Consider the following 113,288-nt stretch of genomic DNA (forward strand, 5'->3'; position numbering starts at 1 on the left):
GATCTGGAAGTAGTGGTCCATGAACGACAGCCAGGTCGCGCCGGCTTCTTCGGCCGCCGCGCCCACCCTGGTCAATTCACCGGCGATCGCGCCGGGGCCACCGTCGATGTCGAAGTTCGGAATGTGAAAGCCGAGGTCCATACGATGATCTCCTCAGATCGGCAGGCTGTACGGCACAGGTTATGAGCTGGAGTGCACTCCAGGTCAAGGCCTGCTCGTCGCGCGCGAACCTGCCCCTACGGCCGCCGCTATCCCCGCATCCGCGACGGCCGACGCGCATCCGTATCGTCAGCGGCGCAGTCCACCGGCGAACGGCATCTCCCGCCACTGGTCGATGGCCGGCTTCATGAAGTCGACCAGCACCGGAAGTTGCGGTGCCAGCCAGAGGTAAGCGACAACCCGCAGCATGCCGACCGCGTTGACGAACTTCATCGCCTCGGGATTCAACGGCCGCAGACCACGCCGGCGCGCCCCACGGTCGTAGGCGGCTTCCAGCTCCGGTCCGAGCGCCGCCAGATCCCATTCGACCGGGCCGAGCGTCACCAGCTCGAAATCGGAGAACAGGTCGCCGCGCACACCGGGGAAAATGTTCGCCGGTGGCGAATCGCCGTGGATGGGTTGCAGGTCGACCCCGGGAAATGCCTCCTCGAAGGCCGGGCGGGAACGCACCAGCGGCTCCAGGATCGACCACTCGCGGCGTGCGCGGTCCAGATCAGTGGCATCGAGAAGGTCGGGGCGGGTACCGAGCGCGGCCAGAGCTTCGGTGACGAACCCCGGTTCGGCCGCGGACAGGAACGACAACTGCCCGGGGTAGGCGCGCAGGGCCGCGTGCAGGTCGGCGACGCGTTCGCAGTTCGCCGCGTAGTCGGGTTCGGCGTCCGGTTGCTCGTCGACGTACTCCCAGAAGGTCATCGAGAACCCGTCGCGGCGAACGGGTTCGGCCGGGACGAGCGAACTGGGGGCGATGACGGGCGTGCCCTGATCGGCCAGCCACCGCGTCACGTCGAGTTCCGAACGTTGCCGCCGGGCCAGCGCGTCGAGGCCGCCGCCGGCCGGCAGCACGGTCGGTATCCGCGCGACGACCGGCGCGGGCGCGAGGTGGACGACGACGGAGAACAGATCGTGCAGCACCCGCGCCTCGGTGACGGTGAGACCGAGGTCGCGCCCCGCTCCGACGGCAGCGTCGACGGCGGCGGCGGTGCGATCGGCGAGGGCTGAGGGGCTCATGAAATCGGACACCGGGCCGATCCTGCCACCTCGCCGAGCCCGCGCCCACCGATTTCGGGCGGGCATGGCGGCCCGGGCGCCCGCTAGTATTCGCATATGCGTTCGATCACCACCGCACAGCGGCGCGCACGGCTCGGGGTCCGGCATCGGCTGGCCTACCGACAGCGCAGTGCCGACGTCGCGGATATCGCGCGGTCGATGGTGGTGCTGCACGCGACCGATCCGGCGACGGTGTTCCTGTCGGTGGCCGCGCGTGGCGACGGGATCATGCCCGCCGATATCGAACAGGCTCTGTACGAGGATCGTTCGTTGCTGCGGATGCTGGCGATGCGGCGCACCATGTTCGTGGCGCCGGTGGAGCTGGTGCCCGTCCTGCAGGCCTCGTGCGCGGATGCACTGGCCGACAAGCAGCGCCGCACCTATGGAAAATTCCTCGAGCAGGCCGGAATCGGTGATGGTGACGTGCGGTCCTGGTGGACGGCGGTCGAGGAGCACACGCATCGGGCGCTGCTCGCACGCGGCGCCGCCACCGGTGCGCAGCTGAGCAAGGATGTGCCGCTGCTACGCACCCAGGTGAATACCGCACCGGAGAAGGCGTATTCGCGTCCGACGAATATCACCACCTGGGTGCTGGTGACGCTCGGCGCGGAGGGGCGCATCGTGCGTGGGCGCCCCAACGGCAGCTGGTCGAGCAGCCAGTACACCTGGTCGCCGATCGAATCGTGGCTGCCCGGCGGCGTGCCCGTCCTGCCCGCCGACGACGCCCGCGACGCACTGGTCCGGCAGTGGTTGCGCGCGTTCGGCCCGGCACCGGTGAGCGATATCAAATGGTGGACCGGGTGGACGCTCGGTGAGGTGCGAAAGACACTGGCGCGCCTCGACATCACCGAGGTGGAACTCGACGAGGGCACCGGCGTGATCCTCACCGACGACCTCGATCCGGTGGCCGAACCCGAACCATGGGTGGCGCTGCTGCCCGCGCTCGATCCCACGCCGATGGGCTGGCAGTCGCGCTCCTGGTACCTCGGCGACCACGCCGCCGCCCTGTTCGACCGCAACGGCAATATCGGACCGACCATCTGGTGCGACGGCCGCATCGTCGGCGGCTGGGCGCAACGCAAGAACGGGGAGATCGCGCTGCGGCTGCTGGAGGACGTCGGGTCCGACGCCATCGCGATGATCGAGGCGGAAGCCGAACGGATCGGCGCCTGGTTCGGCGATGTCCGCCCGGTTCCCCGCTTCCGGACCCCGCTCGAAAAGGAACTGACCGCCTGAGCCGATGGCCGGTCGCGGCGAACACACCCGTGCCGGGAGTTCACTACTGTCGGGTGCATGGATGCTCGCCCGTACCGGGAAACCGACCGCGCCGAACTCCGCGAGCTGTTCGGCCGCGCGGGTGCGGGTTCGCCCACCGAACGCCTCTGGGGGCACGCCGATTCCGAGCACATCAATGTCGCCCCGGAAGGCCGCGGCACCGGCGCCGCCGACGCGATGATGCGGTTGTGGTTCACCCGCCTGCGTTCGGTCGACTCCCCCGGCTGCCATCTACAGACGTTGGTCCAGAACGCCCGGGCGGTGAAGTTCTTCGACCGCATGGGTTTTCGGCCGCACGGCCCCCGGCCACTCGTCCCCGGTGTGCGATACCAGGGCAAGCGGGTGCGTCAGCAGACCATGGTGCGGGAGTTCTGAGCCTATCGACCGACGTCGAGTATTCGGCGGCAGACGGCGGCCGTCGGCTCGGCGACCGTATCGATGGCACGCAGATGCGGCGTCGCCGCGAGGTCGTTGACCACGGTGAACGCCGCGTGGATCCGGATGCGGGTCTCATCGGCGTCCCAGTGCGGATGGATCTGCCGCAGCAGTTGCGCCCATTCGGCGATGTACTCGCGTTGCACCTGGCGGGTGCGGCGGCGATCGTCGGCGGGCAGCCGATCGGCCTCCGAGATCAGCAGGCGCATCAGATCGTTGTACTCGAAGACGAACTCGCAGTAGCTCGTGATGAGCAGGCGCACGGCATCGATGGCGCTGCGGGCGCGGCCGAGCTGGCGGATCATATCGGCGCGCAGCAGTTCGTTCCCGCGGCGCATGGCCGTGGCCAGGATGTCGGCCTTGCTGTCGAAATGGTTGTAGATGCTCGGGCCCGCGATGCCGACGGCGGCGCCGATATCGTCGTTGCCGACGCCGGCGAATCCGTGCCTGGCGAACAGCGTGGTGGCGGTGCGCAGGATCGCTTCGCGCCGATTCGGCGCCCACCGCGGCGCGGGCTCATCGGCTCGGCTCGGGCTCGGCAGCGGCGCGATCGGCATCTCCGCGACCGCCCTGCTGAGACCGGCGATCAAGGCGACGAAGCGCTCCTTCGGCAGCTCGAGGTGGTAATAGGACGCGCTGGTGGTGACACCGAGGACACACCACGACAGGTAATCGGCCTCGGCGTGCCCGAGTTCGGGCCGGGCGCGTCGCAGGATCTCGGCCAGCCGGGCACCGATGCCGCGCAACCGATGGCGTAGCTCGGTGCGCGCCGCACCGCTCAGATGCCTGGCCTCGGCGTGCCAGAGCACCCCGGCACCGCGATGCTCCAGCATGGTCTCGGCCAGGATGACGGCCGGATCGGCGCTCGGATCGGCGGCGAGGCCGTCGAGGGCGGCTTCCACCGTGGTCAGCGCGCCGGCCACGACGGCATACAGCAGGTCCTGTTTGCCGGTGAAGTGGCGATACAGTGCCGACGGCCCGATGGCGACCGCGTCGGCGACATCGCGCATCGACACACCTGCGTAGCCGCGCCGGAAGTACAGGTCGGCGGCCGCGGCGAGGATCAGGTCGCGCCGGTTGGCCGGGCGGGTGCCGCGAGCCGGCCGGGCCACCTGCGTCGGCTCGGCTCGGCTCGCGATCACTGCCCGCTCCTCCCGCATCGTCAGACGTTGAACCCGCCACCGCAGACGAGTGTCTGGCCGCTGATGTAATCGGATTCCGGGGTGCACAGCAAGTACACCGCACCGGCCGCTTCGACCGGGGTGCCCGCCCGGCCCAGCGGGATCGAGTGTTCCATCGCCGCCAGCAGATCGGGGTTGACGCCGACTTTCAGCTCCCGGCCCTGCACGTCGATGGTGCTGCTGCCGTCGGCAGGCGCTTCGGTGAGCCGGGTCTTGATGAGCCCGAACGCGACCGCGTTGACGGTGACGTTGTAGCGACCCCATTCCTTCGCCAGGGTCTTGGTCAGGCCCAGCACACCCGCCTTGGCGGCGGAGTAATTGGACTGTCCGGCATTGCCTCCGGTGCCCGCCATCGACGAAATGTTGACCACCTTCCGGCACGGCACCGGCTCGCCCGCCTCCTTGGCTCGCTTCACCAGACCGGCGATCACCGGCTGGGCGGCCCGCAAGATCCGGAACGGCGCCTTGAGGTGCACGTCCAGGATGGCGTCCCACTGCTCGTCGGTCATCTTCTGGATCACCGAATCCCAGGTGTAGCCGGCATTGTTGACGATGATGTCGAGGCCGCCGTAGGTGTCGACGGCGGTGGCGACGAAGCGCTGCGCGAAGTCCTCATCGGTGACGCTGCCGGGCACCGCCACCGCCTGGCCGCCCGCGGCCTCGATGGCGGCGACGGTCTCCTTCGCCGGTTCGGCATCGAGATCGTTGACGACCACGCGCGCTCCCTGCGCGGCGAACTTCAGCGCGATCTCGCGGCCGATGCCGCGGCCGGAGCCGGAGACGATGGCGACCTTGTTGTCCAGATTTCCCATGGTGAATCTCCTTACGTGCGAAGGTCAGAGGGCGATGACGGCGGGGTCGAGCGGCATGGGTCAGCCCACCTTCTGGTACAGGGTGACGACGGCGGCGCCACCGAGGCCGATGTTGTGTTGCAAGGCGACCCGCGCATCGTCCACCTGACGCTGCTCGGCCTCGCCCCGCAGCTGCCACACCAGTTCGGCGCATTGGGCCAGACCGGTCGCGCCCAGCGGATGCCCCTTCGACAGCAGCCCACCCGACGGGTTGGTGACGACCCGGCCGCCGTAGGTGTTGTCCCCGTCGGCGATGAACTTCTCGGCCGTCCCCTCCGGGGTGAGTCCGAGTGCCTCGTAGGTGAGCAGTTCGTTGGTGGTGAAGCAGTCGTGCAGCTCGACCACGCGGATGTCCTCGGGCCCGATGCCCGCGCGCTCGTACACCTGCTGCGCGGCCGAGCGGGCCATATCGGCGCCGACGATATCGATCATCGAATCGCTGTCGAAGGTCGCGGGACCGTCGGTGGTCATGGCCTGCGCGGCGATCGCGACGTCGCGGCGCAGCCCGTGCTTGCGTGCGTACTCCGCGCTCACCAGCACTGCCGCGGCCGCTCCGCAGGTGGGCGGGCAGCACTGCAATCGGGTGAGCGGTCCGTAGATCCGCGGTGCGGCCAGCACCTGCTCGACGGTCAACGGGTCGCGGAACACCGCGAATGGGTTATGGGCCGCGTGCTTGCGCGCCTTGACCGCGATCTGGGCGAACACCGCCGGATCCATGCCGTATCTGTCGGCGTATTCGCGGCCGGCGCCGCCGAAGTACTGCGCCGCGAACGGTGCGTCGCTGCCACCCTGGAGGCGGTCGACGACGGCGCCGAAACTGTCGAACGGGCTCGGCCGATCGGTGTAGGACATGGTGAGCGCACCGCGCTGCATCTGTTCGAACCCCACCGCGAGCACCACATCGGCGACGCCGTGCTCGATGGCCTGCCTGGCCAGGAACAGCGCCGACGAGCCGGTCGAGCAGTTGTTGTTGACGTTGACCACCGGGATACCGGTGACGCCGACCCGGTACAGCGCGGCCTGACCGGAGGTGGAATCGCCGTAGACGTAGCCCGCATAGGCCTGCTGGACGGCGGTGTAGTCGATGCCGGCGTCGATCAGTGCGGCGCGCACCGCGCGTTCACCCATCACGTCGTAGGTCTGGCTCGTGCGCGGGGTGGTGAACGGGATCATCCCGACACCGGCGACGAGGGTCGTGACTCCCATAGCCTTTCTCCAATCAGCTATCAGCAATTCACTTACATGGTTGCACCAGCAGGAGTATCGGTGTCAATACTGAAAAAGCGCTCCAACCAGCCCAGGTGACGGCTCTTTACACCTATCAGTCGTTTACTTACACTGCCTGGTGTGACCTAGGTCGCACTCTGATCACCTGCTCCAGGAGGACACGATGTACCTCACGCAATCCCTGCATCGCGCGCTACAGCAGCGGCCCGGCGAGATAGCCACGATCTGCGGCGACCGGGTTTGCACCGTCGCCGAGTCGGCGGATCGGGTCGCGCGGTTGGCCGGCGCGCTGAATGCGCTCGGGGTGCGACAGGGCGAGCGCGTGGGGATCCTGGCGTTGAACAGCGATCGCTACCACGAGTACTACCTGGCGGTGCCGTGGCTCGGCGCGGTCGCCAATCCGGTGAACATCCGCTGGAGCGTCGCGGAAATCGTTTACTCGCTGCAGGATTCGGACACCACCGTGCTACTGGTCGACGATGCGTTCGCGCCGATGATCGCGCCGATCCGCGAGGCCTTCGACCGGCTGCGCACGGTGATCTTCATCGGTGACGGCGACGCACCGCCGGACACCGTCGACTACGAAGAACTGATCGCGGGCCACGAACCCGTGCCCGACACCCGCACCGGCGGCGACACCCTGCTCGGCATCTTCTACACCGGCGGCACCACCGGTCACCCCAAGGGCGTCATGCTCAGCCACGACAATTTGGTCACCTCGGCGCTGGGCTCGCTGTCCACCGGCCACGTACTCTCTCGCGCCGGACGCCTGCTGCACGCCGCGCCGATGTTCCATCTGGCCGATTTCGCCCTGTGGACCTGCGGCAACCTGGCCGACGCGACGCACGTGTTCGTCCCGGCCTTCACGCCCGCCGGCGTACTGGAAACCATGGCCGGGCAACGGATCACCGACGCACTACTGGTGCCGACCATGATCCAGATGCTGGTCGACGATCCGGCCGCCGCCTCGCATGATCTCAGCAGTGTGCGGCATCTGATCTACGGCGCCTCACCGATTGCGGAGGCCGTGCTGGAACGGGCGATGGCGATGTTCCCGGACGCCGGTTTCACCCAGGCCTACGGCATGACCGAACTCTCGCCGATCGCCACACTGCTCTCCCCGGCCGACCATCTGCGCCCGGAACTGCGTCGCTCGGCCGGCCGGGCGGCGCCGCACGTGGAGGTCAAGGTCGTCGACGAGACCGGCGCGGAGGTGCCGCGCGGTGCGGTCGGTGAGGTGGTCGCGCGCGGTGACAACGTGATGCTCGGCTATTGGAACAAGCCCGAAGCGACCGCCGAGGCGATTCGCGACGGCTGGATGCACACCGGTGACGGCGGCCGGATGGACGAGCAGGGCTATGTGTTCATCGTCGACCGGATCAAGGACATGATCATCACCGGCGGCGAGAACGTGTATTCGGTGGAGGTCGAAAACGCGGTGGCGGCGCACCCGTCCGTCGCCGCCTGCGCCGTGATCGGGGTACCCGACGACCAGTGGGGCGAACGGGTGCACGCGGTCATCGTCCGGCAGCCGGGCGCCGAACTGGACTCCGACACGGTGCGTGAGCACTGCAAGAGCCTGATCGCGAACTACAAGATCCCCCGCAGTGTCGCGTTCGTGGACTCCCTGCCCGTTTCGGGAGCGGGCAAGATCCTCAAACGCGAACTGCGCAAAGAGTTCTGGAGCGAGTCGGCGCCCGCGGTGCACTGAATGGGCGCCGGGCCTACATATCCAGGCCGAGATCCAGCACCGTCACCGAGTGGGTGAGCGCACCGACGGCGAGGAAGTCGACACCGGTGCGGGCGTACTCGGCGGCCACCTCCAGGGTGAGCCCGCCGGAGGACTCCAGTTTCGTGCGGGGTGCGGTGGCGTTGCGGCGCTGAACCGCGGCCTGGGTCTGCCAGAGCGGGAAGTTGTCCAGCAGCACCAGCTCCACGTCCTCGGCGAGCACCGCGTCGAGCTGTTCGAGGCTGTCGACCTCCACCTCGCAGGCGATATCGGGGGCGAGTTCGCGGACCGCGCGCAGCGCCTCGACCACCGAACCGGCGGCGACGACGTGGTTGTCCTTGATGAGGGCGGCGTCCCCGAGGCCCATCCGGTGATTGACGCCGCCGCCCACCCGCACCGCGTACTTCTGCAGAGCCCGCAGACCGGGCAGGGTCTTGCGGCTGTCGCGGATACGGCATTCGGTGCCGGAGACGGCGTCCACCCAGGCGGCGGTGGCGGTGGCGATGCCGGACAGGTGGCACAGCAGGTTCAGCATGGTGCGTTCAGCGGTGAGCAGCCCGCGAGTCGGTGCGACGATGCTCAGCACGGCGTCGCCCGGCGTGACGCGGGTGCCATCGGCCACCCGCTCGGCGACCTCGTAGTTGCCCGCGCCGATGACCTCGTCGAGTACCAGCAACCCGACATCGATCCCGGCCACCGTCCCCGGCTGCCGCGAGACCACCGAGGCCTTCACCACCGCGTCCTCGGGGACCGTCGCGACGGTCGTCACGTCCGGGCCGTAGCGCAGGTCCTCGTCCAGCGCGGTGCGGATCAGCGTGCGCACTTCCTCGCGGTCCAACCCCGCATCCAAACCCATTACGAACTCCCTACTCTCATGTCTGTGACGGCCGAATGGCCCACGGCGGCACGGGTTCGGCCGCCTTGTGTCACCGGCGGGCGCTATCCGGTGGTGACCGGCACGGTCAGTGGCGTCGAAGACGGGTTGCCGTCCGGCCCCAGCCGGATCGCTGTGCTGGCGCGGGCGGCATCGACCGGCACCGGGTGATCGGAACGGGTGTGGCAGCCCCGGCTCTCCTCCCGCGCCGCCGCCGCGAGCAGCAGAGCGCGCGCGGTGACGGTGAGGGCCGCGTCCTCGAACGCGGCGATGCGCCGGGCCAGCAGCTCGGAGCGACCGGCCGCATCCGCGTCGGCGCCTGCCGCAAGCTGCTCCGGCGCAAACGCATCCATCACCGTCGAGTCAGGAGTGAGCGGCGAATCTTCCGTACCGCGCGCAGCCCTCCCCAGGGCATCGAGTGCCGCTGTGAGGCCTGCGGCGTCGCGCACGACGCCCGCGTGCGTGGTCATCATCCGCTGCACGAGTTCCCGTGGTGCCGCGGGGGCCTCGACTCTCGCACCGAAGGTGAAGCCGGTCGGTTCGCCCAGGCGCGCCACCGCGGCGGCTCCCGCGCGTTCACCCACCACCAGGCCCTCCAGCAAGCTGTTGGAGGCCAGACGGTTCGCCCCGTGCAGACCGGTGCGCGCCACCTCCCCCGCCGCGTACAGCCCCGGCACCGAGGTGCGGCCGCACACATCGGTGACGACGCCACCACACTGGTAGTGAGCTGCCGGTGCCACCGGGATCAGCTCGGTACGCGGGTCGATCCCGGCCGCCAGGCAGGAGGCGGTGATCGTCGGGAAGCGCCGGGTGAAACCCTCGACGGCGCGCGCGTCGAGATAGACGTGATCCTCCCCCAGCTGTCGCATGCGGTCGGCGATGGCGCGCGAGACCACATCGCGGGGCGCGAGATCACCGAGCGGATGCACACCCGCGGTCACCGACTCGCCACGCGAATCGACCAGCACCGCACCCTCGCCGCGCACCGCTTCACTGATCAGCGGCCTGCGGCCGAGCCCGCCCGGCGTGTGCAGCACCGTGGGATGGAACTGCACGAACTCCAGGTCCGCCACCTCGGCACCGGCCCACAGGGCGAGTGCGATGCCGTCGGCGGTGGCACCCGGCGGATTGGTGCTCAGCGCGTAGAGCTGACCGAGCCCGCCGGTGGCCAGCAGCACGGCGGGCGCGTGCACCGCGCCGATCCCGCGCTCGGATACCGCGATCACCCCGCGCACGCCGCGATCTCCGGTGACGATCCGCAGGGCGGCGGTGCGGAACAGCACCGGCAGCCCCGCCGCGTTCAACGCCCGCTGCACCTCCGCGCCGGTGGCGTCACCGCCCGCGTGAATGATCCGCCGGGTACTGTGCCCGCCCTCGCGGGTGCGTGAGATCTGCCCGTCGCGGCCGAGGTCGAAGACGGCGCCCAGATCCGTCAGCGCGGCGACAGCGTCCTGACCGCCGGCGACGATCGACTCGACCGCCGCGACATCGCAGAGACCGCCGCCCGCGTCGACCGTGTCACGCACATGCGATTCGACCGAATCCCCGTGCGGCGCGACCACGGCGATGCCGCCCTGCGCGTACTGGGTGGAGGTGTCGGTCGGCCCGCCCTTGCTGAGCACCAGCACCCGCAGCCCACGCTGGGACGCCGCGCGGGCCGCGGTCAGCCCCGCGACCCCACCTCCGATGACGACGAAATCCGCGTCCGCGGTCCAGTCGAAGCCCATCCCGTTCCTACCTTCTTCCCGCATTCGCGGTTCCCGCGGCCGGCGCCGAATCGCGCGCCGTGGCGGCGATATCGGCACGCGGCCGCGATGCCGGGCTTACTCCCCGCCGCCGGGATTACCGATCTCGATCATGCGCTGCACCGAATTGCGGGCCAGAGCCGCGGTTTCCGGATCGACGTGCACCTCGTCGGTGTTCTCGGCGAGGCTGCGCAGCAGGGCGGCCGGGGTGATCATCTTCATGTACTTACAGGCCGCGCGGTCGTTGACGGCCTGGAAATCGATGCCGGGCGCGGCCTTGCGCAGCTGGTGCAGCATGCCGACCTCGGTGGCCACCAGCACCTGATTCGACTTGGCCGCCTTGGCCGCGTCGATCATGCCGCCGGTGGACAGGATGTGCACCCGGTCGGCCGGGAACGAGCCCTCGCCCGCCAGGTACAGCGCCGAGGTGGCGCACCCGCATTCGGGGTGCACGAACAACTCGGCGTCCGGGTGGGTGCGCGCCTGTTCCTGGAGTTCGTCGCCGTTGATGCCGGCGTGCACGTGGCATTCGCCCGCCCAGATGTGCATGTTCTCCCGGCCGGTGACGCGCTTGACGTGCGCGCCGAGGAACTGGTCCGGCAGGAACAGCACCTCGCGGCCGGGGTCGATGGAGGCAACCACGTCGACGGCGTTGGAGGAGGTGCAGCAGATGTCGGTGAGGGCCTTCACCGCGGCGGTGGTGTTCACATACGACACCACGACCGCGCCCGGGTGCTCGGCTTTCCACTCGCGCAGCTCGTCGGCGGTGATCGAATCGGCCAGCGAGCAGCCCGCGCGCTGATCCGGGATCAGGACGGTCTTGTCCGGGCTCAGGATCTTGGCGGTCTCGGCCATGAAGTGCACGCCGCAGAACACGATGGTGTCCTCGGGTGCTTCGGCCGCGATCCGGGACAGCGCCAGCGAGTCACCGACGTGGTCGGCCACGTCCTGGATCTCGGGCAGCTGGTAGTTGTGCGCGAGGATGGTCGCGTTGCGCATCCTGGCGAGGCGTTTGACCTCGCTCGCCCACTCGGGTGTCGCGTCGACCCCGGCGAATCCCGACGGGGTGTCGGTGACCCGCTCCAACAGCGCGGGGGCGAGTTCAGCTCCCATCGTCGCCATGACGGCTCCTTCCTTCGTGCGAGCCGGCATCGCCGCCGATTCGCACCACACCAGGTTTTCGACTTATGATCGAAAACATGGCCCATAGTAGCACCATCCATGAATCGCTCACCGCGGTGTTCCAGGTTCGCCGCTTCCCTGCCGACATCTCCGCAGGTCAGAGCGGTGGCTCGGGTTCTGGCGGGCGCAGCGGGCGGCGCACTCCTGGTCAACGGACCGAATTGGCCGTGCTGCTGTGGCAGCGGGCGCTCGACCCGCAGGCGGGCACCTGGTCGCTGCCCGGTGGCCGGTTGCGCGACGACGAGGACCTGGATTTCTCGGCCCGCAGGCAGCTGGCCGAGAAGGTCGATGTGCGCGAGCTGACCCATCTCGAGCAGCTGTCGGTGTTCAGCGCCCCCGACCGGGTGCCGCCGCCGCGCCGCATCGCTTCGGCCTATCTGGGCCTGGTGCCGTTGACCGCCGATCCGCAACTGCCCTCCGACACCGCCTGGCATCCGGTGACGGCACTGCCGAACATGTCCTTCGACCACGGCATCGTCGTCGACCATGCGCGAACTCGGTTGGCCGCCAAGCTTTCCTACACCAATATCGCCTTCGCGCTCGCCCCGGATACCTTCACCATGTCGACGCTGCGCGAAATCTATTGCGTGGCACTCGGATACGACGTCGACACGACGAACCTGCAACGAGTCCTCAGCCGCCGCAAGGTGATCACCCCCACCGGCGAGACCGCCGCTCCCGGCCGCGCCGGTGGGCGCCCCGCCGCCGTCTACCGCTTCACCGACTCCGAACTCCGCGTCACCGACGAGTTCGCCGCGCTGCGCCCACCGACCTGAGCGGCACACAGCCGTGTTTCGGCGTGGACCGGCAGCCGACTCCGGACGGGGCCTGCCCGACCAGTCGGCGGCGGTTCACCCGGTGCGGAAGGCCCGGCGGTAGGCGCCCGGCGTCGTACCGACGTGGGTGCGGAAATGGCGGCGCAGGTTCACCGCCGAGGACAGGCCGACGCGGGCCGCGATCGCCTCCACCGGCAGATCCGTCTGTTCGAGCAGGGTGCGAGCTTCGGCCACGCGCCGTGCCAGTAACCAGGCACCCGGGCCGGTGCCGAGCTGTTCGGTGAATCGCCGGGCCAGGGTGCGCGGCGAAACATTCAGGTGCGCGGCCAGATCCGCGACCGACAGCGGGGTGTCCAGGCGCGCGGCCGCCCATTCCAGCAGTCCGTCGAGGGCGTCCTCCGGCGGCGGGGCGGGCGCGTACTGGAGTTGGCCGCCGTCGCGGTGCGGCGGCATCACCATATGGCGGGCCACCAGGGCCGCGTGCGCGGCGCCGTGATCCTTGCGGACCAGGTGCAGGCACAGGTCGATGCCCGCGCCCGCGCCCGCGCTGGTGGCGACGTCACCGTGGTCGACATAGAGCACGTCGGGCTGCACCCGCACGGCCGGGAACTCCCGCGCCAGCTGGGCGGCCCGCGCCCAGTGCGTGGTGGCCTCGCGACCGTCCAGCAGCCCGGTGCGGGCCAGGGCGAACACCCCCGAACAGATCGTCACCAGCCGCGCACCCCTGCGGTGCGCGGCCAGCAGTGCCCGGCGCACCCGCTCCGGCAACGGCGCCTCGACGGGCGCCCATCCCGGAATGATGACCGTATCCGCCGACCGCAGCGCCGACAGCCCGTGCGCGACCGACATCGAGTATCCGGCCGAGGTGGGCACCGACCCGGGTTTCTCCGCACAGACCAGGAATTCGTAGCGCTGCGGAATCCCGGCCCGCGCGGTGCCGAAGACCTCGGCCGCGCAACCGAGCTCGAATGTGGACTGGACCGGCCGCACCAGAGCGACGACGCGATGCATGGCAGGAAAATACCCTATGGTGTCTTTACCGCCACTGGTGTGCCGGCCCGATGGCCCGGCAGGGTGGGTGGCATGCATCCGGAAATCCTGGCCCAGCAGGGCTACACGTCCGTATCCGTCGACGACGCGCCTGTGCGTGAACTCTTTCCCGGCATCCGGCTCCGGCCGCTGTGGCGCGGGCCGGACGGGGCACACGCGAACGTGCTGGAGATGGATCCCGGCGCCTCCTGGCCGCGGCGCGACGTGCACGAACCCGGCCCGGAGGAAGTGTTCGTCGTGGCGGGTACGTTCAACGACGGGGCCCGCGACTATCCGGCGGGCACCTTCCTGCACGCACCGGCGGGCACCTGGCATGTGCCCGCGACAACGACCGGCTGCACGCTGTTCCTGTTCTATCCCGAAGGCTAGGAGCAGCCGCGCACCGGCCGAATTCCCCTACTGGTGATCGGCTTTCGCGTGTTTGCGTTCGCGCCGGTAGCGCCGCTTGTTCGGCAGTGGCCGGGCGGCGTTGGAACTGCGGAGCGCGTGGCGCGTGCGCCAGGCGGTCAGGTCGGGTCGCTCCGATGCCTGTCCGCCGGCGCGCGACGCCGAGTCGCCGGCAGCCGCTGGGGTGGTGCTGCGCACGGGTTCACCTCCTCTCGGCGATGCGCGGGCTACTCACGCGTGGCGACGCACTCGTGTAACGCTGTCGCCCCGGATGAATGCCGTGCCACCGTAGGCGGATGCGGTCGGGCCGGGCCAGCGGTTTTCGCGGCGGGCCGACCGCCCCGTGCGATTCGCGACGCGGACCGTTGCGGGGTCAGGCCGATTTCATATCCGGCGTAGGAGCCGGTTCGGGTGGACGGTGGGTCGATCGGTGGATCGCCCAGGCGATCAACTCGATGAACCAGAACAGGATCAGATACACCGTCACCACCGTCACCGGGACGGCCAGGAACAGCACCGACAGCACCGCGACGAGCAGGAACCGCGCAATATCGCCTGCGGTGGCGCCGCGCAACCGGCTGGCGAAACGCACGGCCGCCCACATCATCCAGCGGCGCGGCACCGACACCCCGAGCTCACCGAGGGTGCGGCGGAAGATGCCGTCGGCATCGGCGGCGCTCACCACGCCGGAACTCAGCAGATAGTCGTGCAGGATGGCGGCTTTCGTGTACGCGCCGTAGCGCGGGATCAACCACACGACCGGGCGCGGCACCGAGGCGAAATCGGTGCGGAAACCCGCGGGCACCACGAATCGCTCGGTGGCGCCGTGGTACTCCAACGGTTCGGCCACCTGCCAGAACCGTTCGTCGAGTTCCTCGACGACGATCCCGCCATCGGAGAACGGCATGGCTCGCCTCCCCTGAAAGTCCAGCGTATGCACCAATTCTAGGGTCGGCAGGTAGCTACTCGGCCGAACACACGGCAACGGTTGGGCCAACAACCGATTCGACCGGGCAGGCCCGCGCACCGCGGCGTCAGTTCGACGAATCCCGTTCCGGCAGCGTCTCCGGCCGCTGCGCACCGGGCTGAAGCGGCGCACCGTAGACCCCGGGGTTCGCGGGCACCCGGTACGGGTCGTACACCGCCGCGGGGTCGTAGGCGTAATCCGGCACCGGTCGCGACGCCCCCACCGGTCCCGCGTACCCGGTCCCCAGATCCTCCGACGAACTCAGCGCGGCCAGGAACAACACCACCAGCGCCGCGATCAACGGCTGCGGCACCAGGGCGAGCCAGGTGCCGACCTCCGGCGGCAGGGCCACGATCTGACTCACCGGCGGATCGGTGGGGCGCGGATGGTTCGCATCGGCGATGTACTGGCCGAGCAGTGCCATCAGCCAGCCGCCCGCCAGCGATCCGAACAGCAGGCCCGCGAACGCGATGGGCCCGCGCACCCGCCGCCACCGCCATGCGCCCACGGCCGAGACCAGCCCGATCACCGCGCCCACGCAGACGAAGATCGCCACCGCGTCGAACCGGTGCGCGCTCTCCCCGGTGAGCGCCGCGCCTCGTCCCGGCTGCACCACGAGCAGCTGTTCGGCCGGCGCGAGCAGCGCCCACACCACCGCCCCGACCAGGTTGGCGACGATGACGGCGGCCGCGATGACGCCCGCCGCGCCCACCTCGCGGCGCACGGCAGCGCCCGGTTCCGCCGTCACGGGGTGGGCTTGCGTAGACGCTTCGACCATGTGCGCGATTATGACCGACCGCCGCGGCCGCGGCCCTAGCGGCGCTCCAGGCTGCTCGAATCGGTCACCCCGTGCCGGGAGCATTTGGCCCACCAGCCGTCGGGGTTGACCTGCACGATCATCCTGCGCCCGCAGTGCTCGCAGAACCGCGGCGGCTCCAGACCCAGCTCGGCGGCCTTCGGGATCGGGTCGTCGAGGCCCGGCACGATCCGTTTGCCGGTGAACGGGTTGTAGCGCTCGTCCATCTCCATGACCGCCGACCGTCAGATGGTGTCGTTGAGCGCCTTGATCGGCATCTTCAGCTCGCCGAGCAAGTCGAGGTCGCTCTCGGCGGGGCGGCCGAGCGTGGTCAGGTAGTTGCCGACGATGACGGCGTTGATGCCGCCGAGGATGCCCTGCTTGGCGCCGAGATCGCCGAGGGTGATCTCGCGGCCGCCGGCGAAGCGCAGGATGGTGCGCGGCAGCGCCAGCCGGAACGCGGCCACCGCACGCAGCGCATCGGCGGCAGGCAGCACCTCGAGGTCACCGAAGGGGGTGCCCGGGCGCGGGTTGAGGAAGTTCAGCGGGACCTCGTCGGGCTCCAGTTCGGCCAGGTTGGCGGCGAATTCGGCGCGCTGTTCCAGGCTTTCGCCCATGCCGAGGATGCCGCCGCAGCAGACCTCCATGCCGGCCGCACGCACCATGCGCAGGGTGTCCCAGCGCTCCTCCCAGGTGTGGGTGGTGACGACGTTGGGGAAATGCGAGCGCGAGGTCTCCAGGTTGTGGTTGTAGCGGTGCACGCCCATGGCGGCGAGTTGGTCGACCTGTTCCTGGGTGAGCATGCCGAGCGAGCACGCGACCTGGATGTCGACTTCATTGCGGATGGCTTCGACACCGGCGGCGACCTGGGCCATCAGCCGCTCGTCCGGGCCACGCACGGCCGCGACGATGCAGAATTCGGTGGCGCCGGTCTTGGCGGTTTGCTTGGCGGCCTCCACCAGGCTCGGGATGTCGAGCCAGGCGGCGCGCACCGGCGACTGGAACAGGCCCGACTGGGAGCAGAAGTGGCAGTCCTCCGGGCAGCCGCCGGTCTTGAGGCTGATGATGCCCTCGACCTCGACCTCCGGCCCGCACCACTTCATCCGCACGTCGTGGGCCAATGCCAGCAGGTCCTCGAGCCGGTCGTCACCGAGCTTCAGTACCTCGAGAGTTTGCTCCTGGGTGAGCCCGACGCCGCGCTCGAGCACCTGCTCGCGGGCGATGGCCAGAATGTCGGTGGTCACGGGTGCCTGGGTCACTGCACGAATCCCTTTCATCCGGCCGGGGCGCGGCCGTCGACGGCCGATCGAGAGGGCGTTCACACTGGAAGGAGTGTGCACACTGAACCGACCCGGCAACTTGAACGGTGTTCAGGATAGGCTAGCTCGAGAGTGAGACACAACACGACGGGAGGGTTCCAGCGTGCAACTGCACCGGTCCGATGTGGTCGACGGCGCCATCGCCATCCTCGACCAATACGGTCTCGCCGACCTCACGATGCGTCGCCTGGCCGGATCGTTGCGCGTACAGCCGGGCGCCCTGTACTGGCACTTCCCGAACAAGCAGGCCCTGCTCGGCGCGGTGGCCGACCGCATCCTCGCGCCCATGGAGGATCCGCTGACGGCCACCGACTGGCCCGGCCAGCTCACCGAACTCGCGCACCGGCTGCGCAACTGCCTGCTGGCCTACCGTGACGGCGCCGAACTCGTCTCGGCCACCTACGCCTCGCGGCTGACCACCAGCAAGGGCCGCGAGCGTTTCGCCGGCGCCGCCATCCGGGCGGGCATGCCGCGCGCCGAGGCCGAACTGGCGGCGTTCACGCTGCTGTATTACGTGCTCGGGCACACCGTCGACGAGCAGTCGCGGATGCAGATGGATTCGGCGGGCGCGCTCGCCGACGCGGCGTCACCGCTCGAGCAGACCGAATCCATCGACCCCACAGCCCGTTTCGATTTCGGACTGCAGTTGTTCGTCGGCGGTATCCGGCACCTGCTCGGCTCACGCGTGCGCTGAGCGGGCCGGCGCAGTGCTCGCGCGCCGGCCCGCTCGGAGCCGGATGGCTATCGGGCGCTCACCGGGCCAGTGCGGGCCGTCGCGCGAACCGGCTCTCCGGACGCGGCAACCCGAAGTGATCGCGCAACGTGGTCCCGCGGTATTCGGTGCGGAACAGCCCGCGCTCACGCAGGATCGGCACCACGGTCTCGGTGAACGCCTCGAGCCCGCCCGGGTAATACGGCGGCATCACATTGAATCCGTCGGCCGCACCGTGCCGGAACCATTCTTCGATGGTGTCGGCCACCTGTTCCGGTGTTCCGGCGACGACCCTATGCCCGCGCGCACCGGCCAGCCGATACAGCAGTCCACGCACCGTGGGACGCTCACGCTCCACGATTCCCGCCACCACTTGCAGGCGGCTCTGGGCGTTATCGGTGACGTCGCCGGCATCGGCGAACAATTCGTACGGCACCGGCTCGTCGAGCGCCAGATGCCGCAGGCTCTTGCCCGCGATGCTCTCCAGCTGCGTCAGACCGTATTCCGGCACGGTGAGCTCGTTGAACTCCCGTTCCAGCCGCCGCGCCGCCGCTTCGGTGTCGGCGATGAACGGGCTGATGCCGGGCAGGATCTTGACGTGCTCGGGATCGCGGCCGAAGCCGCGCGCCCGCTCCTTGATGTCGCGGTAGAACCGCTGCGCGTCCTCGAGCCGCTGGTGCGCGGTGAAGATGGCCTCGGCGTAGCGGCCCGCGAAGGCGCGGCCGTCATTGGACGCACCGGCCTGCACCAGCACCGGATAGCCCTGCGGCGTGCGCGCGGAGCTGAACGGGCCACGCACGCGCAGGTATTCGCCGTTGAAGTCGATCCGGTGGATCTTGTCCGGGTCGGCGTAGCGTCCGGCCGCGCGGTCGAACACGATCGCGTCGTCTTCCCAGCTGTCCCACAGCGCGACCACCGCGTCGACGAATTCCCGTGCCCTGGCATAGCGTTCGCGATGATCGGGGTGCCGGTCGAGACCGAAGTTGGCCGCCGCCGCCTCGGTTCCGGTGGTGACGATGTTCCAGCCCGCGCGGCCGCCGGAGATGTGGTCGAGCGAGGAGAACAGCCGCGCCAGGTTGTAGGGCTCGTAGTAGGTGGTCGAGGCCGTCGCGATCAACCCGAGATGCGTTGTCGCCGCGGCGATCGCGGTGAGCAGCGTGATCGGCTCCAGCCCCGGCGCGGCATTGAACTCGACGTTGGTGCGCAGGGCGGGCCCGTCGGCGAAGAACACCGCGTCGAAGGTCGCGGCCTCGGCGGTGCGGGCGATCTGCTGGTAATAGGACACGTCGTAGATCCGGTCGGCGCCGCTGTCGGGATGCCGCCAGGCCGCCTCGTGATGGCCGGCCGGGTAGATGAACGCGTTGAGACTCAACTGTCGCTGCTCGGTCATGACGCCTGCTTCACCTGCGCTGCCTGCGGCTCGACACCGAGCCCGCCGAGCAGCTCCTCTCGATACTGCGCGAAGGCCGGATCGCTGTGCCGGCGTGGGTGTTCCAAATCTATGCGGCGGTCCAGCACGATGCGCCCCGCTTCCAGGACGAGTACGCGATCGGCCAGCGACACCGCCTCGTCCACATCATGGGTCACCAGCAGCACGGCCGGAGTGTGCTTGGCGCACAGCTCACGCAACAGCGCATGCATCCGGATCCGGGTGAGCGCGTCGAGCGCGCCGAAGGGCTCGTCGGCCAGCAGCAGGGCCGGTGCGCGCACCAGCGAACGGGCCAGCGCCACCCGCTGCTGTTCACCACCGGACAGCTCGCGCGGCCAGGCCTTCTCCCGGCCGGCCAGGCCGACTTCGGCGAGCGCGTCCCGGCCGCGGTCGGCGGCACCGGGCCCGGTCAGCCCGAGGGTGACGTTGGCGAGCACCCGTGTCCACGGCAGCAGCCGCGAATCCTGGAACACCACCGCCTTTTCCGCGGGCACCGACAACTCCCCCGAGCCGGGCACACCGTCGTCGAGTTCGGCCAGCGCCCGCAGCAAGGTGCTCTTCCCGGAGCCGCTGCGGCCCAGCAGCGCCACGAATTCACCGCGCGCGATATCGAGATCGAGGCCGTCGAGAACCACCCGCTCACCGAAGCCGCGAGTGAGCGCGCGGGCCCGGACGAGGTTCAGTCGCCGAGAGTCTGCCGCCATGACAGCGCCTTCCTTTCCACGGTGCGTACCGCGAGATCGCCGAGCAGCCCGAGCAGGCCGTAGATGACCAGGCCCACCACGATGACGTCGATCTGGCCGTAGGTGCGGGCCTGGGTCATCAGATAGCCGATGCCGCTGGTCGCGTTGACCTGTTCGACCACCACCAGCGCCAGCCAGGAGATGGTGACGGCCAGCCGCAGCCCGGTGAAGAACCCGGGCAGCGAACCGGGCAGGGCGATGGTGCGGATGAACGCCGTCCGCGACAGGCCCACCGTCTCGGCGAGTTCGACATAGCGTGCGTCGACGCTGCGCAGATGCGCGTGGGTGTTGATGTAGACCGGGATGAGCACGCTGGTGGTGATGACGATGAGCTTCATCTGCTCGCCGATGCCGAACCACACGATGAACAGCGGGATCAATGCCAGCGTCGGGATGGAGCGTTTGATCTGGATCGGCCCGTCCACCAGTGCCTCACCGAGGCGGCTGAGCCCGGCGATCAAGGCGAGCACCACCCCGATGACCACGCCGAGCACCAGACTGATCCCGGCCCGTTGCAGCGAGGTGAGCAGGTTGGATTGCAGGCGGCCGTCGGCGATGAGCTCGCCCGCGGTCTGCGCGACCGTCCACGGCGCGGGCAACGTCTCCGGGTCGAGCGCACCGGAGGCGGACCCGGCGATCCACGCGGCGATCAGCAGCGCGGGTCCGAGCGCCGCGCCGAACGGGATCGCCCGGCCCGGACCGAGCGTGCGGCGGGTGCGCTTGCGTGCGGCGAGCGCGGGGGTGGATGCGGTGCGCGGTACCCGTCCGACGACGCCCGCGCGTGCGGTATGGACAGCCATCAGTTGCTCCCGGTTGCGAAGCCGGCGCCGACCTGGCCGACGGTTTCGGTGATGACGGCGTCGAATCGCAGGTCGATGCCGTCGGCGGCGTCGACCTTGCGCGGCAGTTCGCCGGCGGCGTCGATGACGTCGATGGTGGCCTGCTGGCGATCGATCAGCTGCTGGTCCAGATGCGGGAAGGTGATGGTGCCACGCGATTCCACGATGCGGGTGGCGTCGTCGAGGCTCACCTTCTGGTTGTCCACGTAGTACTTCTGCGCCCATTCGCCGCGGTGCTCGTTCACCCACTGCCACGACCGCACGTACGCGGCCACCAGCGCCCGCACCGCGGCGGCCTTGGCCGGATCACGCACCACCTCGCGGCGCGCGTACAGATAGGTGAGCCCCGGGTAGGTGCCCTCGGTTTCCTCGGCCGGGATCAGCGAGGTGCCCGGAGTGCGCAGGAACCGGGTGGTGTTGGGTTCATTGAGCGGCGCGAGATCGACCTGGCCGGTGCGTACCGCGTCCAGGAATTCGGCGAGCTGGATGCGCACCAACTCCACGTCGGAGGTCTGCAGCCCGGCCTTGTCCAGCAAACGCAGCACCGCCGCCTGCTGTGAGGTGCCCTCGGCGTAGGCGATCTTCTTCCCCTTGATCTCCGCGGCCGTGCGCACCGAGACACCGGGCGCCACCGCGAATCGCAAAGCGCTGGGATCGATCTGCGCCGCCGCGACGATCGGCACGTCCTGTTTCGCGGCGAGGGCGTGGATGGGCGGGACATCGCCGACCCAGGCGGCGTCGGCGGCCCCGGCGCGGAACGATTCCAGGATGGCCGGCCCGCCGACGAAGTTGGCGAACTCGACCTCGAACGGCAGCTTGTCCAACTCGCCCGAGAGCAGCAGTTGATGGCGCAGCAGTTCGGATTGGTCGGCGAGGACGAGCTTGGTGCCCGGCGGCACCTCGGTGGGCAGCGGCCCGTCGACGACAGACCCCGCCTCCGTCGTGTCGGAGGCACATCCGGTCAGCGCGAACGTCGCGAACGATACCGCGGCGAGCAGGAGGGCGGCGGTGCGGCCGCGCGGGCCGGTGCGGGAGATACGAGGTCGAGCCATGCCGGAATTCAACAATCCGGGCCCGCCGCCGAACACCGTTAACGGCACCGTGATCCGAACTCGGGCTCACCGTCCGGCGTCGACGCGGTCGGCGCTCTGCTGTTCGAACCGTTCCACGAACGGCTGCACCTGCTGGGCGAGCACGGTGTTGTACTCGTGCGGGCGCTGCCGTGGATTGGCGTGGCCGGTGCCGTGCGGCAGCACCACCAGCAGCGCGCCGTCCACGCCGCCGACCTCGTCGATGAGCACCTGATGGGTGCGTTCGACGTCGACCACGTCGTCGCGGTGGGCGTCGTGCGGGCGGATGAACACGATCGCCGGCCGCGGCTTGCCGTCGGCGGGCTCGGACAGCGCGCGCAGGTTGTCGGCCGAACCACCGGCCACGATGGCCAGGAATTGGGATTCGATCAGGCCGTTGCTGGCGGCGTCGGGGTTGAAGATCTTGTCGCGCAGCACTTCGGCCACCACATCACCCAACTCGGCGACGCGGATACCGGGGACGCCCTCGCGGTCGACGAAACGTTCCCGGCGCGCATAGGTTTCGACGGTCAGGCGCAGCGTGCGGCTCTCCCTGGCACCGGGCAGCCAGCCCATCCAGCGCACCATGTCCTGGCCGCGGCCGCGTTTGTCGGGTCGTACCGCGTCGAGGTCGAGCGGGGTGCAGTCGAGCAGCACCGCGACCAGGCGCAGCTCGCTGCCGGTGTGGATGTGCTGGCCCACCTCGAGCGCGATCACCCCACCCATGCTGTGGCCGGTGAGCACGATATTGCGGATCCCGGACATCACCGCGGCCCGGATGATCAGATCGGCGATCACCTTGGTGTCGATACCGCGATTGTCGTAGCGGATCGCCCACACCACGCCCATCGTGGCCAGTGCGGGCAGCGCCTCGGCGGTGTCGGAGGCGTTGAGACCGCCCAGACCGACCATGTCGACGACGGCGGTATCCCAGTCCCCCGGATCGGCGGGCGCGGAGATCGGCAGCAGCGACGGCTCGGTGCCCGCCAGCCGCGCCCGCTCCGGCGCGACGTCGTGTACCCAGTACTGGACCATGCCGATCAGCACGATCAGTACCAGCGCACCGACCCGCGACAACACCAACCGGGTGCGGCGCAACGTCGTCCAGTTGTGCCCGAGCCGGGTCTCGGCCAATCGGGCCCGCCGTCGCGCGTCGGCCCAGTCGGTGACAGTGGACGGGTGTCGATCGTCCAGCGGCGACATATTTTCACTGTAGGCACGGCGCGCGAACCTCTGCCATCGCCGCGACCCGGCGCCACGGCGAACCGGACCGATCGGTAGAGTTCGGCCTCACCCTCGGTGGGTGCGGGAATCCGGTGCAAATCCGGGACGGTCGCGCCACTGTGAGCGCCCACTGCGGGCGCGAGTCAGACCTCCCCCACCGGACGAACTCTGGAGAGGCCGCGACTTGCCTGTGGAGCGCTGTTCATCGATGGTGCGTGCGCGATGACTCGTGTCAGCACCGCTGTCGTCGTCCCGTTGCTGCTGGCCGCGCTGGCCGCGGTCATGGTGCTGGCCACCGGATTCGGCGCGGAATCGCTTCCGGTATCGGGCGTGGTCGAGGTCCTGACCCACCGCCTGAGCGGCCGGATTCCGCCGGATCCCGGCCTGGACACCATCGTCTGGCAGTTGCGGGTGCCGCGCACCGTGCTGGCCGCGATCGTCGGTGCCGGGCTGGCGCTGGCCGGTGCGGCCATGCAGACGCTGGTACGCAACCCCTTGGCCGACCCGTTTCTGCTCGGCGTGTCCTCCGGCGCCGGGGTCGGTGCCGCGGCGGTGATCACCTCGGGTGTGTTCGCGGGGGCGGGGATCTGGGCATTGTCCGGTGGCGCGCTGATGGGCGCGTTCGCGGCGGCGGCGCTGGTGTTCATGATCGCGGTGACCCAGGGCGGGCTGACCCCGCTGCGGCTGGTGTTGACCGGCACCGTGCTGGCCTCGGCATTCTCGGCGCTCACCAGCTATCTGATCTTTCGCAGCACCGATCCGGCGGCCGCGCAGTCGGTGCTGTTCTGGCTGCTGGGCAGCCTGGCGGGGGCGGACTGGACCAAGATCGCGGTGCCGCTGGCGGTGGTCGCGGCCTCCGCGGTGGCGCTGATCGCGGCGTCGGGCTGGCTGGACGCGCTGCATCTGGGCGCCGATTCCGCCGGTTCCCTCGGGGTTCCGGTGCGTGAGCTGCGGATCGCGCTGTTCGTGCTGCTCGCGGTGCTGGTGGGTGTGCTGGTGGCGGTGTCGGGCGGGATCGGCTTCGTCGGCCTGGTGGTGCCGCACGCGGCGCGCCTGGTGGTCGGGCCACGCCATCGCACGCTGCTGCCCGCCTGCGCGCTGCTGGGCGCGCTGTTCCTGGTGATCGCCGATGCCGCGACCCGAGTCCTGGTGCGCCCCACCGAGATACCGGTCGGGGTGTTGACCGGGCTGATCGGCGCGCCGGCGTTCCTGATCCTGATGGGCCGGCGTCATTACCGGTTCGGTGCGTCGTGAGCAGCGCGTTCACCGCGGCCGAGGCCGGCGACCGGAGCGGCGGCGAGACCGCTGGACGGCCGCAGCCTTCGATGACCGCGAGCGCCCCCACCGGCGGGGCGGTCGTCGCCGTGCACGATCTGGCCTGCGGGGCCGGGCGGCGCGAGGTCCTGACCGGCGTCGGCTTCGAGGTCCGTGCCGGCGAGATGATCGGCATCGTCGGGCCGAACGGCGCGGGCAAGACCACGCTGCTGCGCACGCTCGCCGGGCTCACGAAGCCGCGGCGTGGGCGGGTGCTGGTGGGCCCGGACGACCTGCACGCCCTCTCGCCCCGCCGCCGCGCGCGCACTGTCGCCCTAGTGGCGCAGGACGAACGCCCGCCCGATGATCTGCTGGCCTGCGAGGTGGTCGCGCTCGGCCTGACGCCGTATCTGCCGCCGTGGGGTGCGGGTTCGGCGCGCGAACGCACGGTCGTCGACGACGCGCTGGCCGCGGTCGATCTCGCGGGATTCGGCGACCGCCCGGTGCATCGGCTCTCCGGTGGCGAACGTCAGCGTGTGTTGCTGGCGCGCGCACTCGTGCAGGACACTCCGGTGCTGCTGCTGGACGAGCCCACCAATCATCTCGACATCACTCACCGGCTCGAGCTGCTCGCCCACGCCAGGCGCCTGGGCCGCACCGTGATCGCCGCGCTGCACGACCTGACGCTGGCCGATCGCTACTGCGACCGGGTGCTGGTGGTGCACGAGGGGCGGGCCCAGCCGCTGGAGCCACCCGAGATCGCGCTGCACGCCGACGTCATCGACGCCGTGTTCGGGGTGCGGGCCACCCGCGTGCCGCATCCCGAGACGGGCGAGAACCATCTGTTGATCACTCCGCGAGAGGCGGCGCCATGAAACACCCGATCCGAATGCTCTGCGCGGCGGCGCTGGCGGTGACGCTGGCCGCCTGCGGCAACCCCCAGGCGGCCACCGGCGATCTGACCGTGCGCAATTGCGGTGTGGAGTCGAGCTTTCCGGCTCCCGCGCAGCGCATGTTCGTCAACGACAGCAATATGGTCTCGATGGTGCTGGCGCTCGGCGCGCAGGATCAGGTAGCCGCGGTGTCGAGCATGCAGCAGGACATCACCGTGCTGCGCGAGCACTACGGCGACGCCGTGGACCGGCTCCGTTCCGTGGCCGACGAATCCCCCTCGCGGGAAACGGTTCTCGCGCAGGGACCGGACGTCGTCGTCGCCGGCTGGAATTACGGCTACGACGAATCCAAGAATCTCACCCCCGACTCGCTGCGGGCGGCGGGCATCGCCGCCTACATCCTCACCGAGAGCTGCCGCCAGCGCGCCGGTGAACGCCCGCGCGGCGTGGTCGAACCGTGGACGGCGCTGCGCGAAGACCTCACCAATCTCGGCGCCATCACCGGCCGCACCGAACGCGCCGCCGCGCTCGTCGATGATCTCGATCGCCGCCTCGCCGCGCTCGCGGCCGCGCCGAAACCCGCACGCACCCCGCAGATCTTCCTGTTCGACAGCGGCAGCGACACCATTTTCTCCAGCGGCAGTTTCGGTGCGCCGCAGGCGATCCTGGACGCGGCCGGTGGGCGCAATGTGCTCTCCGATGTCCCCGACACCTGGACCGCGGTGTCCTGGGAGCGGCTGGCCGGCGCCGACCCGGACGCCATCATGTTCGTCGACTATCCGATGCAGAGCTACGCGCAGAAGGTCGAGATGCTGCGCGCCAAACCCGGCATCAACCAACTGCGCGCCGTGACCGAGGGCCGCTTCCTGAACCTGCCGTATGCGATGTGGACGAGTGGGCCGCTCAATATCGACGCGGCCGAACAGATTCGCAAGCACCTCGAGCAGTGGGGGCTGGTGCCGCCCTCGGACATCGCGCCGCGATCCGACGACGCGATTCGCTGACCCCGGTGCCCGGCACGTTCCAGCACCGCTGGATCGGCGCGGGCCGAACGTGACACTCACCACATCGACACAGATAGAGCGGCGTTTCCGGCGAATATCACACCGATCGTGTCGGACCCCGGGTCTAGCGTCGGCTCCGTGACGCATACGTCGCACGGCCACCATCATGACGTCCCACCCAGCAGGCGTGACGTTAGACACAAACGCGCGATATTCGCTTGTACGCGACTATTGCGTGCGCATTATGATCGCGCGGTGACGAGTGAATTGGGAATCAGCGAGACGCTGGAGCGTTTCCTGACGGGCCTGTTCAGCGCGAGCCGCTCCGGGGGTGCCGATCGTTTGGTCGACCTGGATCTGTCGCTCTCGCAGGCACGCACCCTGTTCGTCCTCGGCCACGACGATCGTCAGCAGCTGCCCATCCACACCATTGCCGAACGACTCTCGTTGTCGGTGACCGCGGCGGGGCGCAATGTGGATCGGCTCGTTCGTCTCGGGTTGCTGACCAGGGACGAAAGCCCAGAGGACCGGCGGGTCAAACTGGTCGGCCTCAGCGAACATGGCCGCGAGGTCATCCGCGATCAGATGATGTGCCATCGCGACGCGATCGACCGCCTGGTCGAACGCCTGCCCGACACCGTGCGTGACGATCTGCACGCCGCCCTCCTCGGCGTGCTCGACTCCGGGGCACTCGCCTCGGTGCAATCCATCCCAGCCGTATCGACGGGAGACCCCTCGTGAGCAAGTCCGCCGGCAATACCGCCGCAGCGGTACCCGACAAGATAGACGGCGCCGTCCTCAAGGTCGCCGGTGTCGTCGTCCTCGGCGCCATCATGTCGATTCTCGACATCACCGTGGTCAACGTCGCGCTGCCGACGTTCCAGACCGAGTTCGACGTCGCCAACTACTCCACGGTGGCCTGGACGGTCACCGCCTACACCCTCGCCCTGGCGACGGTCATCCCGCTGACCGGTTGGGCCGCCGACCGATTCGGCACCAAACGCCTGTATCTGGCCGCGCTGGTGCTGTTCACCGGCGGTTCGGTGCTGTGTGCCGCGGCATGGAACATCGAGGCGCTGATCGCGTTCCGGGTGATCCAGGGCCTCGGCGGCGGCATGCTGATGCCGCTGGGCATGACGATCATGACCAAGGCCGCCGGACCGGAGCGGATCGGCCGGCTGATGGCCATCCTCGGCATCCCGATGCTGCTGGGCCCGATCCTGGGCCCGATCCTGGGTGGCTGGCTGATCGACAACGCGTCCTGGCACTGGATCTTCCTGATCAACCTGCCCATCGGCGCCATCTCGCTGGTCTACGCCTACGTGGTGCTGCCCAAGGATGATCCGCAGCCGAGTGAGACCTTCGACTTCATCGGCATGCTGATGCTCTCGCCGGGTCTGGCGCTGTTCCTGTTCGGTGTGTCCACGATTCCGGAGGAGGGCACCGTCACCGCGCCGAAGGTGTGGGCGACGATGCTGCTCGGCGCGCTGCTGGTGATCGCGTTCGTGTTCTACTCGTTCAAGCCCAAGCATCCGCTGCTGGACCTGCGGCTGTTCAAGAACTTCGACCTGTCGATCTCCACGATCACCATGTTCCTGTTCGCGGCCTCGTTCTTCGGTGGCCTGCTGCTGGTGCCCACCTACTTCCAGCAGGTGCGCGGGGAGAGCCCGCTGATGGCGGGTCTGCTGGTGGCGCCGCAGGGTCTGGGCACCATGCTCACCATGCCGCTGGCGGGTGCGCTGGCCGACAAGCTCCCGGTGGGCCGGATCGTGCCGGTCGGCATGCTGACCATCACTGTCGCGATGTTCGGGCTCTCGCAGACCGATGCGCACACCTCCTACCCGGTGCTGCTCGGTCTGCTGTTCGTGCTGGGTCTGGGCATGGGTGGCACCATGATGCCGCTGATGACGGCCGCGCTGCGCACCCTCACCGAGCACGAGGTGGCCCGTGGTTCCACGCTGCTCAACATCGCCCAGCAGATCGCAAGCTCGGTCGGTGTCGCCATCATCTCGGTGGTGCTGACCAACCAGTTCAAGGCGTCGGAGCCGGTGTCGGCGGCCCAGGCCGTCGGTGAGGCCGAACGCACCGGCACACCGCCGGATCCGTCGATCCTGGAATACATCCAGTCGCTGGGTGCGAAGTTCGAGTCGATCGTGCTCGACGACATGGCCTCGGCGTTCTCCACCAGCTACCTGGTGGCCGCGTTCCTGTGCCTGGTCACCCTGATCGCGTCGTTCTTCCTGCCGCGCAAGAAGATCGAGGATCCCGCCGAGGGCGAGCAGCCCAAGGCGCCGGTCATGATGCACTGACCCGCGACAACCGACAACAGCCGATCCCCGTGCGAGCGAATGCGCACGGGGATCGGCTGTTCGCGTATCGGAACCGGCTCAGGCCGACACCGCAGCCATGGTGGCCGCGACATTGTTCGCGTTGGCGATCCGCTGACCGCGCGCCTCGCCCGAGCTGCGTTCGTAGTACTGGTCGAACACCGCCGCCGCGGCGGCAGGCGTGTCGGTGGCGCGCAGCCTGGCATACGCCGCCGACTCGCTGCCCTGCAACTCGTGCATCATGAAATCGACCTGGGTTTCCCAGTCGCCGACCGGTTTACCCCGGGATGCGGCAAAGGCTTCCAGGTTCTCGCGCCGCCCGCCGAGCCACTGGCACAGCCCGTAGGCACCCTCGTTCGGGTTATAGGCACCGGTGTTCAATCCGGGGGCCTCGACCTGCATATTGCCCACGATCCCGGCCGCCTGGGCAGGCGTGAGACCGTAGACGTCGATGAGCCGCCGGTAGATCTTCTCCGCCGTGGTCCGCTCACCACCGTCCAGCGGTGCCGCGTCCGCCGTCGTCGGGACATCGCCGCCGGTGTAGACATCACCGGGCAGGTTGCTGCCGAAGGTCGGCGTCCACGGCGGCGCGCCACCGCCGCCGTATCCACCACCACCGCCACCGGTATTCGCACCGCCCGGAGGCGAATTCCACGCCTGCCGGTCCAGCTCGTTGAACGCGTCCCACACGGCGTCGACGGCCTTGGCGATGAGCTTGTCGATCGCGTGTACCGCGCCGACCTGTTCGGCGGGAGTCGGGCGGTCCGGCGGATCGTCGACCACCGTGCCCAGGGCTTCCTTGATCGCGTCCTCGAGCAGATCGACCTGCTTGGTGACCTCGTTGGCCACGTCGGCGGAGGCGGCGGCCATCTCGGCGATCTGGTCGTCGAGGGAGTTCCACTGGTCCTGATAGTCCTTGACGTCGGCGGCCCGGAGTTTGTATTGCTGCTTCATCTCTCCGGTGCCCGGCATCTCGGCCCCGCCGAGACCGTCGAGGTATTTCGCGGTGATCCGGGTGGCGTTCTTGTTGCCGAGACCCTTCTTCAACGCTTCCAGCGTTGCTTCCGCCCGCGCGATATAGGGATTCAGAATGGGGGCGTCAGTAAATCGCCGAAACTTCACCGGTTCCGGAGCCACCGTCCACCTCCACCACACGATGCCGCAGCATGCGCTCCCTGCCCTGTCTGCCACAGGCGCAGGTGACCACGGCAAGAAATAGCAGATTCCGCCCGCACGCACGAGCCGCGATATTCCCTCCGGCGAGAAGGCCACCGCGGGATCGGCCTCAGATCACCGCGCCGACATCGGTGGCGACGAGATGATCGAGCGCGCGTTCGGCGACGGCGGCGATCGTCATCGACGGATTGCACGCGGCGGTAGTGCCCGGCATCAGCGCCCCATCGAGCACGTAGAGCCCGCGCTGACCGAGCACCCGGCCCTCCAGGTCGCAGACGCTGCCCATGCTCGCCCCGCCGAGCGGATGCCAGGTGGACGGGAACGCGGCATTGGTGTCGAGCAGGGCGGTGCCCGGTCCGGCGATGCGGTGCGCGGTGGGCCCGATGTGGTTGTCCTGGATGAAGGAATCGCCATCGACCGGCCAGTGCAGCACCGCCTGTTCGGCCGCCGCGTCGTAGTGGAACGCGCCGCGGCCGGCGCTGACGCCGTAGCCGACCATCATGGTCGACTTCGGATCGACAGGCATGGGCGGGATCGAGGCCTGGATGAGCGTGCACGCGGAGTTCGGGTCCGCCCAGTTCAGGCTGCCGTACACGACCGGACCGCCCTGTGCGGGACCGAAATCCGCGGCCGGGTTGGTCCAGACGTAGATGCGGTCGGCATTCGTGCCCCAGTTCTGGCCCAGCGCATCGGGCAGATCGGGGATCAGTCCCCTGGCTCCGGCGCGCACCAGCAGCTTCGTCGTGTTGAGGCTGCCCGCCGCAAGCACGAGCGCCCCGGCGGTGATGACGATGTTCTCCTGGACCGTGCCGGTGCTGTCGATGCGGTCGACGTGCACGATCCAGCGTCCGTCGGCGCCGCGTTCGATATCGGTGACCTCGTGCAGGGTGCGGACCTGCACCCGCCCGGTGGCTTCGGCCGCGGCGACATAGGTGACGTCGACGGAGTGCTTGCCGCCGTTGTTCACCCCCATCGCGCCGTCACCGTTGGTGTAGGACGGTTTCATCTCCCCGCGCAGCTCGGCCAGCGCGAAGTTCCAGTCGATGGGCATGGGAATCTTCGACAGCGGCAACCCGGCGCGGCGCACGTGGTCGGCGAAGACGCGGGCGGCGGCGTAATTCGGGTGAGCGATCAGCTCCTCGGGCGCGACCGCGAGCCCGAGCATCCGCGCGACCCGCGGGTAGTGCACGCGATCCATCGTGGCCCAGTCGAGTTCGGCCGGGAAATGCGTGTTGAACACCGCTTCGTCCGGCTGCAGCGACATGCCCTGGTAGATCAGCGATCCGCCGCCGAGCCCCGCCGCGCACAACGCCGTCATGTTCTGCCCCGGTACCGCTTCGACCAAGCCGGTGTAGGGCTCGAAGGCCAGTGGCTGCCCGAACAGGTTCGGGCTGGACCGATGCCAGAGCATGCGCTTGTCCGGTGCGGAGGCACGCGGGAAGGTCTCCGCGTTCGGCCCCGTCGGCCAGCGCATGCCGCGCTCGAGCAGCAGTACCGGCACTCCCGCCTCGGCCAGCCGCAGCGCCGTCACCCCGCCGCCGAAACCGGAACCGATCACCACGACGCGGTGCTCTTCCCTGGTGAGCCGAACTCCGTTGACCCGCGCGGCGATGGCCGGCTTCGGGTCGGACATCCTGGCTCCGGCGAGCACGGCCGCGGTGGCCACCGCCCCGGTCAGCAGCGAGCGGCGGGAGAGCACTGACATGAAAGATCCTTACGACGAGCCGAGTGCGGGTGCACGGCGCATCGCTCGGCAGCACTGGCGAGCCCTGCCATCGGGTGGCCAGCGCTGGTCACGTGATGGTCCGGATGCGCCGTGCGTCGGTCACCGAGGATCCCGGCGCGACCTCTCCACGCCGGTAACTCGGTTACCGAGTAACGACGTTACCGCACCGGAGTGCCTCGTACTCGAGAAATCGAAGAACTCGATCCTGATTCGTCGCCATGCATCGTCTGCCACGCCGGCATCCACCGCGGGGCATGATGTCGTCGAGCCCGCCGAAGACACACGATCTGCCCGGCGGTGTAGCCCCGCCGGTCTCGAGCGCCGCCGGGCGGATCAATTCAGCCGAGCAGGTGGCGCCGTGCCCAGTCCGGATCGAACCAGCCGGGGGCCTCGGCCCGGAACGCGGCCGCCGGCCACGCGCCCGCCCCGGCGGGGATCGAGCCGATCAGCTCGGCGCCGGTCACGCGCGGCAGGTCGGTGCGGTTGGTTTCCATGGCCAGATCGGGAACGTCCGGCCAGGACCCGATGACCAGACCAGCGCATTCCACACCGGCCGCCGCCAGCGCGCGGGTGGTGAGTTCGGTGTGGTTGAGGGTGCCGAGACCGGGGGCGGTGACGACCACGACCGGCGCGCCGAGCTTTGCCGCCAGATCGAGCAGGGTGAACTCACCGATACGGACCAGCACGCCGCCCGCACCCTCGACGAGGACGAGGTCGGCGGTGAGTTCGGTGATAGCCGACAGTGTTTCGTCGATGGTGAGCAGTGGTGCGCCGCAACGGCGGGCCGCCGTGTCGGGGGCCAGCGGTTCCGGATAGCGGGCCAGTTCGAGCGTGCTGGTGACGCCGGAGAGTTGCGTGATGGTCGCCAGATCGCCGGGCTCATCCTCGGCGACACCGGTCTGGGCGGGTTTGCACACCGCGACCGAGCGCCCGGCCGCCGTGGCCGTGGCCGCTAATGCGGCGGTGACAATGGTCTTGCCGACATCGGTCGACGTTCCGGTAACGAACATCAGCGTCATCGCTACCCCCGCACCGTCGACACGAGCCCCGCCGTCGCGGGCCAGCCGCCGACCGGATACGTCGGACTGCCCGCTGCCTGCCGTGCCGCGGCCAGCACCTCGCCGAGAACCGTGGCAATGACCTCGATCTCCGCCGGGGTCAGGTTCGCGCGCGCCGTGAGTCGCAGCCGGGACGTCCCTTCCGGCACCGACGGCGGACGGAAACAGCCGACGTCGAGGCCGCGCGCCCGGCATTGCTGCGCGGCCTCGAAGGCCACCTGCGCCTCACCGAGCACCACCGAGACCACCGCCGAATCCGGTTGCGGCACACCGGCGATCCGCGCGATATCGGCGGCCCGATCCAGCACCCGCTGCGCGATACCCGGATCGCCGCGCAGGATCCCCAGCGCCGCGCGGGCCGCGCCGACAGCGGCGGGCGCCAGCCCGGTATCGAAGATGAACGTGCGCGCCGCGTCGATGAGGTGCGCGCGCACCCGGCCACTGGCCAGCACCGCTCCCCCTTGGGCGGCAAGGGCTTTCGACAGGGTCGCGGTGATCACCAGATCCGGTTCCCCGGCCAGCCCCACTTCCTGCACCAGCCCACGGCCGCCGGTGCCACGGACACCGAGCCCGTGCGCCTCGTCGACGACGAGCACCGCGCCGTTGGCGCGCGTCACCCGGTGCAGTTCGGCCAGCGGAGCCAGGTCGCCGTCGGCGCTGAACACCGAATCGGTGAGCACCAGTGCGCGTTCCTCGGTGCGACTCGCCAGTAGCCGGTCCACCGCCGCGACATCGCAGTGCGGCGCGATCTCCACCCGCGCCCGCGACAACCGGCAGGCGTCGACGAGCGAGGCATGACTGCCCGCGTCGGAGACGATCAGCGAGCCGCGTCCGGCCAGCGCCGTCACCACGCCGAGATTGGCGGCATACCCGGAGGCGAACACCAGCCCGGCTTCGGCGCCCATGAACTCGGCGAGCTCGGCCTCGAGCAGTTCGTGTTCGGTGGTCGTCCCGGTGACCAGCCGCGATCCGGTGGAACCGGCACCCCACCGCCGCACGGCCGCGACCGCGCCCTCGATCACCTCGGGGTGGCGCGCAAGCCCCAGATAGTCGTTCGATGCCAGATCGATGGACGGTGACTGCGGTTCCCGTGCCCGCAGCTGCCGCCGCAGCCCCGCCCCCACCCGCTCGGCAGCACGCGCGTCCAGCCAGCTCAATGGATCGGTACTCACAGCTGAACACCATACTTGAACGGCGTTCAGGACAGTGACCGGGGCCACCGGATGCGCACCGGCGACGCCCTCATGAGCCGAACCAGCTCGGCGTATCCATCCGGAAGAGCTCACCCGGCGCCAGCACCCGGAGATCGGCGTCGAGTGCCGCCATCCGGTCGGCGCCGAGCAGGGCCGACCAGCGCGCGTGGATGCGGTCGAAGGTCTCGGCAGAGCGGTCCAGCACCTCGATACCGCGATCGCTGAGCGTGTAGACCTTGCGCCGGGCGTCGGCCGGATCATGGCCACGACGCAGGTAGCCGAGGTGTTCGAGGTTGTCGATGTGCTTGCCCGCGGCCTGTTTGGAGATGCCGAGGGCCCGCCCGAGGTCGGCCGCAGTGCACCCCTGCGGCCCGCTGCGCGCGATCGCCTGGAACACGAAGCCGTGCATCGGCCGCAGATCGGGGTGGCCGCGCTCGGCCAGGCGGGCGTGCACTTCGTCGATGACCGCACGGAAGGCAGCCAGCATCCGCAGTGGCAGCTCGAAGCCACCGGCATCCCTTGACATGATGGACAACCTCGTTAACTATATGGACAACATCGTTGTCTATCTTAAGGACGTAACTCCGTGACCGTCATCCGACACTCCGAAACCCGCCGCACGGAAACCCCCGGCGGCATCATGACCACCCTCGCCTCCCCCACCCAGGGCGGCGCCTCGCTCCCGCTGTGGCGTGTCGAGCTCGCGCCCGGCCAGTCCGGCCCGCTGCATTTCATCGATGCCGAACAGGTGTGGACCGTCCTCAGCGGAAGCGCCGAGGTCACCGTCGACGGCGCCGATCACGTCATCGCCGCAGGCGACACGATCATCCTGCCGCCCGATGTGTTGCGCCAGATCAGCGGTGGTGCAGAAGGTTTCACCGCCATCGTCACCGCTCCCGCAGGCGCCCGAGCCGGCGCCCCGGACCGGGACGGCACCATCGTGCCGCCCTGGATCGCATAGCGGCCGGGCACGACCCGCACAGCCGAATCAGCTCGCCTCAGCGCTCATGCGACCCGGGCCGCCGCGACCATCGCCGAGGTGATCGCCTGGACATCGCCGGTAGTGCTGATGAACGGCGGCATCGTATAAATGAGATTCCGGAAGGGCCGCAACCAGGCGCCTGCCGCAACGGCCGCATCGGTGGCCGCGCGCATGTCGACGGGGTGATCGAGCTCGATCACCCCGATCGCGCCGAGCACCCGGACGTCGGTGACGCCGGGCAACTCCCGCGCCGAAGCCAGGCCGGTACCCAGCTCGGCTTCGATGCGGGTCACCTCGCCCTGCCAGTCGCGGGAGAGCAGCAGTTCGGTCGATGCCACCGCGATCGCGCACGCCAGCGGGTTACCCATGAAGGTCGGCCCGTGCATGAGCCCACCGTGTGCGGCGCTGAGGGTTTCGGCGATCTGCTCGGTACACAAGGCGGCGGCCAGCGTCAGATAACCACCGGTCAATGCCTTGCCGACACACATCACATCCGGGCTCACTCCCGCGTGTTCGGCGGCGAAAAACGTTCCGGTCCGGCCGAATCCGGTGGCGATCTCATCGAAGATCAGCAGCACGCCGTTGGCGTCGCAGAGCCGGCGCAGTTCACCGAGATAGCGCGGATCGTGCCAGCGCATCCCGCCCGCGCCCTGCACCACCGGTTCCACGATGACGGCGGCCAGCTCGTCGGCGTGCTCGCGCACCGCCCGCTCGAGTTCGGCGACATAGCCTGGATCGAAGTCTGTCGGCGGAGCGGGCACGAAGATCTGTTCGGCGAGGATGTCGGTCCACAGCGAGTGCATGCCGCCCTCTGGATCACACACGCTCATCGGGGTGAAGGTGTCGCCGTGGTAGCCGCCGCGCCAGGTGAGCAGGCGGCGTTTCCCGGGGTGGCCGAGCGCGCGCTGATATTGCAGACACATCTTGGCTGCCACCTCCACCGACACCGAACCGGAATCGCAGAGGAACACCTTGTCCAGCCCGGGCGGGGTCAGCCGCACCAGCAGCTCGGACAGCCGCGCCGCCGGCTCATGAGTGAGCCCGCCGAACATCACGTGACTCATCCGCTGCGACTGCACCAGCAGCGCGGAGTCCAGCACCGGGTGCCGGTATCCGTGCACCGCCGCCCACCATGAGCTCATGCCGTCGACGAGTTCGCGGCCGTCGACCAAGCGCAGCCTGGTCCCGGACGCGGAGGCCACCACCAGCGGCTCGGTCGTGGCCGGAAATCCGCCGTAGGGGTGCCACACATGTTTCGCGTCGATGGCGGTGATCTCGTCGGGCGTCAGCACCACAGCAACCCTTCGCACAGTGGACGTGCCGCCACCAGCAGGCGGCCTTGAACGCCGTTCAAGTTAACATCTGAGCAGGTGCTGATGCCACGGCGGGACCGAGCAGGGCGAGACCGTCGGCCCCCGCCGCGAAACACCAGCGGCGCGGCATCCACCCTGCGCTTACCGCTCCGGCGCCTCGAGCACCCCCGGCACGGCCGCGAGACCCGCACGCAGCGCCTCGAACTCGTCCACCCCGAGGTGAGCGCGCAGTTCGCGCTCGATGCTCGCGATGCGATCAGCGGCCAGGGCGAGCGCCTGGCGCCCGGAATTGGTCAGCAGCACCACCCGCGCCCGGCGGTCGGCCGGATCGACCCGGCGTTCGACCAGCCCGTGCCGCTCGAGATGGGTGACCAGTTCACCCATGGACTGCTGAGTCATCCCCGCCGCGTCGGCCAGGGCGGTGACGCGCGAGCCCGCCGGGTCCAGGTACCGGAAGACCGCGTAGTGCGCGGGCCGCAGGCCATCACCGAGCATCGCGCCCAGTTCGCGGTTCAGTTCCCGTTCCACGGACCTGGTCGCCAAGGTGAGCAGTTTCAAGATGGAGGCTTCGCCCATTGACACAATAGGAAGGTTACCTTTATATCTGGTTTCATGCACGAAACCCTCACCTTCCGCGACGGCCATCGCGTCACCCTGATGGCTCGTGGCGTCGACGACGACGGCCCCTACCTGCGGCTACAGCATCTGCTGCCGGTACCGAAACGGCAGGCCGGCCCACACTGGCACCCCGAAATCGCCGAGAGCTGGACCATCCGCAGCGGACGGCTGCGCTTCCGCATCGACGGGCGCGAGGTCATCGCCGACCCGGGCGGTACCGTCACCGCCGCACCTCGCGCGGTGCACGAATTCTGGAGCGAGCTGCCCGATACCGTCGTCGACCACGAGATCCGGCCGCCACTTCGGCATTGGCAGATGTTCCGGCTGTGGTCCGCCCTCGACAACGCGGGCAAAACCACCGGCGCGGGCGTCCCGCGCAATCCCGTCGCGCTCGCCATGCTCTGGGAGCTCCAGGACGGCTACCTCGCCGGCATCCCGGCCCCCGTCCAGCGCGCGGTCCTCGGCACCCTCGCCCGCCTCGCCCGCCGCACCGGATACCACCGCCGCTGGCTGCCCGCGACCTCGGCCACCGCCGGTCCGCCCGCTTAACGCGCAGGGCCGCAGCGGCGGCGACCGAGCGACCGTTAGTGTCGTTGCCATGGTTTCGCCCGATCCCGCGTCCGCCGCGGCACCGCTGGGTGTCTGGCCGGGTAGCGCGTATCCGCTGGGCGCCACCTACGACGGGACCGGCACCAATTTCTCGCTGTTCACCGAGGTCGCCGACGCGGTGGAATTGTGCCTGGTCGACAAGCAGGGCGCGGAGACGCGGATCGGGCTGGAGGAGGTCGACGGGCACGTCTGGCATGCCTTCCTGCCGGGGGTCGGTCCGGGACAGCGCTACGGGTTCCGGGTGCACGGCCCGTTCGATCCCGACCGCGGCCTGCGCTGCGATCCGAGCAAATTCCTGCTCGACCCGTACGGCAAGGCCTTCGACGGCACGTTCACCGATCACCGCTCGCTCTCTACCTACGGCGAGGATTCGCTCGGCCACACCATGACCGGTGTGGTGATCAACCCGTTCTTCGACTGGGGCACCGACCGATCGCCGAAGCGGCCCTACCACGAGACGGTGATCTACGAGGCCCACGTCAAGGGCATGACCATCACCCACCCCGACGTTCCCGAGGAACTGCGCGGCACCTACGCGGGGCTGGCGCATCCGGCGATCATCGACCATCTGCGCGGCCTGGGCGTCACCGCGATCGAGCTGATGCCGGTGCACCAGTTCCTGCACGACCGCATCCTGCTCGACCAGGGCCTGCGCAACTATTGGGGCTACAACAGCTTCGGCTACCTCGCCCCGCATCACGAGTACGCGGCGGGCGCGCGGGCCGGCGCGGCGGTGACCGAATTCAAGGCGATGGTGCGGGCACTGCACGCCGAGGGCATCGAAGTGATCCTGGACGTGGTCTACAACCACACCGCCGAGGGCAATCACCTGGGGCCGACCATCGGTTTCCGCGGCATCGACAATGCCGCCTACTACCGGCTGATGGACGACGACCCCGCGCACTACATGGATTACACCGGCACCGGCAACAGCCTCAACGTGCGCCATCCGCACACCTTGCAGCTGATCATGGATTCGCTGCGGTACTGGGTGCTGGAGATGCACGTCGACGGTTTCCGCTTCGATCTGGCCGCCACGCTGGCCCGCGAACTGCACGATGTGGACCGGTTGTCCACGTTCTTCGATCTGGTGCAGCAGGATCCGGTGGTCAGCCAGGTCAAGCTCATCGCCGAACCGTGGGACGTCGGCGAGGGCGGCTACCAGGTCGGCAACTTCCCGAGCCTGTGGACCGAATGGAACGGCAAATACCGCGATACGGTGCGCGACTACTGGCGCGGTGAGCACGCCACCCTCGGCGAGTTCGCGTCCCGGTTCACCGGGTCCTCGGATCTGTACGAGGCCACCGGGCGCAGACCCAGCGCCTCGATCAACTTCGTCACCGCCCACGACGGCTTCACCCTCCGGGACCTGGTGTCCTACAACGACAAACACAACGAGGCCAACGGCGAAGGCAACCGCGACGGTGAAAACCACAACCGGTCCTGGAACTGCGGGGTGGAAGGACCCACCGACGACCCGGAAGTGCTCGCGTTGCGTGATCGCCAGTCGCGCAACCTGCTGGCCACGCTGATCCTGAGCCAGGGCACCCCGATGCTCGCGCACGGCGACGAGATGGGCCGCACCCAGCTCGGCAACAACAATGTCTACTGCCAGGATTCGGCATTGTCCTGGATGGATTGGTCGCTGGCGCACAAGAACGCCGATCTGCTCGCGTTCACCCGCGCGGCGATCGCCTTGCGCACCGCGCATCCGGTGTTCCGCCGCCGTCGGTTCCTGGCCGGCGGCCCGGTGCGCGAGGGCGAGCATCCCCGCGATATCGCCTGGCTGACCCCCGACGGCGCGGAGATGACGGTCGCGGACTGGGACAGCGGTTTCGGCCGGGCGCTGGCGGTGTTCCTGAACGGCGAAGGGATCCCGGAGCCGGGCCCGCGCGGTGAACGCATCACCGACGATTCATTCCTGCTGTGCTTCAACGCCCACGACAGCGCCCTGGATTTCACCCTGCCCACCCCCGATTTCGGCGCCGAGTGGTCGGTCGCCCTGGATTGTTCCGCACCCGACGGACGTGCCGAGGCCAGCTATGCCGCGGCGAGCACCGTCACCGTCACCGCCCGTTGTCTGCTCGTCCTCCGCCGCACCGCCTGACCGATACGAACATGACCGAGAAGAACCTGACCGCCACGCATCTCACCGATCCACAGTCCATGCGCCGCCCGGCCCGGTCGACGCCGGTGCGCAGCACCTACCGGCTGCAACTGCGCCCGGACCTGCTCACCTTCGCCGACGCCGCCGCCATCGCCGAATACCTGCAGCAGCTGGGCATCTCGCATCTGTATCTGTCGCCGGTGATGACCGCCGCGCACGGTTCGACGCACGGCTACGACGTCACCGATCCGACCACGGTGTCGGCGGCGCTGGGCGGCCCGGCCGGGCTCAAGGCGCTCTCGGACGAGGTGCGCAGCCGCGGCATGGGGTTGATCGTCGATCTGGTGCCCAACCATGTGGGTGTCGGCGATCCGCGGCAGAACCCGTGGTGGTGGGATGTGCTGCGGCACGGACCGGAATCGCAGTACGCGCATTACTTCGATATCGACTGGAGCCCGCTCAACGGCGCCGGCGGGCGGCTGGCGCTGCCGGTCTTGCAGAGCGAGAACGATCCGGCGGCGTTGACGGTGGACCGGTCCGGTCCAGAGCCGATGCTCGCGCTGCACGATCTGCGGTTCCCGATCGCGCCCGACACCGACGGCGACAACGCGCTGCGCATCCACGACAAACAGCATTACCGGCTGGTGAGCTGGAAGGCGGGCCTGTGCAGCTACCGCCGGTTCTTCGCGGTGAGCGGGCTGGCGGCGCTGCGTCAGGAAGATCCGGAGGTGTTCGAAGCCACCCATCGTGAGCTCGCGGCCTGGTGTGAACACGATCTGATCGACGGTGTGCGCGTCGACCACCCCGACGGGCTGTCCTATCCGGCGGCCTATCTCGCCCGGCTGCGCAGCCTCATCGGCCCGCACCGGCTGCTGCTGGTGGAGAAGATCCTCGCCAACCGGGAACCGCTGGACGCGACCCTGCCCATCGACGGCACCACCGGTTACGACGCGCTCGCCGATATCGGCGGGGTGCTGATCGACCCCGGCGGTGAGCAGACGCTGACGGAGTTGTCCCAGCATTTCGCCGGCCACGGCAGCGACCGCGCCTGGATCGGCGAAAAGCAGCACCGCATCAAGCGCGCGGTCGCCGAAAGCATTCTGGCACCGGAGATCCGGCGACTGGTGGCGGCGGTCAAACGCGACGCGGGGGTGAACGGCTTCGACGCCTCCGGGATCAGCGATATGGCGCTGACCAACGCCACCATCGAGGTGCTGGCGTTCCTTCCGGTGTACCGGGTCGATTACACGCCGCTGGCCGGGATGACCGGCGCCGTGGTCGCCGATGTGGAAAAACGCAACAGCGAACTCACCGCGCCGCTGTCGGTACTGGTGGCGGCGCTGGCCGCAGGCGGCGAGGCGGCGGTGCGGTTCAGCCAGGTGGGCGGCGCGATCACGGCCAAAGCCGTCGAGGACACCATGTTCTACCGGGCCGCACGGCTGGTGTCGCTGCAGGAGGTGGGCGGCAACCCGGCCCGATTCGGGCATTCGCTCAACGAGTTCCACCTCGCCAACAGCGAACGCGCGCAACGCTGGCCCGCGACCATGACCGCGCTGTCGACCCACGACACCAAACGCGGTGAGGATGTGCGCGCCCGCATCGGGGTGCTGTCGCAGGTGGCGACGCGGTGGGCGCGGTCGGTGGCGACCTGGCTCGAGCTCACCCCCGGCCCCGACGGCGCGACGGCACTGTTCCTGTTGCAGAACATGTTCGGGGTGTGGCCCGCCGACGGCCGTCCCGCCGCCTCGGTTCCCGGGCTCCGCGATCGGCTGCACCGGTTCGCGGAGAAGGCGATTCGCGAGGCTGGCGAGCACACCTCCTGGGAGGAACCCGACCCCGAATTCGAGACCGCCGTGCACACCTGGATCGATGCGGTGATCGACGGCCCGGTCGGTTCCGGGCTCGGCGATCTGGTGCACGAACTGGCCCCGCATGCCTGGTCGGATGCGCTGTCGCAGAAACTGCTGCAACTGTGCGGGCCCGGGATTCCGGACGTCTATCAGGGCTGCGAGCTGTGGGAGGACTCGCTGGTCGACCCGGACAACCGGCGTCCGGTGGATTTCGCCACCCGCGCCGGCATGCTGCAATCACTGACGGGCACACCGGGTTTGGACACCACCGGGGCGGCGAAGATGTGGATCGTCGCCTATGCGCTGTGGTTACGCCGGGAGCGGCCGGACTGCTTCGTCGGCGGCACCTATCTGCCGTTGTTCGCGACCGGCGAGCAGGCGGGCAAGCTGGTGTCCTACGCCCGCGGCCGCGCCGGCGACGCGCCGGAGGTGATCGTGGCCGCGACCCGGCACAGCGTATCGCTGGCCGAGACCGGCTGGGGTGACACGGTGCTGGATCTACCGCAGGGCACCTGGACCGACCGGCTCACCGGGCACACCTTCCAGGGCCGGGCGCGGCTGGAGAAGCTGTTCGCCCGGCTCCCGGTGGCGCTGCTGGTGCGCTGAACGCTCAGGCGCCCAGTTTCGCCGTCACCGGGACGGTCTTCTCGATGAGTTCCTCGGGGAACATTCCGCCCAGCTCCTCGCGCCAGCGGCGCAGGTTGGCGGGGCGGTACTCGTCGTTCTGGGTGCAGGAGGCCAAACGGATGCCGATGTCCTCGGCGACGCCGAGTTTGCGCCAGGAATCCCAGTGGAACCGCGGACTGCGCGGATTCCGCAGCGCCCGCGCCAGATTCAGGACCCGGTAACCGATGCCGAGCGAGTCGTGCCTGCGCATGTGGTCGGCGCCCGCGGTGCAACGCTCGGACAGCGCGTCGAGGCGCTCGCGGTCGAACACCAGCCCCACCGATTCGGCTTCGGCCACCATCCACCGCAACGTGATATCCGACAGCCCGCATTCGGCGTAACCGCCACCGATATCGCTGTGCACGCCCTCGAACCACACCTGCTTCACCCGCTGGAAACCCCTGCGGTACTTCACATTCGGCTCCACCGGGACCTCCCACAGGCAGGGCTCGAAGTTGCGGCGCCGCTCGTCGATGGCCAGGGCCTGGCGCGCGCAGTGCACCGCGGGACCGAGGCGCACGTCGTGGAATTTGTGCCGCAGCGACGTCAGCCCCGGCACCCCCAGCGCGCCGACAGTGTCGAAGACGCCGAGGAAATCGATCTTGGCCGGACCGGGGTGGCAGTTCTCGCTCCGGAACTTCTCCCACTCGGCGGGTGTCTCACCGTCCGCCGGTACCGGCTGCTTGTGGATCTTCAACGCCTCCGGGTACATGCCGTCGATCATCGCTTCCGGCGTCATGATCCCGATCCGCCCGATGAGACCCGCCAAACTGCGCGCGGTGAAGGCGCCGCGGCTGAAACCGAAGATGAAGATCTGATCCCCTGGCTCCCAGTTCAACGCCAGATGCCAGTAGGCCGCCGATAGATTCGCCTCCAGTCCGAGGCCGAACGCCCCGCCCATCAGGCGGTCGGCCAGGAAGCCCTGGGTGCCGGGCCCCGGTACGTAGGTGACCCACTGGGCGACCGGCCGCCCCTGCTCGTCGGGCGCCTCGATCCGGATGGTCTGCGCGATCTTGATGATGTTGGATACCGTCGTGCTCGACTCGGCCTTCCAGGTGCCGTCGCAGCACACCACAAGTCGTTTCATATCCAGATCCTCCCGCCGCGCCCGCTCCGGGACCCGCGTACTCGACTACCCGAATATTCGTTCCCGCCCCCGGGGCCGTTAATGAGCGATTACTCGTGCCACCGTAACGACCCGCGGGTTCGCCGCGCCAGACCTCGACGCGTCGTCAGTTCTCGTCGTAGACGACGTGATAGCGGCGGGTGTAGCGGTTGAGCGCCGCCGGATCGAAACGGCCGCCCGAGGTGACCTCGGTGCGATGTTCGATGATCGCCTCGACCACGCACTCCCAACCGCCGGGTGAGGAGATCTGGACGACGCGCGGGGGCGGGTTCGAGCCAGGACGAAGCGCGTGCGGCACACCATGCGGCAACAGGACCACCTGGCCTGGACCCGCGACCTGGATACGGTCGTCGAATTCGACTTCGAGGAGACCGTCCAGCACATAGATGCACTCATCGGCGACGTGGTGCGTGTGCCGCGGAATCGGTTGGGCAACCGTGACTTCCAGTGCCGAGAACAGTCCGTCGGTGTCCTCGGTACGTGCCTTCACACTGAAGGCCGGGGGAATCGGGATACGGCCGGGCCGGGCTTCCCCCTTGCCGAGCAGGTAGAAACGATCGGGGTCGCCCCACTCCTTCGGGTCGTCGTGGCCCAGGTGGTAGCGCATGCCGAAGGGCTTGCCGATCTCGTTGGCCTCGACCCAGTCACGATCGGCGGTCCAGTCACCACTCTGCCGCGCCTCGGCCACCGCCTCCAGGTAGCGCTCCCAACCGGACGGCGCGGACAGCTGCAACGCGTGTACCGGAGTGTCCGCTCCGCCGAGGTTGCGCATCGCGTGGGTGATGCCGCGCGGAACCAGGAAGCACATTCCGCTGGTGAAGCGGTGGGTGTTACCGCGGTAGTCCAGCCCGAGCTCGCCGTCGATGACATAGACGAACTCGTCGAAGTTGTCGTGCACATGGGCGGGAATGTCGCCGTTGCCGCGGTTCTCCATCAGGGTGAACCGGCCCTCGGTGTCGTCGGTGCCCGCCTTGACGGTCGTCCACGGCGGCAGCGGGACTCGGGTGGGCCGTGAGGCGCCGGCCTCGAGCAGATAGAAGCGATCCTTGGACATCACAATCCTCTCCCGAACCGGATTCGGATTCCGGTTCCGATTACCGACCATCGCAGAGCCCGCGGCCGCTGTCAATCCCCGGGGCACGCCCCCCCCGGCCGCCCGCCGGGTGTCGATCAGGTAACCGGATCGCGACCATGGAGTACGCTGCCGAATCGGAATCCACTTCCGTCGACCGAAAGCCTCCACCTCATGTCGAATCCACCCCGCCGCCTGCGCGCTGATGCCGGACGTAATCGAGCTCGCGTGCTCGAGGCCGCGACCGCGCTCTTCGCCGAGCGCGGGGACGAGGTCCAGATGTCGGAGGTCGCCGGCGCCGCGGGCGTGGGCGTCGGAACGATCTATCGCCACTTCCCCACGCGGCAGGCGCTCATGGAGGCCATCGCCGAACAGCGCTTCATCCAGATTCTGGACTCCGCCCGGACCAAACGGCCGGAATTCGCCACCGGCATCGAGGCGGTGCGATGGCTGCTGTCACATGTCGGCCAGGTACACGAAGGGGGGCGCACCCTCTCGAGGATGATCGAGTCGACGCTCGGCAGCGTCGCCCCTCAGGGCCCCGTCGAAGCCGAACTCTTCGAGTTCGCTTCATCGATTCTCGAGCAGGGCAGATCCGACGGATCCCTGCGCCCTGATGTCACCTCCGACGACCTCTACATGATCATCGGTTCGCTCGCAACCGTGGTGCGCGCCGATCTCGGCGACTGGCATCGGTTCATCGACATCGTCCTCGATGGCCTGAAGCCCTGAGACTTTCGGCATTCCAGCACGCGGGCGTCGCGTCGGCCACACATTCCGCTCACCCGGCGAGGGATTCGATGAGGTATCGGCCGACATCGCCGAGGACTTCCTCCGTGCGCGCCGCAGCACCGGTCGCCAACTCGGTCATAGCCGACATCGCCGCACACTGAGCCTGGCCACCGCACTGATCCTTCGAGCTCCGCGCACGGTCACCGCGTCGGTCATCGGCACGGGTGCCGTCATCGCGGCCGCCGGTATGGCGTGGTGGCTCAGCCATCCGGTCGACCAGAGCCGCCCGGGGGCACCGGAATGCCTACCGGGTAACGCGATCTACAACGTCATACACGGCTCCACCTGCTGACGGGCACCCCGGGGCATGGCCGCCGTCGGCGTGCCATGCCCCGAGACGAGCCCCCAGGCCGCCATCGGCGGCCATCAGGGCGGCGATCGCACCCAGAAGTTTCCTTGACAAGCGCGATATCTCCTCCTGTACCGTATCGGAATGTGAATCCGCTTCCGAATAGGGCGTGTGTGGACTCGGCCGCCCGGCGCAGGAGGTATGACATCTCATGAGCACAACGCTTCTGGCGACGCATGTGACCGCAGCGCTACTGCTGGCGGTGCTGCTCGGTGTGCAGTGCGGCGAGCTGGGCCGGCTGCGGCGCGCGTCGACGACTCGGGCACCGAGGCGAGTGCTGATCTCGATCGGCGCGATCCTGCCGGTTACCGTGTTCGTCGCGGGAACCGGTGGCCGGCTGTTGAATTCGGGATCACACGTCGGCGCGTGGGCCGCCGCCGGCATGGTCTCCAGCACACTCATCTTCCTCACCTCCCTGAACGCACTGCGAGTGCTGGGGCGGCGGAAGACGGCCTCGGTCGCCATCGGCGCCGCTGCCGCGGTGACGATCGCCGCATCACAGTGGGGCACACCGGCATTCACCCTGGCCGGCGCCTACCTCATGGCCGCTCGCCCCACAGACCTGATCCCGGTGTTCGCACCGATCGCGCTGGCGGTCGCGGTCACCGTGGTGATGTGCGTGCGGGCCACGGCGGGTCGCGTCGCGGCGGCCTGACGAATCGAATCATCGACACATCGAGCAGTGAGGAATTCAGATGACACCCACACACACCACCGAGGCGTCGTCGGAGGACGTCGTCCGACTCAAATACTGGTCAGCGGCAACAATTTTCGCGCGACTCGCGCTCGGCGTGGGCTTCCTGTCCGCGGTCGGCGACCGGTTCGGACTGTGGGGTGAACCGGGTACCGGCAATGTCGCCTGGGGCGAATTCGAGGCGTTCACCGCCTACGTCGACGATCTGGCGCCGTATATGCCCGAACTGCTGGTCGACATCACCGCCTGGACCTCGACTGCCGCCGAAGCGGTGCTCGGCGTCGCACTGCTGCTCGGGGTCGCGATGCGGTGGACGGCCGCGGCGACGCTGGTGACCCTGCTCGCGTTCGGCGGATCCATGTTCTTCTTCTCGGGCCCCGAATCACCGTTGAACGCCTCGGTGTTCAGCGCGGCCGCCGCCGCGGCGCTGCTTGCGCTGTCGCCGGAACGCGCGCACGTACTCAGCGTCGATCATCGCCGCCGCGGCCCTTCCGCTCGCGCAGGAGTCGAGCGATGACATACATCGACGAGGACATGCGCCGCGTTGTCGACCGGGCCAAGCTGGCTTTCGTCGCGACCGTGCGGCCCGATCATTCGCCGAACATCTCGCCGAAGGGGTCGGTGCGCGTCTACGACGACCAGCACCTGGTGTTCATGGACATCGCCTCACCCGGCACCGTGGGGAATCTGGCGCAGAACCCGGGTATCGAGATCGCGGTGGTGGACTTCATCGCCCGCCGGGGATACCGATTCACCGGCCTCGCGGAATTTCGCGATCCCGGCACCCCCGAGTACCTGTGGCTCCAGTCCTGGCTGCTGGACCGAAACGGGCCCGGCTACCCCGCGCATCGCGTCATCTTCGTCCGGGTCGAGGAGATAGCGCCGATCAATTCGCCCGCATACGAGTTCGGAAACGCCACCGAGCAGCAACTGTCGGCGCAGTGGCGCACGATCTACACCGAAGCCGGCCACTGAACGAGGACGAGACCGCGCCGTGTCCCGGTAGCACCCGTGCGGTGCCGGTCCCGTTATCGAACTACGACGAATCCGGTCGGGAGATCCCGACCGGATTCGTCGATGTTCTTGTGCCGAGCAGCTTTCCGAATCACCGCGCGCGGCGCAGGCCCAGGTATTGCATGGCCGCGAAGGCGCCGACGACGATGGCCTGGAGGACGGCCCATACGGTGCCGATCGCGTTCACGTCGAGTACGCCGGCGATCAGGGCCGCCAGGCTCACCACCACCCAGGCGGCGTTACCGGTGATCACCGCGCGCACGGCGACGGGGTTGATGTTCGCCGGGAGGCCCACGAGGGCGACGCCGATGCCGTAGAGGGTGAGGAAGATGCCGATGGGGATACCGACAGCGGTGTCCAGGCCGAGCAAGGATTCGATCGGGCCGGACAGCGCGAGGTAGGCCAGGCCGTTGGCGGCGGTCACCACCGCGTCGAGGCGCAGCGAGAACCGCAGCAGGGCGGGGCCGGGAGCGAGCAGGGTGGACACGTAGCCGGGGGCGGTGGTGGTCATGATGACTCCTGGAGGTTTCGGAAGGTGGTCGAGGTCAGGCGGCGGTGGGGACCTTGTCGAGGAAGCCGTAGACGCCGGCGATGCGGCCGTCGGCGATGATCGCGACGTCGAACCCGACGATGACGGCGGGCCCGTCGACGGGGCCGAGTTCCCAGGCGAAGCGCACCTGATCGTGGTGGCCGTCGACGGGGCCGGCCGGACGGAACACCCAGCCGGGGAACTGTGCCTGCACGCCGGCGATGGCGGCGCACAGCTGCGCATGGCCGGCGACCGACACCAGCGGGTCGACGTAGGTGGCGTCGGGGGTGAAGACGCGCTCGACGGCGGCCACGCGGGCCTGCTCGTCTGTGGTGTTCCAGGCTTCCAGGTACTGCGCGACGAGAGTGTTCATCGAGTCCTCCATAACGTTGTGATCTGCGGTTTCTCCGCTCGATCCGGTGCTGAGAACTACGTTATGGGCGGGCAGGGGGTCGCCGAATCAGTCACCTATAAGTACTTTTCCGACGGCATTACCTATGGGCGTGGTCAACCGCTCGTGCGTCGGCACGACACTCTCCACCCGGCGTCACCGCGGGGCGACCCACCCGGCTCCACGACGTCGGCAGGCCGGTGACCCGCCACCGACGAGCCGGTGAGTCGCGGTGCCCCGGGCACGGTAGTGTTCGCTGCCGAGACCGGCGCGTGGACCGCTGGCTGAAAGAGGGGGATCCCAGTGGATTTCGGCACGAACGACGACTCGGCGACCGAGTACGAGCCGTACCCCACGGGCGCGAACAGCGCGCCGGGCGCCTGGCAGGCGCCGCATGACGCTGCGCCGCAGCAATGTCCGGTCGCCATGCCCGCGCCGGTGCGAGCGGCTCAGATCATCTCCTGGGTGTTCGGTGCGGTGGGCGCCGGGCTGATTGCGGTGGCGGTGGCCGCCGACAACTGGGAGCTGGTCGGCGCGCTCATCGGGGGTTATCTGCCCGCCGTCTTTCTCGTGATCCTGGCGTTCGGTTTCGGGGTGAACGGGAACGGCGTGCGGGTATCCGCGATCGTCGCCGCCTGCCTCGGCATGTTGCTCGGTCTCGGCGCGGTGACACAGGGACTTCCGCCCGGCCTCCTCGGCGTCGGCATGTGCCTGGCGATTGTGATCCTGCTGTCGCAGCGCAGCGCGGCGGACTGGTTCCAGCGGCCGCAGTGAGTTCGCGTGCACATCCCCGCTCCGGGGAAACCCGCTCTCCGAGGATGTCCGCTTAGCAGGCTGCGACCTCCGAGGTCGGCGAAGCGCAGCCGTGCTCGCGCCGCCATTGCCCGGCGCTCGGCCGTGCTCATACGACCGCAGGCACGGCACCCAGCTCGAGGTGTGCGCCGCGCCAGCGCTGACGCAGCCGCCGGTCATGGCTGACGATCACCAGCGCGCCGGGATAGTCGGCGAGCGCCGCCTCCAATTCCTCGACGAGCCCGGGTGAGAGGTGGTTGGTGGGCTCGTCGAGCAGCAGCGCGTCGGTCGGCTCGCTCACCAGGCGGGCCAGCGCGAGGCGTTGGCGTTGCCCGGTGGACAGTTCGGCGACGCGGGCGGTGAGCTGGGCACGGTCGAACAGGCCGAGCGAGAGCAACCGTTCCGCCTGCCGATCCGGTGCGCCGCGGCCGCGGGCGAACGCCGCGAGCAGGGTCTCCCCCGGCCTCGGCGCCGGTGGTTGCTGGGCGAGGTAGCCGATTCGGCCGCGCCGCACGACCGTGCCCGCATCCGGGGCGCGTTCACCGGCGAGTACCCGCAGCAGAGTGGATTTGCCCGCGCCGTTGGGGCCGGTGATCAGTAGCCGGTCACCGGCGGCGAGGGTCAGGCCGGTCCGGCCGAGGCGGCCCTCGACCAGGACGTCGGTGGCCGCGAGCACCGCGCCGCGGACCGCACCGCCCCGCACGCTCGGCGTGAAGCGCAGCGGTTGCGGGGGCGGCGGCACCGGGTCGTCGAGCAGACGCCGCAGCCGCTCCTCGGCATTGCGGACGCGGCTCGCCAGCGACTGCTGGACGCGGCCGCCCGCCCGGTCGTAGGCCATCTTGTTGTTGTCGCGCATCACCCGTCCCGGCGCGACCCGACGCGCGGTGGTCGCGGCGGCCTCCCGCTGCCGGGCGACGTCGCTCTGCCATTGCGCGTAGGACTGCTCCCAGCGCTGCCGGGCCGCCGTCTTCGCGGCGAGGAAACCGCGGTAGCCGTTGCCGTGGCGCACCACCCGGCGGCGGTCGGCGTCGACCTCGAGCAAGCCGGTCGCGACCCGATCCAGGAAAACCCGGTCATGGGAGACCGCCACGGTGGTGCCGCGGCGGGTGCGCAGGTGATCCTCGAGCCAGGTGAGGGCGTCGTCGTCGAGATGGTTGGTCGGCTCGTCGAGCAGCAGCACCTCCGGTGCCGCGGCCAGCAGGGCGGCCAGGCGCAGACGCACCTGTTCGCCGCCGGAGAGGCCGCCGACGGCACGCGAGCGCGACACCAGCCCGAGACCGAGGCCGTGCAACGCCTGTTCGAGGCGGGCGTCGGCGTCGTAGCCGCCGCGCAGTTCGAAGACGGTCATCAGCTCGCCGTATTCGGTCATCGCGGCGTCGTCGCCGGTGGCCATGGCGGATTCGAGCCCGCGCATGCGGTGCTCGATGGCACGCAGTTCGCTCATGGCACGGTCGACGACCTGCTGGACCGTCAGGTGTGGTGGCAGCTGCTCATCTTGGGCGAGATAGCCGACGTCACCGTCGGAGTGGACGACGATCTCACCCCGGTCGGGGCGCTCGACCCCGGCGAACAGGCGCAGCAGGGTGGATTTGCCCGACCCGTTCTCGCCGATGATGCCGGTGCGCTCACCCGCGCCGAGCGAGCAGCTGATCTCGTCGAGAACGACGCGCCCGTGGAAGGACTTGGTGACCGCCAGCGCGGTGATCTGAGTTGGCATGCACACACTCCGAAGCATTCGAGGTCGAGGCGGCCGTGACGGACCGCTGGGACGGGTGAACACTTCGAATGAGCATCGGCAAGTACCTCACTAGTGCGACAACTGTCGTAATAGGATGACAGCCCAGACCCGTTCCGTCAAGCATCGGATGACCGACGATGAATTCCGCACCGGACAACGATCCGCCCACCAGCACTCCCCGGCCCCGGCCCGGCGGCCGGACCGCCCGTATCCGCACCCAGGTCCTCGAGGCCGTGCACGCCGAGCTGACCGAACACGGCTATGACGCGATCACCATCGACACCGTCGCCGCCCGCGCCGGGGTCCATCGCGCGACGGTGTACCGGCGCTGGCGCGATGTGGGCGGCTTGATCGCCGATGTGTTCGCCGCCGCGGCCGATATCGACTGGCAGCCCCGCGACACCGGCTCGCTACGCGGGGATCTCGCCGCGCTCAACGAGGAGATCCAGGCGTCGCTGACCGAACAGCCCTCGATCGCCGGCGCGCTGATCGCGGTGTCGTTTCGGTCGGAGGAAGCGGCCCGCGCGCTGCGACAACTGTGGGAGCAGCGCTACGGGCAGTCGGAGATCGTCGTCGAACGGGCGGTGGCGCGCGGGGAGATTCCCGCCGGGACCGATGCGCGGGAGCTGCTGATCGCGGCGACGGCGCCGCTGTACCACCTGTTGGTGCTGATGCGGACACCGGCCGATCCGGGGCTGGCCGAGCGGGTCGCGGACAGTGCGGCGCGCGCGGCGGCGGCCGGGGCTTTCGTCGCGCCGGAGGCGAGCGGCCGTGCCGGCGACGATAGGTCGATCCGGCCCTGACCTCCTGTTGCGCGCTGCACTTCGCGTCCGGTCGCAGTGCAGTGCTCGGCTGCCTCGTCGTGCGAGGTGTCGACGGGGCTCGAGGCGAGCGGTCGGCGTCTGGGGCCATCGGCGCGCGCCTATCCCGGGGCTCAACCGGGCCGACCGCGCCCGACGACCCGGCTCGTCGCGCCCTCAGCTCGCGGCGGCGAATGCGCCCGCCTCGTAGGAACCGCCCTTGGTGCGGGTGATGACCAGCAATCGGTTGGCGGCGTTGATCATGGCGACCAGATACACCATGGCGGCGATCTGATCGTCGTCGAAGTGCTCGCGCACCTGGGCCCAGGTCTGGTCGGACACGCCGTGATTCGCGTCGGCGAGGCGGGTGCCCTCCTCGGCGAAGGCCAGCGCGGCGCGTTCGGCGTCGGTGAACACGGTGGATTCGCGCCAGGCGGCGACCAGGTTGATCCGGACCGCGGGTTCACCGGCGGCGGCCAGCTCCTTGGCGTGCGCGTCGACGCAGTAGCCGCAGCCGTTGATCTGGCTGGCTCGCAACTCCACCAGTTCGATCAGGGATTTCGGCAGCGTCGAGCCCATGATCGCCATGCTGGTGTTGGCGAAACGCTTGCCGATCTTGGCGCCGAGTTCGTTGGCGTTCAGGTCGAAACGGGGTTCCATGGTGTGGTCCTCACTGGTGTCACTGGATGGGAACGACCATGAGACGAACGCTCCCGGATCGGCGTAACGGCGCGAACGAGTGAGGTGCGCCACTACCGCATGGTGTTACGCGACGGCCACGTCCGGCGTCTTGTGGGTGACAACCGAGGAGAACAGGAGCACAGCAATGGCCGCAGCGAACACCCACCACACGGCGGACCCGGCCACCGCGGCGTTCGTCGCGCATCGCGATCTGCTGTTCACCGTCGCCTACGAAATGCTGGGCTCGGCCGCCGACGCCGAAGACGTCCTCCAGGAGACCTGGCTGCGGTGGGCGGGCGTCGACCTCGGCGCGGTGCGCGATCAGCGGGCCTACCTGGTGCGCATCACCACCCGGCAATCGCTGGACCGGCTGCGCACGCTCGGACGGCGCAAGGAGTCCTACGTCGGCCCGTGGCTACCGGAGCCGCTGTTGACCACACCGGACGTGGCCGAGGACGTGGCGCTGGCCGAGAGTGTCTCCATGGCGATGCTGCTGGTGCTGGAGACCCTGGCACCGATCGAACGGGCGGTGTTCGTGCTGCGCGAGGTGTTCGATCTGAGTTACGAGGAGATCGGCGAGGCCGTGGACCGCAGCCCCACGGCCGTGCGCCAGCTCGCCTATCGGGCGCGGGCGCATGTCGCGGCTCGCCGGCCGCGCGGAGCAGTGTCCGACACCGAGACCCGCGGGGCGCTGGCGGCGTTTCAGCACGCGGTCGAGACCGGCGAATTACAGGGCCTGCTCGACATTCTCGCGCCGGAGGTGGTGTTCCTCGGCGACGGCGGCGGGATCGCGCGTGCCGCATCGGCGCCCATCGTGGGAGCCGAGGCGGTGGCCGGACTGCTGGCGGCCGGGCTGGGCAATCTCGCCGCGCGGTCGATGGAGGCGGCGCGGATCAACGGGTATCCGGCGCTGATCCTGCGGCTGGACGGCGAGATCGACACCGTCATCGCGGTGCGCATCGACGACGGGCTGATCACCGGGCTGTACTCGGTGCGTAATCCGGAGAAGCTGTCACGGGTGCAGCAAGAAGTGAGCTTGCGGCGCTGAGGTCCAGCGCGGGACGGCGACGGGCACGTGCGCCGCGCCGCCGAACGGTGAACCCGACTGCGGGCACCGGCGCGACGAGGGACGCTACCGTTGCCCCATGCTGCATGGACGCGAAGCCGAACAAGCCGAGATCGACCGGCTGCTCGATGCGGCGCGGGCCGGGCGCAGCGGGGCACTCGTGTTGCGCGGGGAGGCCGGTATCGGGAAGACAGCGCTGCTGGATTATGCGGCGGCGCAAGGTATTCCGGCGGCGCGCAGCGCGGGCATCGAGTCCGAGGCGGAGCTGCCGTTCGCGGGACTGCACATGCTGGTGCGGCCGGGTATGGCGTTGGTGGACCGGCTGCCCGAGCAGCAGCGCGACGCACTGCGCGGTGCGTTCGGGCTGGCGCCGCGCGACCCGGGCGATCGGATGCTGATCGGTCTGGCCGTGCTGACGCTGCTGGCCGAGGAATCCGCGGACGGACCGCTGCTGTGCCTGATCGATGACGCGCACTGGCTCGACCGTGCCACCGCCGAGGCGCTGTTGTTCGCCGCGCGCAGGCTCGACGCCGAGGGTGTGGTGATGCTGTTCGCCACCCGCGCAGGCGCTTCCGACTTTCCGGCGCCGGGCCTTCCAGAACTCCGGTTGACCGGTTTGCGGCAGGAGGACGCCGCCGCCCTGATCGACAGCACCGCACCCGACCTCGCGCCGGTGCTGCGCTACCGGCTGCTCACCGAGGCCGCGGGAAATCCGCTGGCATTGCTGGAATTGCCCGCACTGCTGGCGGCCGAAGCGCCAGGGGCAGGCCCGAATCCACTGCCGATCACCGACCGGCTGCGGATGGCGTTTCACGGCCAGATCAGCGGGCTGCCGCCAGCCACGTCGACGTTACTGCTGGTGGCGGCCGCCGCGCACACGGCGGAGCTGGCGATGGTGCTGCGGGCGGCCGAAACACTTGGCGCCCGGGTCGGTGATCTGCGGCCGGCCGAGGATGCCGGGCTCGTGCACAGCGACGGGAGCACTCTCGTGTTCCGGCATCCGCTGCTGCGCTCGGCGGTGTACCAGGGCGCGGGACTGAGCCGGCGACTGGAAGCCCATCGCGCGCTCGCCGACGTGTCGACCGCGCCGCAGGATGCCGACCTGCGCGCCTGGCATCTGGCCGCCGCCACGACCGGACCGGAGGAATCCACAGCGGCCGCATTGGAGGCGACCGCCGAACGGGCCCGCGTACGCAGCGGCCACCACGGCGCGGTCGCGGCCTACGAGCGCGCCGCGGATCTGAGTACCGACGCCGAAGCGCGAGTACGCAGGCTGCTGCTCGCCTCCGAAACCGCCGTGGAGGCCGGGCACTTCGACCGGGCCCGGCTACTGGCCGAACGCGCCGCGGCACATGGCTGCGACGAATCGGTGACCGCGCGACTCGACTCGGTGCGCGGCGCCGCCGAATTCGGTGCCGGTCGCCCACGGACCGCACACGAGTTGCTGTCGCGGGCCGCCGACGCCACCGCCGATCCGTCACGGGCCGCACGCATTCTGGCTCAGGCCGTGCACGCCGCCTGGTACGTCGGGGCCGAGGAACTCGCCGAGGTCGCCGGGCGAGTGCGCGCCCTGAGGTTGCCCGCGGCCGACCCGATGGCGCCGATCATCGACTATCTGCTCGCCGCCCTCCTCGACGCCCCGCGGGGATCGGCCCTGCCCTCGACGACCCCGCGAACCGATCTGCGTACCGCGGCGGCGGCCGCGGTACGCAATGGCGCCGACAGCCCGCGCGATCTGGTGCAGATGTGCGGCGCAGGCCTGGTCGTCGGCGCGGATGAGCAAGTGGGTGAACTCGCCAGGACGCTGCTGGCACAGTGCCGCGAACAAGGCCGGATCGCGCTGCTGCCACCGCTGCTGTTCTTCCGCGCCGAAGCCGAACTGTTCCTCGGCAGGCCACGGGAATCACGGATCGCGGCGGCCGAAGGGCTGCGGATCGCCGAGGACATCGGCAATGGCCACTGGGTCAGCCAGCTGTGCGGGTTTCTCGCCTACCTCGGCGCACTCGAAGGTGCCGAGCGCGAATGTGCCGAACTGGTCGGCACAGCCCTGGCCGACGAGCTGGGCGGCCCGGAGGCGGCGGGCGCGACCTGGACGCACGCCGCGCTCGGCCTGCTCGATCTGGGTTTCGGCCGGGTGGACGGTGCGTTGTCGCGGCTGACGGCGCTCACCGTCGAACCGGCGCGTCATCAGGTGATCGGGCTGCGGGTGCTGGCGGATCTGGTGGAGGCGGCGGTGCGCGCCGATGCGGCACAGCAGGCGGCCGACGCCCGCGACAGGCTGACGGCGTGGGCGCAGGCCACCGGCGCCGGCTGGATCGGCGCACTCGACCACCGGGCCCGCGCACTCACCACACCGGATGCGACCGCCGAACACCACTTCCGCGCCGCGCTCGCACCCGTCGGCCACCCCTTCGACACCGCACGCACGCAACTGCTGTTCGGCGAGTGGCTGCGCCGCGACAAACGCAAGACCGAGGCGCGCACCCTGCTCGAATCCGCCGCCGAGACCTTCGATCGGCTCGGGTTCGCGCCATGGGCGCAGCGGGCACACACCGAACTCGCCGCGCTCGGCGTCGGTGCGTCGAGCCGGCCCGCACACGGGCTCGCGGCGAGTTTGACACCGCAGGAACTGCAGATCGTGCGGTTGGCCGCGCAGGGCATGTCGAATCGGGAGATCGCCGCGCAGCTGGTGCTCAGCCCGCGCACCGTCGGCCATCACCTCTACAAGGCGTATCCGAAGCTCGGGGTGGTGTCACGCGGGCAGTTGGCCGGACTGCCGCTGGGGCCGGAGTGAACCGAGCGGCTAGCGCGCTCGGATCAGCCCGGCGATCCACACCAGGCTGCCCACCGCGGCGGCGGCGAGTACCGCGACCTGCGCGGAGCCGACGATCAGGGCGAGCGCCAGCAGCGTCGCCAGACCCGCGGCGAGCGCTTCCAGCTTGTAGACCGGCCAAGCGCTACCCGCGAGGTCGATCGCGGCCGGGCGGGCCGGTAGGGGACGGCTCGCGGCGCGAAGTTCGGGGTAGGACGCGGTCATGTCTTCAGGGTATACCGGACAGCAAAGTTAGGGCCAGCGAACTTTTTGTCGCGGGCGCCACAGCCGCCGGTTGCCGGGGCCTTTCGAGGGCGCGGGAACAACGGCACGGTCCCGAACTGTTTCCGCAGTCATGCCACTTACAGGGGAATACGCACCGAGCACCTCCGACTGGGCCCGCAAGCAGACCGAGACCTACGAGAACTCCGGCGGCGAGAAGGGCACCACGCTCAACGGCGTGCCCGTCGTGCTGCTCACCACCCGCGGCGCGAAAACCGGCAAGCTGCGCAAGACGCCGTTGATGCGGGTCGAGCACGACGGCGAGTACGCGGTCGTCGCCTCGCTGGGCGGGGCGCCCAAACATCCGGTCTGGTACTACAACATCAAGGCCGATCCGCACGTCGAACTGCGCGACGGGACGGTGACCAAGGATTACACCGCCCGCGAGGTCGTCGGCGCGGAGAAGACGCTGTGGTGGGAGCGCGCGGTCGCGGTCTGGCCCGACTACGCCGAATACCAGAAGAAAACCACCCGCGAGATCCCGGTCTTCGTCCTGACCCCGCGCTGATCGTTTCGCACACTCGCCGACCACCCGCCGCAGCAGCCGCCCGCGGCGGGTGGCACGATATTCGGGTGTCGGATCCGGTCGATGTCCTCGCAGAACTGCCCACCCGTCCGCCGTTGAACGCGGACGAGATCGACGCGGCCGCGAAGCGAATCGCCGACATCATCGAGCCGACCCCGCTGCAACTGTGCCCGCGGTTGTCCCAGCTCACCGGCGCGCAGGTGTACCTCAAGCGCGAAGACCTCACCGTGGTGCGCTCCTACAAACTGCGCGGCGCCTACAACCTGGTGGTCCAGCTCAGCGCGAGCGAACGCGCCGCGGGCGTGGTCACCGCCAGCGCGGGCAACCATGCGCAGGGCGTGGCCTTCGCCTGTAAGGCCATGGGCATCGTCGGCCGCATCTACGTGCCGACCACCACGCCGAAGCAGAAGCGCGACCGCATCCGCACCCACGGCGGTGAGTTCGTGGAATTGATCGCGGTCGGCGAGACCTACGATGCCGCCGCGGCGGCCGCCGCCGCCGATGTGGCGCGCACCGGCGCGACGATGGTGCCGCCCTTCGACGACACGCGCACCGCCGCCGGGCAGGGCACCATCGCCGCGGAGATCCTGGAACAGCTCGGCCGCACCCCGGACCTGGTGGTCGTTCCGGTGGGTGGCGGCGGCTGCCTCGCCGGCATCGGCACCTACCTGCGTGAGCGGTCTCCGCAGACCGCGATCCTCGGCGTCGAACCGGCGGGCGCGGCCTCGATGACGGCGGCGCTGGTGGCCGGTGGCCCGGTGACCCTGCCCGAGATCGACCCGTTCGTCGACGGCGCGGCGGTGCGCCGGATCGGCGATGTGCCGTACGCGGCGGTGTCCGGCTTCGGCGGCCGGGTGGTCACGCACGGTTCGCTGCCGTTGCTGGTGGCGACGGAGTCACCGTCGGGGGCGGGGTCGTTCCGGATGATGCAGGTCGACGAGGGCGCCATCTGCACCGCCATGCTGGACCTGTACCAGAACGAGGGCATCATCGCCGAACCCGCGGGCGCGCTCGCGGTGACCGCGCTGGCCGGGCTCGAGATCGCACCGGGGTCGACTGTGGTGTGCCTGGTGTCCGGCGGCAACAACGACGTCTCCCGCTACGGCGAGGTGATCGAACGGTCCCTGGTGCATCAGGGGCTCAAGCATTACTTCCTGGTGGACTTCCCGCAGGAGCCGGGCGCGCTGCGCCGCTTCCTCGACGAGGTTCTCGGACCCGACGACGACATCACCCTGTTCGAATACGTCAAACGCAACAACCGCGAGACCGGGGCGGCGCTGGTGGGTATCGAACTCGGCGCGCCGGAGGAGCTGGAATCGTTGCTGGCGCGGATCGAGGCCTCGCCGATTCAGTGCGAGCGGCTGGAGCCGGACTCACCGGCCTACCGGTACCTGACCTGAGCTGCCGCGCGCGATCCGAGCGCCGCCGGATCCTGCGCTGGTTCAGCGATCCGGAGCACTGCGGCTCGTGTCGAGGACCACGAAGGAATGGCCGCTCAGTCCCGTCATGCCCGCACGCCGGGCCGGTGTGCCCCAGCTGAGCAGTACGGCTCCGGCCGCGGGCACCGTCACCTGGTCGGCGGACAGATTGCACGCCAGGGCCAGCGCGCCGCGGCGGATGACGATCCAGCCGGCGTCCTCGTCGTAGTCGATAGCGCCGTCGCACGCCCACCCGTCGGTGATCTCCGGACGGCTGCGGCGCAGGACGATCAGCGCGCGATAGCAGTCGAGCAGCCGGGCGTGGGTGGGCATGCCGAGTTCGGTCCAGTCCAGCGTCGAGCGTGCGAAGGTCGCCGGATCCTGCGGATCCGGGACGTCGTCGGTGGACCAGCCGTGTTCGGCGAACTCGGCCCGCCGCCCGGCGGCGGTGGCCGCGCCGACCTCGGGATCGGTGTGCGAGGTGAAGAACTGGAACGGCGTGCTCGCACCCCACTCCTCCCCCATGAACAGCATCGGCGTGTACGGCGAGAACAGCACCAGCGCCGCCTTCACCGCGAGCTGACCGTCGGACAGGTAGGCGCCGGGACGGTCGCCGAGCGCGCGGTTGCCGATCTGATCGTGGGTGCAGGTGTAGGCCAGTAGCGCCGAGGCGGGCAGCGCGGCACGGTCCAGCGGGCGGCCGTGGGTGCGGCCGCGGAAGGTGGAATACGTTGCGGCATGGAAGAACCCGTGCGCCCAGGTCCGCGCCAGGCACGCCAGGGAACCGAAATCGACGTAGTAGCCCTGCCGTTCACCCGAGACGGCGGCGTGGATGGCGTGGTGCAGGTCGTCGTTCCACTGCCCGGCCAGGCCGTGACCGCCCGCCGCGCGCGGGGTGATCAGTCGTGGATCGTTGAGGTCGCTCTCGGCGATCAAGGTCAGCGGACGGCCCAGGTATGCGGCCAGGCGCTCGGTTTCGGCGGCCAGTTGGGTGAGCAGGTGGGTGGCGGTGGTGTCGGCCAGCGCGTGCACCGCGTCCAGGCGCAGGGCGTCGATGTGGAAGTCGCGGAACCAGCGCAACGCGTTGTCGATGAGGTAGCGACGCACCTCGTCCGATCCCTGGCCGTCCAGATTCAGCCGCTGCCCCCAGGTGTTGCGCTGCTCGGTCAGATAGGGGCCGAAGCGCGGCAGGTAATTGCCCACCGGGCCGAGATGGTTGTAGACCACATCCAGTGCCACGGCCAGACCGCGCGCGTGGCAGGCCCGCACGAAGCGGCGCAGCCCGTCCGGCCCGCCGTACGGCTCGTGCACCGCGTACCAGAGCACTCCGTCGTAGCCCCAGTTGCGCGGACCGTCGAAGGCATTGACCGGCATCAGCTCCACCACGGTCACCCCGAGGCGCACCAGATGATCGAGACGTTCGATCGCGGCATCGAAGGTGCCCGCGGCCGTGAAGGTGCCGATGTGCAGTTCGTAGAACACCGCGCCGGCGAGCGGCCTGCCGGTCCAGTCGGTGTCTCGGGCCTCGGGGTCCATGCGGTGCAGTGCCGAGCGGGCGTGGACACCCTCGGGCTGACGCGGTGAGCGCGGATCGGGCAGCACGACCGGGTCGTCGTCGAGCAGGTAGCCGTAGCGGGCGGCCGGTGCGGCGGCCACATCCGCGCGCCACCAGCCGCCGGGCGCGCGCGTCATCGGATGGACGACGTCGTCGACGTCCAGGCGCACCAGCTCCGGCGTCGGCGCCCACACCTCGAACACGGTCACCGCGCCAGCATCGCACGGCCCGCCGCCCCGGGCAGCCCGGCGCGGCACTGGTGTGCCGGTGTGGTTGCTGACACAGTGGAGGCCGTGGGTATCTACAACGATCAGGTCGTCCCCCGGCTCGTCGAGGTCGCGTGCGGCATCAAGGCCAATGACAAGCTGCGCGCGCAGGTGTGTGGCGGGCTGTCCGGCCGGGTGGTCGAGATCGGGTTCGGATCGGGTCTGAACGTGCCGTTCTATCCGCAGGCGGTGCGGTCGGTGAGCGCGGTGGAACCGGCCGACCTCGGCTGGAAACTCGCCGGGAAACGCGTCGCCGCGGCGACGGTGCCGATCGAACGCGCCGGGTTGGACGGCCAGTCACTGCCCTTCGCCGACAACAGTTTCGACGCGGCGGTCTCCACCTGGACCATGTGCACCATCCCTGATATCGACGCCGCACTCGCAGAAGTGCGCCGGGTGCTGGTGCCCGGCGGCACGCTGCATTTCGTCGAGCACGGGCTCGCACCGGACGCGAAGGTGCAGGCCTGGCAGCACCGGCTCAATCCGATCCAGAACGCGGTCGCCGGTGGCTGCAATCTGAACCGCGATATCCGCGGGCTGATCGAGCGCGCCGGGTTCGAGATCCGCGATGTCGACGTCTTCTACGGCGGGTGGCCGAAGTTCATGGTGGCGCAGACGATCGGGGTCGCGGTCTCGCCCTAGCGCACCGGGCACCGTCTGTACCGCTGCCGCCCGCAACATTTGTATTGATCGGTCCAAAACTGCTACGGTTGTCCCATGGCGCGACCACGAGGCTTCGACGAGGACGCGGCGGTCGACGCGGCGATGCGCGCGTTCTGGTCCGCGGGGTACGAGGCCACCTCCACCCAGGATCTCTGCGCGGCGACCGGGCTGGGCCGCAGCAGCATCTACAACACCTTCACCAGCAAGCACGACCTGTTCGAGCGCGCGCTCGACCGCTATATGGCAGTCAAGAACGCCGCCACCGAGCAGGTACTCGACGCCGACACCCCGGCGCTGGAGAAGCTGCGAACCCTGCTGTGGATCGTCGTCGACGCCCCCGACGACGATCCGATCGGCTGTCTGGTGGTGAATTCGACCGTCGAGCTCGGCCCCCGCGACGCGGAGGTGGCCGCGAAACTTCGCGCCGATCAACGGTATCGGCTCGAGCTGCTCACCGCCGTCATCGAACGCGGGCAACGCGACGGTGAGATCGGCCGCGACAAGGACGCCCGCACCCTCGCCCTGTTCGTGATCGCCACCATCGGCGGGCTCCAGGTGGCGGCGCGCGGCGGCGCCGATCGAGCCGAACGCGCGGCCATCGCCACCACCGCGCTCGACGCCCTGTAACCCACATCCCAGCGGCTTTCGAGCCGACCTTTGCGCTGCCCACATTTTGGACCGATCAATTCAAAACAATGGAAGGTTTCCCGTGCCCGTAGCCATCTACATCCTGGGTCTCTCGATCTTCGCCCAGGGCACCTCAGAGCTCATGCTCGCCGGATTGCTCACCGAGATGTCGGCCGACCTCGGTGTCTCGGTTCCCCGTGCGGGACTGCTGATCTCGGCCTTCGCCCTCGGCATGCTCGCGGGTGCGCCGGTGCTGGCGGTGCTGACCCTGCGCTGGTCGCGGCGCACCGCCCTGCTGGTGTTCCTCGCGGTCTTCATCGCCGCGCACATCGTCGGCGCGCTGGCCACCGACTACTGGGTGGTGTTCGGCACCCGCGTCGTCGCGGCCTTCGTCTACGCCGGGTTCTGGGCGGTCGCGGCCGCCACCGCCATCGGACTGGTGCCGGTGAACATGCGCGGGCGGGCGATGAGCGTGGTAGCGGGCGGCTTGACCGTGGCCACGGTGGTCGGACTGCCCCTCGGCACCGTCATCGGGCAGCATTTCGGCTGGCGGGCCGCCTTCTGGGCGGTCGCGATCCTGTCCGCGCCGGCCATGATCGGAGTACTGGCGAAGGTCCCCGGCGGGCGTCCCACCCGGACCCCGCGGGTGCGCAGCGAACTCGCCGCCATGGTCCGGCCCCGGCTGTGGTTGTCCTACGCCATGACGGCCGTGGCGACCGGTGCGCTGCTGGTGACCTTCTCCTATCTGGGCGCCATGCTCACCGAGACCACCCGGCTGGACGAGTCCTGGGTGCCTGCGGTCCTGGCCGGATACGGTGCCGGCGCGTTGCTCGGCATCGTCGTCGGCGGCCGGGTAGCCGACCGGTACCCGATGCGCACGCTCACCGTCGGCGTCACCGGGTTGATCGTCACCTCGGCGCTGATCGCAGTGGCCGCCGCCCATATCGCGCCGATGGTGGTGCTCGCACTAGCGTTGGGCGCGTTCGGTTTCGGCACCAACCCGGTGCTGAACTCCCGGGTGTTCGCCCTCGCCCCCGAGGCACCGACGATGGCGGCGGCGGTGAACACCTCGGCGTTCAATGTCGGGATCACCGCGGGACCGTGGCTGGGCGGGCTGGCGCTCACCGCCGGGTTCGGTTATCCGGCGACGGCGTGGATCGGCGCGGCGCTGGGTGTGCTGGCATTGGGGTTGGTGGGCTGCGTGGCGGCGGTGCAGCGGCGCGAGGTCACCGCCCGGCTCGGCGAGCAGGTGCGCACGCCCGCTGTGGAACAGGCACCGGTCCGCGTCTGATACGCGCCGCACGACGCCGCGCCCGGGTAACCGTCCGGGCGCGGCTCAGGTGCCCGGCGGCCGCGGCTCCCGTTTCCGTGGGGTGCCGGGGCGCCGCGCCGCCTCCTCGGCGACGGTGGCGCGGTGCTCGGCGGGCACCAGGGCGATGATGTCGTCGCGGGAGCCGATGGTGAGCTTCTGGAAGATCGCGGCCATCTGCGCGTCGACGGTCTTGAACGAGCTCCCGCGGCGGGCGGCGATCGCGGTATTGGTCCAGCCCGCCGCGGCCAGCGTCGCCACATCCTGTTCGGCCGCCGACAACTCCTGCCAGCGGGTCGGCCGGTGCCGCCGGACCGGATGCCGCACCGGCAGCGCGTCCAGCGACAGCGTGCCGAGGGCCAGCTGGGCCACCTCGTCGAGTTCCGGGCGCAGCATCGCGCCCTCGCGTTCGGCGGCGGTGAACGCGGCCTCACCGAGCACCGCGCGCGCGGCCCGCGCGGCCTGCTCGGTCTCCAGCCGGAAGGGGCCGAGGTCGCGCAGCTCGACGCCGAGCCGCCGCCGCAGGGTGGCAGCACCACCGAGAATCCGCGCGATCTCCAACGCCCAGTCTCGCTGTGGCGCAGCCGATCCCCGCGATGCCGCGGTTGAGGATGTCTGCGCGTCGGTGATCTTGCGCGCCAGCACCCACGAGTACATGTGCACCGCCCACACCACGCCCCATCGGTCGCGCATGGCGAGCTGGTTGGCGAGGGTGGTGCGCACGGTGGTCAGCGCCGTCTCCGTCTCGCTGTTCTTGATCAGGGCGAGCGCCCAGGCGAGTTCGGCCCAGGAGATCTCCCAGCCGGCCCCGGACCGGCGGGCCGCGTCGAGGTGGCGGCGAGCGGATGCATGGGCCTGCGCGGGCTCGCCGGTGAACCCGGTGGCGAGGATCTCGAACATTTCGCTCATCGACGCCGCACCAGGGTCGCCGGCGGCGAGGAACTTGCGGCGGGCCCGCTCGAGCACCTCGATCGCACTGGCGTCGTTGTGTACGAGCATCAGCTGGTTGCCCCAGGTGAATTCGACCGGTGCGGGCAATCCGAGATCGCGGCCGGGGTCGCGGTGCGCGCGCGCCACGGCATCGGGACCCAGGCAGGACGCGATGCATTCGTCGAGCAGACGCTGCGCGTCGGCGGGAATGCCCTGGCACAGGCTGATCCAGCCGATCATGGCCAGCGCCGTCACCTGCAATTCGACCGGCTGCGGGTCGAGGTCGCGGGTGGCGGCCAGCGCCCGCTCGGCCAGATGCCGCGACTCGCGCAGCGAACCCTTGAAGAACGGCACCCGGACAGCGATCAGCCCGACCACGATCTCCAGGCCGATCGCGGCCTCACCGGGGGTGGCGAGCGCGGTGTCGATCGCGCACAGCAGGTTGTCCCAGCCGGCGCGGGCCCAATCCAGTACCTGCTGCTCGCCGGGCCCGAGCCACTGCTCGCGCGCCTGCACGACCTTGTCGCGGTAGTAGCGGCGGTGGCGGGCGCTGAACCGAGCCGCCTGCTCACCATCGCGTTCGCGCAGCCGCTGCTGGGCGAACACCCGGAAACTCTCCAGCAGCGAATACCGCACCGCGTCGGCGGTCAGGTGCACCGAGACCAGTGATTGGTCGACCAGCCGCTCCAGCAGGCCCTCGACCTCCGCGCGGGCGATACCGTCGGGGCTCGCGTCGGAGTCGTCGTCGGAGCAGACCGCTTCGATGGCCTCGAGGTCGGCGCCGATATCGCGTGCGCCGGTATCGCCGGGGTCGGCGTCGTAGCCAGCGGCGAATACCGACAGCCGCTCGAACAGCAGCCGCTCCTTGTCGTGGCACAGGTCATAGGACCAGGCGATGACATCGCGAATGCCCTGATGCCTGCCGTCGGTGCCGACCCGGTGCCCCGGCGACCAACCCAACCTACGGTCGGAGGCCTCACCGGTGAGGTCGCGCAGGATCATCGACAGCGGTTGTTTGCGCAGCCGGGCCGCGGCCAGCTGGATCGACAGCGGATGGTTGTGCACCCGGCGGCAGATCTCCTCGGCCGCTCGGCGATCCGCGTCGCTCGCGACAGTGTGCCCGGTGAGCTCGGCCCGGCCGCAGAACAGCGTCAACGCCTGCTCCGGGGTCAGCGAGCCCACCGGCACCAGGTGCTCGTCGACCCATCCGATGGCCTCACGGCTGGTCGATACGACGGTGAGGCCGGGCACCGCGCCGATCAGATCCGCGATGACGCTGCCCGCACCGTCGAGGACGTGCTCGCAGTTGTCCATCACCAGAATCGTTTGCAGTGTGCGCCCGACGGCATCGGTGCGCGCGAGGGTGTCGACGAGCGCGTCCCAGGCCGGACGCCCGGAGAAATCGTCGTGCACCAGCGCCTGGGCCAGTTCCTCCTCGACCGCGTCGGCGTCGGCGTCGCGGGACAACCGGGCCAGCCGGACCCAGTGCACCGGCACCCGCTTGGCCTTGTGGAATCGGTGTACCGCCTCGGTGGCCAGCCTGGTCTTGCCGATACCACCCGCGCCGATCAAGGTGATGAGCCGGGCCGAGCCCAGCAGCAGGGTGCCGATCCGCTCCAGTTCCCGCTCGCGGCCGATGAAATCGCTGGTGGTCGCTGGCGGAGCACCGGTGCGCGGAGATCTGGCCGTCACAGTGGTGCAGCATAGCGGCCGCGCCCGGCACGCACGCCCGTTAGCGACCACGGATGCGCGAAACCTACCTATAGGCGCAGGCTCGTGGGTCTACTTGCCGCCCAAGGCATCCGGCGGTGCCCGGGACGAACGGCACGAATACGACAGTGTCAGGACAGTGTCAGATGACGCCTCTGCGGGACAACCATGACCACGCGGCGGATCAGGGCGCCCCATGCCAGGACCCGTGCCGGATTCGCGTGCGCTTCGCCGATCCGCCCATCGAATTGAACTATCAGGACGATCGCGGCGTCGCCCAGCGCTTCGCCGCCGCGGCCGCGGCCGCCGGGGTGGTGGTGACGATCGACCATCACCTGCAATACGGCCTGCCCGCGCTGCCGTGCCGGCGGTTGTGGACATGACGACCAGCGACCCGGGCCGGGACCGGCCGCGCCCGGATGACCGGTGGCGCCCGGCGGCCTACTGCACGGCGTTGGCCTCGGGCGCCGCGGGTGCGGTGCCCGCGGCGATCCGGTGGGCGGCCACGCATCCGCCGCGACGCGACGACGGCCGGGCAGACGAACGGTGACGCATCGGCTACCGATGCCGCACGCCTACCTATCCGCCGAGCATTTGCCCGGTAACCACGATTCGATTCCGGAAGGATCCGCAGATGGCACAGATTCAGGTGATCGGCGCCGGCGAGTGCGGCCTGCCGTTGGCGCTACGGCTGCTGCGCGGCGGGCATGAGCTCACCCTGGTCACCGACCGCGACGCCGATGCGGTGCTGGCGGGCACCGTGACCAGCACCCAGGTCAAGTTCGCGCGGACCGTTGCGCTCGAATCGGCGGCCGGGCTCGACCACTGGGCCTCGACCGCCCCCGCCATCGCGGGCATCCGGTTCACCATGGCCGTCGATCGCACGGCGGTCGCCGGCTGGGCCGGGCGGTTCACCACCGGACCGGCCCGCAGCGTCGACCAGCGCACCGTCTTCGCACGCTGGCTCGGCGATGTCGAGGCCGAGGGCGGACGGGTCGAGATCGCCGATCTGCCACTGACCGAACTCGACCGCCGAGCCGGGGCTCAGGACCTCACCGTGGTCGCCCGCGCCTCGCGGGAACTGGCCGCGTGCTTCCCCGCCGACACCACGCTCACCCTGCCGAACCAGCCCGTGCGCAGGCTGGCCGCGCTGTATCTGGACGGCGTCGAGCCCGACCCCGAGGGCCTCGGCATGTACGTCGCGCTGCCCGGACTCGGTGAAGTGGTCTCCACGGCCGCACTGACCGGCGCGCCGGGCCGGGAACGGCGCTGCCACACCCTGATGTTCGAGGCGCATCCTGGCGGCGGCCTGGACGTATTCGATGCGGCAGGCACCCCGGCCGAGCGGCTGCGCACCGCGCTCGACCTGCTCGACCGGCACTTCCCGGCAGCTCTGGCCGCGCGTTTCCGTGACGCCGAACTGACCGACGCCGGCGCGACGATCGCCGGCGCGGTGATCCCGGCGCTGCGTCACCCGGTCGGCACGCTGCCCTCCGGGCAGCCGGTGCTCGGCGGCGGCGATGTCGTCTGCCGGATGGATCCCGGTGGCGCCCAAGGCGCCAACAGCGCCGCCCAGTGCGCCGCCTATTACGCCGCGGCGGTGCTCGACAGCCCCGGCGACGGCTTCGACGCGACGTGGATGGCCGCGGCGGCCAAGCCCTGGCTCACCGATATCGCCCGACCGGCCGCGCTGTGGACGATGACCCTGCTGGACCCGCCGGCCGCATTGCAAAAGCTCATGGACGCCGCCCAGTACGACTCCAGGCTGGCCGACCTGTTCGCCGAGACCTTCATCGTCCCGGCGAATATGTCGCAGCTGGCCGCGGCCCTGTCCTGAGCCCTCGGCCGGTCGGCTGTCACGAAGGGGATGCGGGAAAGACGACCGGCAGCGCGGCCAGGGCCCGATGGAAAGGCCCTGGCCGCCAGGACAATTCCGGCACCGGTACGGCCAGCCGCAGCTCGGGCAGCGCGTCGAGCAACTGGTCGACGGCATCCTGCGCGATCAGGGACGCCACATCCCTGGCCGGACAGGCATGCGGGCCCGCGCCCCATGCCAGATGCGACCGGTTGCCGGTGACCGGACCCGCGCCGATCTCGGGATCGTTGTTGCACGCGGCGAGCCCGATCACCACCGGCTGGTCGGCGGGCAGCCAGGTGTTGTCGATCAGGACGGGCTGGCGCGGATAGGTGACGCTGAAGTTGGCCATCGGCGGATCGTGGAACAGCACCTCGTCGAGGGCGTCGCGGGTGGAGAGGCTGCCGTCGAGCATGCTGCCGGCGAAGCGTTCGTCGGTGAGCATCAGCAGCAGCGAGTTGGTGATCAGGTTCAGCGTCGGCTCGGTGCCCGCGCCATAGAGGATGCCGAGCTGATGGATGAGCTCCTCGTCGGTGAACGCCGCCGGATGCGCGATCAGCCGGGAGGTGATGTCGTCGCCGGGTTCGGCGCGCTTGTCTTCGATCAGCCGCAGCATCGCCGCGGCCAGCCGCAGATCGGCCTGTGCGGTGTCGACGCCCTCGAAGATGGCCGCGGTGGCCGTCGCGATCTCGTTGCCGATCTCCGGCGGGCACCCCAGCAGCGCGTTGATCGCCTGGAACGCCAGCGGCGCGGCGTAGTCGCGCAGCAGATCGGCGGCGCCGGTGCCGCGGAACGTATCGATCAGCGCGATCGCGATCCGTTCCACCGTGTCGTGCAGCCGGTGCAGATCGACACCGTCGATGCCCGCGGTGGCCGCGCGCCGGTAGCGCTCGTGCTCGACGCCCGCGCTGCGCAGGGCGTTGGGCCGCCAGGCCAGGATCGGCAACACCGGGCAGCCGGGATCGATACGCCGCTGCCAGGCGCGCGGATCGGCCGGGAAATGGTCCGGGTCGTGCAGGATCCGCACCGCGACCCGATAGCCGACCACCAGCGTCGCCGGCACCCCCGGCGCCAGCTCCACCGGCACGATCGACCCGTATCGGTCGCGCATCTCCCGGTAGGCCCGGTGTGGATCGGTGGCGAACTCGGGCGTGTAGAGCCGGACCCGGTCGTGATCGGTATGCACCGGTGAGCTGTGATGGGGCACCGGGCACTGTCCGGCACGAAGGGATTCGGGTGGGATGTGCAACGGTGGAGCTCCCCTGATAGACCGGCGTCGAAGCCATGACCGGGCCACACTGCACGGTCGGACGGACCGAGGATGCGCCGATAGGTAGACCGGCGGCATCGGTAGGCGCCGCGGGGGTGTCTCAGGCGCGCCGTGTCCCGTTCGCGACGCGCCGACGGCCCCGCCTCCGGCGACACGCCGAGCGGGGTGCGACGTCGGTCTCCCCGCCGGAGAGCCTCGGAAATACTGTCGGCCCCCCGGCCTAGAATCTGATCCGCCAACCCCCGTCGAGACCTTGGGAGGAAGGACCGTCTTGGCCGACTCGTCCGGATCGTTCGTTCACCTGCACAACCACACCGAGTACTCGATGCTGGACGGCGCGGCCAAGATCTCGCCGCTGTTCGCCGAGGCCAACCGGTTGGGCATGACGGCGGTCGGGATGACCGACCACGGCAACATGTACGGCGCCTCGGAGTTCTACAACTCCGCCAAGAAGGCGGGCATCAAGCCGATCATCGGCATCGAGGCCTATATCGCGCCCGGCTCCCGGTTCGACACCAAGCGCGTGCAGTGGGGCGATCCGAGCCAGAAGGGCGACGACGTCTCCGGCTCCGGCGCCTATACCCATATGACGATGGTCGCCGAGAACGCGACCGGCCTGCGCAACCTGTTCAAACTGTCGTCGCTGGCCTCCATCGAGGGCCAGCTCGGCAAGTGGGCGCGCATGGACGAAGAACTCATCGCCCAGTACGCCGAGGGCATCATCGCCACCACCGGCTGCCCGTCCGGCGAGGTGCAGACCAGGCTGCGCCTCGGCCACGAGCGCGAAGCGCTGGAAGCCGCCGCCAAGTGGCAGGAGATCTTCGGGCCGGAGAACTTCTTCCTGGAGGTGATGGACCACGGCCTGTCCATCGAACGCCGGGTGCGCGAGGGCCTGCTCGACATCAGCAAGAAGCTCGGCATCCCGCCGCTGGCCACCAACGACTGCCACTACGTCACCAAAGACCAGTCCACCAATCACGAAGCGCTGCTGTGCATTCAGACCGGCAAGACGCTGTCGGACCCCACCCGGTTCAAATTCGACGGTGATGGCTACTACCTCAAATCCGCCGCCGAGATGCGCGCCATCTGGGACGCCGAGGTACCCGGCGCCTGCGACAACACCGTGCTCATCGGTGAGCGCGTGCAGTCCTACGACGACGTGTGGCAACACCGTGACCGGATGCCGGTCTTCCCGGTGCCCGAGGGCGAGACGCAGGCCAGCTGGCTGCACAAAGAGGTCATGCGTGGCCTCGAGCGCCGCTTCCCCGACGGGGTGCCGCCCGAATACATCAGCCGCGCCGAATACGAGCTCAGCGTCATCTGCGAGATGGGCTTCCCGGCCTACTTCCTCGTCGTCGGCGACCTGATCAACCACGCGCTCGAGGTCGGCATCCGGGTCGGCCCCGGCCGTGGTTCGGCCGCCGGTTCGCTGGTGGCCTACGCCATGGGCATCACCAATATCGACCCCATCCCGCACGGACTGCTGTTCGAGCGATTCCTCAACCCCGAGCGCGTCTCGATGCCCGATATCGATATCGACTTCGACGATCGCCGCCGCGGTGAGATGGTCCGCTACGCCACCGAGAAATGGGGCAGCGATCGGGTCGCGCAGGTCATCACCTTCGGCACCATCAAGACCAAGGCCGCGATCAAGGACTCCGCGCGGGTGCTGTTCGGCCAGCCCGGCTTCGCCATCGCCGACCAGATCACCAAGGCGCTGCCGCCGCCGATCATGGCCAAGGACATCTCGGTGTCCGGCATCACCGACCCGGACCACGAGCGCTACAAGGAAGCCGCCGAGGTCCGTGAACTCATCAACAGCAACCCCGACATCGCCAAGATCTACGAGACCGCGCGCGGACTGGAGGGCCTGATCCGCAACGCCGGTGTGCACGCCTGCGCGGTCATCATGTCCTCCGAACCGCTCACCGACGCCATCCCGGTGTGGAAGCGGGCCCAGGACGGCGCCATCATCACCGGCTGGGACTATCCGTCGTGTGAGGCCATCGGCCTGCTGAAGATGGACTTCCTCGGCCTGCGCAACCTCACCGTCATCGGTGACGCGCTCGACAACATCAAGGCCAACCGCGGCATCGATCTGGATATGGATCATCTGCCGCTCGACGATCCGCCCACCTACGAGCTGCTGGCGCGCGGCGACACCCTCGGCGTGTTCCAGCTCGACGGCAGCGCCATGCGCGATCTGCTGCGCCGCATGCAGCCCACCGGCTTCGAAGACATCGTGGCCGTGCTCGCGCTGTATCGCCCCGGCCCGATGGGCATGAACGCGCACAACGATTACGCCGACCGCAAGAACGGGCGCCAAGAGGTCAAGCCGATCCATCCGGAGCTCGAGGAGCCGCTGAAGGAGATCCTGGCCGACACCTACGGCCTGATCGTCTATCAGGAACAGATCATGCAGATCGCGCAGAAGGTGGCCGGGTATTCCCTCGGCCGAGCCGATATTCTGCGCCGCGCCATGGGTAAGAAGAAGGCCGAGGTCCTGGAAGCCGAATTCGAGGGCTTCGAAAAGGGCATGCTGGACAACGGTTTCTCCAAGCCCGCCATCAAGGCGCTGTGGGACACGATTCTGCCGTTCGCCGGATACGCGTTCAACAAATCCCATGCCGCCGGCTACGGCCTGGTCTCGTTCTGGACCGCCTACCTCAAGGCCAACTATCCGGCCGAATACATGGCGGGCCTGCTCACCTCCGTCGGCGACGACAAGGACAAGGCCGCGATCTACCTGTCGGATTGCCGCAAGCTCGGCATCACCGTGCTGCCGCCCGACGTCAACGAATCCGAACAGAACTTCGCCTCGGTGGGTACCGACATCCGCTTCGGGCTCGGCGCGGTGCGCAATGTCGGCGCGAACGTGGTGTCCTCGATCATCGCCGCCCGTAAGGAAAAATCGAAGTTCACCGATTTCTCCGACTACCTGAACAAGATCGACGCCATCGCCTGCACCAAGAAGGTCACCGAATCCCTCATCAAGGCAGGCGCCTTCGATTCACTCGGGCATCCGCGCAAGGGCCTGATGCTGATCCATTCCGACGCCATCGACGCGGTGATGTCGACCAAGAAGGCCGAGGCGATGGGTCAGTTCGACCTGTTCGGCGGCATGGACGACGACGATTCGGTGTCGTCGGTGTTCAACGTGAAGGTGCCCGACGAGGAATGGGAGACCAAGCACAAGCTCGCCCTGGAGCGCGAGATGCTCGGCCTGTACGTCTCCGGGCATCCGCTCAACGGCGTGGAGCATGTGCTCGCCGCCCAAGTGGATACCCCGATCCCGACCATCCTGGAAGGTGAGGTCAAGGACGGCCAGCAGGTCACCATCGGCGGCATCCTGGCCTCGGTGAACCGCCGCATCAACAAGAACGGCCTGGCCTGGGCGTCGGCGCAGCTCGAAGACCTCACCGGTGGTGTGGAGGTGCTGTTCTTCCCGCAGGCGTACTCGGTGTACGGCATGGACGTCGTCGAGGACGCGGTGGTGCTGGTGAAGGCGCGGGTGTCGGTGCGCGACGACCGGATCTCGTTGATCGCCAACGATCTTGCCGTGCCGGACCTGTCCGCCATCGGCGTCGCCAAACCGCTCGCCGTCACCATCCCGACCCGCATGTGCACCCCGGAAAAGGTCTCGGCGCTCAAGCGTGTGCTGTCCAGCCACCCGGGCACCTCCGACGTACACCTGCGGCACGTCGGCGCCCGCGACAAGACGACGCTGCTGAAACTGGATGACAGCCTGCGGGTTTCGCCGTCTTCGGCATTGATGGGCGATCTGAAGGCGCTGCTCGGCCCGGGGTGCTTGACGAGTTAGGACCTGTCGCCCGGACCGCGGGACCTGACGGTGATCGCGATCCGGGCGATGAATTGTGCTGCGCGAGCAGCGGATGAGGCGCTGCTCGCGGGGATCTCAGGAGGAGAACAGCATTTTGCCGAAGCCGCGGTGCTGGTAGTGGTGTCCGTGGCGGTAGTGCGGTGCGGGCGCGCCCCACGCGGGGGCCGGGGCGGCGGGCGGAGGCGGCGGCGGGGCAGCGTAGCCCGCTTCGAGGCGGGTCAGGTTCTCGAGCTCGCCATAGTCCAGGAAGATCCCCCGGCAGTGACCGCACTGCTCGATATGCACCCCGCTGCGGTTGTACGTCTGCATCATTCCACGACATTTCGGACACTGCATGCCGGTCACGTTACCGGTTTCACCGATTCCATGCAGACACGGCAATCTGTCGTCGGGGCGTGGCCGCGGCCGGTTCCCGAGGATCGTGGTGCGCGGGGCGATCAGGTGGTCGATGGCGCTGAGATCGGCTCAGGGACAGGGGTTTCGGTGAGGCGCAGGCAGGTGTCGACGAGTGCAGTGTCCAGCTCGTCCAAGGGCCGGCCCGACGCCACCGCCAGGGCCGCTGCCTGGACGACGACGGCGCGGGCCGGGAGATCCAGCGCCGGCCAGATGTCGCCGTCGGGTGGGACAGCGCGTCCGCCCGCCGCGCGGTAGGCGGACAGGAAGCGCGTCCAGGCGTCCGGTTCGAGGATGCCCGCGGCGAAGAAGGCGGCGGGGCGGGCGAGATCCCAGGAGGGGTCGCCGAGGCCGAGATCGTCGAGGTCGATCAGCCGCCAGTCGCCGTCGGCGGGACGGACCAGCTGGCCGAGGTGGAAATCGCCGTGCGTGAGTGCGACCGGCGCGCAATCGAATTCGGGGAGGCTGCCGAAAGCCCGCGACACCGCCGCCGCCGCCGTCGCGTCGACGCCATGGCCTGCGCCGTGCAGTCGGCGCATCGCCCGGCGCACCCGGGCCGGGCCACCGGCGGCGGGCAGGCCGCGGCAGGCGTCGACGGGTACCGCATGCAGGGTCGCCAGCAGCTGGGCGGCCGATTCCCATGGCGCGGCACCGGGGTCGTCCGGGTCTACCGGGGTGCCGTACGGCCACACCGTGATCGGCCTGCCCGCGTATGTCAGCAGCACCTCACCGTCGACCGGAATCGGGGACAGTGTCACCGATTGCAGGTGAGGCGAATCGGCTGTGCGCAGCCGAGCGCGCAGGGCGGCGAGATCGGATTCGGCGGGATGCGCCTTGACGACGACGTCGCCCACGCGGATCACCAGCGCGTCCACCCGGTCGGCCACTACCGCGGAAGGTCCGGAAGTCCCTGTCCGGCGGGCGATCTCGGTCAGCACCGCGATCAGCTCGGGCCTGCGCTCCGACCGGTCGGCATCAGCCGACGACACGACGGCCTCCACGGGGACGGTCACGCCCTCCGCACCCAGGGCTACGGCATTCTCACTCGACGGCACGGCGCCCTCGCCCAGCTTCCCCGCGACCTCCACCGCCCCTCCGGGGTTCTCGCCCAACATCATCGACTTCTCCCCTGGCCGGTCGACCGCGTCCCCCGCGCACCATGCCCGGTCTTCCGGCGTGGTCCATCTGCCGCGCTGTCGACGCATGCTACCCAGTGCCCCGGCCCGAACCTCGGTGCCGGCGAGGCGACCACCGTCATGCCGGTTCGGCACAGTCTGTCGCGGCGGTCACCTCGAGAACGGAGACGATGGCCGAGGTGGAACTGCTCGGCCGACGGCGCCTCGTCAACCGCTGGTGTCCACCGCGGCATCGACGCCCGCACCCATTGCGGGAGGGACGGCCTCGGGACAAGGCGACTGCGACCGTCGCGAATCCGCCATGGCAGCGCCCCGTCCGCTGGTAGCGTCGCCGGGCAGCAAGCGTGATCCCATCCATGACGAGCCCCTCGAGGTGGTCGAAGATGACAAGCAAGCTCGCTTTCGCCGTTCCGGCGGCCTCCGCCCTGGCCGCAGCCGCGCTGGCGGTGACCGCGGCGCCCGCGGCCGCCGTGAACGGCGGCCAGTTCCAGACGGTCTATTCGCTGACCCAAGGCCTGTGTGTGGCGCAGATCGAGGCGTCGGTCAATGGCGACGCCTATCCCGAGCACGCGGCGTTCACGGTGGCCTCGACCATGTGGGGCGTCGGCGACTGCCAGCTGCCGGTCACGCTGAACTGGCGCAACCTGGAGACCGGTGCGACGGGCAGCAAGACCCAGACTCCGCACGGGCCCGGCTACTGGATGAACGACGGCAAGGCCGCCCTGTTCGCACCGGGCATCGGGAAATTCTCGGCGACCATCACCATCGGTGCGGCGCATGTGCCCGAGCCGGGGACCATCGAGTTCACTGTCGCCGACTACCAGGGCTGACGAGCGCATACCGCGCAGCACCGGCCGCGACAACGATGATCGGCGGCACAATCAGGGCATGAACTGTCATCGGCAGGCGGCGCAGCGCGTCCCACGGGTCGCATCCGGCCGGCCCGGTCGGCGCCTCGGCTCACCCCACCTCGGCAGACGACGGACCGTGCGCGGGCGATGCCCGGCGTTCGACCGGCGCAGGCCCGGGCACGACCCGAGGCCGATGCGCGCTGGCCTGCCCGGCGACGACCACCACAGCGCATGATCACCACCCTCGTCGCGATCGCGGTCGCCGCGGCGGTGCTCGCGGTGGCGCTGCTGATCTGGTCGCGGACCCGCCGGGTGGTGACGACACCGGCCGAGCGGGCCGTGCATTCGGCGCTGCACACCGCGTCGCTGGCGGCGCGTCCGCTGCGGCGCGGGCTCGACGAGAAATCGGCTGCCGAGGCCGCACCGCATCTGCGGGCGCTGACCGGAGCCGACGCGCTCGGCGTGGCCGATGCGGAGGCCACGCTGCTGGCCTGGGACGGGCCCCATACCGACCTGAGCGAGCAGTTCACCGAGGCGGCGCGACGCGCCATGGCGGGGGAACGACCGGTGCTGGTCGGCGGGCCCGGCGGGCAGCCGCGCGGGCGCGGCGGCGATCACGCGGGACGCACGCTCATCGCGCAGCCGCTGATCATCGAGGGCACCGGTGTGGTGGGCGCGCTCGGCGTCGTCGGCACCGGAACACCCGGCCCCGGCACGCTCGGCGCGGTCGCCGAAGTGGCGCGGTATGCCTGCGGGCAACTGGAATTGGCCGAACTCGACGCCTCGCGGGCGCGGCTGGACCGGGCCGAGGTGCGGGCGCTGCGGGCGCAGATCAGCCCGCATTTCATCTACAACGCGCTCAACACCATCGCCTCGTTCGTGCGCACGGACCCGGCGAGGGCCCGCGAGCTGATCCTGGAATTCGCCGATTTCACCCGCTACTCGTTCCGGGCCGCCGGCGAATACACCGTGCTGGCCGACGAATTGCGCAATATCGAGCGGTATCTGGCGCTGGAGCGGGCCCGATTCGGCGATGCTCTCCAGGTCAAGTTGCAGATCGCCCCGGAAGTGCTCGGTGTGGTGCTGCCCTTCCTCGCGCTGCAACCGCTGGTGGAGAACGCGGTGCGGCACGGGCTGGCCGGTTCCCCCACCGGCGGCACGGTCAGCATCGTGGCCGCCGACGCCGGCACCGACTGTGTGATCAGCGTCGAGGACGACGGCGCCGGCATGGACCCGGAGCTGCTGCGCTCGGGTGCCCTCGACGCGGTCGAATCCGGTTCCGGCGCCACCGCTTCCAGCGAATCGGCGCACGTGGGGCTGGCGAATGTGGACGATCGCCTGCGGGCCGCGTTCGGCAACGACTACGGGCTGGTGGTGGAAACCGCGCCCGGCGCGGGGACGAAGGTCAGCATGCGAGTGCCGAAATTCCGCGCGGGAATCCAAGCCTGACCGCCGGATCGCGCCGCAAGACCTGCCCGCGCCCACCCCACCGCACTGTCTACGATGGGTGGGCTGTGATGTAGGACACCGGAAGGGGCTGGCGATGCTGCGGGTGCTGGCCGTCGACGATGAGAAGCCGGCCTTGGACGAACTCGTCTACCTGCTGCGCGCGCAACCGGCGGTGGGCGAGATCCATGCCGCCGGCGATGCCACCAGTGCGCTGCGGCTGCTGCGGGCCAACCCGGTCGACGCGGTGTTCCTCGACATCAATATGCCCGGCCTGGACGGCATGGAACTGGCCGGAATCCTGTCCGAATTCGCCAGCCCGCCCGCGGTGGTGTTCGTGACCGCCCACGATGACAAGGCGGTGGCCGCCTTCGACCTCGGGGCGGTGGACTACCTGCTCAAACCGTTGCGCGAGGCCCGCTTGGCCGAGGCCGTGCGCCGCATCGCCGCCGCGCGCGGCACCGCCGCGACGACCGAGGCCGAAGCCGCATCGGAAACACCCGACACCAATGAGGTGATCCCGGTGGAGCTCGCCGGAGTCACCACGCTCGTGCACCGCTCCAGCGTGAGCTGGGTGGAGGCCGACGGTGATTACGCGCGGCTGCACACCAGTGCGGGCTCGCATCTGGTGCGGATCCCGCTCTCGGCGCTGGAGGCGCGCTGGCAGGACGCCGGTTTCCTGCGGGTGCACCGGTCCTATCTGGTGGCGCTGCGGCAGGTGACGGGCCTGCGCACGGTCGGCAGCGGCACGGTGGTGTGCCTGCGCGGCGAGGGCGAGGCGGCCGCGGTCGAGCTGCCGGTGAGCCGGCGTCAGGTGCGTGAACTCAAACAGCGACTGGTCCGCGGCCCGCGCCAGACCTGGACCGGCCGATGACGGGCCCGCAGCCGCGCCCGCCTCGGGAACGGGTGGTGCTGGCCGAGCGGCGCGGCGCCCGCCGGGTGCACACCAGGATGGAGGTGGCCGAGCAGACCGAGATCGGTGCCGCCATGATCGGCGGGCTCATCCGCGCCCAGCTCGGCCTCGCGCTGCGCCTGGCCCTGGTGACGGTGGCCGTGCTGGGTGCGCTGCCGCTGCTGTTCGGCGTCGAATCGGTCGCCGAGGCCGCGGTGCTCGGAATCCGGGTGCCGTGGCTGCTGCTCGGCGCGGCGGCCTATCCGGCGCTGTACGGGATCGGCCGGCTCTATCTGCGGCTGGCCGAACGCAATGAGCACGATTTCCTCGAGCTGGCCGAGGATTGACGATGACGCAGGCGTCGACGGCCGGGACCTGGCTGACGGTGGCGGCGCTGCTGCTGGCAGCGGCCGCGACGGTGATCATCGGCGGCTACGGGGTCCGGCTGGCGCGCACCACCTCCGACTTCCTGGTGGCCTCCCGCAGCGTCGGTCCGCGCTGGAATGCGGCGGCGGTGTCGGGTGAATACCTGTCGGCGGCCTCGTTTCTCGGTGTCGCGGGCCTGATCGCGAAGTACGGTGCGGATGCGCTGTGGTATCCGGTCGGCTTCACCGCAGGCTATGTGGGTCTGCTGATGTTCGTCGCGGCCCCGCTGCGGCGCTCGGGTGCCTACACGGTGCCCGATTTCGCCGAGTTCCGGCTCGGCTCCCTGCGGTTGCGGCGGCTCGCGGCACTGGTGGTGGTGCTGATCTGCGGGGTGTATCTGATTCCGCAGTTCCAGGGCGCGGGCCTGACGCTGCGCATTCTGCTCGGTGTGCCCGGCTGGGTCGGTGCGGTGGCGGTCGGCGCGATCGTGATCGCCAACGTCGTTGGCGGTGGCATGCGCTCGATCACGCTGGTGCAGGCCTTCCAATACTGGCTCAAGCTCACCGCGGTGGCCTTGCCCGCGCTGGTACTGCTCGGGCATTTCCTCGGTGCGCAGCAACCCGTCGGCGCCCCCGCCCCGCCGACGGTCGCGCAGAGTACGACCGTCGAGGTCACCACACCGGTGATCGTGCAGGTCGACGCGCCGCAGCGGGTGCTGATCTCGGGCACCCTCGACGGGCGCCCGGTCGACGGTCCGGTCGACCTCGGCCCCGGCACACACGAACTGGCCGCCGACACCCGGCTCGTGCTGGAGGCGGGGGCCACGGTCCCGGTGGTCGCGGGCGCACCCGCCGACGGCACGGCCTGGCTGCGACCCGGCGGCGGATTCGGTGACCCGCATCCGCTCTATCAGGTGTATTCGCTGATCATCGCCACCTTCCTCGGCACCATGGGCCTGCCGCATGTGCTGGTGCGCTTCTACACCAACCCCGACGGCCGCGCCGCCCGCGCCACCGCGCTGGCGGTGATCGGACTGGTTGGCGGGTTCTACCTGTTCCCGATTCTGCTCGGGGTGTTCGCGCGGCTGTATGTGCCGCAACTGCTGATCACCGGCACCTCCGATGCGGCGGTGCTGTTGCTGCCCGGTTCGGTGCTCGACGGCCTGCCGGGTCAGCTGCTGGCCGCGCTGGCGGCGGCCGGCGCGATCGCGGCCTTCCTCGCCACCTCCTCCGGGCTGCTGGTCAGCATCGCGGGCGTGCTCAGCACCGATGTGCTGCGCGGGCGCATCCGCGACTTCCGGGCGGCGGCGCTGGTGGCCGGGGCGGTACCGCTCGGCCTCTCGCTGACGGTGGTGTCGCTGGACCTGTCGCGGACGGTGGGCTTGGCGTTCGCGGTGGCGGCCTCGACCTTGTGCCCGCTGCTGGTGCTCGGCATCTGGTGGCGCGGGCTCACCGCGGCGGGCGCGGTGGCCGGGTTGCTCGCCGGCGGCCTGGCCTCCGGCGGCGCGACCGTGGTGTCGGTGCTCGGCGGAATCTCCGAGGAACTCGGCGACGGCTGGCCCGCCGCGCTGCTCGGGTATCCGGCGGCGCTCAGCGTGCCGCTGGCGTTCCTGACGATGATCGTGGTCAGCCTGCTGACGCGGCGGCAGGACGAGCTCACCGTCGCGCGCATCTTCGTCCGCATGCATGCCCCCGAACGGCTCGGTATGGGCGCCGACCGCGAAGGCGGGCTGTCGGCGGGCTGACCGTTCGTCGCACACATCCGACCGTTCACCGCACGGTCGGCTACGCCTGCCGAGTGACCCAGGCCACAGCATTCTCACCGAGCGCGGGTGGTCGTAACTTCGGTACACACCGTAAGCCACGTCACAGGTAGGACCGGGTGATGACCACAACCGATACCGACGCCGCACCGCCGCCGCGTACGCCGACACCGGAGGAGTTCCTCCGGATGCAGGCCGGCCCGGAGTTCCAGGAACTGCGAAGCCGATTGCGGCGCTTCGTCTTCCCGATGACCGCACTGTTCCTCACCTGGTACCTGGTGTACGTGTTGCTCGGCGCCTACGCGCACGACTTCATGGCCACCACGCTGTTCGGCAACATCAATGTCGGGCTGGTGCTCGGCCTCGGGCAGTTCGTGTCCACCTTCGTCATCACCGGGCTCTATGTCCGGTTCGCCAACCGGGAACTCGACCCGCGGGCCGCGGCCATCCGCGAGGAACTCGAAGGGGTCAAGGCATGAACGCGCAGTATTTGGCCGCCGACGCCACCGTCGGCAATCCGATCGCCAATATCAGCATTTTCGCGCTGTTCGTGGCCGTCACCATGGTCGTGGTCATCCGGGCCAGCCGCAAGAACACCACCGCCGCCGACTATTTCACCGGCGGACGCGGCTTCTCCGGTCCGCAGAACGGCATCGCCATCGCGGGCGACTACTTGTCGGCGGCCAGCTTCCTCGGCATCGCGGGCGCCATCGCGGTCTACGGCTACGACGGGTTCCTCTACTCGATCGGCTTCCTGGTCGCCTGGCTGGTCGCGCTGCTGCTGGTGGCCGAAATGCTGCGCAACACCGGCAAATTCACCATGGCCGACGTGCTCAGCTTCCGGTTGAAGCAGGGCCCGGTGCGCACGGCGGCGGCATTGACCACGCTGACGGTCTCGTTGTTCTATCTGCTGGCCCAGATGGCAGGGGCCGGCGGTCTGGTGGCGCTGCTGCTCGACATCTCCAGTAAATCCGGGCAGGCCGTGGTGATCGCCGTGGTCGGTGTGCTGATGATCGTCTACGTCCTCGTCGGCGGGATGAAGGGCACCACCTGGGTGCAGATCATCAAGGCGGTGCTGCTCATCACCGGTGCCGCGGTGATGACGCTGGTGGTGTTCGCGAAGTTCGGGTTCAACCTGTCGGAGATCCTCGGTTCCGCGCAGGCCGCGGTGAGCGGTTCGGCCAACGACGCCGTCGCCGCCCGCGATGTGCTCGCCCCCGGCGCCCAGTACGGCGGCAGCGAGATGTCGAAGCTGAACTTCCTGTCCCTCGGTCTGGCCCTGGTGCTCGGCACCGCCGGTCTGCCGCATGTGCTGATGCGCTTCTACACCGTTCCCACCGCCAAGGAAGCCCGCCGCTCGGTGGTGTGGGCGATCGCCCTGATCGGCGCGTTCTACCTGTTCACCCTGGTACTCGGGTATGGCGCCGCGGCGCTGGTCGGCCCGGACGAGATCCTGGCCGCGGCCGGCGGACAGAACTCCGCTGCCCCGCTGCTGGCGTTCGAACTCGGCGGTGTGCTGCTGCTCGGCGTGATCTCCGCCGTCGCCTTCGCCACCATCCTCGCGGTGGTGGCCGGGCTGACGATCACCGCGTCGGCCTCCTTCGCCCACGACATCTACGCCAGCGTGCTCAAGCGCGGTAAGGCCGATGAGTCCGCCCAGGTGCGGGTCTCACGGATCACGGCGGTGGTGATCGGTGTGCTGGCCATCGGCCTCGGCATCCTGGCCAACGGCCAGAATATCGCCTTCCTGGTGGCGCTGGCCTTCGCGGTGGCGGCGGCGGCGAATCTGCCGACGATCCTGTACTCGCTGTTCTGGCGGCGGTTCAACACCACCGGCGCGCTGTGGAGCATGTACGGCGGCCTGGTCTCGACCATCGTGCTGATCGTGTTCTCCCCCGCCGTCTCCGGGTCGAAGTCGGCGATGATCCCCGGCTCGGACTTCTCCTGGTTCCCGCTGTCCAACCCCGGCATCGTGTCCATCCCGCTGGCCTTCGCGCTCGGCGTCGCGGGCACCTTCTACGGCGGACGCCGCGGCGGCGAGGATCCGGCCAAGGCCGCCGAGATGGAGGTGCGCTCGCTGACCGGGGTGGGCGCGGAGAAGGCGGTGGTGCACTGAGCACTTCCCGATCCCCGTTGTCCCCCTTGCTCATTCGATAGGAGTGCACGCGTTGACCACCGTCACCGTCGACCATCTCGACAACCCCGCCGCATACCCGCCGCCCGCGGAATTCGCCGCGAACGCCAACGCCGGTGCCGCCCTGTACGACCGGGCGGCCGCGGACCGGCTCGAATTCTGGGCCGAGCAGGCCCGCCGGTTGCACTGGGAACGGCCGTGGAACCAGGTGCTGGACTGGAGCAACGCGCCGTACGCGGAGTGGTTCGCCGGCGGCACCCTCAATGTGGCCTACAACTGCGTCGACCGGCATGTGCTCGACGGTCACGGCGATCAGGTCGCCATCCACTGGGAGGGCGAGCCGGGCGACTCCCGTTCGATCACCTACCGTGACCTGCTGGCCGAGGTGAGCCGGGCGGCGAACTACTTCACCGAGCTGGGATTGGTCGCCGGAGATCGGGTCGCCATCTATATGCCGATGGTGCCAGAGGCCATCGTGTCGATGCTGGCGTGTGCGCGGCTGGGGCTGACGCATTCAGTGGTGTTCGCGGGCTTTTCGCCGGCGGCGCTGCGGCAGCGCGTCGACGACGCCGGCGCGCGCCTGGTGGTCACCACCGACGGGCAGTGGCGGCGCGGCAAGCCCGCGCCGCTCAAGGCGGCGGTGGACGAGGCGCTGGGTGCGCCGGGCGAGACCACCGTCGAACATGTGCTGGTGGTGCGGCGCACCGAGATCGAGGTGCCGTGGACCGAGGGCCGCGATCTGTGGTGGCACGAGACCGTCGCGAACGCCTCCCCCGAACACGAAGCCGAGGCCTTCGACGCCGAACACCCGCTGTTCATCCTCTACACCTCCGGCACCACCGGAAAACCCAAGGGCATCCTGCACACCTCCGGCGGCTACCTCACCCAGACCGCCTACACACACCACTACGTCTTCGACCACAAACCCGGCGCCGACGTCTACTGGTGCACCGCCGACATCGGCTGGGTCACCGGCCACAGCTACATCGTCTACGGCCCCCTCGCCAACCGCGCCACCCAGGTCGTCTACGAAGGCACACCGAACTCTCCGAACGAGCACCGGCATTTCGAGATCATCGAAAAGTACGGGGTGAGCATCTATTACACCGCTCCCACCTTGATCAGGACGTTCATGAAGTGGGGCAGGCAGATCCCCGACGCCCACGATCTGTCCTCGATCCGGGTGCTCGGCTCGGTCGGCGAACCGATCAACCCGGAAGCGTGGCGGTGGTATCGCGACGTGATCGGTGCGGGCACGGCGCCGATCGTGGACACCTGGTGGCAGACCGAGACCGGGTCGATCATGATCTCCCCGCTGCCCGGCGTCACCGCGGCCAAGCCCGGTGCGGCGATGACCCCGCTGCCCGGCATCTCCGCGCGCGTCGTCGACGATGACGGCACCGGGCTCGGCCGCGACCGCTCGGGCCTGCTGGTCCTCGACCAGCCGTGGCCGTCGATGCTGCGCGGTATCTGGAACGATCCGCAACGGTTCCAGGAGACCTACTGGGACCGGTTCCGCGAATCCGGTTGGTACTTCGCCGGCGACGGCGCGCGGCTGGACGCCGACGGTGACCTGTGGGTGCTCGGCCGCGTCGACGACGTCATGAACGTCTCCGGCCACCGCATCTCCACCGCCGAGGTGGAATCGGCGCTGGTCTCCCATCGCGCCGTGGCCGAGGCCGCCGTGGTCGGTGCCAGTGACGCCACCACCGGGCAGGCCATCGTCGCCTTCGCCATCCTCACCGCCGAGGCCGGGGCCGGCGAGCAGGATCGAGAGGCACTGATCACACAGCTGAAAGCCGAAGTGTCCCAGCAGATCAGCCCGATCGCCCGCCCGCGCGATATTCATATCGTGCCGGAGCTGCCGAAGACCCGCAGCGGCAAGATCATGCGCAGGCTGCTGCGCGATGTCGCCGAGGGCCGCGAACTCGGCGACACCTCGACCCTGGTCGACCCGACCGTTTTCGAGTCCATCGCCCGCGGGTAATCCCGGGGACAGGCGGCGGACCCGCTCCGTGAGGGGGATCGGGTCCGTCGTCAGCTCCGGGCGACGTCGCGGCCGGTGGCCAGCAAGAGCAGATCGATCGCGGGAGCGCGCACCTGCTCCGGCCCGTCACCGTAAGACCAGTCCGCGTCGGTCGCGGTCAGCCGCAGGCCACGCAGCCGCTTGCGGGCACCGTAGAACCGGCTGGCCAGCACATGATCCAGGGCGGCGACGACCCGGGGCGGCGGGGTGTGCAGGGTGCGTCCGAGCGGGCGGGCCACATCTTGTTCGTGCACGATGATGTCCACCAGCGGGTCGGCGGGCGCGGCGCCGGGCGAGCGCCGCGACGATCCCGCCGCGGCCCGCAGCTGTGCGATCAGCTCGGCGGGTGCGTAGCGCGCCGACACCCGGCGTGCGGCGTCGGCGTTCATCCGATCCCAGTTGCCCCTGGCCCGGATCAAGCCCATGAGGGTGGAGCCGAGGCTGTCGACCGAGGTGATGTGGGCGAGGACGTCGTGGATGGTCCAGCCCGCGCACAGCGATTCGCGCCCCCATTCGTCGTCGCTCAATTCGTCGAAGAAATCGGCGAAGGCCAGCCGTTCGGCACGCAACCGGGTCGAGATCAGGTCAGGGTCCATCGTCGGTTCTCCCGGATCGCAGGGGCGTCACCGATATCGACGGCGCGGGGCCGCCGGAATCATCGGTGGCCCGGAATCGGCGTCGTCCGCCGGCTACGCCCAAGTGGACGCATGACCTGGCGACGCTGCGAGATACCTTGCGCGAAGCGGTTATTCAGAGTTGGAGTACCTTCTTGCGCATGGAGGTTCTGCTGCATCAGATCGACGCGTTCGCCGACGCACCGTTCTCGGGCAACCCGGCCGCGGTCATGCCGTTGCCGACCTGGCTGCCCGATGCGCTGTTGCAACACCTGGCCGAGGAGAACAACCTCGCCGAAACGGCCTTCTACACCCCTGGGTTACCGGCCGAGGCGGGCCCGCCGCCGGGCGAATGGCCCGCCTTTCACCTGCGCTGGTTCACCCCGCGGGTGGAGGTGGACATGTGCGGGCACGCGACGCTGGCGAGCGCGGCCCAGATCCTCACCGATATCGCGCCCGGCGCCGACCGGGTCAGCTTCTACACCCGCAGCGGCTGGCTGCACGTCGACCGCACCGATGACGACGAATATGTGCTCGACCTGCCCGTGGTGCCCTCCATCGAAACCGAGCCCGATCCGGTGCTGGTGGCCGCGCTCGGTGTACGGCCGGTGCGCGCCTACACCGGTGCGGACGCCGTCATCGTGGTCGGCAGCGAGCAGCAGGTGCGCACGCTGCGCCCGGCCCTCGACCGGTTTCCGCCGCTGCCGCGCGGCGCCATCGTCACCGCTCGCGGCGACGACGTCGACTTCGTCTCCCGGTTCTTCGGCCCCGGCGTCGGCGTACCCGAGGATCCGGTGACCGGCTCGGCGCACGCGCAACTGGTTCCGCTGTGGAGCCGCGAACTCGGTCGCACCGCCATGACGGCGCGTCAGCTCTCCCGCCGCGGCGGGCGGCTGCGCACCGAACTCGTCGGCGACCGGGTACTGCTGATCGGACGCTGCCGCCGCTACCTCGACGGTGTGGTCACCCTGCCCGACGACTGAGCACCGGCAGCGGTCACAGGTCGAAGACGATGTCGAGATGGTCGCTGCGCGGCACGGACTGGCAGGCCAGGCGGGTGCCGCGGGCCAGATCGTGATCGTCGAGGGTTTGATTGTCGAGCAGCTCCACCGCACCGGCGCGCAGCGTGTAGGCGCAGCCGCCGCAGGTGCCTTCGCGGCAGACATACGGAGCGTCGAGGCCACGCTCGAGTAGCACGTCGAGCAGGACGGACTGCTTCGGCCACTCGATCTCGTGCTGCTCGCCGTCGAGTTCCACGGTCGCGGTGACGCATGCACCGCCCGATACCGCGCCGGCGGAAACCGGCTGGACCGCGAAGGCATCGGAGTCCAGCGAGACGAAAACCTCGGCGTGAACCCGTGATTCGCCGATTCCGCGCGTCAGCGCCGCGGCGCGGGCGGCGTCCATGAACGGAGCCGGGCCGCAGAGATAGATCTGGGCGTCGTCGAGCGTGGGCAATGCCGCCGCGATGGAAGCGGTGGTCGGCACACCGTGATCGGCATCGAACAGGTGGGTGACGGTGAGCCGGTCGCAGTGACGCTGGGCGAGCTCGGTGAGTTCGCGCGCGAAGATCACCGACGCGCGATCGACGTTGGCGAAGATCAACGTGATCGAATTCCGATGCGCGGCAAGCGCGGTCCGCAGGATCGACATGATCGGCGTGATACCGCTGCCCGCCGCGAGCAGCACGAACGGCACGGCCCAGTCCTTGGGCACGAATGTCCCGGCCGGTGGCAGCGTTTCCAGCTCCGTCCCGGCGGTGACGTTGTCGCAGATCCAGTTCGACGCGCGGCCACCGGGGACCCGCTTGACGGTGACGGCGGGCCGGGCGTCGATCACCGGCGAGCTGGACAGGGAATAACACCGTGCCAGCGGCCCGTCCGGTCCCGGAATGCGCAGGGTGAGGAACTGGCCCGCCCGGTAGCTCAAGGCCGAGCCCGGCGGTGGGCCAAGGACCAACGTCACCGCCTCCGCCGTCTCCCGCACGACCTCCTGCACGGTGACCCGCACCGTCGGTGCCGACGGCGGGGCGAGATCCGGGGTCAGCGTCATCGCAGTGCTCCTTCACGCAGGTCAGCGGCTCGGCGACGCCGCCCGACGATTACAGTTCATGAATGTGCCATTGACAACTGGCTCATTGCGTGATGATGCTAAGAGCATGGTGATAACAGAGTCAACGGCGACTTTGCGACGCCCGGTCCCTCGTTCCGCGTCCCTGCGGACCCGCATCGCGGCGACCGGGTCGGTCCTGAGCATCCGGCAACTGAACGGCCTCCTGCCGCCCACCCGCTGGGGCATCGGGGCAGGACGCGGCCTGATCGCGAGCGTGATGGCGGTAGGCGGACCCACCCTGCCCGGGACCACGGTCATGCCCGTGCGTGCGGCCGGGGTGCGCGCAGAAATGGTGCGCGCACCCGGCGTCGGGCTCGGCGATCGGGTGATCTACTACGTGCACGGCAGCGGCTATGTGATCTGCTCGGCGCGCACACATCGCGGGCTGGCTTCGCGGCTGTCCGCACAGACCCGGCTGCCGGTCTTCGTCGTCGACTACCGGCTGGCACCCGAGCACCCCTTCCCCGCGGCCGCCGACGATGTGGCGGCCGGGTATCGGTGGCTGCTGGCCAACGGCTACCAGGCCGAAAACATCGTCATGGGCGGCGATTCGGCCGGATGCCACCTCACCCTCGATCTGCTGCTGGACAACGCCAGAACCGGAGCGGCCCAGCCCGCGGGCGCGTTCATGTTCTCCCCGCTGATGGATCTGAGCTTGTCCGCGGCCGAACAGCTCGACCGGCGCAAGCCGGACCCGATGGCACCGGCCCCGGTGGGACGCCGGATGATCCAGCTCTACACCCGCGACGAGCCCGCGGACTCCCCGCGGCTGCGCTTGACCATCCCGCCGGGCACCACCTTGCCGCCGCTGTACGTACAGGCCGCGGCCGAGGAGATGCTCGCCGCCGATGCCCGCCATCTCTGGGAGATGGCCACCGCGGCCGGGACCTCGTGCCGGCTGGAGCTGTGGCCCGGCCGCATCCACGTCTTCCAGGCGCTGCCACTGATCGTGCCCGAGGCGGCTCCCGCGCTGCGCCGGGCCGCCGCGTTCGTCTCCGACGCGCTGGCGCAGGCGAATGCCTCGGTAGTAGAGAAGGTGAGCTGAGATGTGGCCGTTTTCCACCAGGCGCAGCTATGACGCGCGGGCCGTCGTCACCGGCGCCGGCAGCGGCATCGGGCGCGCCTTCGCGCTCGAGATCGCCGCGCGCGGCGGCGAGGTGATCTGCGCCGATATCGACAAGGACCGCGCCGACGAGACCGTGCGGCTGATCGAGCAACGGCACGGGCGCACGGCCTACCCGTTCTTCTGCGATGTCGCGATGCGCGCGGATGTGCAGCGGCTCGCCGATTTCGCCGAGGAGGTCTTCGCGGGCCCGCCGACGGTGGTGGTGAACAACGCCGGAGTCGGCATCGGCGGTAAGCCGGTCGGTGAGATCGGTTTCGACGACTGGGAATGGGCGCTCGGCATCAACCTGTGGGGCGTGGTGCACGGCTGCGAGATCTTCGCACCGCGGCTGCGCGCCGCGGGCCGCGGCGGCATCGTGAACGTCGCCTCCGCGGCCGCGTTCGCCGCGGCCCCTGGAATGGCGGTGTACAACACGTCCAAGGCGGCCGTGCTGTCGCTGTCGGAGACCATGCATGCCGAACTCGCGGGCAGCGGCGTGGCGGTGACCGCGCTGTGCCCCACCTTCGTCAAGACCAATGTGGTCGCCGACGGACGGATCACCGCGGGGCCCTCGCGCCTGGCCGATCAGCTCATGCGCTGGACCGGATTCTCACCAGAACGGGTCGCCGCCGGCGCCCTCGACGCACTCGACCGCGGCCGCCTCTATGTGGTGCCGCAGCTGGATGCCCGGCTGGTGTGGCAGCTCAAACGCACCTTCCCCGCCACCTACGCCGGCGCCCTCGGCCTGCTCAATCGCCTACTGCCACTCGAGGATCCGGCCACCACGGCCGCATCCTCCCCCACGACTGGAGCCTGACATGTCCTTCAACTTCGACGATATGCTCGCCAAGATCAAGGCCCGCCAGTGGGCCCTGGCCGATATCGACTGGGACGCCCCCGGCGCCGAGGAGATCGACCCGGAGCTGTGGACCAAACTCAAGCCGTTCATCTCCGATCTGATGTGGATCGAGAACGTCGGCGCACGCGGTTTCGCCGCCATGGCCAAGAAGGCGCCCACCGACACCCTCAAGGAGATCTACCGGTACTTCCACGCCGAGGAGCAGCGCCACGCCAATGCCGAGCTCGCGCTGATGCGGCGCTGGGGCATGCTCGACGGCGACGAGCTGCCGGAGCCGAATATCAACGTCAAGCTGGTCATCGACTTCCTGGACAAGCACGCCGACGGGATGTCGATGTCGTTCCTCGGCACCGTGATCCCGATGCTCGAGGTGGCCCTCGACGGCGCACTGATCAAGTTCGTCACCGACGAGATCAAGGATCCGGTGGCGCAGGAGGTGTTCAAGAAGATCAACGCCGACGAGGCTCGGCATCTGGCCACCGATTACGCGGTGATGGAACTGCTCGGCCACGCGACCGCGCGCAAGCTGGCCATCGATTTCGTCGGCGGCTGGGCCAAGCCGTCGCTGATCGTCGGCGCGCTCAGCTATTTCCCGCTGCTGAACAAGATGCGCGACAACATCGTGGAGATGGGTGTGTCCGAGGAACGCCTGTACTCGGCGATGGCGCGGTTCAAGGCCGTCGGTGAACGTGCGCCGATCGTGAACCGGCTGCCCATGTACCGGCTGGTGAAGATGCACAGCGGCTGGGTGATCAACCGCGATCACCCCTACCACCTGTTCGCCGACGCCCTGGTCAAGGTGACCGGCCGGATTCCCGAACGCTATTTCGCCGAGCAGCCGTCGTGGTCGAAGGCGCTGACCCACGAGCCGGTCGCATGAGCGCGGCGGCGAAGCCACTGGACGTGGCGATCATCGGCGCGGGTTTCGCGGGCATCGGCGCGGCGATCCGGCTGCGACAGCGCGGGATCACCGACTTCACGATCCTCGAGCGCGATACCCGAGTGGGCGGCACCTGGCGCGACAACACCTATCCCGGTGCCGCCTGCGATATCCCGTCGCGGCTGTACTCCTACAGCTTCGCGCCGAATCCGAACTGGTCGCAGACCTATTCGGGCAGCGCGGAGATCCTGGACTACATCGAGTCCATGGTCGACCAGTTCGCGATCCGGCCCTTCATCCAGTTCGGCCAGAATGTCACCGGATTGGATTTCGACGAAGAAGCGGGACTGTGGTCGATCGCCGTCGCCGGCCGCAGGGGCCGGCTGCGTGCGCGTGCGGTGGTGATCGCCTCGGGCCCGCTGTCGAACGCGAGCTTCCCGGACATCGACGGTATCGACAGCTTCGCCGGGCACAAGATCCACAGTGCCCGCTGGGATCACGACTACGACCTCACGGGCATGAAGGTGGCCGTGGTCGGCACCGGCGCCAGCGCCGTGCAGATCGTGCCGGAGCTGGTGCGGCGGGCCGGATCGGTGAAGGTGTTCCAGCGCACGCCGGGCTGGGTGTTGCCACGGGTCAACCGCTCCACCACCGACATGACCAAATCGATCTACCGGCGGTTCCCGCGCACCCAGGCGCTGGCCCGCGACGCCTGGTTCTGGGGGCACGAGTCGGTGGCCCTCGGTGTGGTGTGGACCAGCCCGCTGACCCGGGTGGTCGAGCAGGTCTCGCTGCTGCATCTGCGCACCCAGGTGCGCGACCCGTGGTTGCGCCGCCAGCTCACCCCGGAATTCAAGGCAGGCTGCAAACGACTGCTGATGAGCAACGACTACTACCCGGCCCTGCAAGCCGACAACTGTCAGCTCATCACCTGGCCGATCGTGCGCATCGTGCCCGAAGGCATCCAGACCGCGGAAGGGGTGGTGCACGGCGCCGACTGCATCGTCTTCGCCACCGGATTCGATGTGTCCAAGGCCGGGGCACCGATCCCGGTCACCGGGCGCGGCGGCCGCTCGCTCAACGAGGAGTGGAGCCGCGGGGCCTACGCCTTCAAGAGCGTCGCGGTCGCGGGCTATCCCAACATGTTCCTGACCTTCGGGCCGAATTCCGGCCCCGGCCACAATTCGGCACTGGTGTACATGGAGGCGCAGATCGAATACCTCACCGAGGCGATCCAGATCCTGTTACGCCGCGACCTGCGGATGCTCGAAGTCGACCGGAACCGCCAGGACCGCTACAACGCCCGGCTGCAACGGCGCCTGGCCGCGACGACCTGGAACTCCGGCTGCCGCAGCTGGTACCTCACCGAGGACGGCTTCAACGCCACCATGTATCCCGGTTTCGGTACGCAGTACGTGCGTGAGCTGTCGCGGGTGAACCTCGACGACTACGTCCTCACCGCCCGTTCGGCGCACCGCCCGCTGGCCGGCAGCGGAGCCCGGCTCGGCTGATGCCCCAGCCAGATTCGCGCCCGTGTCCCGGTACCGGTTACCGGGACACGGGCGCGCGCGTGAGCGCCCGGAGCGGGAAGGTACGGACGTGACCGAGGTGGGCGAATACCGCATCGACGAGCTCGCGCGAGCGGCCGGAACGACCAGCCGCAATGTGCGGCTGTACCAGGAGAAAGGCCTGCTGCCCGCGCCCGTCCGGCGGGCGGGACGGGCCAATATCTACGGCGATGCGCATCTGGCGCGGCTGCGCATCATCGATGGGCTGCTCGCACGCGGATTCACCACCGCCCACATCGCCGATTTCATCACCAGCTGGGAGACCGGCAAAGACCTCACCGAGATCCTCGGGCTCCAGCACGCCGTGACCGCGGCGTGGGGACAGTCCCGAGCACCGGTCGAATTCACCCGCGACATGGTCGATGCCATCCTGGGCGATCCGGAACCCGGCCACGCTGACGACGCGCACCTGGATCGCCTGGTGCGGCTGGGGCTGGTGCGGGTGCACGACGGCGGCAGCACCATCGAACTGCTGCGCCCGCAGCTGCTGGAAGCCGTGTTCCAGCTGAAGGCCTACGGCATCGAGGTGCCCACCCTCATCGACCTGTACGCGGAGGTGATGGGCAGACTCGACGATATCGCCCGGCGGATGGTGGCCGCCGCCAAGGACCACATCGTGTCCGAGCACGGCCTCGGCTGGCTGCCCGACACCGACGACGCGATCGCCGACACCACCCAGATGTTGCGGCATTGGCGCGAACTCGGCACCGGCATGGTGCATTCCGGGCTCGATCAGGCGCTCGACCGGGCACTGGAGCACGAACTCGGTGACTATCTGGCCGCCGCGGCGCGGGCGCACACATCGCCCGGAGCCGACCTGTTACCGGTCGGGGACGGGGCCGTCGTCGGGCGCCGGGCCGATGACGCCGGTGGCGTCGGGCAGCAGCGGCACGATCGCGAAGGCGCCGGCCACCGCGTCGGCGGGTAGCGCCTCCACCGCGCGGATACCGTTGTGCGTGGCGAGGTTTCGCAGTTGCTCCGGCGTGCCGCGCACGACCAGGCCCACCGCGCAGGCGCAGCCGGCGCGCAGCCGGGCGACCGACACGGTGACGATCTTCTCGGTGCGTTCGTCGACAGCTCGCGAGCTGCGCAGATTATCCAGCAGCTGCCAGGCGGCGTCCTCGGCCGATCGCAGCACCACGACCTCGGTCGCTGGGACCTGCACGGTCACCAGCTGCGTCTGCACCCGCGGTAACGGCACCTGGTACAGCACCCGGCCGATCCGCAGACCGGCCGCGAGAGCCGGAAGGCGTTGCGGGGTCTGGTATTCGGTGAACGACACCAGCGCCCAGCGCTCGGCGGCATCGGTGCCCGACAGCGAATCCCGCGCTCGCGCCAAGTATTCCGCGACCGATTCGCCCTGTTGCGGGCCGAGGCGGTCGGTGGACACGCCCTCCGAACGCGGCGGCTGCATGGCGCCGACGGCGACCAGGACGACAACGACCACCCCGGCGACCGCCGCGAACACCGCTCGCAGCAGTCGCGTCGACCGGAGGTTGGATCGGCAGCACCGCTCAGGCATTGCGCAGCACGTCGAGGGCGTGCCTCAGATCGGCCGGGTACTCGCTGGTGATCTCCAGATATCTGCCGTCGGCGGGATGCTGGAATCCGAGCGAACGCGCGTGCAGCCACTGCCGCTGCAAACCGAGGCGCTCGGCCAGGCGCGGATCGGCGCCGTAGGTGAGGTCACCGCAGCAGGGGTGGCGGATCGCGGAGAAATGCACCCGGATCTGATGGGTGCGCCCGGTTTCCAGATGGATGTCGAGCAGGCTCGCCGCCTGGAATGCCTCGACGGTGTCGTAGTGGGTGACGCTGGGGCGGCCGTCGGCGGTGACCGCGAACTTCCAGTCGTTGCCGCGGGCCCGGCCGATCGGGGCGTCGATGGTGCCGCTGCTGGGATCCGGATGCCCCTGCACCAGTGCGTGATAGCGCTTGTCCACGGTGCGCTGTTTGAACGCGCGCTTGAGCACGGTGTAGGCGTGTTCGGACTGGGCGACCACCATCACCCCCGAGGTGCCGACATCGAGGCGGTGCACGATGCCCTGGCGTTCGTGTGCGCCGGAGGTGGAGATGCGGTAGCCGGCCGCGGCCAGCCCACCCACCACCGTCGGCCCGGACCAGCCGACACCGGTGTGCGCGGCCACCCCGACGGGTTTGTCGACCGCGACGATGTCGTCGTCGGCGTAGAGGATCTTCATCCCCTCGACCGGTTCGGCCTCGATGGTGAGCTCACGTTTGGGCTCGGGGAACACCACCTCGAGCCAGGCGCCCGCGGTGAGCCGATCCGATTTGCCGGCAGCGACACCGTCGAGCTGCACCGAACCCTCTTCGGCCAGCGCCGCCACCGCCGTCCGGGACAGGCCGAGCAGCCGCGACAGGCCCGCGTCGACCCGCATGCCGTCCAGCCCGTCGGGCACCGGCATGGTCCTGGTTTCCCTCATGCCGCGCTCCCCTCGCCGGCCCCGGTGTTCTTCGTGTTCTCTGTGGTCTCGGATCGCGCGCTGTTCACTGTGTTCTCGGACTCTTCGGTAGTCTTCTCGGCCCGGCCGGCCCTGGTGCCGTTCGGCTCGAATCCGAACACCGTCAGCACCACCAGCAGGATCGCACCGCAGACGATGGCCGAATCGGCGACGTTGAACACCGGCCACCAGCCGACGGCGACGAAATCGACCACATGCCCCTGCAACGGCCCCGGCGAGCGGAACAGCCGGTCCACCAGGTTGCCCAGCGCACCACCGAGCACCATGCCGAGCCCGACGGCCCACCACAGCGAGCGCAGGGTGCGGCCGATGCGGATCACCCCGATCACCACCGCGGCCGCGACCAAGGTCAGCAGCCAGGTCATGCCGGTGGCCATGGAGAAGGCCGCGCCCGGGTTGCGCACCAGGCTCAGCCGGGCCCAATCGCCGATGAGGTACACCGGATCGCCGGGGGTCAGCGTGGCGACCACGATGACCTTGGTGAGCAGGTCGAGGGCGAACAACACCGCCGCGATCACCAGCAACAGCCGCAGTCGCTGCGGTGGGCGCGCCGGGCCCTCGGGGGGCTGCTCGGCGGTGCTTGGCTCGGGTGGCCGGTCGTCACTCACGCCGACCATCATCGCTCGAGGCGCGAACGGGCCTGTGCTGCGGGCACCGCATGTCCCGGCACCGCGGCCGTCGGCTGTCCCAGCCGATCCTCAGCCCGCGCTGCCCACATGTCCCAGCTGACACTCAGGAACCGGTCGTACTCTGTTGCTCGTGACGGTGTTGTCTTCTCCCCACGCACCCCGGATCGGCCGTTCCGGAGTGCTGATCATGGTGCTCGCGGTCGGGTTGTCGGCGTTCGGTGTCGGGTGCAGCGACGGCGCGGAGCCGTCCTCGGACGCCGAGGGCACCGAGCCGCTCGGCATCGGGCGTGAAGTGACGGTGCCGATCGCCGCGGCGGTGGCCACCGTCGAGTCGCCCGGCGAAGAACCGCGCGGCGCGCTGCGGGCCGGTTTCCCGGACGGCACCGTGCAGGAGGTGACGCTGCGTACCGATCACCGCATCCAGCAGCGGATCGATGATCAGCCGCCGCGCGATTTCTCGCATCCGGCGCTGACCATCCCGTTGACCGCCCGCACGGACGACTCCGACGTCGACCTCACCCTCGGTGCCGTCACCACCCCCGACCCGTCGTTGTCGCAGGCGCTGACCGCCGCCGACGGCTCGCACGCGGGCCTGGACATGAGCGAGCTCGGCGCGATCACCGCGCTGCGGCTTGCCCCCTCACCGGAAACCTCGAACTCCGCGCGCGCGGCCATCGAGCAGGCGTTCTATCAAGCGGTGTACCAGTCGATCACCTTCCCGGACGATCCGGTGGGCGTGGGCGCGGTGTGGACGGTGCGTCAGGAGGTCACCGGTGGGGTGGCCCTCGACCAGGTGACCACGGCGACGTTGACCGAACGCGAGGGCAACCGCCTCACCATCGACCTGACCGTGGCCCAGACGCCGAAATCGCGGACCTGGAACCTGCCCAACGAGGCAGGCACCCTGCACATCGAGGATTACGCGATGACCGGCTCGGGCACCATCATCGTCGATCTGGGCCTGCCGCTGCCGGTATCGGGCGCCATCGATATCGGCGGGCACCAGTCCTACCGCGACCCGCGCACCGACACGCTGCTGCGCCAGACCATCAGCACGCGGGTGTCCTGGGGTGGATAGCACCGCGGGATCTCGCGATCGGCGGATGTCTGTCGGTGCCCGGGCATAGGCTCGAACCCGTCCGACAACCGATCGAGACCTGGAGGTCTTGCGATGTCCGATGTCTCCCCGATTCCCGAGGGCTACCCGCGCCTGTCCCCCGGCCTCGCCGTGGACGGCGCGGCCGAAGCGATCGAGTTCTACAAGAAGGTCTTCGGCGCCACCGAGCGCATGCGCATGCCGCGTCCGGACGGCAAGGTCGCCCACTGCGAGCTGCTGGTCGGCGATTCGGTGATCATGCTTGGTGATCCGGCGCCGGAGATGAAGTTCCTCGACCCCAAGAGCGTCGGCGGCACCCCGGTCAATTTCAACATCTACGTCCCCGATTCCGATGCCGCCTTCAACGCGGCCATCGCGGCGGGCGCGACCGAGCTCATGCCGATGGAAAACCAGTTCTACGGCGACCGCACGGGCAGTTTCACCGATCCGTGGGGCCACCAGTGGACCGTTGCCACGCACGTCGAGGATGTCACCCCCGACGAGATGGAGCGGCGGATGGCCGAGTTCACCGGCGCATCCTGACCGCGGGGTGATGCCGGCTGCGGGTAGCGCCCGCAGCCAGCGCCGACGCGTCGCTCAGGCGGCCCCACCCGGGGACGCCGGGATGAGTTTGTGCTCCTCATCGCGCAGCGACGCGGTGATCCACCAGGCCGCCTCGACCAGCACGATGCCGACCACACCGCAGACCACCGCGGCCGTGGTGAGCCCGACGTTGGACGGGTCGAGTTTGAAGAACTCCCTGGTGAACGGGATGGTGAACAGCAGCAGATAGGCCAGCACCGAGGCGCCGAGCAGCACCACCTTCCACCACACATAGGGCCGGGCCACGATGGCCAGCACCCACACCGCGATCATGATCAGCGTGATGAGCGCGGTGGTGCCCGCCTGCACCGTCTGCTGCTCGGTCGCCTCCGGCCCCGCATAGGCGATCAGATACGCGACGAAGGTGGCCACGCCGATCACCACACCGGAGGGAATCGCCAACCGCATCACCCGGCCGACGAAACCGGGGCGAGCCCGCTCGTTGTTGGGCGCCAGCGACAGGATGAACGCCGGGATGCCGATGGTGAACCAGGCCGCGATGGTGACATGTCGCGGCAGGAACGGATACCCGATCGGCTCGTAGTCGAAGATCTGCGACCCGGCACCGGCCAGACCGACCAGGAACGCCAGCAGCACCGAATACACCGTCTTGGTGAGGAACAGATTCGAGACGCGTTCGATATTGCCGATCACCCGGCGACCCTCCCCCACCACATACGGCAGGGTCGCGAACTTGTTGTCCAGCAGCACGATCTGGGCCACCGCGCGCGTGGCCGGACTGCCCGAGCCCATGGCGACACCGATATCGGCGTCCTTGAGCGCCAGCACATCGTTGACGCCGTCACCGGTCATGGCGACGGTGTGCCCGCGCGACTGCAACGCACCCACCATGGCGCGCTTCTGATCCGGGCGCACCCGGCCGAAGGTGGTCTCCCGGTCCAGCACATCGGCGAGCGCGTCGCGGTCCTCGGGCAGCCCGCGCGCGTCGACGGCATGGTCGCCGCCCGGCAGCTCGAGCGAGGCGGCCACCGCGCCCACCGATACCGCGTTGTCACCGGAGATGACCTTGATCGCCACGTCCTGACTCGCGAAGTAATCGAGGGTGTCGCCGGCGTCCGGACGCACCTTCTGCTCCAGCACCACCAGCGCGGCCGGGGTGACGACGCCCGGCGCGTCGGGCGCGTCGACGGCGCGATCGCTGGTGGCCAGCAACAGGATCCGCAGGCCGGAGGACCCGAGTTCCTCGGCCCTGCGGGCATCCTCGGAACCGGCATCGAGCAGCACATCGGGGGCGCCGAGCAGCCAGTTCCCGTGCTCACCGTAGGAGAAGCCGCTCCACTTCTTGGCCGAGGAGAACGGCGCGACCGCGGTGTAGGACCAGTCCGGCCGGTCGGGAACCGCCTCGGCGATGGCCTGCACGCTGGCATTGGGGCGCGGATCGTCGCCGGCCATGGCGGCGAGCGCGCGGCGGATCTCGGCCTCGTCGCCGGCACCGAGCACCTCGAGATCGGCCAACCGCATCCCGTTCTCGGTGAGCGTGCCGGTCTTGTCCGCGCACACCACGTCGACGCGGGCCAGGCCCTCGATCGCGGGCAGTTCCTGCACCAGGCATTTGCGCCGGCCCAGCCGCACCACCCCGACCGCGAACGCGATCGAGGTCATCAGCACCAGCCCCTCGGGCACCATCGGCACCAGCGCCGCCACCATGCCGGTGACCGCGGGCCGCCACGACTGACCGCTGGAGAACAGCTGGTTGTAGATGATCAGCGCACCGGCCGGGATCAGCAGGTAGGTGATGACCTTCAGGATGGTGTTGATGCCGTTGCGCAGTTCGGAATTGACCAGGGTGAACTTGCTGGCTTCCTCGGCCAGCTTGGCCGCATACGCGTCGCGACCGACCTTGGTGGCCCGGTAGGCACCGGAGCCGGACACCACATAGCTGCCCGAGAGCACCTGCGCGCCCAGCTCCTTGTGCACCGGATCGGCTTCGCCGGTGAGCAGCGACTCGTCGACCTCGAGCAGTTCGGATTCGACCACCTCGCCGTCGACCACGATCTGATCGCCGGGACCGAGTTCGATCAACTCGTCGAGCACCACATCCTTGGGTGCGATCTGCTCCGAGCGGCCGTCGCGGCGCACCGTCGGCTTGGCCTGGCTGACGATGGCCAGCTGATCGAGGGTGCGTTTGGCGCGGATCTCCTGAATGATGCCGACCGCGCTGTTGGCCACGATCAGCAGCCCGAACATGCCGTCGATCACCGAACCGGTTGCCATCACCAGCACGAAAAGCACACCGAGGATCGCGTTGATCCTGGTGAACACATTGGCGCGGACGATATCGCGCACCGAACGGCTGGCCCGGTCGGGCACATCGTTGGTGCGGCCGTCACGACGACGTTCGTCCACCTCGGCGGCGGTCAACCCGGTCGAACGCGGCGCCTGCACGGATATCGACATGGCTGCCAGCCTAAGCGACGGCGCCGGGCGCGGGCCGTCACCGGCCACCGGTGGTGAGCAGCCGTGTGGCGCCGCGACGGTAGGTTCGGACGAGTGCGGCGGACCGAATCGATTCCTGGGGTTGCGTTCGGGGTCGGCGCGTACGCGTCCTGGGGCGCGTTCCCGGCCTTCTTCGGGCTACTGGCCTTCGCCTCGGCCACAGAGGTGCTCGCGCAACGCATCCTCTGGACCCTGGTGGTCGTGCTCATCGTGCTCGGCGCGGTGGGCAGGCTGGGCGAGCTGCGCCGGATCTCGGCGAGCACTTGGCGCTACGCGGCCGCGGCCTCGGCGGCGATCTCGCTGAACTGGGGTGTCTACGTCTACGGGGTGATCTCCGAGCAGGTGGTGCAGTGCGCGCTCGGCTACTTCATCAACCCGCTGGTCACCGTGGCGTTCGGGGTGCTCATCTTCCGGGAACGCCTGGCCGCCGCGCAGTGGGTGGCGCTCGGGCTCGGCGCGTCGGCGGTCGCGGTGCTCACCGTCGATTACGGGCGCCCGCCGATGATCGCGCTGACGCTGGCGTGCTCGTTCGCCGTCTATGGACTGGTGAAGAAGGTGATCCCGCTGGACGCGTTGCGCGGGGTGGCGGCCGAGGGCTTGATCGCGGCACCGTTCGCGCTGGTGTTCGTGATCGTGCTCGCCGTCACCGGGCAGGGCAGCTTCGGCGGCGGGTTCTCCGAGAGCGCGCTGCTCATGTCGACCGGCCCGGTGACGCTGGTGCCGCTGTTGCTGTTCGCGGTGGCCGCCCAGCGAGTCCCGCTGTCGACCATGGGAATTCTGCAATATCTGACACCCGCCCTGCAGTTGGCATGGGGCGTCGCGGTGGCAGGAGAGCCGATGCCCGCCTCGCGCTGGGCCGGTTTCGCGCTCATCTGGGCGGCACTGGCGGTGTTCACCGTGCACGCGCTCGTCCGCTCCCGCCGGCGGGTGGAGACGGCAGAATCGGACTCCGCTGCCCGTGGCTCGGGCTCGGAAGGCACCGCGGCTCGCTGATTCGCCGGGCCGATACGACACTCATACCGCCCAGCTATCGGTCACCGCGGCTGTGAGGACCCACAGACGATGGGCGCGCAGGGCTCGCGTCGGTTACATTCTGCCGTCGAATCGATCTCAAAATGCCCTACGACAAGGGGTTTTATGTGACAAGGGGTATCAGTGACATTGGATGACGCGCAACTGGATCGGGCCGCGGGCGCGCTGCTCGGTAGTGCGGCCGGAGACGCGCTGGGCGCCGGCTACGAGTTCACCTATCCGAGCGCCGACCAGGTGATCGATATGGTCGGCGGCGGCATGTTCGGCTGGGCGCCCGGCCAGTGGACCGACGACACCTCCATGGCCGTGGCGATCGCGCTGGCCGCGGACACGTCGGACAAGGGCATCGATCTGGACGAGGTGGCCGCCGGGTTCATGGCGTGGTGGGATTCCCAGCCGCCGGATGTCGGGGTGCAGACCTCGAAGGTGCTCAGTGCGCGGCCCAGTTCGGCGCGCGGCATGCAGGCGGTCGCCATGTCACTGCCCGGGCTCACCGGCGGCAACGGCTCGCTCATGCGCACCGGGCCGGTCGCCCTCGCCTACCTCGGCGATCCGGTCGAATGCGCAAGGGCGGCCGGCGCGATCGGGCTGCTCACCCATCACGATCAGCAGGCCGTCGAGGCCTGCAAGATCTGGAGCCACGCCATCCGGCACGCGATCCTCGAGGCGAACTTCGACGGCGTGCGCGACTACGTCGCCGCCTGCCCCGCCGCCGACTACTGGAACCCGCTGCTCGATCAGGCCGAAACCGGGACCCCGCAGGACTTCCCGAAGAACGGCTGGGTGGTGCACGCCCTGCAGACCGCATGGTGGGCCATCACTACCACCGATCAATCCGGCCCCGACCACCTGCCGCGCGCGCTGGAGCAGTGCGTGCGCGCGGGCAACGACACCGACACCACCGCCGCCATCGCGGGCGCGCTGCTCGGCGCCCGGTGGGGTGCGTCGGCGGTGCCGTCGCGCTGGCGCGAGCTGCTGCACGGCTACCCCGGGCTCACGGGGAACGACCTGGTCGCGCTGGCGCACCGGATCGTGGTGAAGAACGCGGGGTAGCCGATCCGAGTGCGCGGGCGCCCGGCCGTGGCTGCGATGGGCGCGAGCGTCGCCCAGCGCAGCCACAGGCTCAGTACGAGGTGATGATGTGGCCGGGCGTCCACGTGCCCGAACGCCGGACCTGCTCGACCGAGACCCTGGCGGCCTCGGCCTCCGGATCCACCGGAATGAACTGCTCGATGGAACCCCAGTCCTTGTCCCAGTCCTGATCCAGATACGCCGGCAGGGTGCGGGCGGTGAACAGCAGCTGGGTCCAGCCGAGCGGGCCACCACCATCGTGGGCCTGCCACATCGTGGTGATCGAAGCGCCACCACGGTCGGGCAGGATCCGGTACTGCGGCAGCTCGGAGACGCCGTAGCGGGTGGGCAGATGGTTCTGGCACGGGAAGTTCAGTCCCACAGCCCAATCCAGCAGCACCGGGGTCTGCGAGCCCAGCAACTGCGTCACCGTTGTCGTCTGCGGCACCCGCGGCGGGGTGACGGCCAGCCACTGGTCGGCGCCGAGATCCTTGTCCTCGGCGACCACGCGCACCACGTCGGCGTCGCCGGGCAGCTGGTCCAGCGGGACGCGCAGGTTCCGCCACACCGGTGCGGGGCCGATATCCAGCGGCAGGATCGTGCCGCGCGGGGCTACGCTGCCGTCGGGCCGGGTGCTGCCGTATTCGAGTTCGAGCCGCTGGCCGGGCCGTTCGATCCCGTCGGCGTCGACGGAACGGATCCGGCCCGCGACCGCGATGGCGATGATGTCGCCGCGGCTGCCGTCGACCACGTCGGGCAGCCGATACCAGTCGGTGGTCAGGGCGGCCGGAACCTGATCGTCGGCGCTGTAGGTGCCGAGCACCGGCGTGGTGGCCGGATCCAGGCCGAAGGGCAACGGCACGTTGCTGCCGTTCACGCCGCGACCGGTCGAGGTGTCCGAGGTGGAGCCGGCCGAGGCCGCCGCATCGCGGATCTCGTCCGGGTCCGAGGACACCGTATTGGCTCGGCCGGTACTGGTTTCGAGCTCCTCGGACACCAGGACCGGGGCCACACCATTGGGTGTGAAGCCGGTGGATTCGGTCCCGGCCAGCGCGGCGGCGCTGTCACCGGACAGCGGCCGCAGCATCGAGGCGTTCGGATCCGGCTCGACCAGAACGTCGTCGGCAAGGCCGCAACCATCCGAGAAGGTCGCGGCGATATTGGATTTCGCCAGCGAGTAGGCCGGGTACTGGGCGACCGCGGCCTTGGCGAAGGACGCCACCTCGAACACCACCATGGCGGCCGCCACGATCATCAGCACCGGTGTGCGCGCGAGCCGCCCCGCCGCCGACCCGGGTGCGGGCTCGGCGCCCGGGCGGATGTGGAACCACGCGGCCACCGCCAGCGCGAGCACCGTCAGGCCCATCATGAACGTCGAGAACCCGAAACCGGCGAACGACGGCGGCTTGTCCCACCACGGGATGCCCCACGACGACACATACCAATAGCCGTTGGCGGCAACGAAACTCATCGCAAGGGTGAAGAAGACCGCGGCCGCGAACAGCGCCCGGTTGCGCACCGGGCGCATCACCTTCGCGCTCACCGCGACAGCGGCGAGCGCCGCCGCGCAGGCGGCCAGCCCGGCGAAGACACCGAACTGATGGTTCCACTTGGTCGGCGCGAACATCATCAGCACCATGGCGCCGAAGGTGATGCCGATGATGCGCCGCGACGGCCCGGCCGCCGTACCGGGGATGTGGCCGCCGCGGCGCAACATGGTGACCACGCACACCAGCAGGCACACGAACATCAGGAACACACCGAAGCGGCGGGTCAGCCAGCCGTCGCCGCTGGGCTGGATCAGGTACTGGTAGCGCAGGTATTCGAAGAACCAGGATTCACCGGGACCGATCCGGTCGTGCACGTACAGCATCTCGGTGAACGCGCTGAAGCTGCGGTCGGCGAAGATCACCGTCAGCACCAGCACGCCCACCGCGAACAACGGCAGCAGCTGTGCCGGATAACCGACAGTCTTGGCGCGGTGCACGATCACCGCGGTCACCGTGCGCGCCCCGGCGATCAGCGCGGCCACACAGATCACACCCGACGGCGCGGCGGTCAACGTCATCGCGGCGATCAGAATCGCCAGCGCCGCGGGCAGCAGCCGCCGGGTGGCGATGGCGCGCTCGACCGACACCCAGGTCAGGATCACGCCGGTGGCCACGACGAACTCCGCGCGCAGGCCGTTGTTGTAGGGCAGCCAGAACGCCAGGAACACCAGCGCCGAGGTCCACACCGCGATCTTGCTGTCGCGCACACCGGCACCGAGGCGCGGAATCACCTCGCGGCTGATCACCCACCAGCAGACCAGGGCCGAGAGCAGCACCGGCAACCGCACCCAGGTGCTCGCCACCGACACATGCGTCATCCAGCCGATGACGTCGGTGTAGGGCGTGTAGAACGGCGCCTCGTCGACGGAGAACCAGCGGTAGTAGTTCGACATGTAGCCCGAGCTCTGCGCCCCGCGCGCCATGCCGAGGATGTAGCCGTCGTCGGAGGTGTTGGCGCCGATGAAATGCCACACCAGCAGCGTCGCGAACACCACCAAGTCGACCGGGGTCAACCGCCACCAGCGCGCGGGCAGGAACCGGCGGGCGCGGCGGCCGTCGAGGCGGTCCAGCCGATACAGCGCCACCAGCGAAACCAGCGTGGCCGCCACGGCGAGCACGATGACGACGAGCTTGATCGGCGTCGGCGAGGTGGAGTAGCGCGAATCGACCTCGATATCGACACGCATCCCGGCCGGCACGGCACCGGCCAGATCGCTGAACACGCCGACCACCTGCGGACGCAGATCGCGTTCGGTGGCGGCGCCCGCGGGGCCCGCGCCGGTCACCGACACCGCCGCCCGCGCGGTGGAGACGTCGATCGACAGCGCACAGTCCTGACCACGCACCTGATCCAGCGGCGCCGACCACAGCAGGGTGTTGCGCGAGACCGCGTCCACGCGGCCGGGACGTTCCGGGGTGTCGGCGACGACCTTGACGACGAAGCCGTAGCGTTCCATATCGGCCGACTGGCGCGGGACGGTGGAGAACACCACGCCGCCGGAATCGGCCAGCTGGGAGATCGCCGCGCACGGCACCTCGGCGGTCAACCTGATCGGCGCATACGACACCAGCGGGGCCGCGACGCTACGGGCCGCGTCGTCCTGTGGCCAGCTGATCGTGGCGGCGTCCATGCGCACCGGGAGGAACGGCACCGCGAGCGCGCACAGCGCGCCGATGAGTGCGGCGACGATGGCGACCGGCCGCGCCCGGCCGCCACGATCAACGGGTGCCGGACGGGGTTCGGTTGTCTCGCCGGGCCGTTCGCCCGCCCACACCATCGTGTCAGCCACGGAGCTCGATACTAGCGGGTAGGGCGGTGTGGTCGGTTCGCCGCCGATCGGGGTGGCGGCGGCGCACCTACGCGTAACGGCCGATGCCCCGGTGGGCATCGGCCGTTACGCGTTGTTCAGGTGTGCGAGCCGATCAGGCCGGGCAGGCCGGCGACTGCATGCTGGCCGCCTTGAGCATGTCGCAGGCCCACTGCTGCTGGACCTTCCACTTGCCGTCCTCGGCGACGAACGGGACCGTGACCGGGTTGGTCTGGCCGTTGATCACGAAGTTCGCGTCAGCGCTGACCGTGTCACCGAGGGCGGTCACCCGGACCACCTCGATGGAGGCACCGGACTGCTGGTAGGCCTGGGTCAGCGTGTTCGGCAGGTTCGGATCCGCCTCGGCGCCCTGGATCCACTGCAGCTTCTCTTCGTTCGGCACGTTCGGGTCGAGCGCGCGCTGCAGCTGCTGGTTGAGCTCCTCGACGGTGGGGACCGGCGGCAGGTTGGGGTCGGCGGCGTCGGCGGTCGTCGACTGGCTGGTGGTGGTCGACTTGGCCGGCTTGTCCGATTCCTTGTCGTCGCTACCACACGCGGTCATGGTCAGCGCGGCGGCCACGGCCAGGCCCGCGATGGCGATGCGTCCGGTCTTACGAAGCTTCAACTGCTCGTCCTTTGCGTTCGAGTGGGGTTGTGTCGTTGGCACTATGGCAGCCCCGCCCGACCGGCGACGCTGCACGAGTTACCAAGGCTACCCGCCGGTCGGTCGGGCGCGTACCCGTCAGTCCAGACTGCCCAGCGGGTCGGCCCGCGACAGCGCGGGATCGTCTGCCGCGAAGGTACGCGCCGAGCCCGGTCCCGTCGAGCGGGTCTCGAACCGCACCGTCACCCGGCCGTGCCCGGCGCCCTGCACCCAGCCGTGACCGAAATCCGGGTGGCGGACGTCGGTGCCGCGATGCCAGAGCGGTGCCGCCGCCTCGGCCGGAGCATGGCGGATCGCACTGGTCACCGCGGAATCGCCGCTCGCCGGACCACCGCCCGACCCGGCATCACCGCTCGGCCCCGCGCCGCGGTCCGGCACCGCGTCACGGCTCGGCCCCGTATCACGGCTCGGCCCCGCATCACCGCGTCCCGCAGCACCGCCCGGCCCCGCCTCACCGCCCGGCCCCGCATCACGGCCCGGCCCCGCATCACGGCCCGGCCCCGCAGCACCGCTCGCCCCCGCAGCACGGCCCGGCCCCGCGTCACCGCCCGGCCCCGCCTCACCGCCCGCCCCCGCAGCACGGCCCGGCCCCGCGTCACCGCCCGCCCCCGCAGCACGGCCCGGCCCCGCGTCACCGCTCGCCCCCGCGTCACGGCGCGGCCCCGCGTCACCGCCCGGCCCCGCAGCACCGCCCGGCCCCTCGTCACGGTCCGACACCGCCTCTTGGCCCAGGCCTGCGTCACCGCTCGGCTCCGCGTCACGGCCCGGCACCGCGTCACCGCTCGGCTCCGCAGCACCGCCCGGCACCGCGCCACCGCCCGGGTCCGCAGCACCGCCCGGCCCCGCGTCATAGCCCGGCCCTGCGTCATGGTCCGACACCGCGTCTTGGCCCAGCCCTGCGTCACCGCTCGGCTCCGCGTCACCGCCCGGCCCCGCGTCATAGCCCGGCCCTGCGTCATGGTCCGACACCGCGTCTTGGCCCAGCCCTGCGTCACCGCTCGGCCCCGTGTCATGGCCCGGCACCGCGTCACCCCGCGGCCCTGCATCACGGTCCGGCTTTGCGTCACCACGCGGCGCCTGGTCGGCTGACGACTCGGGACCGAGGCGGGCGCTACGCCCGGCGGAGGTGAGGACCGGCTCGTCGACCTCCAGCTCGTCGTCGCGGACGATCGCGGCGAGCTCCGGCATCCGGTCCAGCTCCGGGAACAGCGATTCCTGGCGCACATCCGACAACCCCCCGTAGCCGACGCCGACCAGGCGGATGGGGCCGAGTTCCTGCGGGTCGATGGCCGAGCGCTGGGCGGCGGCGGTGAGGGTGGCGAGGTCCTCGGTGGCGTAGGGCAGGGTGAACGATCGGGTGACGATGCTCATATCGGACTTCTTGAGCTTGAGCACCACGGTGCGGGCGGCGCGGCCGTCGCGGGCCAGGCGGCGATGCGCGGACGCGGCCATGTCGTCGATGGCCGGACGCAATCGGTCCAGGGTGACGATGTCGTGTTCGAACGTGGTCTCGGCGCTGATCTGTTTGGCCTCGGCGCGCTCGGTGACGGGCCGGTCGTCGATGCCGCGCGCCAACCGGTGCAGCGCCGCGCCGACACTGCTGCCGAGGATCGACACCGCCTCCGCCTCCGGTAACGCCGCGAACGCGCCGACGGTCTCGATGCCGAGCGAGCGCAATTTCGCATCGGCCACCGGGCCGATCCCCCAGAGTTTGCGCACCGGCAGGGCGGCGAGCAGCTGCTGTTGTTCGGCGGGCGAAACCACCCGGATGCCATCGGGTTTGGCCAGGCCGGAGGCGATCTTGGCGAGCTGTTTGCCGGTACCGGCGCCCACCGAGGCGACCAGCCCGGTGCGTTCGCGCACCAGCGCCCGCAGCTCGGCGCAGAATTCGTGCACCTGAGCAACGGATGCGCCGGCCAGTTCGGCGGGTTCGCCGAACGCTTCGTCGAACGACAACGTCTCGAGCACCGGGATGCGGCTGCGCAGCGCGTCGAACACCCGCCCGCTCATCACGCCGTAGACGGCGCCGCGCGGCGGCACGACCACCGCCGTTACCCCGACCAGCCGCCGCGCCTGATGCATCGGCATCGCCGAGCGCGCGCCGTACACCCTGGCCTCATAGCTGGCGCCGGCGACCACGCCGCGTCCGCCGGTGCCGCCGACGAGCACCGGCCTGCCGCGCAGGGTCGGCCTGGTCAGTTGTTCACAAGAGGCGAAGAAGGCGTCCATGTCGATGTGCAGTACCCAGCGGCGGGAAGTGACGGCGGCCGGATCGGCAGCGTGGGCCAGATGCTGCGGGCTCACCATCGGGTCGCCGGGCGTTGGCTGAGACGGTCCGGCAGCTGTCCCGGGCATTCCGATCATGAGCGCGCCCGGGTCGACCGGTCATCGGCACCGGTGCGGGTTTCGGACGCACCACGGTCTGCGTGCACCGCCCCGGAATCCAGCGGCCGACACCGGGCTGCTGCGCCGCTCCCCGCTCGAAGAAGAACGCCATACGCGGTGACGGTCCCAGGACTGGCGCACATGGGCAGGAATTTACGCGTGCGCACCGACAGGTTCGGCGCAGTCGCGCACCACCGGGCCCGGCGCGGCCCGGATGCCTGCTCGTCGCTGCCGGTTTGCCTGCGGATTCCTCCCCGGCCCAGCTACCGCCGCAACGGCGCTGACCTGCCATGATCAACCAGGCCCCGGCACCGGTGAACCGCCGATCCGGCCCGGGGATCGGACTCGGCGCGGCGCCGGATATGTGATGATCGGTCCATGATGATCCGCAAGGCTGTGATTCCCGCCGCCGGTATCGGTTCCCGCCTGCTGCCGCTGACCAAGGCGATCCCCAAGGAGATGCTTCCGGTCGGCGACAAGCCGGTGATCGAGCACACCGTGCGCGAACTGGTCGCCTCCGGCATCACCGATATCACCATCGTGGTCAGCGGCGGTAAATCGCTGATCCAGGACCACTTCCGCCCCAATCCGGCGCTGGTGGCGCAGCTGCGCGCGGACGGGAAGACCGCCTACGCCGATGCCGTCGAAGAGGTCGGCGAGCTGTCGCGGGCAGGCCACATCACCTACCTGGACCAGCACGGCCCCTACGGCAACGGCACCCCGGTGCTCAATGCCGCCCGCGCCCTGGGCGACGAGCCGATGCTGGTGCTGTGGCCCGATGACGTCTTCGTCGCCGAGACCCCGCGCGCCCAGCAGCTGATCACCGCCTACGAGACCACCGGCTGCCCGGTGCTGGCGCTGATGCCGATGGATCCGAACGAGTCGCAGCGCTACGGCGTGCCGATGGTGCACGAGGATCTCGACAACGGGTTGCTGCGCATCTCGGGGCTGATGGAGAAGCCGAAGCCCGAGGACGCCCCGTCGGCGTACGCGGCGATCGGTGGCTACGTGGTGACGCCCGGCATCATCGAGGAGCTGCGCAAGCAGACCGAACGCTGGTACACCCACCGCACCGGCGAGGTCTATCTCACCGATGCCATCAATGCCTTCGCCTCCGGGCACGCGGTGTACGGCCAGGTCATCAAGGGCCGCTGGTACGACACCGGTAATCCGGCCGACTACCTGGTCGCCCAGTTCGCCACGGCGCTGGCCCACCCGGATTACGGCCCGCGGCTGCGCCAGCTGATCGACTGAGTCAGAACCGCCGGATCGAGTAGATCTCGAACTGGTTCAACGGCGCGAGCCCGACCGGGACGCCGCGGCCGTAGGCGTTGAAGATCTGCCCGAACCCGGCGTAGATGCCGACGTGTGAGGCGTCGGCGTTGAGGATCACCACATCGCCGGGCGAAAGGGCATAGCGCGGGACCTCGGCACCCACCTCGGCCTGTTCCCAGGTCGTGCGCGGCAGCCGCACCCCGACCTGCGCGTAGGCCCACTGGACCAGCGCCGAGCAGTCCCACGAATGCGGCCCCTCACTGCCCCATTCGTAGGGTTTGCCGGCCTGGGTGATGGCGGCGGCCAGCGCGCCGAGCCCGGCGGGGCTCGGCAGCGGCAGCGCGGCCGAACCGCTGGAACTTCCCGAGCCGGAACCGGATCCGGAACCCGAGGACGATCCCGAGTCGCCGCTACCGGACGAGCTGCCGGTGTCGGGTGCGGCGACGGCGGGGGTGGCCAGAGTGATTGCCGCGAGGGCGGCGAAGCAGAAGCCGGTGATGGTCCGGCGCAGTGGGGTTCTCGTCACGTGCTCGCCCTTCGGTCGGCCCGGCCGACGAGCCGTCCACCGGGACGCGTATCAGGTAGAACAATCCGTACCGATAGTCACTGCGGCACCGGCAGGAACTTCAGCCCCAGCAGCAACAGCCCGATTGTGCCGCGCCGTAAATGCGAGCACCGCGGATTCAGTTAATCCCCGGTGTGTGATTTACATCACAATTCAGGTCGTGGCGAAGCGCACGAACGCGGAGAGGACGAGGGGCCACACCGCCCGGCAGGACCGGAGGAACCGTCCCGCATCCGGCACGACCGAGATTCGACGGCGCCGAGCTACCGGCCGAGCACACTCGCCCCTGCGCCTCTGGCCAGCGCGGACGACGGCCCGCAGCACGGACCGGCCCCCGAACGAACCGGCGTGGGCGGCGATCCGATCCCGCCGCCCACACCGGCCGCACTCACGCCTTCGCCACCGCGGCGCGGGCACCGCCGACCAACTCGGCCGCCTCGGCACCCGCCGCACCGAACGTCAGCTCGGTAGCCAGGATTTCGCCAGCGATCAGATCCCGATGGGTTTGCGCCCACGCCTGCCGGTCCTCGGGCACCTCGAGCACCACGGTGATCCGGTCGGAGACGTCGAGGCCGAGCGACTTACGGGTCTCCTGGAGATCGCGGATGAGGTCGCGAGCCCAGCCCTCGGCCTCCAACTCCTCGGTGACCACCGAGTTCAGCACGACCAGACCGGCATTGCCCGGCAGGGCCGCGGTCGACTCCGGCTCGGCTGCCACCAGCCGCTGGGTGTACTCCTCGGGCAGCAGCTCGATACCGGCCGCGCTCACCACGCCGTCGGCACTCTCCGACCACTCGCCGGCCTTGACCGCCTTGATCACCGTCTGCACGTCCTTGCCGAGGCGCGGGCCGGCCGCACGGGCATTGACGACCAGCTCGAACCGGCCGTGCGAGGCGACATCGGTGGTGAGATCCACCTTCTTGACGTTCACCTCGTCGGCGATGATGTCGGCGTAGGGCACCAGCCGCTCGGCGTCGGCCGCGGCGATGGTCACCTCGGCCAGCGGCAGCCGCACCCGCAGGTTCTGCGCCTTGCGCAGGCTCAGCACCGTCGAGCACACCGTGCGCGCCTCGTCCATCGCGGCGACCAGCTCGGGATCGTGCGGCAGCTCCTCGGCGGCCGGCCAATCGGTCAGATGCACCGAACGCCCGCCGGTGAGCCCGCGCCAGATCACCTCGGTGATCAGCGGCAGCAGCGGAGCGGCCAGCCGGGTGGTCACCTCCAGCACGGTGTGCAGGGTGTCGACGGCGTCGCGCTCCTCTTCCCAGAATCGCGAACGCGACCGGCGCACATACCAGTTGGTCAGCGCGTCGGCGAAGGTGCGCAGTTCATCGCAGGCGCCGGCGATGTCGTAGACCTCGAGCGCCTCGGTGATCGCGTCCCTGGTCACCGCGAGCTTGGCCAGGATGTAGCGGTCGAGCACATGCGCCGAATCCGTGCGCCACACACCCGGTTTCGAGGCGTAGAGCTGCAAGAAGGTCCACGCGTTCCACAGCGGGCGCAGTGCGTGGCTCACGCCCTCGCGGATGCCGCGCTCGGTGACGATGAGGTTGCCGCCGCGCAGGATCGGCGAGCTCATCAGGAACCAGCGCATCGCATCGGAGCCGTCGCGGTCGAACACCTCCTTCACGTCCGGGTAGTTGCCCTTGGACTTGCTCATCTTCAGCCCGTCGTCGCCCAGCACGATGCCGTGCGCGGCAACGGTTTTGAACGCCGGGCTGTCGAACAGCGCGGTGGCCAGCACGTGCAGGGTGTAGAACCAGCCGCGGGTCTGGCCGTTGTACTCGACGATGAAATCGCCCGGGAAGTGGCTGTCGAACCAGTCCTTGTTCTCGAACGGGTAGTGCACCTGGGCATAGGGCATCGAACCCGACTCGAACCAGCAGTCGAGCACCTCCGGCACCCGGCGCATGGTGGACTTTCCGGTCGGATCGTCCGGGTTCGGGCGGGTGAGCTCGTCGATCATCGGACGGTGCAGATCGGTCGGGCGCACACCGAAATCACGTTCGAGCTCATCGAGCGAGCCGTAGACGTCCACCCGCGGGTAGGCCGGATCATCGGAGACCCACACCGGGATCGGGCTGCCCCAGTAGCGGTTACGGCTGATGTTCCAGTCCCGCGCGCCCTCGAGCCACTTGCCGAACTGGCCGTCGCGGATGTGCTCGGGCACCCAGGTGATCTGCTTGTTCAGCTCGACCATCCGGTCACGGAACCGGGTCACCGCCACGAACCACGACGGCACCGCCATGTAGATCAGCGGCTGGCCCGAGCGCCAGCTGTGCGGGTAGGAGTGCTCGATGGTCTCGTGCCGCAGCAGCTTTCCGGCGGCCTTGAGGTCCTTGATGATCACCGGATTGGCGTCGAAGACCATCAGGCCCTCGTACGGCGGCACCATCGAGGTGAACTTGCCGCCAGGGTCCAGCGGCTGCACGATCGTGATGCCGTTGGCCGTGGCGACATCCATGTCCTCTTCACCGAACGCGGGCGCCAGGTGCACGACGCCGGTACCGGAGTCGGTGGTGACGTAGTCGGCCGACAGCACCCGGTGGGCGTTGGGGTGGCCGAGGAAGAAGTCGAACGGCGGCCGATACGTCAGCCCGACCAGTGCGGCGCCGTCGTATTCGGCGAGCACCTCGGGCTCCTCGCCGAACTCACGCGCGTAATGCGACACCCGTTCGGCGGCGAGCACATAGCGCTTGCCGTCGGCGCCACGCAGATGCACGTAGCGCACATCGGGATGCACCGCGATCGCGAGGTTGGACGGCAGCGTCCACGGGGTGGTGGTCCAGATCAGGGCATTGGCGCCGTCGAGTTCGTGCAGCGGATGCTCGGCGGGCACCGTCAGCACCATGTCCACGGTGACCGCCGGGTCCTGACGCATCTTGTAGGCGTCGTCGAGGCGGGTCTCCTGATTCGACAGCGGGGTCTGCTCGTACCAGCTGTAGGGCAGCACCCGGAAACCCTGATAGATCAGGCCCTTGTCGTAGAGCGACTTGAACGCCCACATGACCGACTCCATGAAGTCGAGATCGAGGGTCTTGTAGTCGTTGTCGAAGTCGACCCAGCGCGCCTGCCGGGTGACATAGTCGCGCCATTCCCCGGTATACCGAAGGACCGACGTTTTACACGCGGCATTGAATTCCGCGAGCCCCATCGCATCGATCTGTGATTTGTCCGTGATACCGAGCTGCTTTTCCGCCTCGATTTCCGCGGGAAGTCCATGACAGTCCCAGCCGAATCGCCGATCGACGCGCTTACCGCGCATCGTCTGGAAACGCGGGATCAGATCCTTCACATATCCGGTGAGCAAATGGCCGTAATGCGGCAGACCGTTGGCAAACGGCGGGCCATCGTAGAAGACGAACTCGCCTTCGCCCGAAGTGCCTGCCTGCGAGCGGTTTTCGATGCTGGCGCGGAAGGTGTCGTCGGCGGCCCAGGCGTCGAGTACGGCGCGTTCCAGGTCGGGGAACGACGCGCCCGGCCCGGCGCCGAGGTCGACGCGGGGATATGCGCTGCTACTGGAATTCTCGTCCGCCATCGCGGTGCGTCTCCTCGTGCCCGTGCGCCGTAGCGCACTCTCCTCGGCACGGGGACGACTCCGGCGCCCGGTGCGCCGAAACCGCGGTACCACCCCGCTTGTCCAGGCGCCCCCACCGGCGCCGGACCTCTCGTCCTGAGCTGTGACGGGCTCACCCGTTCGGTTCTAATGAGTGTGCGGCGGCCCTAGCTGGGCGAACACACCGTTCTTCCGAAGGCTCCCCGGTGATGGCCGGATCGACGCCGTATTCATGTTTGATTCTAACCAGTTCGGTCAAACCAGTATTTCGACGGCCACGCCGCCGCGACGGCCACGCGAACCGGCAAACGCTCAGCGCTTGGCATGCCTGCCCTGCGGGGGCCGGTCGTCACCTTCGGGTTTTCCCATCGACAACGCGCTCACCAGCAACAACACAGCTCCGATCACACACACCACGATGCAGCCCCACGCCCAGACGACCGAGCCGGTGGTCAGCGCTGCGACCAGTAGGGCGAAGCCGATAGCGGCGAGGACAAGCGTCAAGACGAGCATGGTGACCCCCAGGGGATGCCAGGCGGCCCGACTGCGTCTGAGGTGTGACTATTTGCCACCCTTGGCGAACGACGCGGGCGCGAGGTTGTTCGAACCGGTGTCGAAGGCCTCGCCGCCGTCGACGGGCACCGCGGACCCGCGGTTCTCCAGCTCTTCGAGCTGCGATTCCAGGTAGGACTTCAGCCGCACGCGGTACTCGCGTTCGAAGGTCTTGAGCTGCTCGATCCGGCTTTCCAGCACCGTGCGCTGCTGGGTGATGGTCGCCATGATCTCGGTGTGCTTGCGCTCGGCGTCGGCCTGCAGGGCGTCGGCCTTTTCCTTGGCCTGGCGCAGCTGGTTGTCCGAACGGGTCTGCGCGTCCGACAGCATCGCTTCCGACTTCTGGCGGGCGTCGGCGATCATCGCCTCGGACCGGGTGCGGGCATCGCCGACGAGTCGCTCGGAATTCGCCCGGGCATTCGACAGCAAATTCTCAGCTTCGGACTTGGCATCGCTGGTGAGGCGATCGGCCATCTCCTGGGCGAGGCTGAGCACCTTGGCGGCCTGCAGATTGGAGTCGGCGCCCGCGGGATCCTTGGCGGCGGGCGCGGGCGCGGCAATCGGCGCCGGCGGCGCCGCGGGCACCGGTGGTTTCACCGGTTCGGGCGGAGGTGCCTGCTGGACCGGCTGTTTCGCGGTGGCGACGGCCGCATTGCCCCGGTTCTTCTTCGCATCGGCCAGCTCGGAATCGAGCTCGGCAACCCGCTGGCGCAGGTCTGCGTTCTCCTCGATCAGGCGCGAAAGCTCCTGCTCCACGAGATCCAGGAAGGCGTCTACTTCGTCTTCGTTGTAGCCGCGCTTCCCGATCGGCGGTTTGCTGAACGCGACGTTGTGCACATCGGCTGGGGTCAGCGGCATGGAAGGATCCCTTCACGCGTCTTTTGGAGATCTAGCAGATCTGGCGAGCTGTGTCCTCGGCCCATTCTGTCACACCGGGGCTACCGGCTGCCCGAGCCTGCTCACGATCGACATCAGGATGAAGACGATGAATAGCAGGACCATTATCGACAGATCGAGCCGAATTCCCCCCAATGACACCGGTGGTATCAACCGCCTCAGGAGTTTCACCGGAGGGTCGGTGATCGTGAAGATCACCTCGAGGATGACGACCACGATGCCACTGGGGCGCCAGTCACGGGCGAAGCTACGGATGAACTCGACGATCACCCGGCTGATCAGCAACAGCCAGAAGATGAACAGCACGAAGTACAGCACCGCGAACAAGGCCACGACCTCACTCTGCCGCAAAATCGGCGTCGCGCAAAATGGCCGCGCCGACCAGTTCGACCCGCATCCGGCTCTCCCCCCGGTTCATGATGCTATTTCTGGTTGTAGAAGCCTGTTTCGGCGATCCGGCGGCGTTCCTCGGCCGATACGTCGACATCGGCAGGTGAGAGCAGGAACACCTTGGTGGCCACCTTGTCGAAGGAGCCGCGCAGCGCGAAGGCCAGGCCCGCGGC

Annotated in this window: 103 protein-coding genes, 2 pseudogenes and 1 riboswitch (2 of these 106 running past the window's edge); of the genes and pseudogenes, 51 read left to right on the forward strand and 54 right to left on the reverse strand. The window is 69.5% G+C overall.

The features are described 5' to 3' along the window. Positions 1-141, reverse strand: partial view of an LLM class F420-dependent oxidoreductase gene (locus AC4HOU_RS19675; RefSeq protein WP_163816463.1) — the start only. It extends 735 nt beyond the left edge of the window; the window shows 141 of its 876 coding nt (coding positions 1-141); it begins with the start codon at positions 139-141; its stop codon lies beyond the left edge, outside the window. A 147-nt stretch (positions 142-288) separates the two neighbouring features. After that, positions 289-1,239 (reverse strand): aminoglycoside phosphotransferase family protein, encoded by a 951-nt coding sequence (locus AC4HOU_RS19680; RefSeq protein WP_163816465.1) that lies wholly within the window; start codon positions 1,237-1,239, stop codon positions 289-291. 84 nt (positions 1,240-1,323) lie between these two features. Here AC4HOU_RS19680 and AC4HOU_RS19685 point away from each other — a divergent pair, with 84 nt between their 5' ends. Together AC4HOU_RS19685 and AC4HOU_RS19690 are read left to right on the forward strand one after the other, a co-directional pair. After that, positions 1,324-2,502 (forward strand): winged helix DNA-binding domain-containing protein, encoded by a 1,179-nt coding sequence (locus AC4HOU_RS19685; RefSeq protein ID WP_490724901.1) that lies wholly within the window; start codon positions 1,324-1,326, stop codon positions 2,500-2,502. A gap of 57 nt (positions 2,503-2,559) precedes the next feature. Further along, complete coding sequence (locus tag AC4HOU_RS19690; RefSeq protein ID WP_490724902.1) at positions 2,560-2,916, forward strand: GNAT family N-acetyltransferase; 357 nt, start codon at positions 2,560-2,562, stop codon at positions 2,914-2,916. Between the two features lie 2 nt (positions 2,917-2,918). On the opposite strand, the gene AC4HOU_RS19695 is transcribed toward AC4HOU_RS19690, so the two are convergent. Genes AC4HOU_RS19695 through AC4HOU_RS19705 form a run of 3 tightly spaced genes read right to left on the reverse strand, consistent with a single transcriptional unit; the run spans position 2,919 to position 6,214 of the window. After that, positions 2,919-4,118 (reverse strand): TetR/AcrR family transcriptional regulator, encoded by a 1,200-nt coding sequence (locus AC4HOU_RS19695; protein WP_490724903.1) that lies wholly within the window; start codon positions 4,116-4,118, stop codon positions 2,919-2,921. A 20-nt stretch (positions 4,119-4,138) separates the two neighbouring features. After that, complete coding sequence (locus tag AC4HOU_RS19700) at positions 4,139-4,969, reverse strand: SDR family NAD(P)-dependent oxidoreductase (RefSeq protein ID WP_163816474.1); 831 nt, start codon at positions 4,967-4,969, stop codon at positions 4,139-4,141. Between the two features lie 60 nt (positions 4,970-5,029). Continuing rightward, positions 5,030-6,214, reverse strand: a complete 1,185-nt coding sequence (locus AC4HOU_RS19705; protein ID WP_163816476.1) for a lipid-transfer protein — start codon at positions 6,212-6,214, stop codon at positions 5,030-5,032. A gap of 184 nt (positions 6,215-6,398) precedes the next feature. Between AC4HOU_RS19705 and AC4HOU_RS19710 the strand changes: the two genes are divergently transcribed. Next, positions 6,399-7,946, forward strand: a complete 1,548-nt coding sequence (locus tag AC4HOU_RS19710; protein WP_490724904.1) for a long-chain-fatty-acid--CoA ligase — start codon at positions 6,399-6,401, stop codon at positions 7,944-7,946. 13 nt (positions 7,947-7,959) lie between these two features. On the opposite strand, the gene nadC is transcribed toward AC4HOU_RS19710, so the two are convergent. The 3 genes from nadC to nadA all read right to left on the reverse strand — a co-directional run bounded on the left by nadC (position 7,960) and on the right by nadA (position 11,705). Continuing rightward, a complete protein-coding gene (nadC, locus tag AC4HOU_RS19715) occupies positions 7,960-8,820 on the reverse strand; it encodes a carboxylating nicotinate-nucleotide diphosphorylase (RefSeq protein ID WP_194991727.1) in 861 nt (286 codons plus the stop codon). Positions 8,821-8,903: 83 nt separating this feature from the next. Next, positions 8,904-10,565: an L-aspartate oxidase gene (locus AC4HOU_RS19720; protein WP_490724905.1), complete on the reverse strand. Its 1,662-nt coding sequence runs from the start codon at positions 10,563-10,565 to the stop codon at positions 8,904-8,906. Between the two features lie 96 nt (positions 10,566-10,661). After that, positions 10,662-11,705 (reverse strand): quinolinate synthase NadA, encoded by a 1,044-nt coding sequence (nadA, locus tag AC4HOU_RS19725; protein WP_163816484.1) that lies wholly within the window; start codon positions 11,703-11,705, stop codon positions 10,662-10,664. 77 nt (positions 11,706-11,782) lie between these two features. On the opposite strand from nadA, the gene AC4HOU_RS19730 reads away from it, so the two are divergent. Continuing rightward, entirely contained in the window at positions 11,783-12,541 is a 759-nt protein-coding gene (locus AC4HOU_RS19730; protein WP_490724906.1) for an NUDIX hydrolase, read from the forward strand. A gap of 75 nt (positions 12,542-12,616) precedes the next feature. On the opposite strand, the gene AC4HOU_RS19735 is transcribed toward AC4HOU_RS19730, so the two are convergent. Further along, entirely contained in the window at positions 12,617-13,552 is a 936-nt protein-coding gene (locus AC4HOU_RS19735; RefSeq protein ID WP_195021034.1) for a GlxA family transcriptional regulator, read from the reverse strand. 72 nt (positions 13,553-13,624) lie between these two features. On the opposite strand from AC4HOU_RS19735, the gene AC4HOU_RS19740 reads away from it, so the two are divergent. Beyond that, positions 13,625-13,960 carry a cupin domain-containing protein gene (locus AC4HOU_RS19740; RefSeq protein WP_163816491.1) on the forward strand — a complete coding sequence of 112 codons (336 nt, stop codon included), beginning with the start codon at positions 13,625-13,627 and terminating at the stop codon, positions 13,958-13,960. Positions 13,961-13,987: 27 nt separating this feature from the next. Here the strand turns inward: AC4HOU_RS19740 and AC4HOU_RS19745 are convergent, their stop codons facing one another. From AC4HOU_RS19745 to bioB, 5 genes are all read right to left on the reverse strand, one after another. Then, positions 13,988-14,176 (reverse strand): hypothetical protein, encoded by a 189-nt coding sequence (locus tag AC4HOU_RS19745; RefSeq protein WP_490724907.1) that lies wholly within the window; start codon positions 14,174-14,176, stop codon positions 13,988-13,990. 175 nt (positions 14,177-14,351) lie between these two features. Further along, positions 14,352-14,885 (reverse strand): DUF1353 domain-containing protein, encoded by a 534-nt coding sequence (locus tag AC4HOU_RS19750; protein ID WP_163816495.1) that lies wholly within the window; start codon positions 14,883-14,885, stop codon positions 14,352-14,354. A 127-nt stretch (positions 14,886-15,012) separates the two neighbouring features. Next, a complete protein-coding gene (locus AC4HOU_RS19755) occupies positions 15,013-15,723 on the reverse strand; it encodes a DUF2567 domain-containing protein (RefSeq protein ID WP_490724908.1) in 711 nt (236 codons plus the stop codon). A gap of 35 nt (positions 15,724-15,758) precedes the next feature. After that, complete coding sequence (bsaP, locus tag AC4HOU_RS19760; RefSeq protein WP_163816500.1) at positions 15,759-15,974, reverse strand: biotin synthase auxiliary protein BsaP; 216 nt, start codon at positions 15,972-15,974, stop codon at positions 15,759-15,761. Positions 15,975-15,986: 12 nt separating this feature from the next. Next, positions 15,987-17,000 carry a biotin synthase BioB gene (gene bioB, locus AC4HOU_RS19765; protein WP_194990708.1) on the reverse strand — a complete coding sequence of 338 codons (1,014 nt, stop codon included), beginning with the start codon at positions 16,998-17,000 and terminating at the stop codon, positions 15,987-15,989. 163 nt (positions 17,001-17,163) lie between these two features. On the opposite strand from bioB, the gene AC4HOU_RS19770 reads away from it, so the two are divergent. Then, complete coding sequence (locus tag AC4HOU_RS19770) at positions 17,164-17,754, forward strand: TetR/AcrR family transcriptional regulator C-terminal domain-containing protein (RefSeq protein WP_194990707.1); 591 nt, start codon at positions 17,164-17,166, stop codon at positions 17,752-17,754. A 58-nt stretch (positions 17,755-17,812) separates the two neighbouring features. On the opposite strand, the gene AC4HOU_RS19775 is transcribed toward AC4HOU_RS19770, so the two are convergent. From AC4HOU_RS19775 to AC4HOU_RS19795, 5 genes are all read right to left on the reverse strand, one after another. Continuing rightward, on the reverse strand, positions 17,813-19,162 hold the full coding sequence (locus AC4HOU_RS19775; RefSeq protein WP_194990706.1) for an LLM class flavin-dependent oxidoreductase: 1,350 nt from the start codon (positions 19,160-19,162) through the stop codon (positions 17,813-17,815). Next, the gene (locus tag AC4HOU_RS19780; RefSeq protein ID WP_175585998.1) at positions 19,159-19,905 is read right to left on the reverse strand and encodes an ABC transporter ATP-binding protein; all 747 of its coding nucleotides are present in this window, start codon (positions 19,903-19,905) and stop codon (positions 19,159-19,161) included. The genes AC4HOU_RS19775 and AC4HOU_RS19780 overlap by 4 nt, the downstream gene beginning before the upstream one ends. Then, on the reverse strand, positions 19,881-20,744 hold the full coding sequence (locus AC4HOU_RS19785; RefSeq protein WP_163816509.1) for an ABC transporter permease: 864 nt from the start codon (positions 20,742-20,744) through the stop codon (positions 19,881-19,883). The genes AC4HOU_RS19780 and AC4HOU_RS19785 overlap by 25 nt, the downstream gene beginning before the upstream one ends. After that, positions 20,744-21,835 (reverse strand): ABC transporter substrate-binding protein, encoded by a 1,092-nt coding sequence (locus AC4HOU_RS19790; protein ID WP_490724909.1) that lies wholly within the window; start codon positions 21,833-21,835, stop codon positions 20,744-20,746. The genes AC4HOU_RS19785 and AC4HOU_RS19790 overlap by 1 nt, the downstream gene beginning before the upstream one ends. Before the next feature lie 66 nt (positions 21,836-21,901). Further along, positions 21,902-23,056: an alpha/beta fold hydrolase gene (locus AC4HOU_RS19795; protein WP_437198470.1), complete on the reverse strand. Its 1,155-nt coding sequence runs from the start codon at positions 23,054-23,056 to the stop codon at positions 21,902-21,904. A gap of 65 nt (positions 23,057-23,121) precedes the next feature. After that, a riboswitch (cobalamin riboswitch) is annotated at positions 23,122-23,248 on the forward strand. Positions 23,249-23,299: 51 nt separating this feature from the next. Here AC4HOU_RS19795 and AC4HOU_RS19800 point away from each other — a divergent pair. From AC4HOU_RS19800 to AC4HOU_RS19820, 5 genes are all read left to right on the forward strand, one after another. Further along, positions 23,300-24,331, forward strand: coding sequence for a FecCD family ABC transporter permease (locus tag AC4HOU_RS19800; protein WP_490724910.1), 1,032 nt, complete (start codon positions 23,300-23,302; stop codon positions 24,329-24,331). Beyond that, on the forward strand, positions 24,328-25,206 hold the full coding sequence (locus tag AC4HOU_RS19805) for an ABC transporter ATP-binding protein (RefSeq protein WP_490724911.1): 879 nt from the start codon (positions 24,328-24,330) through the stop codon (positions 25,204-25,206). Before AC4HOU_RS19800 ends, AC4HOU_RS19805 begins: the two co-directional genes overlap by 4 nt. Beyond that, a complete protein-coding gene (locus AC4HOU_RS19810) occupies positions 25,203-26,228 on the forward strand; it encodes an ABC transporter substrate-binding protein (RefSeq protein ID WP_490724912.1) in 1,026 nt (341 codons plus the stop codon). Before AC4HOU_RS19805 ends, AC4HOU_RS19810 begins: the two co-directional genes overlap by 4 nt. Positions 26,229-26,483: 255 nt before the next feature. After that, positions 26,484-26,969, forward strand: coding sequence for a MarR family winged helix-turn-helix transcriptional regulator (locus AC4HOU_RS19815; RefSeq protein WP_490724913.1), 486 nt, complete (start codon positions 26,484-26,486; stop codon positions 26,967-26,969). Next, entirely contained in the window at positions 26,966-28,537 is a 1,572-nt protein-coding gene (locus tag AC4HOU_RS19820) for a DHA2 family efflux MFS transporter permease subunit (protein WP_194990701.1), read from the forward strand. Before AC4HOU_RS19815 ends, AC4HOU_RS19820 begins: the two co-directional genes overlap by 4 nt. A gap of 78 nt (positions 28,538-28,615) precedes the next feature. Here AC4HOU_RS19820 and AC4HOU_RS19825 read toward each other — a convergent pair whose 3' ends face one another. The 5 genes from AC4HOU_RS19825 to AC4HOU_RS19845 all read right to left on the reverse strand — a co-directional run bounded on the left by AC4HOU_RS19825 (position 28,616) and on the right by AC4HOU_RS19845 (position 34,234). After that, complete coding sequence (locus AC4HOU_RS19825) at positions 28,616-29,692, reverse strand: phage tail tip lysozyme (RefSeq protein ID WP_163816519.1); 1,077 nt, start codon at positions 29,690-29,692, stop codon at positions 28,616-28,618. A gap of 148 nt (positions 29,693-29,840) precedes the next feature. Continuing rightward, positions 29,841-31,436 (reverse strand): GMC oxidoreductase, encoded by a 1,596-nt coding sequence (locus AC4HOU_RS19830; RefSeq protein ID WP_490724914.1) that lies wholly within the window; start codon positions 31,434-31,436, stop codon positions 29,841-29,843. Between the two features lie 359 nt (positions 31,437-31,795). Beyond that, the gene (bioD, locus tag AC4HOU_RS19835; RefSeq protein ID WP_490724915.1) at positions 31,796-32,476 is read right to left on the reverse strand and encodes a dethiobiotin synthase; all 681 of its coding nucleotides are present in this window, start codon (positions 32,474-32,476) and stop codon (positions 31,796-31,798) included. Between the two features lie 2 nt (positions 32,477-32,478). Next, the gene (locus AC4HOU_RS19840) at positions 32,479-33,687 is read right to left on the reverse strand and encodes an 8-amino-7-oxononanoate synthase (protein ID WP_490724916.1); all 1,209 of its coding nucleotides are present in this window, start codon (positions 33,685-33,687) and stop codon (positions 32,479-32,481) included. A gap of 70 nt (positions 33,688-33,757) precedes the next feature. After that, complete coding sequence (locus AC4HOU_RS19845; protein WP_490724917.1) at positions 33,758-34,234, reverse strand: MarR family winged helix-turn-helix transcriptional regulator; 477 nt, start codon at positions 34,232-34,234, stop codon at positions 33,758-33,760. A gap of 60 nt (positions 34,235-34,294) precedes the next feature. Between AC4HOU_RS19845 and AC4HOU_RS19850 the strand changes: the two genes are divergently transcribed. Further along, positions 34,295-34,669: a cupin domain-containing protein gene (locus AC4HOU_RS19850; protein WP_194990782.1), complete on the forward strand. Its 375-nt coding sequence runs from the start codon at positions 34,295-34,297 to the stop codon at positions 34,667-34,669. A 44-nt stretch (positions 34,670-34,713) separates the two neighbouring features. Here AC4HOU_RS19850 and AC4HOU_RS19855 read toward each other — a convergent pair whose 3' ends face one another. Next, positions 34,714-35,985, reverse strand: coding sequence for an adenosylmethionine--8-amino-7-oxononanoate transaminase (locus AC4HOU_RS19855; protein ID WP_490724918.1), 1,272 nt, complete (start codon positions 35,983-35,985; stop codon positions 34,714-34,716). Positions 35,986-36,144: 159 nt separating this feature from the next. Continuing rightward, a complete protein-coding gene (locus AC4HOU_RS19860) occupies positions 36,145-36,579 on the reverse strand; it encodes a MarR family winged helix-turn-helix transcriptional regulator (protein WP_490724919.1) in 435 nt (144 codons plus the stop codon). 36 nt (positions 36,580-36,615) lie between these two features. Between AC4HOU_RS19860 and AC4HOU_RS19865 the strand changes: the two genes are divergently transcribed. The 3 genes from AC4HOU_RS19865 to treY are packed head-to-tail and all read left to right on the forward strand — an operon-like array spanning position 36,616 to position 41,793. Further along, positions 36,616-37,170: a cupin domain-containing protein gene (locus AC4HOU_RS19865; protein WP_490724920.1), complete on the forward strand. Its 555-nt coding sequence runs from the start codon at positions 36,616-36,618 to the stop codon at positions 37,168-37,170. Between the two features lie 49 nt (positions 37,171-37,219). Then, the gene (glgX, locus tag AC4HOU_RS19870) at positions 37,220-39,337 is read left to right on the forward strand and encodes a glycogen debranching protein GlgX (RefSeq protein WP_490724921.1); all 2,118 of its coding nucleotides are present in this window, start codon (positions 37,220-37,222) and stop codon (positions 39,335-39,337) included. 59 nt (positions 39,338-39,396) lie between these two features. After that, entirely contained in the window at positions 39,397-41,793 is a 2,397-nt protein-coding gene (treY, locus tag AC4HOU_RS19875) for a malto-oligosyltrehalose synthase (protein ID WP_163816558.1), read from the forward strand. Positions 41,794-41,797: 4 nt separating this feature from the next. On the opposite strand, the gene AC4HOU_RS19880 is transcribed toward treY, so the two are convergent. Further along, positions 41,798-42,940, reverse strand: coding sequence for a T6SS phospholipase effector Tle1-like catalytic domain-containing protein (locus AC4HOU_RS19880; protein WP_195021047.1), 1,143 nt, complete (start codon positions 42,938-42,940; stop codon positions 41,798-41,800). Between the two features lie 145 nt (positions 42,941-43,085). Continuing rightward, positions 43,086-44,033, reverse strand: a complete 948-nt coding sequence (locus AC4HOU_RS19885; RefSeq protein ID WP_195021048.1) for a cupin domain-containing protein — start codon at positions 44,031-44,033, stop codon at positions 43,086-43,088. A gap of 192 nt (positions 44,034-44,225) precedes the next feature. Between AC4HOU_RS19885 and AC4HOU_RS19890 the strand changes: the two genes are divergently transcribed. The 4 genes from AC4HOU_RS19890 (at position 44,226) to AC4HOU_RS19905 (ending at position 46,861) form a co-directional block, all read left to right on the forward strand. Beyond that, entirely contained in the window at positions 44,226-44,783 is a 558-nt protein-coding gene (locus AC4HOU_RS19890; protein WP_195021049.1) for a TetR/AcrR family transcriptional regulator, read from the forward strand. A gap of 560 nt (positions 44,784-45,343) precedes the next feature. Continuing rightward, entirely contained in the window at positions 45,344-45,847 is a 504-nt protein-coding gene (locus AC4HOU_RS19895; protein WP_195021050.1) for a hypothetical protein, read from the forward strand. A gap of 40 nt (positions 45,848-45,887) precedes the next feature. Beyond that, on the forward strand, positions 45,888-46,403 hold the full coding sequence (locus AC4HOU_RS19900; RefSeq protein WP_195021051.1) for a DoxX family membrane protein: 516 nt from the start codon (positions 45,888-45,890) through the stop codon (positions 46,401-46,403). Then, the gene (locus tag AC4HOU_RS19905) at positions 46,400-46,861 is read left to right on the forward strand and encodes a pyridoxamine 5'-phosphate oxidase family protein (protein ID WP_195021052.1); all 462 of its coding nucleotides are present in this window, start codon (positions 46,400-46,402) and stop codon (positions 46,859-46,861) included. The genes AC4HOU_RS19900 and AC4HOU_RS19905 overlap by 4 nt, the downstream gene beginning before the upstream one ends. A 130-nt stretch (positions 46,862-46,991) precedes the next feature. Here the strand turns inward: AC4HOU_RS19905 and AC4HOU_RS19910 are convergent, their stop codons facing one another. Both AC4HOU_RS19910 and AC4HOU_RS19915 read right to left on the reverse strand, forming a co-directional pair. Further along, positions 46,992-47,411 carry a hypothetical protein gene (locus tag AC4HOU_RS19910; protein WP_194989820.1) on the reverse strand — a complete coding sequence of 140 codons (420 nt, stop codon included), beginning with the start codon at positions 47,409-47,411 and terminating at the stop codon, positions 46,992-46,994. A gap of 34 nt (positions 47,412-47,445) precedes the next feature. Continuing rightward, positions 47,446-47,802, reverse strand: a complete 357-nt coding sequence (locus tag AC4HOU_RS19915; protein WP_195021053.1) for a nuclear transport factor 2 family protein — start codon at positions 47,800-47,802, stop codon at positions 47,446-47,448. Positions 47,803-48,123: 321 nt separating this feature from the next. Between AC4HOU_RS19915 and AC4HOU_RS19920 the strand changes: the two genes are divergently transcribed. Further along, complete coding sequence (locus AC4HOU_RS19920; protein WP_195021054.1) at positions 48,124-48,594, forward strand: hypothetical protein; 471 nt, start codon at positions 48,124-48,126, stop codon at positions 48,592-48,594. Between the two features lie 127 nt (positions 48,595-48,721). On the opposite strand, the gene abc-f is transcribed toward AC4HOU_RS19920, so the two are convergent. Next, entirely contained in the window at positions 48,722-50,329 is a 1,608-nt protein-coding gene (gene abc-f / locus AC4HOU_RS19925) for a ribosomal protection-like ABC-F family protein (protein ID WP_194989818.1), read from the reverse strand. 158 nt (positions 50,330-50,487) lie between these two features. On the opposite strand from abc-f, the gene AC4HOU_RS19930 reads away from it, so the two are divergent. Continuing rightward, entirely contained in the window at positions 50,488-51,153 is a 666-nt protein-coding gene (locus AC4HOU_RS19930) for a TetR/AcrR family transcriptional regulator (protein WP_195021055.1), read from the forward strand. 174 nt (positions 51,154-51,327) lie between these two features. Here the strand turns inward: AC4HOU_RS19930 and AC4HOU_RS19935 are convergent, their stop codons facing one another. Beyond that, positions 51,328-51,810 (reverse strand): carboxymuconolactone decarboxylase family protein, encoded by a 483-nt coding sequence (locus tag AC4HOU_RS19935; RefSeq protein ID WP_195007291.1) that lies wholly within the window; start codon positions 51,808-51,810, stop codon positions 51,328-51,330. 166 nt (positions 51,811-51,976) lie between these two features. Between AC4HOU_RS19935 and AC4HOU_RS19940 the strand changes: the two genes are divergently transcribed. Both AC4HOU_RS19940 and AC4HOU_RS19945 read left to right on the forward strand, forming a co-directional pair. After that, positions 51,977-52,879: an RNA polymerase sigma-70 factor gene (locus AC4HOU_RS19940; RefSeq protein ID WP_195021056.1), complete on the forward strand. Its 903-nt coding sequence runs from the start codon at positions 51,977-51,979 to the stop codon at positions 52,877-52,879. 97 nt (positions 52,880-52,976) lie between these two features. Then, on the forward strand, positions 52,977-55,691 hold the full coding sequence (locus tag AC4HOU_RS19945; protein WP_195021057.1) for a LuxR family transcriptional regulator: 2,715 nt from the start codon (positions 52,977-52,979) through the stop codon (positions 55,689-55,691). 9 nt (positions 55,692-55,700) lie between these two features. Here the strand turns inward: AC4HOU_RS19945 and AC4HOU_RS19950 are convergent, their stop codons facing one another. Continuing rightward, entirely contained in the window at positions 55,701-55,934 is a 234-nt protein-coding gene (locus AC4HOU_RS19950; protein ID WP_163815771.1) for a hypothetical protein, read from the reverse strand. 130 nt (positions 55,935-56,064) lie between these two features. Between AC4HOU_RS19950 and AC4HOU_RS19955 the strand changes: the two genes are divergently transcribed. Both AC4HOU_RS19955 and ilvA read left to right on the forward strand, forming a co-directional pair. Beyond that, a complete protein-coding gene (locus AC4HOU_RS19955; protein WP_195021058.1) occupies positions 56,065-56,499 on the forward strand; it encodes a nitroreductase family deazaflavin-dependent oxidoreductase in 435 nt (144 codons plus the stop codon). A 65-nt stretch (positions 56,500-56,564) separates the two neighbouring features. After that, entirely contained in the window at positions 56,565-57,917 is a 1,353-nt protein-coding gene (gene ilvA / locus AC4HOU_RS19960) for a threonine ammonia-lyase IlvA (RefSeq protein WP_195007289.1), read from the forward strand. 42 nt (positions 57,918-57,959) lie between these two features. Here ilvA and treZ read toward each other — a convergent pair whose 3' ends face one another. Further along, positions 57,960-59,699, reverse strand: coding sequence for a malto-oligosyltrehalose trehalohydrolase (gene treZ / locus AC4HOU_RS19965; protein ID WP_195021059.1), 1,740 nt, complete (start codon positions 59,697-59,699; stop codon positions 57,960-57,962). Positions 59,700-59,783: 84 nt separating this feature from the next. Between treZ and AC4HOU_RS19970 the strand changes: the two genes are divergently transcribed. The 3 genes from AC4HOU_RS19970 to AC4HOU_RS19980 all read left to right on the forward strand — a co-directional run bounded on the left by AC4HOU_RS19970 (position 59,784) and on the right by AC4HOU_RS19980 (position 62,337). Further along, positions 59,784-60,398, forward strand: coding sequence for a class I SAM-dependent methyltransferase (locus tag AC4HOU_RS19970; RefSeq protein ID WP_163815779.1), 615 nt, complete (start codon positions 59,784-59,786; stop codon positions 60,396-60,398). A gap of 75 nt (positions 60,399-60,473) precedes the next feature. Beyond that, the gene (locus AC4HOU_RS19975; protein ID WP_195007287.1) at positions 60,474-61,046 is read left to right on the forward strand and encodes a TetR/AcrR family transcriptional regulator; all 573 of its coding nucleotides are present in this window, start codon (positions 60,474-60,476) and stop codon (positions 61,044-61,046) included. 82 nt (positions 61,047-61,128) lie between these two features. Then, positions 61,129-62,337, forward strand: a complete 1,209-nt coding sequence (locus AC4HOU_RS19980) for a Cmx/CmrA family chloramphenicol efflux MFS transporter (protein WP_490724922.1) — start codon at positions 61,129-61,131, stop codon at positions 62,335-62,337. 45 nt (positions 62,338-62,382) lie between these two features. On the opposite strand, the gene AC4HOU_RS19985 is transcribed toward AC4HOU_RS19980, so the two are convergent. Then, complete coding sequence (locus AC4HOU_RS19985; RefSeq protein ID WP_490724923.1) at positions 62,383-64,977, reverse strand: helix-turn-helix transcriptional regulator; 2,595 nt, start codon at positions 64,975-64,977, stop codon at positions 62,383-62,385. A 164-nt stretch (positions 64,978-65,141) separates the two neighbouring features. Between AC4HOU_RS19985 and AC4HOU_RS19990 the strand changes: the two genes are divergently transcribed. The 3 genes from AC4HOU_RS19990 (at position 65,142) to AC4HOU_RS20000 (ending at position 66,832) form a co-directional block, all read left to right on the forward strand. Further along, positions 65,142-65,378 (forward strand): hypothetical protein, encoded by a 237-nt coding sequence (locus AC4HOU_RS19990; protein ID WP_163815785.1) that lies wholly within the window; start codon positions 65,142-65,144, stop codon positions 65,376-65,378. Next, complete coding sequence (locus tag AC4HOU_RS19995; protein WP_163815787.1) at positions 65,375-65,545, forward strand: hypothetical protein; 171 nt, start codon at positions 65,375-65,377, stop codon at positions 65,543-65,545. The genes AC4HOU_RS19990 and AC4HOU_RS19995 overlap by 4 nt, the downstream gene beginning before the upstream one ends. Before the next feature lie 84 nt (positions 65,546-65,629). Next, entirely contained in the window at positions 65,630-66,832 is a 1,203-nt protein-coding gene (locus AC4HOU_RS20000; RefSeq protein WP_163815789.1) for a styrene monooxygenase/indole monooxygenase family protein, read from the forward strand. 19 nt (positions 66,833-66,851) lie between these two features. Here the strand turns inward: AC4HOU_RS20000 and AC4HOU_RS20005 are convergent, their stop codons facing one another. Continuing rightward, a complete protein-coding gene (locus AC4HOU_RS20005) occupies positions 66,852-68,099 on the reverse strand; it encodes a cytochrome P450 family protein (RefSeq protein WP_490724924.1) in 1,248 nt (415 codons plus the stop codon). Positions 68,100-68,391: 292 nt separating this feature from the next. Between AC4HOU_RS20005 and dnaE the strand changes: the two genes are divergently transcribed. After that, positions 68,392-71,940 carry a DNA polymerase III subunit alpha gene (gene dnaE / locus AC4HOU_RS20010; RefSeq protein ID WP_163815794.1) on the forward strand — a complete coding sequence of 1,183 codons (3,549 nt, stop codon included), beginning with the start codon at positions 68,392-68,394 and terminating at the stop codon, positions 71,938-71,940. 96 nt (positions 71,941-72,036) lie between these two features. On the opposite strand, the gene AC4HOU_RS20015 is transcribed toward dnaE, so the two are convergent. Both AC4HOU_RS20015 and AC4HOU_RS20020 read right to left on the reverse strand, forming a co-directional pair. Further along, positions 72,037-72,297, reverse strand: coding sequence for a TFIIB-type zinc ribbon-containing protein (locus AC4HOU_RS20015; protein WP_081597243.1), 261 nt, complete (start codon positions 72,295-72,297; stop codon positions 72,037-72,039). A 101-nt stretch (positions 72,298-72,398) separates the two neighbouring features. Further along, on the reverse strand, positions 72,399-73,472 hold the full coding sequence (locus AC4HOU_RS20020) for a phosphotransferase (protein ID WP_490724925.1): 1,074 nt from the start codon (positions 73,470-73,472) through the stop codon (positions 72,399-72,401). A 401-nt stretch (positions 73,473-73,873) separates the two neighbouring features. Here AC4HOU_RS20020 and AC4HOU_RS20025 point away from each other — a divergent pair, with 401 nt between their 5' ends. The 8 genes from AC4HOU_RS20025 to acs all read left to right on the forward strand — a co-directional run bounded on the left by AC4HOU_RS20025 (position 73,874) and on the right by acs (position 82,928). Next, complete coding sequence (locus AC4HOU_RS20025; RefSeq protein WP_163815796.1) at positions 73,874-74,320, forward strand: hypothetical protein; 447 nt, start codon at positions 73,874-73,876, stop codon at positions 74,318-74,320. A gap of 252 nt (positions 74,321-74,572) precedes the next feature. After that, entirely contained in the window at positions 74,573-75,790 is a 1,218-nt protein-coding gene (locus AC4HOU_RS20030; protein ID WP_163815798.1) for a sensor histidine kinase, read from the forward strand. 94 nt (positions 75,791-75,884) lie between these two features. Continuing rightward, positions 75,885-76,661 (forward strand): LytR/AlgR family response regulator transcription factor, encoded by a 777-nt coding sequence (locus AC4HOU_RS20035; protein ID WP_437198510.1) that lies wholly within the window; start codon positions 75,885-75,887, stop codon positions 76,659-76,661. Then, on the forward strand, positions 76,658-77,026 hold the full coding sequence (locus AC4HOU_RS20040) for a hypothetical protein (protein ID WP_437198511.1): 369 nt from the start codon (positions 76,658-76,660) through the stop codon (positions 77,024-77,026). The genes AC4HOU_RS20035 and AC4HOU_RS20040 overlap by 4 nt, the downstream gene beginning before the upstream one ends. Before the next feature lie 2 nt (positions 77,027-77,028). Next, positions 77,029-78,789: a sodium/solute symporter gene (locus AC4HOU_RS20045; RefSeq protein ID WP_194990103.1), complete on the forward strand. Its 1,761-nt coding sequence runs from the start codon at positions 77,029-77,031 to the stop codon at positions 78,787-78,789. Between the two features lie 140 nt (positions 78,790-78,929). After that, positions 78,930-79,286 carry a DUF485 domain-containing protein gene (locus AC4HOU_RS20050; RefSeq protein WP_163815806.1) on the forward strand — a complete coding sequence of 119 codons (357 nt, stop codon included), beginning with the start codon at positions 78,930-78,932 and terminating at the stop codon, positions 79,284-79,286. Beyond that, positions 79,283-80,923, forward strand: a complete 1,641-nt coding sequence (locus AC4HOU_RS20055) for a solute symporter family protein (RefSeq protein ID WP_195021062.1) — start codon at positions 79,283-79,285, stop codon at positions 80,921-80,923. The genes AC4HOU_RS20050 and AC4HOU_RS20055 overlap by 4 nt, the downstream gene beginning before the upstream one ends. 52 nt (positions 80,924-80,975) lie before the next feature. Further along, positions 80,976-82,928, forward strand: a complete 1,953-nt coding sequence (gene acs / locus AC4HOU_RS20060; protein WP_490724926.1) for an acetate--CoA ligase — start codon at positions 80,976-80,978, stop codon at positions 82,926-82,928. A 50-nt stretch (positions 82,929-82,978) separates the two neighbouring features. Here the strand turns inward: acs and AC4HOU_RS20065 are convergent, their stop codons facing one another. Continuing rightward, the gene (locus AC4HOU_RS20065; protein ID WP_490724927.1) at positions 82,979-83,563 is read right to left on the reverse strand and encodes a maleylpyruvate isomerase family mycothiol-dependent enzyme; all 585 of its coding nucleotides are present in this window, start codon (positions 83,561-83,563) and stop codon (positions 82,979-82,981) included. Between the two features lie 179 nt (positions 83,564-83,742). Here AC4HOU_RS20065 and AC4HOU_RS20070 point away from each other — a divergent pair, with 179 nt between their 5' ends. Beyond that, complete coding sequence (locus tag AC4HOU_RS20070) at positions 83,743-84,564, forward strand: PhzF family phenazine biosynthesis protein (RefSeq protein ID WP_195007282.1); 822 nt, start codon at positions 83,743-83,745, stop codon at positions 84,562-84,564. A gap of 13 nt (positions 84,565-84,577) precedes the next feature. Here the strand turns inward: AC4HOU_RS20070 and AC4HOU_RS20075 are convergent, their stop codons facing one another. Then, positions 84,578-85,633 (reverse strand): 2Fe-2S iron-sulfur cluster-binding protein, encoded by a 1,056-nt coding sequence (locus AC4HOU_RS20075; protein WP_490724928.1) that lies wholly within the window; start codon positions 85,631-85,633, stop codon positions 84,578-84,580. A gap of 316 nt (positions 85,634-85,949) precedes the next feature. Between AC4HOU_RS20075 and AC4HOU_RS20080 the strand changes: the two genes are divergently transcribed. The 5 genes from AC4HOU_RS20080 (at position 85,950) to AC4HOU_RS20100 (ending at position 91,033) form a co-directional block, all read left to right on the forward strand. Next, the gene (locus AC4HOU_RS20080; RefSeq protein WP_490724929.1) at positions 85,950-86,738 is read left to right on the forward strand and encodes an alpha/beta hydrolase; all 789 of its coding nucleotides are present in this window, start codon (positions 85,950-85,952) and stop codon (positions 86,736-86,738) included. 1 nt (position 86,739) lies between these two features. Then, positions 86,740-87,615: an SDR family NAD(P)-dependent oxidoreductase gene (locus tag AC4HOU_RS20085; protein ID WP_195021064.1), complete on the forward strand. Its 876-nt coding sequence runs from the start codon at positions 86,740-86,742 to the stop codon at positions 87,613-87,615. Position 87,616: 1 nt separating this feature from the next. Next, positions 87,617-88,537 carry a ferritin family protein gene (locus tag AC4HOU_RS20090; RefSeq protein ID WP_163815820.1) on the forward strand — a complete coding sequence of 307 codons (921 nt, stop codon included), beginning with the start codon at positions 87,617-87,619 and terminating at the stop codon, positions 88,535-88,537. Next, positions 88,534-90,048, forward strand: a complete 1,515-nt coding sequence (locus tag AC4HOU_RS20095; protein ID WP_195021065.1) for a flavin-containing monooxygenase — start codon at positions 88,534-88,536, stop codon at positions 90,046-90,048. The genes AC4HOU_RS20090 and AC4HOU_RS20095 overlap by 4 nt, the downstream gene beginning before the upstream one ends. Before the next feature lie 88 nt (positions 90,049-90,136). Beyond that, a complete protein-coding gene (locus tag AC4HOU_RS20100; protein ID WP_280210508.1) occupies positions 90,137-91,033 on the forward strand; it encodes a MerR family transcriptional regulator in 897 nt (298 codons plus the stop codon). Here the strand turns inward: AC4HOU_RS20100 and AC4HOU_RS20105 are convergent. The 3 genes from AC4HOU_RS20105 to lspA are packed head-to-tail and all read right to left on the reverse strand — an operon-like array spanning position 90,926 to position 93,205. Further along, positions 90,926-91,573, reverse strand: a complete 648-nt coding sequence (locus tag AC4HOU_RS20105; RefSeq protein ID WP_490724930.1) for a hypothetical protein — start codon at positions 91,571-91,573, stop codon at positions 90,926-90,928. The genes AC4HOU_RS20100 and AC4HOU_RS20105 overlap by 108 nt on opposite strands. Before the next feature lie 46 nt (positions 91,574-91,619). Next, positions 91,620-92,546: an RluA family pseudouridine synthase gene (locus AC4HOU_RS20110; protein WP_163815826.1), complete on the reverse strand. Its 927-nt coding sequence runs from the start codon at positions 92,544-92,546 to the stop codon at positions 91,620-91,622. Further along, complete coding sequence (lspA, locus tag AC4HOU_RS20115) at positions 92,543-93,205, reverse strand: signal peptidase II (protein ID WP_490724931.1); 663 nt, start codon at positions 93,203-93,205, stop codon at positions 92,543-92,545. Before lspA ends, AC4HOU_RS20110 begins: the two co-directional genes overlap by 4 nt. 196 nt (positions 93,206-93,401) lie before the next feature. Between lspA and AC4HOU_RS20120 the strand changes: the two genes are divergently transcribed. Next, positions 93,402-94,292 (forward strand): hypothetical protein, encoded by an 891-nt coding sequence (locus AC4HOU_RS20120; protein WP_416383105.1) that lies wholly within the window; start codon positions 93,402-93,404, stop codon positions 94,290-94,292. Between the two features lie 93 nt (positions 94,293-94,385). Further along, the gene (locus AC4HOU_RS20125; RefSeq protein ID WP_163815830.1) at positions 94,386-94,853 is read left to right on the forward strand and encodes a VOC family protein; all 468 of its coding nucleotides are present in this window, start codon (positions 94,386-94,388) and stop codon (positions 94,851-94,853) included. Positions 94,854-94,907: 54 nt separating this feature from the next. Here AC4HOU_RS20125 and AC4HOU_RS20130 read toward each other — a convergent pair whose 3' ends face one another. After that, positions 94,908-97,331 (reverse strand): cation-translocating P-type ATPase, encoded by a 2,424-nt coding sequence (locus AC4HOU_RS20130; protein ID WP_490724932.1) that lies wholly within the window; start codon positions 97,329-97,331, stop codon positions 94,908-94,910. A 93-nt stretch (positions 97,332-97,424) separates the two neighbouring features. On the opposite strand from AC4HOU_RS20130, the gene rarD reads away from it, so the two are divergent. Further along, complete coding sequence (rarD, locus tag AC4HOU_RS20135) at positions 97,425-98,363, forward strand: EamA family transporter RarD (RefSeq protein ID WP_490724933.1); 939 nt, start codon at positions 97,425-97,427, stop codon at positions 98,361-98,363. A 162-nt stretch (positions 98,364-98,525) separates the two neighbouring features. Continuing rightward, positions 98,526-99,455, forward strand: a complete 930-nt coding sequence (locus tag AC4HOU_RS20140; protein ID WP_490724934.1) for an ADP-ribosylglycohydrolase family protein — start codon at positions 98,526-98,528, stop codon at positions 99,453-99,455. 70 nt (positions 99,456-99,525) lie between these two features. On the opposite strand, the gene AC4HOU_RS20145 is transcribed toward AC4HOU_RS20140, so the two are convergent. The 4 genes and pseudogenes from AC4HOU_RS20145 to AC4HOU_RS20160 all read right to left on the reverse strand — a co-directional run. Beyond that, a complete protein-coding gene (locus AC4HOU_RS20145; RefSeq protein ID WP_490725068.1) occupies positions 99,526-102,801 on the reverse strand; it encodes an arabinosyltransferase domain-containing protein in 3,276 nt (1,091 codons plus the stop codon). A 145-nt stretch (positions 102,802-102,946) separates the two neighbouring features. Next, complete coding sequence (locus AC4HOU_RS20150) at positions 102,947-103,456, reverse strand: WKL family lipoprotein (RefSeq protein WP_194991245.1); 510 nt, start codon at positions 103,454-103,456, stop codon at positions 102,947-102,949. Positions 103,457-103,573: 117 nt separating this feature from the next. Further along, a pseudogene (locus AC4HOU_RS20155) lies at positions 103,574-103,753 on the reverse strand (DUF3553 domain-containing protein); the annotation flags it as partial. Positions 103,754-104,674: 921 nt separating this feature from the next. Then, positions 104,675-105,802 (reverse strand): annotated as a pseudogene (locus tag AC4HOU_RS20160) (DNA polymerase IV); the annotation flags it as partial. Between the two features lie 456 nt (positions 105,803-106,258). On the opposite strand from AC4HOU_RS20160, the gene AC4HOU_RS20165 reads away from it, so the two are divergent. Next, positions 106,259-107,134, forward strand: coding sequence for a UTP--glucose-1-phosphate uridylyltransferase (locus tag AC4HOU_RS20165; protein WP_036535374.1), 876 nt, complete (start codon positions 106,259-106,261; stop codon positions 107,132-107,134). A 1-nt stretch (position 107,135) separates the two neighbouring features. Here the strand turns inward: AC4HOU_RS20165 and AC4HOU_RS20170 are convergent, their stop codons facing one another. From AC4HOU_RS20170 to AC4HOU_RS20195, 6 genes are all read right to left on the reverse strand, one after another. Beyond that, entirely contained in the window at positions 107,136-107,681 is a 546-nt protein-coding gene (locus AC4HOU_RS20170; protein ID WP_375139413.1) for a C40 family peptidase, read from the reverse strand. 427 nt (positions 107,682-108,108) lie between these two features. Beyond that, entirely contained in the window at positions 108,109-111,258 is a 3,150-nt protein-coding gene (gene ileS, locus AC4HOU_RS20175) for an isoleucine--tRNA ligase (RefSeq protein ID WP_194992254.1), read from the reverse strand. Between the two features lie 330 nt (positions 111,259-111,588). Beyond that, on the reverse strand, positions 111,589-111,789 hold the full coding sequence (locus AC4HOU_RS20180; RefSeq protein WP_163815577.1) for a DUF2207 domain-containing protein: 201 nt from the start codon (positions 111,787-111,789) through the stop codon (positions 111,589-111,591). 48 nt (positions 111,790-111,837) lie between these two features. Continuing rightward, a complete protein-coding gene (gene wag31 / locus AC4HOU_RS20185) occupies positions 111,838-112,686 on the reverse strand; it encodes a DivIVA-like cell division protein Wag31 (RefSeq protein WP_163815579.1) in 849 nt (282 codons plus the stop codon). A 69-nt stretch (positions 112,687-112,755) separates the two neighbouring features. Beyond that, on the reverse strand, positions 112,756-113,058 hold the full coding sequence (locus tag AC4HOU_RS20190) for a YggT family protein (RefSeq protein WP_036535351.1): 303 nt from the start codon (positions 113,056-113,058) through the stop codon (positions 112,756-112,758). A gap of 89 nt (positions 113,059-113,147) precedes the next feature. Then, a protein-coding gene (locus AC4HOU_RS20195) for a cell division protein SepF (RefSeq protein ID WP_194992552.1) crosses the window boundary here: on the reverse strand, positions 113,148-113,288 show its end. The gene runs 624 nt beyond the window's last position; only the last 141 of its 765 coding nucleotides appear in the window; the start codon falls outside the window, past its right edge; the stop codon is at positions 113,148-113,150.

The organism is Nocardia sp. JCM 38205, assembly GCF_058222935.1.

Coding starts and splice junctions, on each gene's coding strand:
- AC4HOU_RS19685 (WP_490724901.1), top strand. CDS start 1,324: ATGCGTTCGATCACCACCGCACAGCGGCGCGCACGGCTCGGGGTCCGG.
- AC4HOU_RS19690 (WP_490724902.1), top strand. CDS start 2,560: ATGGATGCTCGCCCGTACCGGGAAACCGACCGCGCCGAACTCCGCGAG.
- AC4HOU_RS19700 (WP_163816474.1), bottom strand. CDS start 4,969: ATGGGAAATCTGGACAACAAGGTCGCCATCGTCTCCGGCTCCGGCCGC.
- AC4HOU_RS19705 (WP_163816476.1), bottom strand. CDS start 6,214: ATGGGAGTCACGACCCTCGTCGCCGGTGTCGGGATGATCCCGTTCACC.
- AC4HOU_RS19710 (WP_490724904.1), top strand. CDS start 6,399: ATGTACCTCACGCAATCCCTGCATCGCGCGCTACAGCAGCGGCCCGGC.
- nadC (WP_194991727.1), bottom strand. CDS start 8,820: ATGGGTTTGGATGCGGGGTTGGACCGCGAGGAAGTGCGCACGCTGATC.
- AC4HOU_RS19720 (WP_490724905.1), bottom strand. CDS start 10,565: ATGGGCTTCGACTGGACCGCGGACGCGGATTTCGTCGTCATCGGAGGT.
- nadA (WP_163816484.1), bottom strand. CDS start 11,705: ATGGCGACGATGGGAGCTGAACTCGCCCCCGCGCTGTTGGAGCGGGTC.
- AC4HOU_RS19730 (WP_490724906.1), top strand. CDS start 11,783: ATGGCCCATAGTAGCACCATCCATGAATCGCTCACCGCGGTGTTCCAG.
- AC4HOU_RS19735 (WP_195021034.1), bottom strand. CDS start 13,552: ATGCATCGCGTCGTCGCTCTGGTGCGGCCGGTCCAGTCCACATTCGAG.
- AC4HOU_RS19740 (WP_163816491.1), top strand. CDS start 13,625: ATGCATCCGGAAATCCTGGCCCAGCAGGGCTACACGTCCGTATCCGTC.
- AC4HOU_RS19750 (WP_163816495.1), bottom strand. CDS start 14,885: ATGCCGTTCTCCGATGGCGGGATCGTCGTCGAGGAACTCGACGAACGG.
- AC4HOU_RS19755 (WP_490724908.1), bottom strand. CDS start 15,723: ATGGTCGAAGCGTCTACGCAAGCCCACCCCGTGACGGCGGAACCGGGC.
- bsaP (WP_163816500.1), bottom strand. CDS start 15,974: ATGGAGATGGACGAGCGCTACAACCCGTTCACCGGCAAACGGATCGTG.
- AC4HOU_RS19775 (WP_194990706.1), bottom strand. CDS start 19,162: ATGACCGAGCAGCGACAGTTGAGTCTCAACGCGTTCATCTACCCGGCC.
- AC4HOU_RS19780 (WP_175585998.1), bottom strand. CDS start 19,905: ATGGCGGCAGACTCTCGGCGACTGAACCTCGTCCGGGCCCGCGCGCTC.
- AC4HOU_RS19785 (WP_163816509.1), bottom strand. CDS start 20,744: ATGGCTGTCCATACCGCACGCGCGGGCGTCGTCGGACGGGTACCGCGC.
- AC4HOU_RS19790 (WP_490724909.1), bottom strand. CDS start 21,835: ATGGCTCGACCTCGTATCTCCCGCACCGGCCCGCGCGGCCGCACCGCC.
- AC4HOU_RS19795 (WP_437198470.1), bottom strand. CDS start 23,056: ATGTCGCCGCTGGACGATCGACACCCGTCCACTGTCACCGACTGGGCC.
- AC4HOU_RS19800 (WP_490724910.1), top strand. CDS start 23,300: ATGACTCGTGTCAGCACCGCTGTCGTCGTCCCGTTGCTGCTGGCCGCG.
- AC4HOU_RS19810 (WP_490724912.1), top strand. CDS start 25,203: ATGAAACACCCGATCCGAATGCTCTGCGCGGCGGCGCTGGCGGTGACG.
- AC4HOU_RS19830 (WP_490724914.1), bottom strand. CDS start 31,436: ATGTCAGTGCTCTCCCGCCGCTCGCTGCTGACCGGGGCGGTGGCCACC.
- bioD (WP_490724915.1), bottom strand. CDS start 32,476: ATGACGCTGATGTTCGTTACCGGAACGTCGACCGATGTCGGCAAGACC.
- AC4HOU_RS19845 (WP_490724917.1), bottom strand. CDS start 34,234: ATGTCAAGGGATGCCGGTGGCTTCGAGCTGCCACTGCGGATGCTGGCT.
- AC4HOU_RS19860 (WP_490724919.1), bottom strand. CDS start 36,579: ATGGGCGAAGCCTCCATCTTGAAACTGCTCACCTTGGCGACCAGGTCC.
- AC4HOU_RS19865 (WP_490724920.1), top strand. CDS start 36,616: ATGCACGAAACCCTCACCTTCCGCGACGGCCATCGCGTCACCCTGATG.
- glgX (WP_490724921.1), top strand. CDS start 37,220: ATGGTTTCGCCCGATCCCGCGTCCGCCGCGGCACCGCTGGGTGTCTGG.
- treY (WP_163816558.1), top strand. CDS start 39,397: ATGCGCCGCCCGGCCCGGTCGACGCCGGTGCGCAGCACCTACCGGCTG.
- AC4HOU_RS19880 (WP_195021047.1), bottom strand. CDS start 42,940: ATGAAACGACTTGTGGTGTGCTGCGACGGCACCTGGAAGGCCGAGTCG.
- AC4HOU_RS19885 (WP_195021048.1), bottom strand. CDS start 44,033: ATGTCCAAGGATCGCTTCTATCTGCTCGAGGCCGGCGCCTCACGGCCC.
- AC4HOU_RS19890 (WP_195021049.1), top strand. CDS start 44,226: ATGTCGAATCCACCCCGCCGCCTGCGCGCTGATGCCGGACGTAATCGA.
- AC4HOU_RS19895 (WP_195021050.1), top strand. CDS start 45,344: ATGAGCACAACGCTTCTGGCGACGCATGTGACCGCAGCGCTACTGCTG.
- AC4HOU_RS19900 (WP_195021051.1), top strand. CDS start 45,888: ATGACACCCACACACACCACCGAGGCGTCGTCGGAGGACGTCGTCCGA.
- AC4HOU_RS19905 (WP_195021052.1), top strand. CDS start 46,400: ATGACATACATCGACGAGGACATGCGCCGCGTTGTCGACCGGGCCAAG.
- AC4HOU_RS19910 (WP_194989820.1), bottom strand. CDS start 47,411: ATGACCACCACCGCCCCCGGCTACGTGTCCACCCTGCTCGCTCCCGGC.
- AC4HOU_RS19915 (WP_195021053.1), bottom strand. CDS start 47,802: ATGAACACTCTCGTCGCGCAGTACCTGGAAGCCTGGAACACCACAGAC.
- abc-f (WP_194989818.1), bottom strand. CDS start 50,329: ATGCCAACTCAGATCACCGCGCTGGCGGTCACCAAGTCCTTCCACGGG.
- AC4HOU_RS19930 (WP_195021055.1), top strand. CDS start 50,488: ATGAATTCCGCACCGGACAACGATCCGCCCACCAGCACTCCCCGGCCC.
- AC4HOU_RS19935 (WP_195007291.1), bottom strand. CDS start 51,810: ATGGAACCCCGTTTCGACCTGAACGCCAACGAACTCGGCGCCAAGATC.
- AC4HOU_RS19940 (WP_195021056.1), top strand. CDS start 51,977: ATGGCCGCAGCGAACACCCACCACACGGCGGACCCGGCCACCGCGGCG.
- AC4HOU_RS19945 (WP_195021057.1), top strand. CDS start 52,977: ATGCTGCATGGACGCGAAGCCGAACAAGCCGAGATCGACCGGCTGCTC.
- AC4HOU_RS19950 (WP_163815771.1), bottom strand. CDS start 55,934: ATGACCGCGTCCTACCCCGAACTTCGCGCCGCGAGCCGTCCCCTACCG.
- AC4HOU_RS19955 (WP_195021058.1), top strand. CDS start 56,065: ATGCCACTTACAGGGGAATACGCACCGAGCACCTCCGACTGGGCCCGC.
- AC4HOU_RS19975 (WP_195007287.1), top strand. CDS start 60,474: ATGGCGCGACCACGAGGCTTCGACGAGGACGCGGCGGTCGACGCGGCG.
- AC4HOU_RS19990 (WP_163815785.1), top strand. CDS start 65,142: ATGACGCCTCTGCGGGACAACCATGACCACGCGGCGGATCAGGGCGCC.
- AC4HOU_RS19995 (WP_163815787.1), top strand. CDS start 65,375: ATGACGACCAGCGACCCGGGCCGGGACCGGCCGCGCCCGGATGACCGG.
- AC4HOU_RS20000 (WP_163815789.1), top strand. CDS start 65,630: ATGGCACAGATTCAGGTGATCGGCGCCGGCGAGTGCGGCCTGCCGTTG.
- AC4HOU_RS20015 (WP_081597243.1), bottom strand. CDS start 72,297: ATGCAGTGTCCGAAATGTCGTGGAATGATGCAGACGTACAACCGCAGC.
- AC4HOU_RS20020 (WP_490724925.1), bottom strand. CDS start 73,472: ATGATGTTGGGCGAGAACCCCGGAGGGGCGGTGGAGGTCGCGGGGAAG.
- AC4HOU_RS20025 (WP_163815796.1), top strand. CDS start 73,874: ATGACAAGCAAGCTCGCTTTCGCCGTTCCGGCGGCCTCCGCCCTGGCC.
- AC4HOU_RS20030 (WP_163815798.1), top strand. CDS start 74,573: ATGATCACCACCCTCGTCGCGATCGCGGTCGCCGCGGCGGTGCTCGCG.
- AC4HOU_RS20035 (WP_437198510.1), top strand. CDS start 75,885: ATGCTGCGGGTGCTGGCCGTCGACGATGAGAAGCCGGCCTTGGACGAA.
- AC4HOU_RS20040 (WP_437198511.1), top strand. CDS start 76,658: ATGACGGGCCCGCAGCCGCGCCCGCCTCGGGAACGGGTGGTGCTGGCC.
- AC4HOU_RS20045 (WP_194990103.1), top strand. CDS start 77,029: ATGACGCAGGCGTCGACGGCCGGGACCTGGCTGACGGTGGCGGCGCTG.
- AC4HOU_RS20050 (WP_163815806.1), top strand. CDS start 78,930: ATGACCACAACCGATACCGACGCCGCACCGCCGCCGCGTACGCCGACA.
- AC4HOU_RS20055 (WP_195021062.1), top strand. CDS start 79,283: ATGAACGCGCAGTATTTGGCCGCCGACGCCACCGTCGGCAATCCGATC.
- AC4HOU_RS20065 (WP_490724927.1), bottom strand. CDS start 83,563: ATGGACCCTGACCTGATCTCGACCCGGTTGCGTGCCGAACGGCTGGCC.
- AC4HOU_RS20070 (WP_195007282.1), top strand. CDS start 83,743: ATGGAGGTTCTGCTGCATCAGATCGACGCGTTCGCCGACGCACCGTTC.
- AC4HOU_RS20075 (WP_490724928.1), bottom strand. CDS start 85,633: ATGACGCTGACCCCGGATCTCGCCCCGCCGTCGGCACCGACGGTGCGG.
- AC4HOU_RS20080 (WP_490724929.1), top strand. CDS start 85,950: ATGCCCGTGCGTGCGGCCGGGGTGCGCGCAGAAATGGTGCGCGCACCC.
- AC4HOU_RS20085 (WP_195021064.1), top strand. CDS start 86,740: ATGTGGCCGTTTTCCACCAGGCGCAGCTATGACGCGCGGGCCGTCGTC.
- AC4HOU_RS20090 (WP_163815820.1), top strand. CDS start 87,617: ATGTCCTTCAACTTCGACGATATGCTCGCCAAGATCAAGGCCCGCCAG.
- AC4HOU_RS20095 (WP_195021065.1), top strand. CDS start 88,534: ATGAGCGCGGCGGCGAAGCCACTGGACGTGGCGATCATCGGCGCGGGT.
- AC4HOU_RS20110 (WP_163815826.1), bottom strand. CDS start 92,546: ATGAGGGAAACCAGGACCATGCCGGTGCCCGACGGGCTGGACGGCATG.
- lspA (WP_490724931.1), bottom strand. CDS start 93,205: ATGATGGTCGGCGTGAGTGACGACCGGCCACCCGAGCCAAGCACCGCC.
- AC4HOU_RS20120 (WP_416383105.1), top strand. CDS start 93,402: ATGGTGCTCGCGGTCGGGTTGTCGGCGTTCGGTGTCGGGTGCAGCGAC.
- AC4HOU_RS20125 (WP_163815830.1), top strand. CDS start 94,386: ATGTCCGATGTCTCCCCGATTCCCGAGGGCTACCCGCGCCTGTCCCCC.
- AC4HOU_RS20130 (WP_490724932.1), bottom strand. CDS start 97,331: ATGTCGATATCCGTGCAGGCGCCGCGTTCGACCGGGTTGACCGCCGCC.
- AC4HOU_RS20145 (WP_490725068.1), bottom strand. CDS start 102,801: ATGGTGTGGGCGGGCGAACGGCCCGGCGAGACAACCGAACCCCGTCCG.
- AC4HOU_RS20165 (WP_036535374.1), top strand. CDS start 106,259: ATGATGATCCGCAAGGCTGTGATTCCCGCCGCCGGTATCGGTTCCCGC.
- ileS (WP_194992254.1), bottom strand. CDS start 111,258: ATGGCGGACGAGAATTCCAGTAGCAGCGCATATCCCCGCGTCGACCTC.
- AC4HOU_RS20180 (WP_163815577.1), bottom strand. CDS start 111,789: ATGCTCGTCTTGACGCTTGTCCTCGCCGCTATCGGCTTCGCCCTACTG.
- wag31 (WP_163815579.1), bottom strand. CDS start 112,686: ATGCCGCTGACCCCAGCCGATGTGCACAACGTCGCGTTCAGCAAACCG.